This is a genomic window from Azospirillum brasilense (assembly GCF_022023855.1).
Taxonomy (GTDB): Bacteria; Pseudomonadota; Alphaproteobacteria; order Azospirillales; family Azospirillaceae; genus Azospirillum; species Azospirillum brasilense_F.
The window spans coordinates 1-112,633 of sequence record NZ_CP059450.1; the positions used below are offsets into that span (position 1 = coordinate 1).

General features: G+C 68.3%; 101 protein-coding genes, 2 tRNA genes and 1 pseudogene (1 of these 104 cut by a window edge). 52 read left to right on the plus strand and 52 right to left on the minus strand.

The window, feature by feature from the left end; translation table 11 throughout:
- Positions 1 to 153: 153 nt before the first annotated feature.
- From H1Q64_RS13415 to H1Q64_RS13445, 7 genes are all read left to right on the plus strand, one after another.
- The gene (locus tag H1Q64_RS13415) at positions 154 to 918 is read left to right on the plus strand and encodes an ABC transporter ATP-binding protein (protein WP_237905727.1); all 765 of its coding nucleotides are present in this window, start codon (positions 154 to 156) and stop codon (positions 916 to 918) included.
- Entirely contained in the window at positions 911 to 1,633 is a 723-nt protein-coding gene (locus tag H1Q64_RS13420) for an ABC transporter ATP-binding protein (protein ID WP_237905728.1), read from the plus strand. The genes H1Q64_RS13415 and H1Q64_RS13420 overlap by 8 nt, the downstream gene beginning before the upstream one ends.
- A gap of 61 nt (positions 1,634 to 1,694) precedes the next feature.
- Positions 1,695 to 2,897 carry an ABC transporter substrate-binding protein gene (locus H1Q64_RS13425; RefSeq protein WP_237905729.1) on the plus strand — a complete coding sequence of 401 codons (1,203 nt, stop codon included), beginning with the start codon at positions 1,695 to 1,697 and terminating at the stop codon, positions 2,895 to 2,897.
- A 144-nt stretch (positions 2,898 to 3,041) separates the two neighbouring features.
- Entirely contained in the window at positions 3,042 to 3,929 is an 888-nt protein-coding gene (locus tag H1Q64_RS13430) for a branched-chain amino acid ABC transporter permease (protein ID WP_059399141.1), read from the plus strand.
- Between the two features lie 3 nt (positions 3,930 to 3,932).
- Positions 3,933 to 4,949: a branched-chain amino acid ABC transporter permease gene (locus H1Q64_RS13435; RefSeq protein WP_237905730.1), complete on the plus strand. Its 1,017-nt coding sequence runs from the start codon at positions 3,933 to 3,935 to the stop codon at positions 4,947 to 4,949.
- A 47-nt stretch (positions 4,950 to 4,996) separates the two neighbouring features.
- Entirely contained in the window at positions 4,997 to 6,976 is a 1,980-nt protein-coding gene (locus H1Q64_RS13440; protein ID WP_237905731.1) for an acetoacetate--CoA ligase, read from the plus strand.
- Positions 6,977 to 7,132: 156 nt separating this feature from the next.
- Positions 7,133 to 7,918, plus strand: coding sequence for a 3-hydroxybutyrate dehydrogenase (locus tag H1Q64_RS13445; protein ID WP_237905732.1), 786 nt, complete (start codon positions 7,133 to 7,135; stop codon positions 7,916 to 7,918).
- Positions 7,919 to 7,965: 47 nt separating this feature from the next.
- Here the strand turns inward: H1Q64_RS13445 and H1Q64_RS13450 are convergent, their stop codons facing one another.
- On the minus strand, positions 7,966 to 8,667 hold the full coding sequence (locus H1Q64_RS13450) for a glutathione binding-like protein (protein WP_237905733.1): 702 nt from the start codon (positions 8,665 to 8,667) through the stop codon (positions 7,966 to 7,968).
- Positions 8,668 to 8,834: 167 nt separating this feature from the next.
- Here H1Q64_RS13450 and H1Q64_RS13455 point away from each other — a divergent pair, with 167 nt between their 5' ends.
- On the plus strand, positions 8,835 to 9,011 hold the full coding sequence (locus H1Q64_RS13455; RefSeq protein WP_237905734.1) for a hypothetical protein: 177 nt from the start codon (positions 8,835 to 8,837) through the stop codon (positions 9,009 to 9,011).
- 38 nt (positions 9,012 to 9,049) lie between these two features.
- On the opposite strand, the gene H1Q64_RS13460 is transcribed toward H1Q64_RS13455, so the two are convergent.
- Positions 9,050 to 9,268, minus strand: a complete 219-nt coding sequence (locus H1Q64_RS13460) for a hypothetical protein (protein WP_035683641.1) — start codon at positions 9,266 to 9,268, stop codon at positions 9,050 to 9,052.
- 214 nt (positions 9,269 to 9,482) lie between these two features.
- Here H1Q64_RS13460 and H1Q64_RS13465 point away from each other — a divergent pair, with 214 nt between their 5' ends.
- The gene (locus tag H1Q64_RS13465; RefSeq protein WP_237905735.1) at positions 9,483 to 9,971 is read left to right on the plus strand and encodes a response regulator; all 489 of its coding nucleotides are present in this window, start codon (positions 9,483 to 9,485) and stop codon (positions 9,969 to 9,971) included.
- Positions 9,972 to 10,037: 66 nt separating this feature from the next.
- Here the strand turns inward: H1Q64_RS13465 and H1Q64_RS13470 are convergent, their stop codons facing one another.
- The 8 genes from H1Q64_RS13470 to H1Q64_RS13505 form a co-directional block, all read right to left on the minus strand.
- A complete protein-coding gene (locus H1Q64_RS13470; RefSeq protein ID WP_237905736.1) occupies positions 10,038 to 10,196 on the minus strand; it encodes a hypothetical protein in 159 nt (52 codons plus the stop codon).
- A 178-nt stretch (positions 10,197 to 10,374) separates the two neighbouring features.
- Positions 10,375 to 10,854: a cupin domain-containing protein gene (locus H1Q64_RS13475; RefSeq protein WP_237905737.1), complete on the minus strand. Its 480-nt coding sequence runs from the start codon at positions 10,852 to 10,854 to the stop codon at positions 10,375 to 10,377.
- Positions 10,855 to 10,859: 5 nt separating this feature from the next.
- Entirely contained in the window at positions 10,860 to 13,628 is a 2,769-nt protein-coding gene (gene treY, locus H1Q64_RS13480) for a malto-oligosyltrehalose synthase (protein WP_237905738.1), read from the minus strand.
- Positions 13,629 to 13,725: 97 nt separating this feature from the next.
- The gene (treZ, locus tag H1Q64_RS13485; RefSeq protein ID WP_237905739.1) at positions 13,726 to 19,365 is read right to left on the minus strand and encodes a malto-oligosyltrehalose trehalohydrolase; all 5,640 of its coding nucleotides are present in this window, start codon (positions 19,363 to 19,365) and stop codon (positions 13,726 to 13,728) included.
- Positions 19,366 to 19,445: 80 nt separating this feature from the next.
- Positions 19,446 to 19,760: a hypothetical protein gene (locus H1Q64_RS13490; protein ID WP_035677092.1), complete on the minus strand. Its 315-nt coding sequence runs from the start codon at positions 19,758 to 19,760 to the stop codon at positions 19,446 to 19,448.
- Between the two features lie 238 nt (positions 19,761 to 19,998).
- Positions 19,999 to 20,074: transfer RNA gene (locus H1Q64_RS13495), tRNA-Ala, on the minus strand.
- 30 nt (positions 20,075 to 20,104) lie between these two features.
- A tRNA-Leu gene (locus H1Q64_RS13500) sits at positions 20,105 to 20,191 on the minus strand.
- A gap of 298 nt (positions 20,192 to 20,489) precedes the next feature.
- On the minus strand, positions 20,490 to 23,396 hold the full coding sequence (locus tag H1Q64_RS13505; protein ID WP_237905740.1) for an ATP-binding protein: 2,907 nt from the start codon (positions 23,394 to 23,396) through the stop codon (positions 20,490 to 20,492).
- 565 nt (positions 23,397 to 23,961) lie between these two features.
- Between H1Q64_RS13505 and H1Q64_RS13510 the strand changes: the two genes are divergently transcribed.
- Both H1Q64_RS13510 and H1Q64_RS13515 read left to right on the plus strand, forming a co-directional pair.
- The gene (locus H1Q64_RS13510; RefSeq protein ID WP_237905741.1) at positions 23,962 to 24,150 is read left to right on the plus strand and encodes a hypothetical protein; all 189 of its coding nucleotides are present in this window, start codon (positions 23,962 to 23,964) and stop codon (positions 24,148 to 24,150) included.
- 117 nt (positions 24,151 to 24,267) lie between these two features.
- Positions 24,268 to 24,750 (plus strand): MarR family winged helix-turn-helix transcriptional regulator, encoded by a 483-nt coding sequence (locus tag H1Q64_RS13515; RefSeq protein WP_237905742.1) that lies wholly within the window; start codon positions 24,268 to 24,270, stop codon positions 24,748 to 24,750.
- Between the two features lie 330 nt (positions 24,751 to 25,080).
- On the opposite strand, the gene H1Q64_RS13520 is transcribed toward H1Q64_RS13515, so the two are convergent.
- Together H1Q64_RS13520 and H1Q64_RS13525 are read right to left on the minus strand one after the other, a co-directional pair.
- Positions 25,081 to 25,461 carry a hypothetical protein gene (locus tag H1Q64_RS13520; RefSeq protein ID WP_237905743.1) on the minus strand — a complete coding sequence of 127 codons (381 nt, stop codon included), beginning with the start codon at positions 25,459 to 25,461 and terminating at the stop codon, positions 25,081 to 25,083.
- Between the two features lie 120 nt (positions 25,462 to 25,581).
- Positions 25,582 to 27,183, minus strand: a complete 1,602-nt coding sequence (locus H1Q64_RS13525) for a L,D-transpeptidase family protein (protein WP_237905744.1) — start codon at positions 27,181 to 27,183, stop codon at positions 25,582 to 25,584.
- A 351-nt stretch (positions 27,184 to 27,534) separates the two neighbouring features.
- On the opposite strand from H1Q64_RS13525, the gene H1Q64_RS13530 reads away from it, so the two are divergent.
- Positions 27,535 to 28,683 carry a D-alanyl-D-alanine carboxypeptidase family protein gene (locus H1Q64_RS13530; protein WP_237905745.1) on the plus strand — a complete coding sequence of 383 codons (1,149 nt, stop codon included), beginning with the start codon at positions 27,535 to 27,537 and terminating at the stop codon, positions 28,681 to 28,683.
- 122 nt (positions 28,684 to 28,805) lie between these two features.
- Here the strand turns inward: H1Q64_RS13530 and H1Q64_RS13535 are convergent, their stop codons facing one another.
- Positions 28,806 to 29,114, minus strand: coding sequence for a SelT/SelW/SelH family protein (locus tag H1Q64_RS13535; RefSeq protein WP_237905746.1), 309 nt, complete (start codon positions 29,112 to 29,114; stop codon positions 28,806 to 28,808).
- A 189-nt stretch (positions 29,115 to 29,303) separates the two neighbouring features.
- On the opposite strand from H1Q64_RS13535, the gene H1Q64_RS13540 reads away from it, so the two are divergent.
- From H1Q64_RS13540 to H1Q64_RS13550, 3 genes are all read left to right on the plus strand, one after another.
- On the plus strand, positions 29,304 to 29,750 hold the full coding sequence (locus H1Q64_RS13540) for a hypothetical protein (RefSeq protein WP_237905747.1): 447 nt from the start codon (positions 29,304 to 29,306) through the stop codon (positions 29,748 to 29,750).
- 140 nt (positions 29,751 to 29,890) lie between these two features.
- Positions 29,891 to 30,931 carry an ABC transporter substrate-binding protein gene (locus H1Q64_RS13545; protein ID WP_237905748.1) on the plus strand — a complete coding sequence of 347 codons (1,041 nt, stop codon included), beginning with the start codon at positions 29,891 to 29,893 and terminating at the stop codon, positions 30,929 to 30,931.
- A gap of 19 nt (positions 30,932 to 30,950) precedes the next feature.
- On the plus strand, positions 30,951 to 32,678 hold the full coding sequence (locus tag H1Q64_RS13550; protein WP_269145387.1) for an ABC transporter permease: 1,728 nt from the start codon (positions 30,951 to 30,953) through the stop codon (positions 32,676 to 32,678).
- A gap of 172 nt (positions 32,679 to 32,850) precedes the next feature.
- Here the strand turns inward: H1Q64_RS13550 and H1Q64_RS13555 are convergent, their stop codons facing one another.
- Complete coding sequence (locus H1Q64_RS13555) at positions 32,851 to 33,933, minus strand: ABC transporter ATP-binding protein (RefSeq protein WP_237905749.1); 1,083 nt, start codon at positions 33,931 to 33,933, stop codon at positions 32,851 to 32,853.
- Positions 33,934 to 33,998: 65 nt separating this feature from the next.
- Between H1Q64_RS13555 and H1Q64_RS13560 the strand changes: the two genes are divergently transcribed.
- From H1Q64_RS13560 to H1Q64_RS13570, 3 genes are all read left to right on the plus strand, one after another.
- On the plus strand, positions 33,999 to 35,123 hold the full coding sequence (locus H1Q64_RS13560; protein WP_237905750.1) for an MBL fold metallo-hydrolase: 1,125 nt from the start codon (positions 33,999 to 34,001) through the stop codon (positions 35,121 to 35,123).
- Between the two features lie 62 nt (positions 35,124 to 35,185).
- Positions 35,186 to 36,433, plus strand: a complete 1,248-nt coding sequence (locus H1Q64_RS13565; RefSeq protein WP_237905751.1) for a cation:proton antiporter — start codon at positions 35,186 to 35,188, stop codon at positions 36,431 to 36,433.
- A gap of 129 nt (positions 36,434 to 36,562) precedes the next feature.
- Positions 36,563 to 37,798, plus strand: coding sequence for a YeeE/YedE family protein (locus H1Q64_RS13570; protein ID WP_237905752.1), 1,236 nt, complete (start codon positions 36,563 to 36,565; stop codon positions 37,796 to 37,798).
- 78 nt (positions 37,799 to 37,876) lie between these two features.
- Here H1Q64_RS13570 and H1Q64_RS13575 read toward each other — a convergent pair whose 3' ends face one another.
- Positions 37,877 to 38,956 (minus strand): calcium-binding protein, encoded by a 1,080-nt coding sequence (locus tag H1Q64_RS13575; protein ID WP_237905753.1) that lies wholly within the window; start codon positions 38,954 to 38,956, stop codon positions 37,877 to 37,879.
- Between the two features lie 180 nt (positions 38,957 to 39,136).
- Positions 39,137 to 40,039 carry a LysR family transcriptional regulator gene (locus tag H1Q64_RS13580; RefSeq protein WP_094304882.1) on the minus strand — a complete coding sequence of 301 codons (903 nt, stop codon included), beginning with the start codon at positions 40,037 to 40,039 and terminating at the stop codon, positions 39,137 to 39,139.
- Positions 40,040 to 40,170: 131 nt separating this feature from the next.
- Between H1Q64_RS13580 and H1Q64_RS13585 the strand changes: the two genes are divergently transcribed.
- The 5 genes from H1Q64_RS13585 (at position 40,171) to dgcN (ending at position 46,593) form a co-directional block, all read left to right on the plus strand.
- Positions 40,171 to 41,289: an S-(hydroxymethyl)glutathione dehydrogenase/class III alcohol dehydrogenase gene (locus tag H1Q64_RS13585; protein ID WP_330874550.1), complete on the plus strand. Its 1,119-nt coding sequence runs from the start codon at positions 40,171 to 40,173 to the stop codon at positions 41,287 to 41,289.
- 7 nt (positions 41,290 to 41,296) lie between these two features.
- Positions 41,297 to 42,148: an S-formylglutathione hydrolase gene (gene fghA, locus H1Q64_RS13590; RefSeq protein WP_237905754.1), complete on the plus strand. Its 852-nt coding sequence runs from the start codon at positions 41,297 to 41,299 to the stop codon at positions 42,146 to 42,148.
- Positions 42,149 to 42,296: 148 nt separating this feature from the next.
- Positions 42,297 to 43,283: a TAXI family TRAP transporter solute-binding subunit gene (locus H1Q64_RS13595; RefSeq protein WP_237905755.1), complete on the plus strand. Its 987-nt coding sequence runs from the start codon at positions 42,297 to 42,299 to the stop codon at positions 43,281 to 43,283.
- A 169-nt stretch (positions 43,284 to 43,452) separates the two neighbouring features.
- Positions 43,453 to 45,528: a TRAP transporter permease gene (locus H1Q64_RS13600; protein WP_237905756.1), complete on the plus strand. Its 2,076-nt coding sequence runs from the start codon at positions 43,453 to 43,455 to the stop codon at positions 45,526 to 45,528.
- 51 nt (positions 45,529 to 45,579) lie between these two features.
- On the plus strand, positions 45,580 to 46,593 hold the full coding sequence (gene dgcN, locus H1Q64_RS13605; protein WP_237905757.1) for an N-acetyltransferase DgcN: 1,014 nt from the start codon (positions 45,580 to 45,582) through the stop codon (positions 46,591 to 46,593).
- Between the two features lie 2 nt (positions 46,594 to 46,595).
- On the opposite strand, the gene H1Q64_RS33835 is transcribed toward dgcN, so the two are convergent.
- A complete protein-coding gene (locus H1Q64_RS33835; protein WP_269145388.1) occupies positions 46,596 to 46,721 on the minus strand; it encodes a hypothetical protein in 126 nt (41 codons plus the stop codon).
- A 1-nt stretch (position 46,722) separates the two neighbouring features.
- Between H1Q64_RS33835 and H1Q64_RS13610 the strand changes: the two genes are divergently transcribed.
- Complete coding sequence (locus H1Q64_RS13610; RefSeq protein WP_094304876.1) at positions 46,723 to 47,148, plus strand: NUDIX hydrolase; 426 nt, start codon at positions 46,723 to 46,725, stop codon at positions 47,146 to 47,148.
- Between the two features lie 16 nt (positions 47,149 to 47,164).
- Here the strand turns inward: H1Q64_RS13610 and H1Q64_RS13615 are convergent, their stop codons facing one another.
- The 4 genes from H1Q64_RS13615 to H1Q64_RS13630 all read right to left on the minus strand — a co-directional run bounded on the left by H1Q64_RS13615 (position 47,165) and on the right by H1Q64_RS13630 (position 52,531).
- Positions 47,165 to 50,428 (minus strand): efflux RND transporter permease subunit, encoded by a 3,264-nt coding sequence (locus H1Q64_RS13615; RefSeq protein WP_237905758.1) that lies wholly within the window; start codon positions 50,426 to 50,428, stop codon positions 47,165 to 47,167.
- Positions 50,429 to 50,442: 14 nt separating this feature from the next.
- On the minus strand, positions 50,443 to 51,603 hold the full coding sequence (locus tag H1Q64_RS13620; RefSeq protein ID WP_237905759.1) for an efflux RND transporter periplasmic adaptor subunit: 1,161 nt from the start codon (positions 51,601 to 51,603) through the stop codon (positions 50,443 to 50,445).
- Positions 51,604 to 51,788: 185 nt separating this feature from the next.
- A complete protein-coding gene (locus tag H1Q64_RS13625) occupies positions 51,789 to 51,947 on the minus strand; it encodes a hypothetical protein (RefSeq protein ID WP_419468841.1) in 159 nt (52 codons plus the stop codon).
- Positions 51,948 to 51,988: 41 nt separating this feature from the next.
- A complete protein-coding gene (locus tag H1Q64_RS13630; RefSeq protein WP_237905760.1) occupies positions 51,989 to 52,531 on the minus strand; it encodes a carboxymuconolactone decarboxylase family protein in 543 nt (180 codons plus the stop codon).
- A gap of 120 nt (positions 52,532 to 52,651) precedes the next feature.
- Here H1Q64_RS13630 and H1Q64_RS13635 point away from each other — a divergent pair, with 120 nt between their 5' ends.
- Positions 52,652 to 53,482 carry an AraC family transcriptional regulator gene (locus tag H1Q64_RS13635; RefSeq protein ID WP_237905761.1) on the plus strand — a complete coding sequence of 277 codons (831 nt, stop codon included), beginning with the start codon at positions 52,652 to 52,654 and terminating at the stop codon, positions 53,480 to 53,482.
- Positions 53,483 to 53,628: 146 nt separating this feature from the next.
- Positions 53,629 to 54,231: a histidine phosphatase family protein gene (locus H1Q64_RS13640; protein WP_237905762.1), complete on the plus strand. Its 603-nt coding sequence runs from the start codon at positions 53,629 to 53,631 to the stop codon at positions 54,229 to 54,231.
- A gap of 161 nt (positions 54,232 to 54,392) precedes the next feature.
- Here H1Q64_RS13640 and H1Q64_RS13645 read toward each other — a convergent pair whose 3' ends face one another.
- The 8 genes from H1Q64_RS13645 to H1Q64_RS13680 all read right to left on the minus strand — a co-directional run bounded on the left by H1Q64_RS13645 (position 54,393) and on the right by H1Q64_RS13680 (position 61,428).
- Complete coding sequence (locus H1Q64_RS13645) at positions 54,393 to 54,665, minus strand: ribbon-helix-helix domain-containing protein (protein ID WP_237905763.1); 273 nt, start codon at positions 54,663 to 54,665, stop codon at positions 54,393 to 54,395.
- 177 nt (positions 54,666 to 54,842) lie between these two features.
- Positions 54,843 to 55,094 carry a hypothetical protein gene (locus H1Q64_RS13650; RefSeq protein ID WP_014197510.1) on the minus strand — a complete coding sequence of 84 codons (252 nt, stop codon included), beginning with the start codon at positions 55,092 to 55,094 and terminating at the stop codon, positions 54,843 to 54,845.
- A gap of 111 nt (positions 55,095 to 55,205) precedes the next feature.
- On the minus strand, positions 55,206 to 55,361 hold the full coding sequence (locus tag H1Q64_RS13655; RefSeq protein WP_014197509.1) for a hypothetical protein: 156 nt from the start codon (positions 55,359 to 55,361) through the stop codon (positions 55,206 to 55,208).
- 65 nt (positions 55,362 to 55,426) lie between these two features.
- The gene (locus H1Q64_RS13660) at positions 55,427 to 56,605 is read right to left on the minus strand and encodes an NAD(P)/FAD-dependent oxidoreductase (RefSeq protein ID WP_237905764.1); all 1,179 of its coding nucleotides are present in this window, start codon (positions 56,603 to 56,605) and stop codon (positions 55,427 to 55,429) included.
- Between the two features lie 103 nt (positions 56,606 to 56,708).
- Complete coding sequence (locus H1Q64_RS13665) at positions 56,709 to 57,041, minus strand: HNH endonuclease (protein ID WP_237905765.1); 333 nt, start codon at positions 57,039 to 57,041, stop codon at positions 56,709 to 56,711.
- A gap of 21 nt (positions 57,042 to 57,062) precedes the next feature.
- Complete coding sequence (locus H1Q64_RS13670) at positions 57,063 to 58,424, minus strand: ATP-binding protein (protein ID WP_014197506.1); 1,362 nt, start codon at positions 58,422 to 58,424, stop codon at positions 57,063 to 57,065.
- 49 nt (positions 58,425 to 58,473) lie between these two features.
- A complete protein-coding gene (locus tag H1Q64_RS13675) occupies positions 58,474 to 59,172 on the minus strand; it encodes a response regulator (protein ID WP_035676932.1) in 699 nt (232 codons plus the stop codon).
- Between the two features lie 99 nt (positions 59,173 to 59,271).
- Positions 59,272 to 61,428 carry an ATP-binding protein gene (locus tag H1Q64_RS13680; RefSeq protein ID WP_237905766.1) on the minus strand — a complete coding sequence of 719 codons (2,157 nt, stop codon included), beginning with the start codon at positions 61,426 to 61,428 and terminating at the stop codon, positions 59,272 to 59,274.
- A 324-nt stretch (positions 61,429 to 61,752) separates the two neighbouring features.
- Here H1Q64_RS13680 and H1Q64_RS13685 point away from each other — a divergent pair, with 324 nt between their 5' ends.
- On the plus strand, positions 61,753 to 61,959 hold the full coding sequence (locus tag H1Q64_RS13685) for a cold-shock protein (protein WP_014197503.1): 207 nt from the start codon (positions 61,753 to 61,755) through the stop codon (positions 61,957 to 61,959).
- A gap of 152 nt (positions 61,960 to 62,111) precedes the next feature.
- Positions 62,112 to 62,372, plus strand: a complete 261-nt coding sequence (locus tag H1Q64_RS13690) for a hypothetical protein (RefSeq protein WP_237905767.1) — start codon at positions 62,112 to 62,114, stop codon at positions 62,370 to 62,372.
- Between the two features lie 36 nt (positions 62,373 to 62,408).
- Here the strand turns inward: H1Q64_RS13690 and H1Q64_RS13695 are convergent, their stop codons facing one another.
- On the minus strand, positions 62,409 to 62,921 hold the full coding sequence (locus H1Q64_RS13695; RefSeq protein ID WP_035676767.1) for a MarR family winged helix-turn-helix transcriptional regulator: 513 nt from the start codon (positions 62,919 to 62,921) through the stop codon (positions 62,409 to 62,411).
- Between the two features lie 140 nt (positions 62,922 to 63,061).
- On the opposite strand from H1Q64_RS13695, the gene H1Q64_RS13700 reads away from it, so the two are divergent.
- Positions 63,062 to 63,934 (plus strand): branched-chain amino acid aminotransferase, encoded by an 873-nt coding sequence (locus tag H1Q64_RS13700; protein ID WP_237905768.1) that lies wholly within the window; start codon positions 63,062 to 63,064, stop codon positions 63,932 to 63,934.
- Positions 63,935 to 64,028: 94 nt separating this feature from the next.
- On the opposite strand, the gene H1Q64_RS13705 is transcribed toward H1Q64_RS13700, so the two are convergent.
- The gene (locus tag H1Q64_RS13705) at positions 64,029 to 66,176 is read right to left on the minus strand and encodes a hypothetical protein (protein ID WP_237905769.1); all 2,148 of its coding nucleotides are present in this window, start codon (positions 66,174 to 66,176) and stop codon (positions 64,029 to 64,031) included.
- Between the two features lie 337 nt (positions 66,177 to 66,513).
- On the opposite strand from H1Q64_RS13705, the gene uvrB reads away from it, so the two are divergent.
- From uvrB to H1Q64_RS13725, 4 genes are all read left to right on the plus strand, one after another.
- A complete protein-coding gene (gene uvrB, locus H1Q64_RS13710) occupies positions 66,514 to 68,652 on the plus strand; it encodes an excinuclease ABC subunit UvrB (RefSeq protein ID WP_237905770.1) in 2,139 nt (712 codons plus the stop codon).
- Positions 68,653 to 68,752: 100 nt separating this feature from the next.
- Positions 68,753 to 69,019: a neuropeptide-like protein 29 gene (locus tag H1Q64_RS13715; RefSeq protein ID WP_237905771.1), complete on the plus strand. Its 267-nt coding sequence runs from the start codon at positions 68,753 to 68,755 to the stop codon at positions 69,017 to 69,019.
- Positions 69,020 to 69,168: 149 nt separating this feature from the next.
- On the plus strand, positions 69,169 to 70,284 hold the full coding sequence (locus H1Q64_RS13720; RefSeq protein ID WP_237905772.1) for a DUF2336 domain-containing protein: 1,116 nt from the start codon (positions 69,169 to 69,171) through the stop codon (positions 70,282 to 70,284).
- Positions 70,285 to 70,504: 220 nt separating this feature from the next.
- Positions 70,505 to 71,821 (plus strand): MFS transporter, encoded by a 1,317-nt coding sequence (locus H1Q64_RS13725; protein WP_237905773.1) that lies wholly within the window; start codon positions 70,505 to 70,507, stop codon positions 71,819 to 71,821.
- Positions 71,822 to 71,866: 45 nt separating this feature from the next.
- On the opposite strand, the gene H1Q64_RS13730 is transcribed toward H1Q64_RS13725, so the two are convergent.
- The 3 genes from H1Q64_RS13730 to H1Q64_RS13740 all read right to left on the minus strand — a co-directional run bounded on the left by H1Q64_RS13730 (position 71,867) and on the right by H1Q64_RS13740 (position 75,411).
- Entirely contained in the window at positions 71,867 to 73,114 is a 1,248-nt protein-coding gene (locus H1Q64_RS13730; protein ID WP_237905774.1) for a hybrid sensor histidine kinase/response regulator, read from the minus strand.
- A gap of 201 nt (positions 73,115 to 73,315) precedes the next feature.
- Complete coding sequence (locus H1Q64_RS13735) at positions 73,316 to 73,765, minus strand: DNA polymerase III subunit chi (protein WP_237905775.1); 450 nt, start codon at positions 73,763 to 73,765, stop codon at positions 73,316 to 73,318.
- 143 nt (positions 73,766 to 73,908) lie between these two features.
- Complete coding sequence (locus H1Q64_RS13740) at positions 73,909 to 75,411, minus strand: leucyl aminopeptidase (RefSeq protein WP_237905776.1); 1,503 nt, start codon at positions 75,409 to 75,411, stop codon at positions 73,909 to 73,911.
- 226 nt (positions 75,412 to 75,637) lie between these two features.
- Between H1Q64_RS13740 and lptG the strand changes: the two genes are divergently transcribed.
- From lptG to pdxA, 3 genes are all read left to right on the plus strand, one after another.
- Positions 75,638 to 76,732 (plus strand): LPS export ABC transporter permease LptG, encoded by a 1,095-nt coding sequence (gene lptG, locus H1Q64_RS13745; RefSeq protein ID WP_237905777.1) that lies wholly within the window; start codon positions 75,638 to 75,640, stop codon positions 76,730 to 76,732.
- A 139-nt stretch (positions 76,733 to 76,871) separates the two neighbouring features.
- Positions 76,872 to 78,317, plus strand: coding sequence for a peptidylprolyl isomerase (locus H1Q64_RS13750; RefSeq protein WP_237905778.1), 1,446 nt, complete (start codon positions 76,872 to 76,874; stop codon positions 78,315 to 78,317).
- The gene (gene pdxA, locus H1Q64_RS13755) at positions 78,317 to 79,330 is read left to right on the plus strand and encodes a 4-hydroxythreonine-4-phosphate dehydrogenase PdxA (RefSeq protein ID WP_237905779.1); all 1,014 of its coding nucleotides are present in this window, start codon (positions 78,317 to 78,319) and stop codon (positions 79,328 to 79,330) included. Before H1Q64_RS13750 ends, pdxA begins: the two co-directional genes overlap by 1 nt.
- Before the next feature lie 19 nt (positions 79,331 to 79,349).
- On the opposite strand, the gene H1Q64_RS33840 is transcribed toward pdxA, so the two are convergent.
- Both H1Q64_RS33840 and H1Q64_RS13760 read right to left on the minus strand, forming a co-directional pair.
- Positions 79,350 to 79,472: a hypothetical protein gene (locus H1Q64_RS33840; protein ID WP_257722160.1), complete on the minus strand. Its 123-nt coding sequence runs from the start codon at positions 79,470 to 79,472 to the stop codon at positions 79,350 to 79,352.
- A gap of 124 nt (positions 79,473 to 79,596) precedes the next feature.
- Positions 79,597 to 81,915: an MHYT domain-containing protein gene (locus H1Q64_RS13760; RefSeq protein WP_237905780.1), complete on the minus strand. Its 2,319-nt coding sequence runs from the start codon at positions 81,913 to 81,915 to the stop codon at positions 79,597 to 79,599.
- A 156-nt stretch (positions 81,916 to 82,071) separates the two neighbouring features.
- On the opposite strand from H1Q64_RS13760, the gene H1Q64_RS13765 reads away from it, so the two are divergent.
- From H1Q64_RS13765 to rsmA, 5 genes and pseudogenes are all read left to right on the plus strand, one after another.
- On the plus strand, positions 82,072 to 82,629 hold the full coding sequence (locus H1Q64_RS13765) for a hypothetical protein (RefSeq protein WP_237905781.1): 558 nt from the start codon (positions 82,072 to 82,074) through the stop codon (positions 82,627 to 82,629).
- 76 nt (positions 82,630 to 82,705) lie between these two features.
- A complete protein-coding gene (locus H1Q64_RS13770) occupies positions 82,706 to 83,515 on the plus strand; it encodes a lytic transglycosylase domain-containing protein (RefSeq protein WP_237905782.1) in 810 nt (269 codons plus the stop codon).
- 34 nt (positions 83,516 to 83,549) lie between these two features.
- Positions 83,550 to 84,395 carry an alpha/beta fold hydrolase gene (locus H1Q64_RS13775; protein ID WP_419468854.1) on the plus strand — a complete coding sequence of 282 codons (846 nt, stop codon included), beginning with the start codon at positions 83,550 to 83,552 and terminating at the stop codon, positions 84,393 to 84,395.
- A gap of 119 nt (positions 84,396 to 84,514) precedes the next feature.
- Positions 84,515 to 85,066 (plus strand): hypothetical protein, encoded by a 552-nt coding sequence (locus tag H1Q64_RS13780; RefSeq protein WP_237905784.1) that lies wholly within the window; start codon positions 84,515 to 84,517, stop codon positions 85,064 to 85,066.
- A gap of 82 nt (positions 85,067 to 85,148) precedes the next feature.
- Positions 85,149 to 85,986, plus strand: a pseudogene (rsmA, locus tag H1Q64_RS13785) (16S rRNA (adenine(1518)-N(6)/adenine(1519)-N(6))-dimethyltransferase RsmA).
- A 125-nt stretch (positions 85,987 to 86,111) separates the two neighbouring features.
- Here the strand turns inward: rsmA and gmk are convergent.
- A complete protein-coding gene (gmk, locus tag H1Q64_RS13790; RefSeq protein WP_237905785.1) occupies positions 86,112 to 86,759 on the minus strand; it encodes a guanylate kinase in 648 nt (215 codons plus the stop codon).
- A 10-nt stretch (positions 86,760 to 86,769) separates the two neighbouring features.
- Positions 86,770 to 87,636: a YicC/YloC family endoribonuclease gene (locus tag H1Q64_RS13795; RefSeq protein ID WP_237905786.1), complete on the minus strand. Its 867-nt coding sequence runs from the start codon at positions 87,634 to 87,636 to the stop codon at positions 86,770 to 86,772.
- 124 nt (positions 87,637 to 87,760) lie between these two features.
- Between H1Q64_RS13795 and H1Q64_RS13800 the strand changes: the two genes are divergently transcribed.
- Positions 87,761 to 88,522, plus strand: a complete 762-nt coding sequence (locus tag H1Q64_RS13800; RefSeq protein WP_237905787.1) for an SDR family NAD(P)-dependent oxidoreductase — start codon at positions 87,761 to 87,763, stop codon at positions 88,520 to 88,522.
- 23 nt (positions 88,523 to 88,545) lie between these two features.
- Here H1Q64_RS13800 and H1Q64_RS13805 read toward each other — a convergent pair whose 3' ends face one another.
- The 3 genes from H1Q64_RS13805 to H1Q64_RS13815 all read right to left on the minus strand — a co-directional run bounded on the left by H1Q64_RS13805 (position 88,546) and on the right by H1Q64_RS13815 (position 91,897).
- Positions 88,546 to 89,058, minus strand: coding sequence for a class I SAM-dependent methyltransferase (locus tag H1Q64_RS13805; RefSeq protein WP_236778273.1), 513 nt, complete (start codon positions 89,056 to 89,058; stop codon positions 88,546 to 88,548).
- A 245-nt stretch (positions 89,059 to 89,303) separates the two neighbouring features.
- A complete protein-coding gene (locus tag H1Q64_RS13810) occupies positions 89,304 to 90,005 on the minus strand; it encodes an exopolysaccharide biosynthesis protein (RefSeq protein WP_237905788.1) in 702 nt (233 codons plus the stop codon).
- Positions 90,002 to 91,897: an ABC-F family ATP-binding cassette domain-containing protein gene (locus tag H1Q64_RS13815; RefSeq protein ID WP_237905789.1), complete on the minus strand. Its 1,896-nt coding sequence runs from the start codon at positions 91,895 to 91,897 to the stop codon at positions 90,002 to 90,004. The genes H1Q64_RS13810 and H1Q64_RS13815 overlap by 4 nt, the downstream gene beginning before the upstream one ends.
- Positions 91,898 to 92,111: 214 nt before the next feature.
- Between H1Q64_RS13815 and ndk the strand changes: the two genes are divergently transcribed.
- Complete coding sequence (ndk, locus tag H1Q64_RS13820; RefSeq protein WP_014197473.1) at positions 92,112 to 92,534, plus strand: nucleoside-diphosphate kinase; 423 nt, start codon at positions 92,112 to 92,114, stop codon at positions 92,532 to 92,534.
- A 172-nt stretch (positions 92,535 to 92,706) separates the two neighbouring features.
- The gene (locus tag H1Q64_RS13825) at positions 92,707 to 93,186 is read left to right on the plus strand and encodes a hypothetical protein (RefSeq protein WP_040134408.1); all 480 of its coding nucleotides are present in this window, start codon (positions 92,707 to 92,709) and stop codon (positions 93,184 to 93,186) included.
- Positions 93,187 to 93,228: 42 nt separating this feature from the next.
- On the opposite strand, the gene H1Q64_RS13830 is transcribed toward H1Q64_RS13825, so the two are convergent.
- The 3 genes from H1Q64_RS13830 to purM form a co-directional block, all read right to left on the minus strand.
- The gene (locus tag H1Q64_RS13830; protein WP_145672499.1) at positions 93,229 to 93,378 is read right to left on the minus strand and encodes an aa3-type cytochrome c oxidase subunit IV; all 150 of its coding nucleotides are present in this window, start codon (positions 93,376 to 93,378) and stop codon (positions 93,229 to 93,231) included.
- A 100-nt stretch (positions 93,379 to 93,478) separates the two neighbouring features.
- A complete protein-coding gene (gene purN / locus H1Q64_RS13835) occupies positions 93,479 to 94,147 on the minus strand; it encodes a phosphoribosylglycinamide formyltransferase (RefSeq protein WP_237905790.1) in 669 nt (222 codons plus the stop codon).
- Entirely contained in the window at positions 94,135 to 95,169 is a 1,035-nt protein-coding gene (purM, locus tag H1Q64_RS13840; protein ID WP_407824190.1) for a phosphoribosylformylglycinamidine cyclo-ligase, read from the minus strand. The genes purN and purM overlap by 13 nt, the downstream gene beginning before the upstream one ends.
- Positions 95,170 to 95,325: 156 nt before the next feature.
- Here purM and H1Q64_RS13845 point away from each other — a divergent pair, with 156 nt between their 5' ends.
- The 5 genes from H1Q64_RS13845 to H1Q64_RS13865 all read left to right on the plus strand — a co-directional run bounded on the left by H1Q64_RS13845 (position 95,326) and on the right by H1Q64_RS13865 (position 99,975).
- Positions 95,326 to 96,771, plus strand: a complete 1,446-nt coding sequence (locus H1Q64_RS13845; protein WP_237905791.1) for a DUF2066 domain-containing protein — start codon at positions 95,326 to 95,328, stop codon at positions 96,769 to 96,771.
- Positions 96,772 to 96,874: 103 nt separating this feature from the next.
- Positions 96,875 to 97,435: a CDP-alcohol phosphatidyltransferase family protein gene (locus H1Q64_RS13850; RefSeq protein WP_237905792.1), complete on the plus strand. Its 561-nt coding sequence runs from the start codon at positions 96,875 to 96,877 to the stop codon at positions 97,433 to 97,435.
- A complete protein-coding gene (locus H1Q64_RS13855; RefSeq protein WP_237905793.1) occupies positions 97,432 to 98,496 on the plus strand; it encodes an AI-2E family transporter in 1,065 nt (354 codons plus the stop codon). Before H1Q64_RS13850 ends, H1Q64_RS13855 begins: the two co-directional genes overlap by 4 nt.
- Complete coding sequence (locus tag H1Q64_RS13860; RefSeq protein WP_237905794.1) at positions 98,493 to 99,257, plus strand: HdaA/DnaA family protein; 765 nt, start codon at positions 98,493 to 98,495, stop codon at positions 99,255 to 99,257. Before H1Q64_RS13855 ends, H1Q64_RS13860 begins: the two co-directional genes overlap by 4 nt.
- On the plus strand, positions 99,196 to 99,975 hold the full coding sequence (locus H1Q64_RS13865) for an SDR family oxidoreductase (RefSeq protein ID WP_237905795.1): 780 nt from the start codon (positions 99,196 to 99,198) through the stop codon (positions 99,973 to 99,975). The genes H1Q64_RS13860 and H1Q64_RS13865 overlap by 62 nt, the downstream gene beginning before the upstream one ends.
- Before the next feature lie 78 nt (positions 99,976 to 100,053).
- On the opposite strand, the gene H1Q64_RS13870 is transcribed toward H1Q64_RS13865, so the two are convergent.
- The 4 genes from H1Q64_RS13870 to H1Q64_RS13885 form a co-directional block, all read right to left on the minus strand.
- Positions 100,054 to 100,572, minus strand: a complete 519-nt coding sequence (locus H1Q64_RS13870; protein ID WP_237905796.1) for an FMN-dependent NADH-azoreductase — start codon at positions 100,570 to 100,572, stop codon at positions 100,054 to 100,056.
- Positions 100,569 to 100,796, minus strand: a complete 228-nt coding sequence (locus H1Q64_RS13875; protein ID WP_237905797.1) for a hypothetical protein — start codon at positions 100,794 to 100,796, stop codon at positions 100,569 to 100,571. The genes H1Q64_RS13870 and H1Q64_RS13875 overlap by 4 nt, the downstream gene beginning before the upstream one ends.
- 192 nt (positions 100,797 to 100,988) lie before the next feature.
- Positions 100,989 to 102,599, minus strand: coding sequence for a CYTH and CHAD domain-containing protein (locus tag H1Q64_RS13880; protein WP_237905798.1), 1,611 nt, complete (start codon positions 102,597 to 102,599; stop codon positions 100,989 to 100,991).
- Between the two features lie 54 nt (positions 102,600 to 102,653).
- The gene (locus H1Q64_RS13885) at positions 102,654 to 103,172 is read right to left on the minus strand and encodes a SixA phosphatase family protein (protein WP_237905799.1); all 519 of its coding nucleotides are present in this window, start codon (positions 103,170 to 103,172) and stop codon (positions 102,654 to 102,656) included.
- A 216-nt stretch (positions 103,173 to 103,388) separates the two neighbouring features.
- Between H1Q64_RS13885 and H1Q64_RS13890 the strand changes: the two genes are divergently transcribed.
- Together H1Q64_RS13890 and ppx are read left to right on the plus strand one after the other, a co-directional pair.
- Positions 103,389 to 105,536, plus strand: a complete 2,148-nt coding sequence (locus H1Q64_RS13890; protein WP_237905800.1) for an RNA degradosome polyphosphate kinase — start codon at positions 103,389 to 103,391, stop codon at positions 105,534 to 105,536.
- 19 nt (positions 105,537 to 105,555) lie between these two features.
- Positions 105,556 to 107,109, plus strand: coding sequence for an exopolyphosphatase (gene ppx / locus H1Q64_RS13895; protein WP_237905801.1), 1,554 nt, complete (start codon positions 105,556 to 105,558; stop codon positions 107,107 to 107,109).
- A gap of 27 nt (positions 107,110 to 107,136) precedes the next feature.
- Here ppx and H1Q64_RS13900 read toward each other — a convergent pair whose 3' ends face one another.
- Entirely contained in the window at positions 107,137 to 108,426 is a 1,290-nt protein-coding gene (locus H1Q64_RS13900) for a hypothetical protein (protein ID WP_040134396.1), read from the minus strand.
- Positions 108,427 to 108,690: 264 nt separating this feature from the next.
- The gene (gene rnd, locus H1Q64_RS13905; protein ID WP_237905802.1) at positions 108,691 to 109,860 is read right to left on the minus strand and encodes a ribonuclease D; all 1,170 of its coding nucleotides are present in this window, start codon (positions 109,858 to 109,860) and stop codon (positions 108,691 to 108,693) included.
- A gap of 166 nt (positions 109,861 to 110,026) precedes the next feature.
- On the opposite strand from rnd, the gene aspS reads away from it, so the two are divergent.
- Positions 110,027 to 111,856 (plus strand): aspartate--tRNA ligase, encoded by a 1,830-nt coding sequence (aspS, locus tag H1Q64_RS13910; RefSeq protein ID WP_237905803.1) that lies wholly within the window; start codon positions 110,027 to 110,029, stop codon positions 111,854 to 111,856.
- 128 nt (positions 111,857 to 111,984) lie between these two features.
- On the opposite strand, the gene H1Q64_RS13915 is transcribed toward aspS, so the two are convergent.
- The gene (locus tag H1Q64_RS13915) at positions 111,985 to 112,203 is read right to left on the minus strand and encodes a hypothetical protein (protein ID WP_014197454.1); all 219 of its coding nucleotides are present in this window, start codon (positions 112,201 to 112,203) and stop codon (positions 111,985 to 111,987) included.
- Between the two features lie 163 nt (positions 112,204 to 112,366).
- Positions 112,367 to 112,633, minus strand: the final stretch of a protein-coding gene (locus H1Q64_RS13920) for a cell envelope integrity EipB family protein (RefSeq protein ID WP_237905804.1). 612 nt of this gene lie beyond the right edge of the window; 267 of the gene's 879 nt are visible here — the last part of the coding sequence; its start codon lies beyond the right edge, outside the window; the stop codon is at positions 112,367 to 112,369.

Here is a 112,633-nt window from a genome sequence, read left to right on the forward strand (position 1 = left end):
CGTGCGATGCCCATCGCCGCCGTATATGAATTCAATGATTTCAATAACTTGATCGAATTGCTCGCACTTGGCATGTTCTGTGCTTATATCAGCCTAACCAAAAACGCGGACCGGCAGACGACGCGGACGAACAGGGAGGGAAAAGCGGCACCCATGGCCGACGACATCATTCTGGAAGCGCGCGGACTCTCGAAGGAGTTCAAGGGCTTCATCGCGGTGAAGGAGGTGAACCTCCAGGTTCGCCGCGGCACGATCCACGCGCTGATCGGCCCGAACGGCGCCGGCAAGAGCACGGTCTTCAACCTGCTGACCAAGTTCCTGACGCCGACGCGCGGCCAGATCCTCTACAAGGGGCGCGACATCACCGCCATGAAGCCCGCCGACGTGGCGCTGCTCGGCATGGTGCGCTCCTTCCAGATCTCCGCGGTCTTCCCGCACCTCAGCGTGCTGGAGAATGTCCGCGTGGCGCTGCAGCGCCCGCGCGGCACCAGCTTCCATTTCTGGAAGCCGGAGGCCAGCCTGCACGACCTGCACGACCGCGCCGAGGAGCTGATCGAGGCGGTGAATCTCACCCCCTGGGCCGGCCACACCGCCGCCGAGCTGCCCTACGGCCGCAAGCGCGCCTTGGAGATCGCCACCACGCTGGCGCTCGACCCCGAGGTGATGCTGCTCGACGAACCGCTGGCCGGCATGGGCCACGAGGACATCGAGGGCACCGCCGCCCTCATCAAGCGCGTCTCCGCCGACCGCACCATCCTGATGGTCGAGCACAACCTGTCGGTCGTCGCCCACCTGTCGGACACCATCACCGTGCTCCGCCGCGGCGAGATCCTGGCGGAGGGCGCATACGACGTCGTATCGCGCAACCCGCAGGTCATGGAAGCCTACATGGGGACGGGTGAGGTGGCCCATGCCTGACGGCGCGACTGTGAAGACCGCGATGCTGGAAATCCGCGACCTCCAGGCCTTCTACGGCGAAAGCCACGTGCTGCACGGCGTCAACATCGACGTGCGCCAGGGTGAGGTCGTGACTCTGCTGGGCCGCAACGGCGCCGGCAAGACGACCACCATGCGCTCGATCATGGGCATCGTCGGCAAGCGCAACGGCTCGATCCGCTTCCAGGGCAAGGAGCTGATCGGCATGGCGCAGCACAAGATCCCCCGCCTCGGCATCGGCTATGTGCCGGAGGAGCGCGGCATCTTCGCCTCGCTCAGCGTGGACGAGAACCTGATGCTGCCGCCGGTGGTGAAGGCGGGCGGCATGACCGTGCCGCAGATTTACGAGCTGTTTCCCAACCTCCAGGGCCGCGGCACCACCCAGGGCACGCGCCTGTCGGGGGGCGAGCAGCAGATGCTGGCCATCGCACGCATCCTGCGCACCGGCGCCGACCTGATCCTGCTCGACGAGCCGACCGAGGGCCTCGCCCCCGTCATCATCGAGCAGATCGGGGTGGCGGTGCGCAAGCTGAAGCAGCGCGGCTTCACGATCGTGCTGGTGGAGCAGAATTTCCGCTTCGCCGCGACCATCGCCGACCGCCACTACGTGATGGAGGAAGGCCATGTCGTGGACATGATCCCGAACGACCAGCTCGCCCAGAACATGGACAAGCTGCACACCTATCTGGGTGTCTGACGAGTTTAACACCCCCTCTGCTGAACACACTCAAAACAAAGCCAATCGAAGGGAGTTCGAAATGCTCAAGACGTTGCTTTGCGGGACCGCATTGCTGGCGCTGACCGCCGGGGCCGCGCACGCCCAGGTCTCCAACAACGTGATCAAGATCGGCGTGATGAACGACCGGTCCGGCATCTACGCCGACCTCGCCGGCGAAGGCTCGGCCATCGCCGCCCGTCTGGCGGCCGAGGAGTTCGGCGGCAAGATCGCCGGCGCGCCGATCGAGATCGTCGTCGCCGATCACCAGAACAAGGCCGACATCGCCGCCAACACGGCGCGCGAGTGGATCGACGCCGGCAACGTGGACGTCATCGCCGACGTGCCGAACTCCGCCGCCGCGCTGGCCGTCCAGGGCATCACCAAGGACAAGAAGCGCATCTTCCTGATGTCCGGTCCGGGCTCGACCGACCTCAGCGGCAAGTCCTGCAGCCCCTACGGCTTCCATTGGACCTACGACAACTACGCCATGGCCGCCGGCACCGCCCGCGCGCTGGTCGAGCAGGGCAAGAAGAACTGGTTCTTCATCACCGCGGATTACGCCTTCGGCCATTCGCTGGAGGATGAGACCTCGAAGATGGTCAAGCAGCTCGACGGCAAGGTCGCGGGCAACGTCCGTCATCCGCTGGGCACCGCCGACTTCTCGTCCTACCTGCTCCAGGCGCAGGGCTCGAAGGCGGACGTGATCGGCCTCGCCAACGCGGGCGGCGACGCCACCAACGCCGTCAAGCAGGCGTCGGAGTTCGGCATCACCCAGTCGGGCCAGAGCCTCGCCGGCCTGCTGCTGTTCATCAGCGACGTGAACGCGCTGGGCCTCCAGGCCGCCCAGGGCCTGCTGCTGACCACCGGCTTCTATTGGGACACCGACGAGCAGACCCGCGAGTGGACCAAGAAGTTCGAGGCCAAGGCCGGCCGCAAGCCGACCATGGTCCAGGCCGGCGTCTACTCCGCGGTCCGCCACTATCTGAAGGCGGTCGAGGCCGTCGGTTCCGACGATGCGGACAAGGTTTCCGCCAAGATGCGCGAGACTACGGTCAGCGACATGTTCACCAAGAATGGCAAGATCGCCGCGAACGGCCGCATGTTCCACGACATGTATCTGGCCCAGGTGAAGACCCCGGCCGAGTCCAAGGGCCCCTGGGACTATTACAAGATCGTGAAGACGATCCCGGCCGAGCAGGCGTTCCTCGACCCGGCCAAGAGCGGTTGCGCGCTGGTGAAGTAAGGTTCCGAGACGGGCCGCCACCCAACCCTTCCCGAGGGGAGGGCTCAAATTCCCTCCCCCGCCCAGCGGGGGAGGGTTAGGGTGGGGGCTCCCTTCTGGCATCAATCAAAAAATCAAAAGTCCGATACACAGGGAGGGACGGTCATGTTCGACTTGCTGGGGGTGCCGCCCCAGGTCCTGTTCGGCCAGCTTCTGCTCGGCCTCATCAACGGGTCCTTCTACGCGCTGCTCAGCCTTGGGCTGGCGGTCATCTTCGGCATGCTGAACGTCATCAACTTCGCCCACGGCGCGCTCTACATGATCGGAGCCTTCGTGGCGTGGCTGCTGCTGACGAAGCTCGGCCTCGGCTACTGGTGGGCGTTGGGCCTGTCGCCGCTGATCGTCGGGCTGCTCGGCGTGGTGCTGGAAAAGACCATGCTGTCGCGCCTCTACAAGCTCGACCATCTCTACGGCCTGCTGCTGACCTTCGGCCTCGCCCTGATCATGGAAGGCGCCTTCCGCCACTTCTACGGTGTGTCGGGCCAGCCCTATCCGATCCCGGACGCGCTCAAGGGCGGCCAGAATCTGGGCTTCATGTTCCTGCCCAACTACCGCGGCTGGGTCGTCGTCGCCTCCCTGATCGTCTGCTTCGGGACGTGGTTCGCCATCGAGCGGACGCGGCTCGGCGCCTACCTGCGCGCCGCCACGGAAAACCCGGTGCTGGTCCAGGCCTTCGGCATCAACGTGCCGGTGATGATCACCGCCACCTACGGCTTCGGCGTCGCATTGGCCGGGCTGGCCGGAGTGCTGGCGGCACCCATTTATCAGGTGTCGCCCCTGATGGGCACCAACCTGATCATCGTCGTCTTCGCCGTGGTGGTGATCGGCGGCATGGGCTCGATCCTCGGCGCCATCGTCACCGGCCTGGGGCTGGGGCTGCTGGAGGGCCTGACCAAGGTCTTCTACCCCGAAGCCTCCAACATCGTGGTGTTCGTCGTGATGGCGATCGTCCTCCTCATCAAGCCTGCGGGCCTCTTCGGACGGGAGCGCTGAGCCATGGCTACCCAAAGCAAGACGACCAGCATCAAGACGACCGGCCTCAAGGCGGCCGATACCCAGACGACCACCATCGCGCTGCGCCGTCCAGGGCAGGACACCTCCCGGAACGCCATCATCCTCGGCATCGGCCTGTTGATCGCATTGGCGGCACCCTTCGTGCTGTACCCCGTCTTCGTGATGAAGGTGCTGTGCTTCGCGCTGTTCGCCTGCGCCTTCAACCTGCTGATCGGCTTCGCCGGCCTGCTCAGCTTCGGCCATGCCGCCTTCTTCGGCGGCGCGGCCTACATCACCGCCCATTCCGCCAAGGTCTGGGGGCTGGGGCCGGAGGTCAGCATCCTGCTCGGCATGGGCTTCTCCGCGCTGCTGGGCCTCGCCTTCGGCGCGCTGGCGATCCGCCGTCAGGGCATCTACTTCGCCATGATCACGTTGGCGCTGTCGCAGATGGTCTTCTTCATGGCCCTGCAGCTCAAGTTCACGGGCGGCGAGGACGGCATCCAGGCGGTGCCGCGCGGGCATCTGTTCGGGGTGATCGACCTGAACCAGCCGTTGGCCATGTACTACTTCGTGCTGGCGGTGTTCCTGGTCGGCTTCGCGGTGGTCTGGCGCGCCGTGCATTCCCCCTTCGGCCAGGTTTTGAAGGCGATCCGCGAGAACGAGCCGCGCGCCGTGTCGCTCGGCTACCGGACGGAGCGCTACAAGCTGCTGGCCTTCGTGCTGTCGGCGAGCCTCGCCGGTCTGGCCGGCGGGACCAAGGCGCTGGTCTTCCAGCTCGCCTCGCTGACCGACGTGACGTGGCAGATGTCGGGCGAGGTGGTGCTGATGACGCTTCTCGGCGGCATGGGCACGCTGCTCGGCCCGGTGGTGGGTGCGGCCATCGTCGTCACGCTGGAAAGCTATCTGGCGGCCACCAGCATGCCGGTTCCTGTCGTGATCGGCGCGATCTTCGTGGTCTGCGTGCTGGTGTTCCGCCGTGGTATCGTGGGCGAACTCCAGGCCCGCTTCGGCCGCCGCTGAACCTCAAGAACCGAACGGCATAAAAAGCCAAAATCAGGAACCGCAAGATGGATCAACCGCCCCCTGGTCAATCGCTTTCTGATCAGCCGCTGTGGACCCCGTCGGAGGCGCGCGTGGCCGCCTCCAACCTGACGGCCTTCCGGCAGGCCGCGAGCGCCCGCTTCGGGCTGCGGCTGGACGATTACGACGCGCTCTACGACTGGACGATCGCCGGCAAGGAGGATTTCTGGCGCTTCCTGTGGGAGTGGGCCGGACTCAAGGGCGATCTCGGCGGCGTGGCCCTGGCCGATGGCGACAGGATGCCCGGCGCCCGCTGGTTTCCCGAGGCCAGCCTGAACTACGCCGAGAACATGCTCGCCAACGCGCCGGACGGCGAGGCGGTCGTCTTCTGGGCCGAGGACAAGGTCAAGCGCCGCTGGTCCGGCGCCGAGCTGAAGGCCGAGGTGTCCCGTCTCCAGCAGGCGCTCAAGGCCGCCGGCGTCGGCAAGGGCGACCGCGTCGCCGCCGTCGTCCCCAACATGCCCGAGACGCTGGCCGCCATGCTCGCCACGGCCAGCCTGGGAGCCATCTGGTCCTCCTGCTCCCCCGACTTCGGCGCCCAGGGCATCACCGACCGCTTCGGCCAGATCGAGCCGACCGTCCTCTTCGCCCCGGACGCCTACTGGTACAACGGCAAGAGCCACGACATCCGGGCCAAGATCGCACAGGTGCTGACCGAGCTGCCCACCGTCAAGGCCGCGGTCATCATCCCCTACGTCAATGAGACGCCGGACGTTTCGGCCATCCGCGGCGGTGTCACCTTGGGCGACTTCACAGCCCCCTTCGCGGCGGCAGAACCGAGCTTCGAGCGGGTGGCCTTCAACCACCCGCTGTTCATCCTCTATTCGTCGGGCACCACCGGCAAGCCCAAGTGCATCGTCCACGGCACCGGCGGCACGCTGCTCCAGCACGTCAAGGAGCACCGGCTGCACAGCGACGTGAAGCCGGGCGACCGGGTGTTCTACTACACCACCTGCGGCTGGATGATGTGGAACTGGCTGGTGTCCGGGCTGGCCGCCGGGGCGACGCTGCTGCTCTACGACGGCTCGCCCTTCGCGCCGGACGGCAACATCCTGTTCGACTACGCCGACGCCGAGGGCATGACTCTGTTCGGCACCTCGGCCAAGTTCATCCAGCAGGCCGAGAAGTCGGGGCTGGAACCGATGCGCACGCACCGGCTCGACACGCTGCGGGCGCTCGCCTCGACCGGCTCGCCGCTGATGCCGGAGAACTTCGCGTACGTCTACCGGGCGATCAAATCCGACATCCATCTGGCCTCGATCAGTGGCGGCACGGACATCGTGTCCTGCTTCGTGCTGGGCAACCCGACGGCCCCGGTGTGGGCGGGCGAGTTGCAGACGGCGGGGCTCGGCATGGCGGTGGCGGCCTTCGACGACGCCGGCCATGCGGTCAGCGGCGAGAAGGGCGAACTGGTTTGCACGCGGCCCTTCCCCTGCATGCCGGTGGGCTTCTGGGCCGACCCGGACGGGGCGAAGTACCGGGCGGCCTATTTCGAGCGCTTCCCCAACGTGTGGACGCACGGCGACTTCATCGAGCGCACGGTGCATGGCGGCTGGGTGATCTACGGGCGCTCGGACGCGGTGCTGAACCCCGGCGGGGTGCGCATCGGGACGGCAGAGATCTACCGGCAGGTCGAGCAGCTTCCGGAAATCCTGGAGGCGGTGTGCATCGGCCAGGAATGGGACGGCGACGTGCGCGTCATCCTGTTCGTGGTTCTGCGCGAGGGGCTGACCCTCGACAAGGCGCTGGAGGACACGATCCGCAAGCGCATCAAGGAGAACTGCTCGCCGCGGCACGTCCCGGCGCGCATCGTGGCGGTCAAGGACATCCCACGCACGCGCTCGGGCAAGATCACCGAACTGGCGGTGCGTGACGCGGTGCACGGCCGCCCGATCAAGAACACCGAGGCGCTGGCCAATCCCATGGCGCTCGACGAGTTCCGCGAGCGCCCGGAACTGGAAGGGTAAATTCAACCCTCTCCCCTCTGGGGAGAGGGTGGCCCGAAGGGCCGGTGAGGGGGAGATGCTTTTGCCGGACGTACCGCAACGCGCATCCCCCTCACCCTAACCCTCTCCCCGGAGGGGAGAGGGGATTCAAACCAACAAGACAACAGAGGATAAGCCATGACCTTGACTCAGAAGGTCGCGGTGGTCACCGGCTCGACCAGCGGGATCGGCTTGGGCATCGCGCGGGCGCTGGCCGGAGCCGGGGCGGATGTGGTGCTGAACGGTTTCGGCGACGCGGCCGCCATCGAGGAACTGCGCGCCGGTCTGGCGGCGGAGTTCGGCGTGCGCGTCGGCTATCACGGCGCCGACCTGTCCAAGCCAGCGGAGATTGCCGCGCTGATCGGCTACGCGGAGGAGACGTTCGGTTCCGTGGATGTGCTGGTGAACAACGCCGGCATCCAGCACGTCGCCCCGGTGGAGGACTTCCCGGCGGAGCGCTGGGACGCGGTGATCGCGCTCAACCTGTCGGCCGTCTTCCATGGCACCCACCACGCCCTGCCGGGCATGAAGCGGCGCGGCTGGGGTCGCATCCTCAACATCGCCTCCGTGCACGGCCATGTCGCGTCGGTCAACAAGTCGGCCTACGTCGCGGCCAAGCACGGCGTGGTCGGGCTGACCAAGACGGTGGCGCTGGAGACGGCGGGGACCGGCGTCACCTGCAACGCCATCTGTCCGGGCTGGGTGCTGACCCCGCTGGTGCAGAAGCAGATCGACGCCATCGCCTCGACCAAGAACATCCCGGAGCCGCAGGCGAAAGCGGAACTGCTCGGCGCCAAGCAGCCCTCCGGCGCCTTCGTGACGCCGGACGAGCTGGGCGGGCTGGCGGTCTATCTGTGCTCCGACTCGGCGGCGCAGATGACCGGTGCCAGCCTGCTGATGGATGGCGGCTGGACTGCGCAGTAAGGATTTTGTCGCCCTCTCCCGCCTCGGGGTGGGAGAGGGCTTCATCATCACTTCTGGACGTTGGCGGCGGTCTGGCCGAAGAGGATCTTCTTGCCCTCGTCGGTGACCGACGGGCGCTTGGCCAGTTCCGCACCCTTCTCATAGGCGCGGACGGTCGCCGGGCGGGCCTGGATCGCTTCGAACCAGCGCTTCAGCTCGGGGAAGTCGGCGAGGTTCTGGCGCTGCCGCTCGTGCGGGACGACCCAGGGGTAGCAGGCCATGTCGGCAATGGTCAGCTCGTCCCCAGCGATGAAGGCGCGGCCGGCCAGACGCTTGTTCAGGACGCCGTAGAGGCGATTGGTTTCCTTCACATAGCGGTCGATGGCATAGGGGATCTGTTCGGGCGCGTACTGCACGAAATGATGGTTCTGCCCGGCCATCGGGCCGAGGCCCCCCACCTGCCAGAACAGCCACTCCAGAACCGTCTTGCGGCCCCGCAGGTCGGCGGGCAGGAACGTGCCGGTCTTCTCCGCCAGATAAATCAGGATCGCGCCGGATTCAAAGACCGACACCGGCTCCCCGCCATCGGCCGGAGCGCGGTCGACGATGGCCGGCATGCGGTTGTTCGGGGACATCGCCAGAAAGTCCGGCTTGAACTGGTCCCCGGCCGAGATGTCCACGGGATGGATCGTGTAATCCAGCCCGGCCTCTTCCAGGAACAGCGTGATCTTGTGCCCGTTGGGGGTCGGCCAGTAGTGAAGGTCGATCATGGCGGTCCTTCCGGTTTGTCTCAGCCCCGAAAAGTGATGGAACGCGCGGTTTCCGGCAACCCGCGCCGCGCGCGCATCAGCCCTCCGGAAGGGGCAGGCGACGGGCGCAACGTCGCGGCCCCCGAAATGTTGAATACGGTGAACCGACAATCAGCATGAGGACCGTCATGAGCGACGACCGGACACCCGCCACCCAGCCCCAGCGCAAGGACGACCGGATCGACGAGGCCCGTGAAGGCACCGTCAAGCCCGACCAGGGCGGCGAGGCCGAACTGACCGAGAAGGAGGAGCAGAAGCGCGGCGGTGCCAACACGTCCACGCCGGGGCCGATCTACGATGTGTAAGGCCGGCCCTTGACGACCGGCCCGTCACGACCGACCGGTCACGAAACCAGCGCCAGGGTGGGGTCGGGCGGTATCGGCGTGGCGTCTTCCAGCGTCCGGGCCACCTCGTCCAGCGGGGCGGCGACCACGAGCGGTTCGGAGCGTCCGGCGAAGGTGATCTCGGTCCGCTCCCCCTCGGTGCCGCGCAGGTACAGAACGCCCGCGGCGTTGATCAGAACCGGCGCCCCGGCGCGGTCGGTGAATTCGATGAACTTCATGCAGGACTCCCACGGAGGTTGCATCACGCTTGGACTGTCTCAAACACGCAAAGAGGGTGGCGGGTTCGCTTCTCCGGATGGCATTGCCCGTTCGGTGCCCCGCCGGCTCGTTCCATTGCGCGCAATCAGCCCCTTGATTGATGCACCGCATCGACAAACATGGGCGCTGCGGGCCACGTCGGCCCGTGCCGTCCGCCAACAAGGAACAGATGCCGTGAAGTTGCTCGTCGTCGAAGACGACCCGTTGATCGGGCCCGCCATCAAGGCCGTGATGGAGAATGCCGGATACACGGTCGTCGGCCCTCTGCGCGACGCCGCCAAGGCGACGCGGCTGGGGGTCCGGGAACAGCCGGATCTTGCCCTGGTGGACGTCTATTTGGCCGGAGGCGAGAACGGGCTGACTCTGGCCCGCAAGCTGTGGGAGGAGCACAACATCCCCTCCCTGCTGATCACCGGTTTCGACCATCGCGGCGAGGAGGCGCGCGATTTCGCGGTCGGCCTGCTGCGCAAGCCGGTGATGCCCGACGCGTTGGTCGATGCGGTCGGGGCCGTCGGGGAAATCCTGGCGGGGCTGCGCCCGTCCTCCATACCCCCGGCGCTGGAGCTGTTCGGGCGGCCCGAGCGCGTGTCCGCCGCAGCGCCGCAGCCGGCGCCCCAATCGTCGCCGCAACCCGCACAACAGCCCATGCGGCGGCAGGGCTGAGGCCCTGAGGCCCCGCCCTGCCATTTTCGCATGCTTTAAACAGTACCCTTAGACAATGACCGTCGGTCAGCGGTCCGGAGTCTCTTCCGGACCGCCCTGTGCCGGGGCTTCCGCCGGCTGAGCGGAGTTCTGCGCGGGCGCCGCGGCGGATTGCCCGTCCTGCGGCTTGGTGTTTTCGGAGCCGTTGCTGGGGTCCAACTCGACCCACTGGCGATGATCGCTCATGACTTGTCTCCCGTCCGTCTGTGGTCGCGTCCCGTGGTGCAGGAATGGTCCGGTGAGGCGCCTCTCGTTTCTCGGCTCGGGCGCCTGTCCTTTGGAATAACGCGTGGCGGAGGGATTCGATCAATCCCGAGCGAAGAAATCGGGTATTTTGTGAGGCAGCCCTGTCCGGTGACCTCCTTTAGAAGCCCCCACGGGCCAGGGCCGGCTCGCCCCGCCGCCACAGCCGCCGGGCCAGCGACAGCGGGGCGCGCAGCATCCGCCTCATGGCGGCGCGGGGACCGAGCGGCTTTTCGATCGCGTAGTATTTGCGGATCGTCTCCCGCACCTCCCAGACTCCGGTGAAACCCCTGGGAATGACGAAGGCGTCGCCCTGCCCATGCTCCTGCGGCGTGCCGTCCCGGGGGGTGATGACCACCCGCCCGGCCAGCAGCACGCAGAACTCCTCGTAGGGCCAGTCGGCCATGGCGATGGTGCCTGGCGTGCATTGCCAGACCCCGCAGGCGAACCGCCCTCCGCCGCCATCGTAGAGGTTCAAGAAACTCTCCTGAGGGTTGCCGGACAGCACGGCCCCGAAGACGGCGGGCTTGCCGGGGTCGCTCCCGATCAACCGCTGGTCGATGGGAACGAGCGCGCGGCGCGGCGGCGGGTTGCGGTCCATGGCACTCACCCCTCCCGCACCAGCAGGGCGACGGGGAAGTCCCGGAAGAGGTCGGCGGCGGTCACCGCGTCCGCGGCCTCCAGCGTCCCGTCGGTCAGCGCGTTGCGCCAGCGCTGCCCGCGCGGCAGCGGGACCGAGGTGTCGCCCCAGTCCGGAGCCTCGCCCAGCGCCCCCACCAGACGCGGGGCGGCGACCACGACGGTGTCGTCACCCAGCCGGCGGGCGAAGGCCACCACATGCTCCACCCGCTCGCCTGTCGCCTCCAGCGGCAGATACTCGCCCTTGGCGAAGAGGTCGGGCATGGCCGCCCGCAGGGCCAGGGCGCGCCGGGTCAGGGAGAGCTTCACCGCGCCGTCCTGCCAGCGGCTCAGCAGGCTGCCGATCTCCGCCCCCTCGACCTCGTCGAGCAGGCGGCGGCGGACGTCGTAGTCCACCGGGCGCCGGTTGTCGGGGTCGACGAGGCTGAAGTTCCACAGCTCGCAGCCCTGGTAGATGTCCGGCACGCCGGGGCTGGTCAGCTTCAGCAGGGTCTGGGTCAGCCCGTTGACCATGCCGATGCGGGCAAGCCGCGCTTGGAAGGGCAGGAAGGCGTCGAAGAAGGCGGTGCTGCGCGACACGTCCAGCGCGTCGTGGACGAAGCTGGTCATGGCGCTTTCATAGGCCTCGTCGGGGGCGGCCCAGGTGCTGTGGACCTTGGCCTCGCGCATCGACTTGGTCATGGCGCCGGCGAGGCGCTCCGCGAACTCCGTCATCGCCTGCGGGTCGAGGCTTGCGGGGTCCGCCCCGGTCAGCTCCGCCGGCCAAGCCCCGACGAGGAGCTGGTAGAACAGATACTCGTCGTTGCGGTCGGGCGGGGCGGTGCCCTCCACGTCGCCGCGGCGGGCGCGCAGCAGGCGGCTCCAGGTCTGGATCTGCCGCTCCCATTCCTCCGGCATTTCCGACAGGGCGTAGAGGCGGGCGCGGGTGTCCTCGCCGCGCTTGGTGTCGTGGGTGGTGCTGCCCAGCATGGCGTGGGGCCAGCGGGCGGCGCGCTCCGCGTTGGCGTTGTGGAAGTTGGCGGTGCCGACCCCGAAATGCTCCGGGTGCCCGCCCACCTCGTTCAACGCGGCCAGCCGGTTGTAGCGGTAGAAGGCGGTGTCCTCCAGCCCCTTGGCCATCACCGGACCGCTGTACTGCTGGAAGCGCATGGCGAAGCGCAGCACCTGCTGGCGACTGTAGCCGCTGCGCGGCTGGGCCACCAGATCGGTGGTCAGCAGCCTGTGCAGGAAATCGTAAGCGGAGCCGTCGGTGTTCGGGTCGGCCTTGCGCGCCTGGGTGATCGCCCAGTCGATGCTCCGCCGATCCAGCTCGCTGACGCCGCGCCAGTCGACATAGGTACGGTAGACCGGGAAGCGGGCGATGGTCTCCTTCAGCGCCTGATGCAGGATGTTGGCGGTGAAGTCGGCGGTGCGCGGGTTGGCGCGGGCGATGCGCGAGGCCTGCCGGGCCAGCACGTGAAGCTCGCTGGACATCTCGCTGTCCATGATGCGGATCTTGCTGGTCCGCACCACCTCGTCGAAGCTCTCGCGCCGCCCGGTGAAGTCGGCGTAGAGGCGGGTGAAGGCCTCCTCCGCCTTCGAGTCGACGAACAGCCCGCCCATCAGGTTGGCGAACTCGTAGCCGGTGGTGCCGTCGATCGGCCAGTCCTCGCGCAGCCGCTCGTGGCGGGCCAGGATCTTCTCGACCACCAGATAGAAGGGCCGCTCCGTCGCCTGGGCCAGCCGCTCGCAATAGCCCCTGGGGTCGTAGAGGCCGTCGATGTGGTCGATGCGCAGCCCGTCCAGCGTGCCGTCGTCGACCAGCTTGAAGGCCAGCCGGTGGGCGACGTCGAACAGCTCGCGCTCCTCCATGCGCAGGCCGGCGAGTTCGTTGATGTTGAAGAAGCGGCGGTAGTTGATGTCGTCCGCCGCCACCTTGAAATAGGCGGCCCGCCAGTTCTGGGCGGCGATCAGGTCGGTCAGGCGGCGCCAGCTCTCCGGCTCGCCCTCCTCGCCGCGGAAGCGCTTCAGCCGGCGCTCCACGGCTTCGGCGACGTCGGGCTTCTCGGAGACCAGCGCGGCCAGCTCGGCCTTCAGGGCGTTGGCGCGGCGGATCTGGTGCGGGCGCACCTGGTCGAGATGGCGGAAGGCGTCGCCGATGCGCTCCAGGTCCGGCTGGTCGTCGCCGAGGATCGTGCCGTAATCGGCGGGCCGGATGGGCAGCTTGTGGGTGTCGTAGGCCCAGACGGCGAAGCCGCCGGTTTCCTTGTCGAAGCGCAGCTCCAGCCCGCCGGACTCCAGCACCGCGCCGAACTGGTCGCCGAGCAGCGGCACCAGAACCTTGCCGTGCAGATAGCGGCGGTCGGGCTCCCACTCGATGTCGAAATAGCCGGCGTAGGGGCTGTCCGGCCCCCATTCCAGCACGTCCAGCCACCAGCCGTTGTCCGCCCCGCCGACACCCATGTGGTTCGGCACGAAGTCGAGGATCTGGCCGAGCCCGTTGCGCTTCAGCGCCTCGACCATGGCGTGGAAGGACTCCTCGCTGCCCAGCTCGGGGTTCAGGGCGTTGTGGTCGACGATGTCATAGCCGTGGGTGCTGCCCGGCCGCGCCTTCATGTAGGGCGAGGCGTAGAGGTGGCTGACGCCCAGCCGCGCCATGTAGTCGGCGATTCCGGCGGTGCGGTCGAAGCCGAACTCGGCGCGCAGCTGCACGCGGTAGGTGGCCAGGGGAATCGGCTTATCGGCGTCCGCCGCCATTGGGTGGTCTCCTGATGGGTGTTCCCTCTCCCCCTGGGGAGAGGGGAGGGTGAGGGGGTTGCGCGTGTGCCGGACGTTCGGGAGTTGCGGGCCCCCCTCACCCCAACCCTCTCCCCGGAGGGGAGAGGGGGTTACCGTCGTTCTTCCCGTCTGCCACCGCGGCCGGCCGGGCGGCGGCCATGATGGCGGCGATGGCGCCGGCCTGCGGGCAGTCGGCCATATCCTCCAGCGGGAGGCGCAGCTTGCGGCGCCAGTTGGGGTACTGGTCCACCGTGCCGGGCAGGTTCACCTGCTCCAGCTCAGCGGTCAGGTCGTCCATCTGGACCATGGCGATGGCCGAGCCGGTGCGGGCCAGGAAGGCGTGCACCGCGTGGCCGAGCGCCTCGCTGTAGGGGCTGTCGGGTCCGAAGCTGGCGGGCAGCGGCAGGAAGGCGTCGGCCAGAGCCTCCAGCAGGCGGGCGCGTTCGGCCATGCGGCGGTCGCGCTGGCGCTCCGCCTCGCCTTCGGCGGGGTAGAGTCCGCGCTCCTCCTTCAGCGTGATGTCGTGCCCCTCCCACCAGCCGCGCAGCGTGGCGAGGTCGTGGCTGCCCACCGTGGCGAGCGCCGCGTAGGGGTAGTCGTCGGGGCCGCGGAACCCGCCGTCCTCGGTCCATTCGAAGAACATCACCCGGTAACTCAGGACACCCGCCTCCGCCATGCGCTCGCGGAATCCCTCGGGCACGGTGCCCAGATCCTCGCCGACGACGAGGCAACGGTTGCGCTGGCTCTCCAGGGCCAGGATTCCGAGGAGGTCGTCCATCGGGTAGGCGACATAGGCCCCTTCGGAGGGCGGATGCCCCTCCGGTATCCAGTAGACGTGCTGGAGCGCCATGGCGTGGTCGATGCGCAGCGCCCCGGCGTGGCGCATGTTGGCGCGCAGAAGCTCGATGAAGCGGGCGTAGCCGCCCTCGCGCAGCGCGTGGGGGTGGAAGGGCGGCAGACCCCAATCCTGCCCGGCCGGATTGAACAGGTCGGGCGGGGCGCCGACATGGGCCTGCGCCACCACCACATGCGGGTCGGCCCAGGTCTCCGCCCCGCCGCTGTCCGCCCCGACGGCGAGGTCGCGGAAGAAGCCGACGGCCATCCCGCGCTCCCGCGCCCGCTCCGCCGCCGCCTGCAACTGGCTGTCGGCCAGCCATTGCAGCCAGACGAAGAAGTCGATGCGCTCCCGCCGCTCCTCGGCGAAGCGGCGGACGGCGGGGGAGGTGACCTCCCGATACTCCTCAGGCCAGCGGCGCCAGTCGGGCGTGCCGTCCTTGGCGAAACGCTCGCGCAGGGCCTGGAAGGTGCAGAAGCGGTCCAGCCCCTCGCCCAACTCGGCCCGGAAGGCGGCGAACGCCCGACGCCGCTCCGCGCTGCCCTCGGTCTGGAAATGCGCGAACAGCCGTTCCAGGACCGGTAGCTTCAGTGCCGCTACGGCGGCGTAATCGACCAGCGGGGCGGCCCCCGCCGCCTGCACCGCGCTGAGGAAGCTCTCGTCCGCGATCAGGTCGCGGGTCTCGGCGCAGCCCATCAGTTCCGGCACCGCCAGCACGTCGATGTAGAGCGGGTTGAGGAACAGGCGGCTGGCCGGGGAATAGGGGCTGGCCTGATCGGGCTGGTCGAGGAACAGGGCGTGCAGCGGGTTCAGCCCGACGATGCCTGCCCCGCGTGCCGCGGCCATCTCCGCGACGTTGACGAGGTCGCCGAAGTCGCCGATTCCCCAATCCCCGGCGCAGCGCAGTGCGTAGAGCTGAACCGACAGGCCCCAGATCCGCTCGCCCATCTGGAGCGGGGCGGGCAGATGGCAGGTGGCGGGAGCGGCGATGACCGTCGTCTCCAGGCCGGGATGTTCCGCCCGCAGGCCGCCGACGTCCAGCCGAAGCCGGTGGTAGCCGGGCGCCGGAGCCGCGCCGAGGTCGAGTCGGCGCACCTCGAAATGCTGACCCTCGGCACCCGCCTTGCGGACCAGCGGCAGGTCGCCGAAATCGGCCTCGCCGCTGCGGTCGCCCCCGTCCTCCAGCGTCAGGGTCCAGCGCAACGTCCCGCTGCCTTCCGGCAGGGTTACGGTGACCGAGAAGGGCGGGCGGTCGATGCGCAGCACCGCCACCGGGGGCAGGGGGCGGGCCAGTTCGCGCCGCTCCAGCGTGGCCAGCGCCTCCTCCGGGTCGTCGGCGTCGACCTCCATGGCGGCGAGCAGGGCGCGGATGGTGCCCTCCGACGCCTGGATGGTCTCGCCCGAGGCGCCGGTGTAGTGCGTCTCGATCCCCATCCGCTCGCCGAGCCGGTCGAGCGCCGTCGTCTCCTCAATGGTCCACAGGACGGAAAACGGCGCCATGGTTCCAGCATCAAGGCCGTCGCCCTCGGTCCACAGGACGCGGCCCACGGCCTCGCCCATGCCCGTCACGGGGGCGTCGGACAGGTTGGCGAGCAGATGCAGGCGGCTGCCGTCGCCCAGCCGCCAGGAGACGCGGATGCCCCGCCCGTCGATCACCTCGTGGGTGGCCTCCCCGCCGGGCGCGTTCTCCAGCCGCGGCGCGATCTCCGTGTGGCGCACCGCTAGGATACGGCGGTACCAGTCCAGCCACTCCCCATGCTCGCCCCTGTCGCGGTTGTCCCAGTCGAGCTTGGCCGACTGGAAGGTCTCCGGCGCGGTCGGGTCCGGGATGCGGTCGCGCACCGCCGGGTCCTGGAATTCGGGGAACTTGGCGAATTCCTCCCGCCGGCCGTTGCGCACCGCCTCGGCCAGTTCGTCGGCGAAGTCGCAGAAGAAGGGGAAGGGACGGGCGGAGGCCCATTCCTCGCCCATGAACAGCATCGGGATGCCCGGCCCCAGCAGATAGAGCGAGGTCGCCGCCCGCACCGCCTCGGGCCGCGAGAAGCGGGTGATGCGGTCCCCGAAGGCGCGGTTGCCGATCTGGTCGTGGTTCTGGATGAAGGTGACGAAAGCGGTCGGCGGCAGATGCGCTGACGGCTCGCCGCGCGCCTCGCCGCCGCGGTAGGAGGAGGCGTGGCCCTGGAAGGCGAAGCCCTCGGCCATCGCGCGGGCCAGCTTCACCGCGTCGCCGGCGTAGTCGGCGTAATAGCCGGCGTCCTCGCCGGAGGCCCAGACGTGCAGACAGTGGTGCAGGTCGTCGTTCCACTGCGCGGTGTGCCAGCGCGGGTCGCCCTCCGGGTGGCGCTCCAGCAGGTGGGCTTCGTTCTCGTCGTTCTCCAGCACGAGATGGACGTGGCGGCGGCACCGCACGGCGTCCTGCACGCGCTCCGCCAGCTCCTGGAGGAACAGTTTGTCGCTGTCGTCGAGGATGGCATGGACCGCGTCGAAACGCAGCCCGTCCATGTGGAACTCCTCGATCCAATAGAGCGCGTTGTGGATGAAATAGTCGCGTACGGTGGCGTTGCGCGGTCCGTCCACATTGATGGCGTCGCCCCAGGGCGTCTTGTGCCGGTCGGTGAAGAAGGCTTTGGCGTAGGCGTGGAGGTAATTCCCGTCCGGCCCGAAATGGTTGTAGACGACGTCGAGGAAAACCATCAGCCCCTTGGCGTGGGCGGCATCGACCAGCGCCTTCAGATCCTCCGGGCGGCCATAGGCGGCGTCCGGGGCGTAGGGCAGCACCCCGTCATAGCCCCAGTTGCGGGCGCCGGGGAAATCGGCAACCGGCAGCAGCTCGATAGCGGTGACGCCCAGCTCGACGAGGTGGTCGAGCTTGTCGATGGCGGCGCGGAAGGTGCCTTCCTCGGTGAAGGTGCCGACATGCAACTCGTACAGCACCGTCTCGTGCCAGGGGCGGCCGGTCCAGGCGGCGTCGGACCAGCGGTAGACGGTGGGGTCGATCACCTCGCTCGGACCGTGCACGTCCTCCGGCTGGTGGCGGGAGGCCGGGTCGGGCACGCGCAGCCCGTCCGGAAGCTCGAACTGGTAGCGGCTGCCCGCCTGGGCCTGGGCGGTGGTCCACTCGAACCAGCCGTCGGCCCGCCGCACCATGGGCAGCAAGGCCTGGGTGTCCTCCAGCCACAGCGAGACCTGCTCGGTCCCCGGCGCCCACAGGGTGAAGCGGACGGAGCCGTCGGGCTGCACCTGCGCGCCGAAGGGCATGGCGTGCGCCCGCGCCTCGCCGAGGCGGGTGGCGCCGGGGGCGGCCAGCCCGACCGGGCCGGACGCGCGGTCGGCCACCTCCGGCCCGGCGTCGGCGCCCAGGATGCCGATGGCCCCGGCCAGCGGGATGGCCAGCCAGTCGGGCCGGTTCGCCAGCTCGTAGCCGATCTCGTAGAGCGCCTTCTCCAGCAGGAAGAGTTTCAAAAGCTGCGTGGCGGTGGCCGCGTCGGCAGGCCAGCCCGGGCAATCGCCGATGGCCTCGCGGTAGCCGGCGACGAAGGCGGATGCCGCCTCCCCCTCCCACCAGTTCAGCCAGGCGATGCGGGCGCCGCGCGCCGTCTCGTCCAGGTCGGCGGGCAGGGCGGCCCGCGCCCCGGCGGCGGCGTAGGTGATGGAGCGCAGCATCCCCGCCACGTCGCGCAGGATGCAGTGCTTGGCCCGCCGTTCGGCCAGCGGGCGCATCGGCTCGCCCTCGAAATCGACGATGTACAGGTCGTCCTTGCCGGCCAGCACCTGCCCCAGGTGATAGTCGCCGTGCAGGCGCATGGCGTGGAAGGTCCCGCGCGGCGGCGTCAGCGTCTCGATCTGCCGCATCACCGTCGCCTCGCTGTCGGCCAGCGACGCGGCATAGGGGGCGAGGTCGGCGTTCAGTTGTGGGGCGGCCTCGCGCAACTTGCCCAGCACGCGGCGGGCGAGGGTGCGCACGCCGTCCGCCCAGCCCCTCAGCATGGCCGGGGTCACCGGCTCCGGCGTGAAGGCGTCGCCGCCGCCGGGGGTGCCGAGCGCCCGGTGCATCTCCGCCGTGCGGCGACCCAGGCGGCGCATGAAGGTCATCAAGGCGACGTCGTCCGCCTTGTCGTCGTCGAAGCGCTCAACGCGCTTCGACAGCTCGGCGGTGACGTGGCTCCAGGCGTCGCGGGCGTCGGGGACCAGTTCCTGCAGGATGCACAGGGTGGCGGCCTCGCCGTCGCCCGTGCGCTCCACCCAGCCGAGCAGGGCGGGGGTGTTGCGGAAGTTGGCGACCTCGGTCAGGAAGCGCCCGACCTCCAGCTCCGGATGGGTGCCGGATTCCAGCTTGCGCAGCCCCTTCAGGATCGCCGCGTCGCCGACGCGGACGGACGTGTTGGATTGCTCCACCCCGGTCCAGCGCAGCGGGGCGCCGTTGCCCAGCGCCCCCGTCACGGCGTCGAGGGCGCGGCTCTGCCCGAAGCGCAGGCCCCCGCTCTCCCCGCCCTTGCGGATGCCGTCGAGCAGGGCGCGAACCACCTCCTCGTCGCCGTAGCCGTCGCGCAGGCTGCCCGACCAGGGGAGCGCCTCGGGACCGGCGATGGAGAAGGGATCGGCAGCATCGGCTTTGCCGTCGCGGTTGAGCACCAGGGGAAGCTGGTAGAGCTGCGGCTCGCGCCCCGGCGTCTCCACCCGCAGCAGGCAGAGTTGGGCGGAACCGGAAGTGAGGGGAAGAGGGAGCGCATCGACGATGCGCACGGTGGGCGTGCCGGCGTCCTTGGCGGCGTACCAGCGCCGTCCGGTCAGGAAGCCGGGAAGCAGTTTGTCCTGAAGCAGGGACAGGGCCTCGCCCTCGATGGGGCCGGAAAATGCATTCGATTTGGGCGCTGTCGGCAAGACACGTCTCCCCTGTTGGGCGGCACGGCTCGCACAACAACCGGGGCGGTGCGGTGTTCCTCCCGCCTAACCGTAGGTGGCTAGCCGTCGGACATGCGCGGATGGTGGGGCAGGCGGCCCAGCCGGCCGATCCGTTCGGCCAGTTGCAACGCTTCGACCACGTCGTCGAGCCGCCCGCACTGCATCAGCGTGTGGGCGTGGGTGTTGAGCGCGGCGACCACCGCGCGTTCGTCGGACACGCCGTCGGCCGGGCGCCCATCGCGGTCCAGAATGACCGCACCAAGCGCGGCCAGCGCCTCCGCCGACAGATTCACGGCGTCGAGCATCGCCGCGTCATCCTTCTCCGCGGCGTTCAGCACGGGTTCCAGCACCTCGGCGAGCAACCGGGGATTCATGAAGGCACGCTCCTGACGGCATCTGTGCTTTAAAACATTGAAAATGGCCCGTTGTGCCGCTGCCGCAAGCCGATGTCCCGTCAACTGAACGGGAGGTAGAGGGCAGGCATGCCGTCAAAGGCGGTACCGGAGCGCCTACTCCTGAAATGTCCCGTGAAGCCTTGTCGGCACTGGCCTGAAAGCGGGAGGCCGGAGAAAAGGAAAAGCCAGCAACCCGTCAAGGTTGCTGGCTTCATGATGGTGGAGCCAAGGAGGATCGAACTCCTGACCTCTACAATGCCATTGTAGCGCTCTCCCAGCTGAGCTATGGCCCCACTTTTCGATCAGACCAACACAAGAAATGTTGGTGCGCTTGGAGGGACTCGAACCCCCACGGCCTTTCAGCCACTAGGACCTGAACCTAGCGCGTCTACCAATTCCGCCACAAGCGCATCGTCTGCTCTTTGTCCCGCATCCCTTGGGGCGACGCGGGAGCGCTGATATAGCCGTGCCGCCGCCGGCGCTCAAGCGAAATCTTTCGAAGCCATCATTTTTTCGGGGGAGAGCGTCCGCTCCCTTCGGTGCACTCCGAACACGCCGAACGCTACGACTTCCCCCCTTTCGCGCGGAGCGGGCGCCGTTGCTATCTTCAGCTTGCCCCAAGGGCATGTGCCTCCCTGTTTTGCACCTCAAGGGCCCGCCGTTCAACCGGACGGCGGGCCACTTTCTTTTCCGGCGGCCGGGAGCCCTCTACAGCGGCAGACGCTCACCCTCCGCACCGGTCATGCTGTCCGCCGTCCTTCTGGGCTGCTTCGCCATGGAGCGGTCCAGGACACGGCGGAGCTGGCGCGGCGTCACCGGCTTGCGGACCACCTCCAGCCCGTGCGCGGCGGCGTCCGTCTCGCATTCCGGACCGGCTTCCCCGGTCAGGATCATGGCGGGCACATCCCATCCGGCCATGGCGCGGACGCGCACCACCGCCTCCGTCCCGACGCGCCCTTCACGCAGCCGGTAGTCGACCAGCATCACGTCGGGAGTGCGGCCGTCCGCCTCGACCTTCGCCACGGCCTCGTCGGCGGAGCCGGCGATCAGCACCTCGTAGCCCCATTCGCGGAACATGTCGCGCAGCCCAAGCAGAACGATGGCGTCGTCATCCACCAGCAGGGCGCGCGGGGCATCGCGGCCGCCGGTGAAGAGGGAGGTGGTCGGCGGCGGCGGCGGCGGGGCCTCCACGGCGGCCACAGGGACGGTGATGGCGAAGACCGAGCCGCGGCCCGGCTGGGATTTCACCTCCACGGGATGGTCGAGGATCGTCGACAGGCGCTGCACGATGGCGAGCCCGAGCCCGAGCCCGCGCGCCCGGTCCCGCTCCGGGTTGTTGATCTGGTGGAACTCCGCGAAGATCCGGGTCAGCTGGTCGGGCGGGATGCCGATTCCGGTGTCGCTGACCTCGATCCGCGCCAGCCCGTCCCCAGTCTTCCCATCCCCTGTCTTCCCATCCTGGATCCGAATGGCGATCTGCACCGCCCCGCGCTCGGTGTACTTGACGGCGTTCTCCAGCAGGTTGCGCACCATGCGGCCGAGCAGCACACGGTCGCTGCGCACCGTCACCGACCGGTCCTGCACGATGCGGAAGGCCAGCTTCTTGCTTTCCAGGATCGGCGCGTATGAGGCGGCGATCTCGTCCAGCAGGCTGTTGAGGGCGAAGGGCTCCACGCGCGGGTCGACCGCCCCGGCGTCCAGCCGGGACACGTCCAGCAGGCTGTCCAGCAGCCCCTTCAGCGTGTCCAGGCCGCGCTCCAGCATTTCCAGGCTGCGCTGCCCCTGCTCATCCCTGATGAAACGGTGCAGGATGCCGGTGAACAGGAACATCGACTGCATCGGCTGGCGCAGGTCGTGGCTTGCCGCGGCGAGGAACTTCGACTTGGCGCGGTTGGCCTCGTCGGCCTCCTCCTTGGCGCGCTGGAGCGCCAGTTCCATGGCCTTGCGCTCCCCGACGTCGCGCAGCGTGCAGATCGCCAGGGTCACCCGCCCGTCGGGGGCACGGACCGGGGTGGCGCTGACCGACAGGGTCATGGCGGCGCCGTCGGGCCGGCTGTAGGGGAAATCCTCCTGCTCCACCGTCTCGCCCTGCCGCAGGGCGCGGGACAGCGGGCAGCGACCTTCGCCGAAGCAGGCGCCCCCGTTGCAGGCCCGCGCGCCGCCGCAGCCGCAGCCGGCGACCAGCGGCGGCGGACCACCGAGCAGGCGAAGCGCCGTATCGTTGACCTTGACGATCCGCCCGCTTGGCGCCTCCGCCACCAGCAGTCCCGAGGGCAGATGGTCCAGAATGGCCGTCAGCAGGCTGCGCTCCGCTTCGAGCTGCCGGGTCAGGAGCGTGCGCTCGTCCTCCAGCCGCCGGCGGTCGGTGGCGTCGCGGAAGTAGAGGGCCAAACCCTTGCGCGAGGGGAAGGCACGGACGGCGAACCAGATGCCGCTGCGCGGCCCCTGCGTCTCGAACTCCACCACCTCGCGGCTCTCCATGGCCTGCTGCAGGGTCCGCCCGGACTCGCCGGCCATCAGTTCCGCAAAAGTCTGGCGTCCGTTCCGGCCAATGGCGTCGCCGGACTCGGGCAGGAGGGTCCGGGCCCGTTCATTGACGAAGACGACCCGCCAGGACCGGTCGAGTTCGGCCACGGCGTCCGTCGTGCTCTCCAGGACCGACGCCTTCTCGACTACGGTCTCCAGCATCCGATCGCGCACGCGCAGGAACTGCCGCATGCCCCAGGCGGCGCCCAGGCAGGTGAGCAGAAGCACCCCGCCGAACAGAGTCAGCGAAAAGGCCATGGCGTCCCGGACCGGGCGCATCGCGGCATCGCGGTCGATCCCGATGGCGATCATCGATTCGCGGGTGCCGGTGTCGAGGGGGGCGGAAACCACCATCCGTTCCGTCCCGTCGGTATAGAACACGGCCGCCGACCGTGTTCCCCGCGCCGCGTGCATGGCCTGGAGCATGGCGGTGGGCAGGGGCTGCCCGATGGCGTCGGGTGCCTCCGGCAGGCGTGCGACCGTGTGGCCCTGGCGGTCGGCGATCACCATCTCCATGCCCGGGGGCAGGGGGCGGTTGCCCAGATTCTCCTCGAGCCAGCGGGCGTCGAGAAGCACGGTGACCACACCGCCCGGAGGCGCGCCCGGCGTGCCGTCCGGCGCCGGATAGGCCAGCCGGAAGGGCAGGATGGGGCGCTGGTTGGGGTAGCGCAGCCCGTATTCGCCCGTCGTCAGGGCGCCGGTGGACAGCGCGTTCTGGAAGGTGCGGATGCCGCCGAGATCGACGCCCAGCGAGACCGGGTCGGTCGCGCACCACACCCGGCCCTCCCGGTCGGCCACCTCCACGGACAGATAGGCGGGGTAGCGGGCGCGCAGCCGGTCCATGGTCTGCTGGCAGCCCGGCGGCCCGGCCTGCGGCACGCCGGATTCGACGATCGTCGCCAGCACCTGCCGGGCCTCCGCGGCGATGCGCTGCTGTTCGACGTCCAGCAGGTCGAGAAGGCGCAGGGTGTCGTTCCGCACCTCATTTTCCCGATCCTGCCGCAGGCTGTGCTGCGTCATGAACTGGAGCGCCGCGAGCGGCACCACGGCGGCCACGAGCAAGAGAAACAGACGCAGGTAATGGGGCATCGCCAAGAAAATCTGATGTAAGGAGGGCCGCCGCCCCTGCGCCCGGACGGGCCGAGCCGGCGCGGGCGGCAGCTGGACAAGGAGCGTCGGCGGTGGATGTTCTTCAAACTCCACAGGGCGTTCATGCCACACGGGGGCGGAGATGCAATGATTAACGGACCGGATAACTCCATTTTGCTTCGAAACCGACGCGCTCCTCAGCAGTGACCCAGAAAGAAGCCGGCCAGCCCGCAGCACATGGCTGTCACGACGACGCGCAAGGGCGTCGGGTCATAGGACACCACCGTCACCGGAAGGACGAGAGCGCTCACCACCATCAACACTCCGGCATCAACGCTCCGGCATCAACGTGCCGGATGTGCCCATGCGCATCGCCTCTCTTTTCAACGGCCGGGCCGGCAGACAGGCTTGCGCGTGATGCGTTACGGGCCCGCCTTACGTAACCGCTCCGAGCAAAGCAGGGTCCCGTGCGCAACGAAGAATTTTCATGGCGTCTCTCGCATTCGCGTAATATTTCTCCATTGTAATAGGTGCCCCCGCCACCATTCATCCGCGCGAGCCGACCATGCCGTGGAGCCGCACTCCCTCCTACAAGGCCATCACCTTGCTGCGCCGGCACAGCCGGGAATGCCGGGGGTTGGAAACCCGCGAGTATCTGGTCGCCGTGGAGCGCCGGATGGTCGAGCTCATCGATCTGGAGCGGCGGGAGGCCCGTGACAGGGCGGCGCCATCGATCCATCAAGCGGCGGAGTGAGCTGGACGTTCGTCATATTTCAAAACGGTAACGTAGTAATCGTCTCCTGAAACACAACCGACACAGATCGGTGTTAAAGGCCAAAGTGTCTTTCATTGACACGAGGCCGCCGCGTTCATGGCTTTCCCGACCGAAATGGCCGGCAACGATGGTGCCGACGGCAGGGAGGGTTGCGACGTCGCCCTTTGCACCGTCCCCGCCGAGTCCATCCACAGCCGCATCCGCCGTGTCCACCAGCGCGCCACGGCGATGCTGAGCGACGCGTTGACCGGCTTCAACCTGACGGCGCCGCAATGGGCGGCACTGGCCGCGCTGCACCAGCATGGGCCGATGTCGCAGATCGATTTGGGCCGGAGCATCGCGATGGACCCCGCCACGATGCAGGGGGTGGTGGTGCGGCTGATCGACCGCGGTTATCTCCTGCGCAGCCCCGACAGCCTGGACCGTCGCCGCAACCTCGTCCGGTTGGCCGACAGCGGGCGTCGGGTGGTGGAGGCGGCCGGGCCCGCCATCGCGCAGGCGGAGGCTGAACTGACCGGGCGCCTGTCGGCGGAGGAACGGAACCGGCTGGCCGATCTGCTGGCCCGCCTATGCCTGTGAGCCCCAGCGGTTCCCCGGTGTTCGCGTCGAAACGGTGGGTGGGGCCAATGGTCCGGGTTAGCCCGAGTTATGCACATTCACCTGAACGGCGTCCTTGACTCTGCGAATGTTGCTTTTTTGTTTTTCCGGACTCGTTTGGAACCGTTAAAACCCACAAAAGCCGGGCAATTCGGGCATTTCATTGGTGCCTGAAATTTAGGCAATTCGGTCAAGGTCGTGGATTCACGGCCGTGCTCACAGGTTGCCCCTGGATTCGCTCACAGAGTTACCCACAGCTTCTGGGGATATCCCGATATTGCGGATAGAGTTGCCTGCCCTCCGCGCCCACCCTCAGCCGATCACCCGCCATTGGCCGTCCGGGTCCAGGCAGGCGGTCCCGACGAGCGTCGCGGGACGTCCACCGACGATTCCCGGCATCTGGAAATCGCGGCAATAGCGACCGCCGGGGCCGAGATAGGTGGGAGAGGTCCGGGTGGCCAGCGGTGTTGCCGGAACGGGCTGGGGAAGCGGCGCATAGACCACAGGCGGATAGACGATGGGGGGCGGTGGAACATAGACGGGGGGAGGGAAGCCGAAGGCCAGCGGCAGTGAAATGCTGAAGCCGAAGAAGTTCCCTCCATGCCAGCCGCCGGCGAACACCGGAGCCGGGGTCATCAGAAGGACGGGCAGGAGCAGGGCGCACAGCCGCGCCGAAGCCGGGAAGGGGATCATGACGCACCTCCGCTACGGCGCGGGACGGAGCGCCGTCATAAGGAAAGATGGGTACGAAAAAGGCGCCGTCGAGACGGCGCCTTTTCTACGTTCTGCAAAGCCTGAACCCTGCGCGGGGCGTCACATCGCCGTGCGGACGGCCTCGGCCCCGTTGCGCGTGTCGGCGGCGCGGGCCGGGGTGGCCGTGGAGGAGGACTGGGCGGGCGCCGGGGCCGGCTGCGGGGCGGCGGCCGGGGTCGGGCGGACGGGCTTCGGCTCGACCCGGCGCGGGGCAGAGACGGTTCCCGCGGCGGCGGGGGCCTGGCTGGCCGACGGAGTGGACGGGCTGGATGGGACGTCGTCGTAGATGCCCGGATGGACCCGCACGGTGCCGTCCGTCTCCACCGTGGAGGTCCAGTAGACGAAGCGGACCGGCACGGCGTTGGGCAGGGAGACCGTCTTGGTCTTGCCGCTGTCGAGCTGCCGCTCGATCGCCGCGGAGTCGAGCTTGGCGGGGCGCAGCAGGGTTTCCGCGACCATCCGCGCGTCGGCCAGCCGCACGCAGCCGGAGCTGGCGGCGCGCAGGTCGCGCTCGAACAGCCGCGGGTCGTTGGTGCCGTGCAGGAAGATGCCGTCGCCGTTGGTCAGGTTGAAGCGGAAGCGGCCGAGGGCGTTGTCGTCGCCGGGCTTCTGGACGATGCGGATGCGCTCCGGCGTCACCTGCCACCAGTTGATGCTTTCCGGCACCACCTCGACCCCGTCGAGATAGACGACGGCGTCCTTGATGCCGGTGTTGCCCTTCTTGCGCAGCACCGGCAGCTTGTCCTCGACCAGAACGGTCGGCGGCACGGTCCAGGTGGGGTTGATCGTCACGCTGGTGACGCGGTCCTGGAGCAGCGGGGTCTGGCGCGACGGGCGGCCAACCACGGCACGCATGGTGAAGTTCAGCTTGCCGCGCTCGATAAAGGACACGGTCTGGCTGGGCAGGTTGACCAGGATCACCGTGTCCGGAACCGATGCCTGGAAGGCGCGCATCGACGCGGTGGCGCCGCGCATCAACTTGGCGGCCTCCTTGGGCGTGCGGTCAAGCGCCTGGCGCGTGACTTCGCCGACCTTGCCGTCCTGCATCAGCCCTTCGGACAGCTGGAAGGCGCGGACCGCCACTTCGAGCGTGTCGTCGAAGGTCTCGGTCCACTGTTCCTGGTTCAGGAAGCCCAGCTCGATCAGCCGGGTGGACAGGCGGCCGACGCGGTCGGCGGTGCGCGCCCGCACCTGGATGGTCAGGGCCGGGGGCGGGGGCAACACCTCCACCACCGTGCCGGGCGTCGCCGTTCCGCTGAGCGCGTTGCCGGGCGTCGCCGACGGATCGGCCTGCGGGATCGGTTCGGCGGGCGGAGTCACGACGACCGTCGGCGCCGTCCCGGCGGCGGGGGCGGTGCCCTCCGGCACGTCGGACGGGCGCATGGGGCCGGGTGCGACCACGTCGACCATGCCGCCGTCGCCCTTCTTCAGAACGGAACCATAGCCCACGCGCGTTTGCTGCACGCGGGGCATGGCTTCCAGTTCGGCAGCGCGCTGGTCGATCCGCGCGATCCAGGTTCCCACGACATCCCGGCCCGTGGAGGTGCCCGAAGCGGTGGACGGCGCGGCCTGCGCGGGCAGGGCGAGCAGCCCGGCGAGGAGGCAGGCCGCCACCCTCGCTCCGAGGGCGGGCCGGGCGCAGGTGCGAATGGTCGTCAGCATAATCGAAGCATCCCACGCGGCGATGAACAGACGGCTAACGAAAGGCTCTGTCCATACGTGAGGTCGCACGGACGACACGCGGGAACCAGCGCCCTTTCGGCATAAGACATCTGACGCCCGCGGCGGCGCGGCACAAGTGACATCGCGCCGGATGATGCTTCTGTGCCACAATGTGCACAGCAGAGTTGCCGCTGGGACACAGGCAATGGTGGATCCGTTGGTGATCGATTGGTAAACGGCGACGCTCACGCCGGAACCGCAAAATCACACAAGGCTCCAGAGATTCGACACATTTTTTGTTAACCGCTTTCAGGGTACAGGAGGCGACCATCTCTCCATCCGGTCGCCATCATGCCGCGTTCGCCGTACGGTTTCGTCCTGCCGCTGCTTCTGTCCCTTGCCGTCGCCACGCCCGTTGCCCTCAACCCTGTGGACGCCCTCGCCAAGGCGGCCCAGGAGACGGTGCACAAGCAAGCGCCCAAGCCCACCGCCAAGACGGCCGCCAAGGCTGCGCCCCAGAAGGCCGCAGCGTCCAAGACCGCGGCGAAGCCCGCCGCCGTCCGGACCGTGCACAAGGCCGCCGTCCACAAATCGGCCACCCAGAAGGCCGCCACTCACAAGGCCTCTTTGCGCAAGGCCGCCGTCCATCGCACGGGCAAGGCGCGCCGCGTGGGCCGGGTCGCCGCCGGGGCCGCCGCCGGCACCGTGGCGGGCGCCGCCGTCTTCCGCCCGGTCCACGCTTATGTGCTGATGGACGCGCAGTCGGGCCGGGTCCTCGATTCGGAAAACGCCGACACGCTGACCTACCCGGCGTCGCTGACCAAGATGATGACCCTGCTCCTGACCTTCGAGGCGCTGGAGCGGGGCACTCTGCGGCTGGACCAGGAACTTCCGGTGTCGCGCCACGCAACCAACCAGAAGCCGTCGCGCCTGAACCTCGCCGTCGGCTCGACCATCCGGGTGGAGGACGCGATCCTCGCCCTGACCGTGAAGTCGGCCAACGACGTCGCCGTCGTGCTGGCGGAGGCGCTGGGCGGCAGCGAGGAGCAGTTCGCCGAGATGATGACTGCGAAGGCGCAGGCGCTGGGCATGGCCAGCACCACCTTCCGCAACGCCTCCGGTCTTCCGCACAAGGAGCAGCGCACCACCGCCCGCGACATGGCCCGCCTGTCGCGCGCCATCGTGTCCCGCCCGGCGCGGGAATACGCCTACTTCTCGCGCACGCGCTTCGACTGGAACGGCACGGTGGTGCCCGGCCACAACCGGCTGCTCGGCCGGGTCGAAGGCTATGACGGCATCAAGACGGGCTTCATCAACCTCAGCGGCTTCAACCTTGCCGGCAGCGCCAGCCGCAACGGCCAGCGTCTGGTCGCCGTCGTGCTGGGCGGCACCACCGCCGCCTCCCGTGACCGCGAGGTCGCCGAACTGCTGGAGCAGGGCTTCGGCGCCGCGCCCCCCAAGCAGACGGTGGCCGTCACCGACGTGAAGGCCGTTCGCTAAAGCGAACTTCCGTTCGCTTTAGACTCATATTGCCTTATTCGCCGGCGGGCTTCGGTCGCATGTGCGACCGGGACCGCAGTCGCGGTCCCAAGCGGATCGCAATCCGCTTTAAACGTTTGTCCTCACGGGTCCGCCGGCCGCTTGCGGTCGGCGTGGCCGAGGGGCTTGTCCGGGGCGATGTGGTCGCGCACCCGCTGCTTCAGTTCGGTGATGTCGGGGAAGCGGCCCTCCGCCTTGCGCGACCAGACCACCGCCGCGCCGTGCCGCACCTCGAAGATGCCCCCGGTGCCGGGCATCAGGGTGACGCCACCCAACTCCTCCTCGAAGGTGGTCAGAAGCTCCTGCGCCATCCAGGCGGCGCGCAGCATCCAGCGGCACTGGCGGCAATACTCGATCTGAAGGATGGGCCGGTCGGTGGCTTCGCTGCTCACGGTCCTTGCTCCTGTCGCTTGGGCTGTCGCCCCTAAGGGTGCTGCCGAACGGCTTGTCTTCCAAGCCCTTCGCGCGACTCCGTTCGAAGAAGGGGCGTTGCGGCCTCCCCATAGAGCAGTATTGCTAATGACGCTTTGCCTTGTGGCCCCCTCCAGCGCTCTTCTGGAGCCGGGGCAACGAGGTGGAGCATGCCGGTACACACAGCCAAGCGTTTGTGGAACAAGGAAACGGGCTGCGGCTTCTGCATGCGGTCGGAAACCGGCGCCCTGTGGTGCCGTGGCCTGTGCCGCGACATCTCCCTGGCCGATCTCGTCCACCGCGTGCACGCGGTCCGCGACAACGCCATGCGGCTTGAGGTTTCCACCCTGCTGGTGACGAAGCCGGCACCCCTGCACGCCGTGCCTGGCGAGGAGAACGCGCCCGCAGCCCGCGCCGCCCAGCTCCGCGGTGCGGCGGTGGACAGCATGGTGCGCAGTCTGTACCGCCTGCGCAAGAGCGCCAACGCCGTGGCGCGCTCCGCCGACCGGCTGGAGGCCACCCGCAACGCGCTGGGCCTCTGCAAAGAGGAAACCGAGGCCGCCGAGCCCCCTTCTGTAGGCCGTCCCCTTTCCCTGTGCCGTCCCAATCGGGTATGACGCTGACGACCGTCCGGAACGGCCGCCGTCACGCGGCTGTCATGGTTCTGGCGTAAACAAGGGCCTTCGTCCGCATACCGGGGCAATCCAGTGGGGGCTTCGGACCGGCGGAGACGCGACCAGAGAGGGAAACGGGAGACATGAAGGCCAAGCGCACACACCTCGCCGCGGCGTTCGCCGCCATCGGAACAACCATCGCCGCCGCCGTCGGCGCGCTTCTGCTGGCCTTGCCCGCCCACGCTGCCGCTCAGGTCGCCACGGACAAGCCGACCGGCAAGCTGGTCCTCTACACCTCGCAGCTCGAAGCCGACGCGAAGCAGACAGTGGACGCCTTCAAGGCGAAGAACCCCGGCGTCGAGGTCGAGTGGGTCCGCAGCGGCACGACCGAGCTGATGAACAAGCTCCGCGCCGAGATCGCCGCGGGCAGCCCGCAGGCCGACCTGCTGCTGATCGCCGACGCGGTGACCATGGAGTCGCTGAAGGCGGAGAAGCGCCTGCTGGCTTACAAGGATGCGCCGGTCCAGGGCTACCGCCCCGGCACCCACGATCCGGACGGCACGTGGTTCGCCACCAAGCTGATCACCACCGGCATCGCCTACAACACGGCGGCGCCGATGAAGCCCTCCTCCTGGCTCGACCTGCTGAAGCCGGAGGCCAAGGGCACCACCGTGATGCCCAGCCCCCTCTATTCCGGCGCCGCGGCCATCCACATGGCCGCCGTGAAGGAGCAGCCGGACCTCGGCATGGCCTTCTACGAGAAGCTCCAGGCCAACGGGACCACCGCGGCCAAGGGCAACGGCGGCATCCTGAAATCGGTGGCCAGCGGCGAGAAGCTGTACGGCGTGATCGTCGATTACCTGCCGATCCGCGAGCAGGCCAAGGGCGCCCCCGTCGCCTTCGTCTTCCCCAAGGAGGGGGTCAGCGCGGTGACCGAACCGGTCGCCATCCTGAACACCAGCAAGAATCCCGACGCCGCCAAGGCCTTCATCGCCTTCCTGCTGAGCAAGGAGGGGCAGGAGCTGGCCTCCCGCCAGGGCTTCCTGCCGGCACTGCCGGGGGTGGCGCCGCCGGCCGGCTTCCCGGACACCTCCTTCATCTCGCTGATGCCCTATGACCCGGCCAAGGCGCTGAAGGACGACGAGGCCAACAAGAAGGACTTCGCCGACCTTTTCGGCGGCTGAGCCCATCCGGCGATTGAAAATGAGTCTTGCCACTTTCAGCGACCGGCGGCCTTTCCACGCCGCCGGTCGTTTTTCCGTTTCCGGGGCGCCGCTGCTGTTCGCGCTGGCCGGGCTGATCGTCCTGCTGCCGATCCTGCGGCTGATGTGGGAGGTCGTCGGGCCGATGGCGACGGGTGACCTGACGGCGCTGACCCGCGTGCTGACGTCTAAGATGACGTGGCGCGCCACCGGAAACAGCGTCGCCATCGCGGCGGGGGCCACGGTCGTGGCGGCGGCGCTCGGCGTCCCCTTCGCGCTGCTCTGCGGCATGACCGACCTCAGGGGCAAGACGGCGCTGGCCTTCTGCCTGATCCTGCCGCTGATGATCCCGGCGCAGATCGTGGCCTTGTCGTGGATTCACCTCGCCGGCTCGGGCAGTCCGCTGCTGAAGCCGCTGGGCCTCGCCCCGGCGGCGGGCACGCCGAATCCGGTCTATTCCTCCGCCGGAATGATCCTGGTGATGGGGATCGAGCACGCGCCGCTGGTCTTCCTTGCGCTGCGCGCCGCCCTGCGCGCTGTGCCGCGCGATCTGGTGGAGGCGGCGCAGGCGGCGGGTGCCCGCCGCGGGCGGGTGCTGCGCACCATCGTCCTGCCGCTCAGCCTGCCGGGGCTGGCCGCCGGGCTGGCCCTGTCCTTCGTCGCGGCGCTGGGCAATTTCGGGGTTCCGGCGCTGCTCGGCATCCCGGCGGGAATTCCGGTGCTGCCGACGCTGATCTACCGGCGGCTGGCGGGCTTCGGGCCGTCCGTGCTGCCGGAGGTCGCGGTGCTGGCCGTGCTGATCGGCGCCATCGCCTGCGTCGGCATCGCCGCGCAGATGGCGCTCCAGGCGCGGGTGGACGCGCGGGTGATCGGCGGCTCGGCGCCCGCGGCGGTGCTGCGGCTGGGCCGGGCGCGGCCTCCGCTGGAAATCCTCTGCTGGACCGTGGTTGCGCTGATCCTGGCGGCGCCGCTCGCGGCGCTGGCCTCGACCAGCCTGATCCGCGTCTACGGCCTGCCGTTGGGACCGGAGACGGCGACGCTGGCGCACTACGCGACCGTGCTGGGGCTGGATCAGGTGGGGCGGGCCTTCACCAATTCGTTTGTCCTGTCGGGGGTGGCGGCGCTGCTGCTGATCCTGCTGGCGATCCCGCTGGCCCATGCGATGGCCGGGGCGGGGCGGGGCGGGCGGCTGGTCCGCGCCGTCGGTGTGCTGATCGAGCTGCCGCACGCGGTGCCCGGCGTGGTGCTGGCCATCGGCTGCATCCTGGTCTTCCTGAAGCCGCTGCCGCTGCTGGGCGTGGGCTTGTACGGCACGCTGGGGATCATTCTGGCGGCCTATCTGGCCCGCTTCCTGTCGCTGGCCCTGCGCCCGGCCCAGGCCGCCTGTGCCGCGCTGGACCCGGCGATGGAGGAGGCGGCGCGCGCCTGCGGCGCCGGACCGCTGCGCCGCCTGCGCACCATCGTGGCACCGCTGGTGGCGCCCGCGGCGGCGGCGGGCGGGGTGCTGGTGTTCCTGACAGCCTTCAACGAGCTGACCGTGTCGATCCTGCTGTGGTCGCAGGGGCGGGAAACGCTGGGCGTCGTCGTCTACGCGCTGGAGGAGGGCGGCAGCCCGACGCTCGCCGCCGCGCTGAGCGTGGTGACCATCGCGGTGGTGGTGACGGTGCTGTTGGTGGTCGGCTGGCTGGGGCGGCGGCTGCCGGCGGGGATCATTCCCTGGCGGGGGTGAGGCCTTCCTGAGACGGGCCCCCACCCAACCCTCCCCCGCTCTCAGCGGACCGAAGGTCCGCCTGCCGCGTCAGCGCAAACCTCTGGTTTGCGCGAGAGCTCCGCAGGGGCGGGCTTTTCTCCTCCCCCTGCGAAGCGGGGGGAGGTTGGGAGGGGGGCTTTAGGCCACCACCTCACACCCCCTCCGGCACCACCCACCCGTCGCGCACCGCGAGGCGTAGCGCTTCGCCTGGCGCCACCTGCGCGTCGCCGGACACCCGCAGCAGCAGGCGCACGCCCGGCGCGGCCTGCGGTTCGGCCTCCACCAGCACGAATCCGCCCTTGTAGGCGGCGCGCACCACCGTCGCGGCGATGGGGCCGTCCACCGCCGGCTCCAGATCCTCGGGGCGCAGGCAGACCAGCGCCGGCCCCTCCGGCTGGCCGGGGCGGCAGCGGACCAGCGCCTCCGCCCCGAACAGGCGCACCCGCACGCGGCCGTCCGCAACCGCACCCGTCACCACACCGTCCACCACCGCGCCCTGGCCGACGAAGCCGGCGACCATGCGCGTCGCCGGTTCCCGGTAGAGCGTGCGGGGCGCCGCCACCTGGGCCAGCCGCCCGTGGTCGAGCACGGCGATGCGCGTCGCCAGAGCCATCGCCTCGGCCTGATCGTGGGTGACGTAGACCATGGTGGCGCCGGTCTTGGCGTGGAAGTCGGCGAACTCCTCCTCCATCGCCGCGCGCAGATGCACGTCGAGGTTGGCGAGCGGTTCGTCCAGCAGCACCAGCTCCGGACTCATCACGAGGCAGCGAGCCAGGGCCACGCGCTGCCGCTGGCCGCCCGACAATTCGGCGGGGTGGCGCGCATCGAAGCCCGACAGCCCCACCGTGTCGAGCGCGGCGCGCACCCGCTGCTCCCGCTCCGCCCTCGGTACGCGGGCTGTCTCCAGCGGGTAGGCGACGTTGCCTGCCACCGTCATGTGCGGCCACAGTGCGTAGGACTGGAAGACGAGGCCGATCCGCCGCTCCTCCGGAGGGACGTGGGTGCCGGGGCCGGACAAGGTGCGGCCGCCGACCGTGATGCGCCCGCCGTCCAGCCGCTCGAACCCGGCGACCATGCGCAGCAGCGTGCTTTTCCCACAGCCCGAGGGGCCGAGCAGGGCGAGAAACTCCCCCGCCGCCACGTCGATGGTCACGCCGTTCACCGCGGGGGCGGGCGTCCCGGCATAGTGGCGGGAGGCGTCGTCGATCAGCAAGGCGGGAGTCTGAGTGGTCATGGCACCGGAAGTCGCGCTATTCAGGAAGGCGGCGAGGGATAGGCACAGTGCGGAACGGGGGCGTGATGTCAAGTGACGCTGCGATGACGGGGGCTATGACGGGGCGTGGACAGAAGGTTCGGCTGCGCGCCCTGTCGGGGCTGGGCAGCAAGGGGCCGGCCTGCTTCCTGGCGATGATCGGCGGGGCGCGGCTGCTGCTCGACCTCGGTGAGGGGCCGGACGCCGGGCGCCTGCCGCCGCTGAGCGGGGCGGGGCGGGTGGACGCCATTCTGATCACCCACACCCACGGCGACCATGCCGGCGCCCTGGGCCTGCGCCACCGGGTCGGCAGCCCGCCGGTCTACGCCACGCCGCTGGCCGCCCGCCTCCTGCCGCCGACCGTGGCGGCCCTGCCGCTGCCGGTCCGTGGGACCGTGGAGATCCAGGGTGTGCCGGTGACCACCGGGCGGTCCGGCCACGCGCCGGGCGGGGTGTGGATCCATCTGGGCACCGAGGATGGCGGGATTCTCTACATGGGCGACCATTCCGACGAATCGGTCCTGTTCCCCTTCGACCCGCCGCCGCCGGCGCGGCGAGTGATCATCGACGCCTCCTACGGGCTGGATGACACCCCGCAGGCGGAGCGGCTGGCCGAGCTGGAGCCCTTCCTGCACGCGGGCGGCGCTCTGTTCCCGGTGGCGGCGGACGGGCGCGGGCCGGAAATGGCCCTGTGGGCGCTGGATCACGGCGTCGTCCCGGCCATCGACGACGCCCACCGCGCCGCCATCGCCCATCTGCTGGCGGAGGCCGACACCGCCCTGCGTCCTAGCGCGGAGGAACGGCTGCGCCGGCTGCTCGACCGCGCCAAGGTGCCGGGCGACCCGCGCGACGTGACCTTTGCCGCCGGCCCCAACGCCACCAGCGGCACCGCCGCCGAGCTGGTGGAGCGCTGGGGCGGGGCGGGCGGACCGGACATCGTCTTCACCGGCTACCTCGCCGAGGGCACGCCGTCGCGGACCCTGGTCGATGCCGGCCGGGCGCGCTACCGGCGCTGGAACGTCCATCCGACGCTGCGCCAGTTGACGGCGCTGGTGGCCGCCACGGGGGCGGAGCGGGTGCTGCCCGCCTTTGGCGATATCCGGCACCGGGAGGGCTGGCGGGCCGCCTTCGCCCCGGCGACCCTGGAGGGGCTGGACGCTCCGGAGGACTGAGCGCGAGAGGATCGCGGTGAACATCCTGTTGGCATGGCTTGTCCCTTTGCCGACGGATGTTCATGGGCACGTTTGAGTTGTTGTCCATCCTGCTGACCCTGGCGGCGCTGTTCAGCTTCGCCAGCCGCGGCCTGCTCGGCCTGCCGGCGACGGCGGGGGTGTTCCTGCTGGCCTTCGGCTTTGCCTTCGCGACGGCGGTGGTCGGGACGCTGGTGCCGGCCATCGACATCCGCGTCTGGGAGGAGCGTCTGGTGACCAGCGCCCACCTGCCCGAAGCGCTGCTGGAGGGTGTGCTGGCCTTTCTGCTGTTCGCCGGAGCGGTGGAGCAGGACAGCCGCACGCTGTGGCGGCGGCGCTGGGCCGTGGCCTTGCTGGCGACGCTGGGGGTGGTGATCTCGGCGGGCGTCATGGGAGGCGGCATGTGGCTGGTCTTCGGCGCCGTGGGCCAGCCGGTGCCGCTGATCTGGTGTCTGGTACTGGGGGCGGCGCTGGCGCCGACCGACCCGGTGGCGGTGCTGGCGGTGCTGCGCAAGGCGCCGCTGCCGGAAGGGCTGCGCACCGCCATCGCGGGGGAGAGCCTGTTCAACGACGGCATGGGGGTGGTGCTGTTCGCCCTGCTGCTCGGGCTGGCCACCGGGGCCGACACCGACCTGACGGTGACGGGCGTCGCCTGGGACATCGTGAGGGAGGCGGGCGGCGGCGTCCTGCTGGGGCTGGCGACCGGCTCGATCGCCTTTTGGGCGAAGAGCCGGGCGGACGATCCGGCGGTGGAGCTGTCGATCTCGCTCGCCCTGGCGGCTGCGACCTACAGCCTTGCCCAGCGGCTCGGCCTGTCCGGCCCGATCGCGGTGGTGGTGGCGGGTCTACTGATCGGGAACACCGCCCAGCATCACGTCTCGTCGGAGCGCACGGGCTTCATCATGAAGGCCTTCTGGGCGATGGTGGACGCCATCCTGAACGCCATCCTGTTCATGCTGGTCGGACTGGAGGCCGCGGTTGTGCTGTCCTGGGAGGCGCCGGTGATGGTCGCGGCGTTCCTGGCGCCATTGCTGGCGCTGGTGGCCCGGCTGGCGAGCGTGCTGCCCGTGGTCGCCATTCATCTGCGCATCCAACGGAAGGCGGCGGCGACCGCCGTTCTGACCTGGGGCGGGGTGCGCGGCGGCATCGCGGTGGCGCTGGTGCTGTCGCTGCCCGGCAATCCGCACCGCGACCTGCTGTTGGTCGCCTGCTACGCCGTCGTTGCCTTCACCATCATCGTGCAAAGCCTGACGCTCGGCCGGCTGGCCCGTCGCCTGTTCCCCGAAGGCTGACGAATGGCCCCGCGCAGGACAGGAATGCGCAGAACGGCCTTTCCTGTGGAAAGCATCCCATTATCTACTGAAGCCAATCAGGCAATAGCCTTTATCAACGCATCGTTTTTGTTGTTTTGGAGTGTCGGGATGACGGACACGACTCTGGGCCGGGCGGCGGGTTCGGCCACGCTTCTGCCGGGCATCGACTGGCGGGTGGTCGCCGTGGCGCTGCTCGCCCTGGCGGGCGGCGGCCTGTGGATCGGCGACGCCGTGTCGGGACGGCAGGCGGCGCTCTATCTGGTGGGCGGGGCCATGGGCCTCGTGCTCTACCACGCGCTGTTCGGTTTCACCTCCGCCTTCCGCGTCTTCATCGCGGACCGGCGCGGGGCGGGCTTGCGGGCGCAGATGGTCATGCTCGCCGTGGCCTGCGCGCTGTTCTTCCCGGTGCTGGCAGCGGGGACGCTGTTCGGCATGCCGGTGAAGGGGCTGGTGTCGCCGGTCGGCCTGTCGGTGGTGGCCGGCGCCTTCCTGTTCGGCATCGGCATGCAACTCGGCGGTGGCTGCGCCTCGGGCACGCTGTTCACGGTGGGCGGCGGCAGCACGCGGATGGTCGTGACGCTGGCCTTCTTCATCGTCGGCTCGGTGCTGGGCGCCTATCACCTGCCCTGGTGGCAGGCGCAATGGACAGCCGCCCCGGTGTCGGTCGTCGCCGCCTGGGGCTGGCCGGTGGCGCTGGCGGTCAACCTCGTCCTCTTCGCCGCGGTCTATGCCGGCACCCTCGCGCTGGAGAAGCGGCGCCACGGCCGCTTGATCGAAGGCGCCCCGGCCAAGACCGAGGGCCTGCGGCGCTTCCTGCGCGGCCCCTGGCCGCTGGTCTGGGGAGCGGTGGCACTGGCCGTGCTGAACTTCGCGACGCTGGCGCTGGCCGGGCGCCCGTGGGGCATCACCTCGGCCTTCGCGCTGTGGGGCAGCAAGGGGCTGGCCGCGCTGGGCGTGGACGTCGCCTCCTGGCCCTTCTGGCAGGCCCCGGCCCAAGCCAGGGCGTTGCAGGAGAGCGTGCTGGCCGACGTCACCTCGGTGATGGATTTCGGCATCATCCTGGGCGCGCTGCTCGCCGCCGGTCTGGCCGGCAAGTTCGCCCCGGTGTGGAAACTGCCGCTGCGGTCGCTGGTGGCGGCGGTGGTCGGCGGGCTGCTGCTCGGCTACGGCTCGCGCCTCGCCTACGGCTGCAACATCGGCGCCTATTTCAGCGGGATCGCGTCGGGAAGCCTGCACGGCTGGGTGTGGATCGTGGCGGCGCTGGCCGGCAATTACCTGGGCACCGGGCTGCGCCCGTTCTTCGGCCTGGAGGTCGAGCGCACGCCGCGTCCGACCGCCTGCTGAACGGGATGCTCTGATCGGAAACAAGCGATGTGGCGGGCTGTCGAAGAGACGGACCGCCACGTCGCTGACGCAAAGTTTTTACAAAGGCTGGTAAGGGACGGACACGATGTCCGAAGCGGACAGGGTCCTCACATTCAGCGTCGCCATCACGACGGCGGCACCGGTGCCGGAGCCGTCCGCGTCGTAGGACAGCGTTCCCGTTGCGGTGTCGAATATGAAGCGGTCATCCGCGTCCGTCGGCGCATCCAGCGCGAACAGACCCGCGTCAAGCGTTCCGTCGGGGAGACCGAAACTCGAGCCTTCAAGTTCGATGCGATCCACCCCGCTTTCAAAGTCCAGGATCACGTCCGCATTGCCGAAAAACCGATTGAAGCGGAAGGCGTCGGCACCGGCGCCGCCGATCAGGACATCGTTGCCGAAGTCGCCCAGAAGGGTGTCGTTTCCGGCCCCGCCGGAAAGAGTGTCGTTGCCGCTCCCCCCTTGCAACTTGTTGTCTCCGGAATCCCCGGTCAGGGTGTCGCTCATATAGGACCCGTAGAGATTTTCGATCCCGCTGAGGAGGTCGCCCTCCGCGTGGCCGCCGACGCCGATGCCGGTGGAAAGGTCAACCGTGACCGCCTCGTTGGAGTACATGTAGGACGCCAAGTCGATGCCGTCGCCGCCGATGAGCACATCGGCCCCCAGGCCGCCATTGATGGTATCGTTCCCGTCATCGCCGCGCAGGGTGTCGTTTCCGTTGCCTCCGAACAGATTGTCATTGCCGGCTCCCGCGTCGATCTCAACGGCGGCGGCGCCGAAATGGTTGCTGTAGCTGTCATTTCCATCACCGCCATAGACCCTTTCGATCTGTGACGCCACGAGGTCGACGATGATGGAACCGCTTCCCTCCACAACAAGGGTATCGAAGCCGGCTCCGCCATCCACCTGATTGTAATGGTTGAGGATGGCCGCGACATGGAGGTGGTCGTCGCCATTGCCACCAAGCAGCGTGTCGGAGCCGGAGACACCATAAAGCCAGTCATCGCCGGCACCACCGTCAAGGAGATCGCTGCCTCCCCCACCGCGCAAGGTGTCGTTGCCCTCCAATCCTGAAAGGGAATCGGCATCGTATCCACCCGTCAGGGAGTCCGCGCCCGCAGTGCCAATGATCGTCGACATCCTCATCTCCTGATTGATCGTTGTTCGGTGCCTGCATCCCTGCGGCGCGCGACGGTATCGGCAATTCAGGGTAGATGAGCGTGATGGCCGTCACTCCTGACGAGAAATGTTCTGCGGCAGGAAGACGCATGGCGGGTGTCGGGTGAAATAATTTTCTCTTTGGGCGCGGGTGTCATGTCGTCAGCGATACTCCGGTCGCCGGGCCAGCCCTTCCTTCAGATGCTGGATCAGCAGCCGCACCTTGGGCGACAGGTGGCGCTGCGGCGGGTAGACGGCCCAGACGGCTGTGTTGGGCGGGCGGTGCGCTTCCAGAAGGGAAACCAGCCGGCCCGCCGTCAGATGCTCCACCACATAGTAGTCGGGCAACTGGCACAGCCCGAAGCCGCGCAGCGCCGCGTCCAGCACTGCCGTGCCGCTGTTGCAGCGCCAGCGCCCCTGCGGCCGGAACAGCCACTCCGGGCCTCCATCCTCCAGCGATCCCGCGTCGAAGGTCCAGCCGTCCGCAGTGCCGGTCAGGCAATCGTGCTCGGCAAGGTCGGCCAGCCGGCGCGGCGTCCCGCGCCGCTCCAGATAGGACGGGGCGGCGCACAGATGCATGACCCGCGGCGCGATCCGCGTGGCGACGAGGCTGGAATCCATCAGCCGCCCCAGCCGCACCGCCAGATCCACCCCCTCATGCACCAGATCCAGCCGGCGGTTCGTCAGCTCGATCTCGACGCGGAGCTGGGGGTGGCGCTCCAGGAAATCGTTGACCAGCGGGACGACGAACCGCTCGCCGTAGGCCACCGCGCAGGTCAGGCGCAGCAGGCCCTTGGGCTCCGCCTGGAGATCGCTGACGGCGAGCAGCGCCTCGTCCCGCTCCTCGATCAGGCGGCGGCACTGGGCGAGCAGGGAGCGGCCAGCCTCGGTCAGCGTCACGCTGCGGGTGGTGCGGTAGAACAGGCGGGCCTGCAACCGGTCCTCCAGCCGCGCCACCTGCCGGCTGACCTGCGAGGAGGAGATGCGCAGCCGCTCCGCCGCGCGGGAGAAGCCGCCGCACTCGGCCACCGCCACGAATTCGTCGATGCCATCCCAGCGGCTCACCCGTCAGACCTCCAACTCCGTGCCGATTATCCCCATACGGCAACAATCCTCTCCAACATTGCAGCGTTGTCAACGCGCGCGGAATGCTAACGTCGATCATCAAAGAAACGCGAACGCATGGAGACGGTGGGATGGTGAAGTCACGCGCGGCGGTGGCCTGGGAAGCGAAGCGCCCCCTTGACATCGAAGAGGTCGAGGTCGCGGCGCCCAAGCAGGGCGAGGTTCTGGTGCGCATCGTCGCCACCGGCGTCTGCCACACCGACGCCTACACCCTGTCCGGCATGGATTCGGAAGGCGTGTTTCCGGCCATCCTGGGCCATGAGGGCGCCGGCATCGTCGAGGAGGTCGGGCCGGGCGTCACCTCCGTCCAGGTCGGCGACCATGTGATCCCGCTCTACACGCCGGAATGCGGCAAGTGCAAATTCTGCCTGTCCGGCAAGACCAACCTCTGTCAGGCGATCCGCGCCACCCAGGGCAAGGGCCTGATGCCGGACGGCACCAGCCGCTTCACGGTGAAGGGCCAGCCGGTGTTCCATTACATGGGCACCTCCACCTTCTCCGAATACACGGTCTTGCCGGAGATCGCGGTCGCCAAGATCAACAAGGCGGCGCCGCTGGAGAAGGTCTGCCTGCTCGGCTGCGGCGTGACCACCGGCATGGGTGCTGTGCGTAACACCGCGAAGGTCGAGCCGGGCTCGACGGTAGCGATCTTCGGCCTGGGCGGCATCGGCCTGTCGGCGATCATCGGCGCCGTCATGGCGAAGGCGTCGCGCATCATCGGCATCGACATCAACCCCGACAAGTTCGAGATCGCCAAGCAACTCGGCGCCACCGACGTGGTGAATCCGCAGGATTACGACCGCCCGATCCAGGAGGTTCTGGTCGAGATGACCGACGGTGGCGTCGATTACAGCTTCGAGTGCATCGGCAACGTCAAGGTGATGCGCGCGGCGCTGGAATGCTGCCACAAGGGCTGGGGCGAGTCGGTGATCATCGGCGTCGCCGGGGCGGGGGAGGAGATCAGCACCCGCCCGTTCCAGCTGGTCACCGGGCGCGTCTGGCGCGGCTCCGCCTTCGGCGGCGTGCGCGGCCGGTCGGAGCTGCCGGATTACGTGGAGCGCTACCTGAAGGGCGAGTTCGAGCTGGACACTTTCATCACCCACACCATGGGGTTGGAGGACATCAACGAGGCCTTCGACCTGATGCACGAGGGCAAGAGCATCCGTTCCGTCATCCTCTACAACCCGTGAGGACCGGATGGAGTCGCAACTGACCCAGATCGCGGCGAACCGCTGCTTCGGCGGCTGGCACAAGCGCTTCCGGCACCGCTCCGCGGTGCTGGACTGCGACATGGTTTTCGCCGTCTATCTGCCGCCGCAGGCCGAATCGGGCAGGGTGCCGGTGTTCTACTGGCTGTCCGGCCTGACCTGCACGGACGAGAACTTCATGCAGAAGGCCGGCGCCATGCGGATGGCGGCGGAACTCGGCATCGCCATCGTCGCGCCGGACACCAGCCCACGCGGCCCCGACGTGCCCGGCGACCCGGACGGCGCCTGGGACTTCGGGCTGGGCGCCGGCTTCTACGTCAACGCGACGCGGGAGCCGTGGGCGAAGCATTACCGCATGCACGACTATGTGGTGCGCGAACTGCCGGAACTGGTCGAGGCGGAGCTGCCGGTGACCGACCGGCGTTCGATCTCCGGCCATTCCATGGGCGGGCATGGCGCGCTGGTCTGCGCGCTGCGCCATCCGGGCCGCTACCGCGCCGTGTCGGCCTTCGCGCCGATCGGCAACCCGGCGAGCGTGCCCTGGGGCGAGAAGGCGTTCGAGCGCTTCTTCGGCACCGACTACGCGGCGTGGCTGGAGTGGGACAGCTGCGCCCTGCTGGGCCGCGCCACCGAGAAGCTGCCGATCCTGGTGGACCAGGGCGACGCCGACAGCTTCCTGGAGAGGCAGCTGAAGCCGGAAAACCTGCAGCGGGCGGCGGAGGCGGCGGGCCACCCGCTGACCCTGCGGATGCAGCCGGGCTACGACCACAGTTACTTCTTCATCGCCAGCTTCATCGACGACCATCTGCGCCACCACGCGGCGGCACTGCTGAAGGACTGACGCGTTTCGTCCGCACATACGGTCCGGACTGGCGGCCCGTCCGCCTCCGGAATGGGCCGTATGTGCGGACGGGACACCCATTCGTATCGACAAGCCTCCTACCCAAAGGCATCATTTCGTTACGACGCGAAATAATTGGGAGGTTGTCGTGAAGTTCATGTCCAAGACCCGCCGTCTGGCTTTCGCCGCCGTGGCGGGCGCGGTCGCCATCGGCGCCACCGTCGCCGTGGCGCAGACCCCGGCCTTCTTCCGCATCGGCACGGGCGGCACCGCCGGCACCTACTATCCGGTCGGCGGGCTGATCGCCAACGTCATCTCCGGCACCAACGGCGGCGTGCCCGGTCTGGTGGCGACGGCGGTGGCCTCCAACGGCTCCGTCGCCAACATCAACGCGATCAACGGCGGCTCGTCCGAGTCGGGCTTCTCGCAGTCGGACGTCGCCTATTGGGCCCACACCGGCACCGGTCTGTTCGAGGGCAAGGGCAAGGTGGAGGACCTGCGCGTCATCGCCACGCTCTACCCGGAAACCATTCATCTGGTCGCTCGCAAGGACGCCAACATCAAGTCGGTCGCCGACCTGAAGGGCAAGCGGGTGTCGCTGGACGAGCCGGGCTCGGGCACGCTGGTCGATGCACGCATCGTGCTGGGCGCCTTCGGCCTGACCGAGAAGGACGTGAAGGCGGAGTATCTGAAGCCGGGTCCGGCCGGCGACCGCCTGCGCGACGGCGCGCTGGACGCCTACTTCTTCGTAGGCGGCTACCCGACCGGCGCCATCTCCGAACTCGCGACCTCGTCGGGCATCTCGCTGGTTCCGATCACCGGGCCGGAAGTCGACAAGATGCTGGGCCAGTACCAGTTCTTCGCCAAGGACACCGTTCCGGCCAGCACCTACAAGGACGTTCCGGAGACGGCGACCATCTCCGTCAACGCCCAGTGGCTGACCAGCGCCAAGCAGCCGGACGATCTCGTCTACAACATCGTCAAGACGCTCTACAACGAGAAGAGCCGCGCCGCGCTCGACGCCGGCCACGCCAAGGGCAAGCTCGTCACGCTGAAGAACGCCACCTCGGGCCTCGGCATCCCGCTGCATCCGGGTGCGGAGAAGTTCTACAAGGAACAGGGCGTCCTGAAGTAAGGCGCCTCTGAACACGATGCACCGGGCGGGGCCGTTCCGGCATGGCGCGGCCCTTTCCCGTCCCCACCCGTGGGGTCATTCCCTCCTCCCTTCTAGGGTTGGAGGGTTTTCGGGTTTGAGGGGTCATGAAGCAAGCCCCCGGCCCCGCCCGATTCATTCTGGAGCATCCATGACCGATACCCATCGCGACCCGCCGCCCGACATCCGGCTGGAGTCCGCGTCCATGGAACTCGACGAGGCCAAGGCGCGGGAGCTGGAGGAGAAGTTCGACTCCGAAATCCGCTTCCGGCCGCTGTCCCCGCTGGCGGGACATCTGGTCGGCGGCCTGCTGATTATTCTGTCGCTGTTCCACTACTACACCGCCGGGTTCGGCCTGCTGGCGGAGATGGAGCACCGCGGCATCCATCTGTCCTTCGTGCTGGGCCTCGTCTTCCTGGTCTTCCCCTTCACCAAGCGCGGCTACGGCGAGCCGGTGATGGGCACGCTGCTGCGCCCGCTGGGCATCGGCCTTCAGGATTGGGCGCTGGCCATCGGCGCGGTCGTCGCGGTGATGCACGTCCCGCTGATCCCGCTGGACGATCTGGCCTTCCGCGTCGGCAACCCGACCACCACCGACGTGATCCTCGGTTCCATCCTGATCATCGTGCTGCTGGAGGCGACCCGCCGGTCGGTCGGCTGGCCGCTGCCGATCATCGCGTCGATCTTCATGCTCTACGCGATCTGGGGGCCGCAGATGCCGGGGCTGCTGAAGCATCCCGGCGCCACGGTGTCGCAGCTCGTCGATCACCTGTACCTGACGACGCAAGGCATTTACGGCATCGCGCTGGGGGTGGTGGCGACCTACGTCTTCCATTTCGTGCTGTTCGGCGTCTTCGCCACGCGCATCGGGCTGGGTCAGCTCTTCCTCGACTGCGCGGCCTGGGTGGCCGGGCGCTACGCGGGCGGTCCGGCCAAGGTCGCCATCTTCGGGTCGGCGCTGTTCGGCATGATCTCCGGCTCCTCGGTCGCCAACACGGTGACGGTGGGCTCGCTGACCATCCCGGCGATGAAGCGTCTGGGCTACAAGCCGCATTTCGCCGCCGCCGTGGAATCGACGGCCTCGACCGGCGGGCAGATCACCCCGCCGATCATGGGGGCCGCCGCCTTCCTGATGATCGAGTTCCTGGGCCTGCCCTACACGACGATCATCCTGGCGGCCATCGTCCCGGCCTTCATGCATTTCTTCGGCGTGCTGGTTCAGGTGCATCTGGAAGCCAAGCGCAACGGCCTGCGCGGCCTGCGCCCCGACGAGATGCCGGACCTGAAGGAAGCCTTCCGCCGCGACTGGCCGACGGTCATCCCGCTGGTGGTGCTGATCGGCATCCTGATCGCCGGCTACACCCCCTATCTGGCGGCCTTCTGGGGCATCACCCTGTGCATCGCGGTCGGCCTGCTGAACCCGCGCAAGCGCATGACCATCCGTGAGGTTCTGGACGGCTTGCGCGACGGCGCCAAATACGCGCTGGCGGTCGGCGCCGCGGCCGCTTCCGTGGGCATCATCGTCGGCGTGGTCACGCTGACCGGGGTCGGCTTCAAGATCTCCTACATCGTCACCTCCACCGCCGGCGAGATGGCCGGGGTGTTCGGCGCCTTCCTGCCGGGCTGGCTGGCCGACGTGAAGGGGCTGACGCTGCTGTTCACCCTGATCATGACGGGCATCGTCTGCATTCTGATGGGCTGCGGCATCCCGACGACGGCCAACTACATCATCATGGCGACCATCGCCGCCCCGGCGCTCGGCCTGCTTGGCGTGGCGCCGATCGTCGCGCACTTCTTCGTCTTCTATTACGGCGTGCTGGCGGACATCACGCCGCCGGTCGCGCTGGCCGCCTACGCGGCGGCGGGCATGGCGGGAGCGGACCCCTTCAAGACCGGCAACACCGCCTTCCGGCTGGGTCTGGCGAAGGCTCTGGTGCCCTTCGTCTTCGTCTTCTCGCCGTCGCTCCTTCTGGTGGCGCCGGGCTTCACCTGGCCGGACTTCCTCATCGCCTTCTTCGGCTGCATCGTCGGCATCGTCTGCCTGGGCGCCACGCTCACCGGCTGGCTGCTGACCACCATGCGGGCCTGGGAACGGGTGCTGCTGGGGTTTGCCGCCATCCTGCTGGTCGCGCCGGAGCTGTATTCGTCGCTGCTGGGGCTGGCGCTGATCGTGCCCGTCCTGCTCCGCCAGATGTCCGCCCGCCGCCTGACGCCGGAAACGGCCTGAGCCCCGAAGCCGCCTGACAAGAACAACCGGTCTCTTCGAGAGGACCCGATCATGAACATTCCCCATCCCTACCTGATGTTCCTGGGCGATGTGCAGGACCAGCTCGGCGCCAAGACGGCGCAGGGCATCGTGGACTGGCGGCGCGACTGGTGCCTCGGCCAGATCCGGCTGGAGGGCTGCAAGGCCGACCTCGGCATTCCCGACATGACCATCGCGGAGGCGGCGGGGCAGGGCGCCCGCACGCTGGTGGTCGGCGTGGTGAACGCCGGCGGCGTCCTGCCGGAGCATTGGACGAGCGTCATCGTCCAGGCCATCGAGGCCGGCATGGACGTGGCGAGCGGCCTGCACACCCGGTTGGAAAGCATCCCGGCCATCGCCGAGGCGGCGGCGCGTCATGGCCGCCAGCTCTTCAACGTGCGCCATTCCGACGAGCGCTTCGCCACCGGCAAGGGGACCAAGCGTCCGGGCCGGCGGCTGCTGACGGTCGGCACCGACTGCTCCGTGGGGAAGAAATACACGGCGTTGGCCTTGGAGAAGGAAATGCGTGCCCGCGGCATGGACGCCGATTTCCGGGCCACCGGCCAGACCGGCGTCTTCATCTCCGGGCGTGGGGTCGCCATCGACGCGGTGGTGGCGGACTTCATCTCCGGTGCGGTGGAATGGATCGCCCCGGCGGCGGACCCGGCCCACTGGGACCTGATCGAGGGGCAAGGCTCGCTCTACCATCCGTCCTTCGCGGGTGTGTCGCTGGGGCTGCTGCACGGCGCCCAGCCCGACGCCTTCGTCGTCTGCCATGAGCCGACCCGCAGCACCATGCGCGGCGTGCAGCACCCGCTGCCGTCGATCCAGGAGGTCATCGACCTGACCATCCGCTGCGGGCAACTGACCAACCCGGCCATCCGCCCGGTCGGAATCGCCATCAACACCAAGGCCTATGGCGAGGACGAGGCGCGCGCCTGTTTGGAGGCGGCGGCCAAGGCCCATAACCTTCCGGCCAGCGATCCTATCCGGTTTGGCGTAGGCGAAATTATTGACCGTCTGACGGAAGAATTTGCCACTGAGTAACGTTAATAGGGGATGATCATGGTGCCGATGGGCGGCACGAAGCACAGCCGCCCATCGTCATAAGAATGATCGCCCGCCATCCCGTTCAGCCGAATTGGATCGCGGGTCCGGCCTTCCCACTTGGACATGATGAGCAGCCGCACTCCCGCCACCCAATACGCCGCCCTTCCTTTCCGCCTTCGCAACGGCCGGCCGGAAATCCTGCTGGTCACGTCGCGGGAAACCAAGCGGTGGATCATCCCCAAGGGGTGGGCGGAGGAGGGCGTGAAGCCCTGCGCCATGGCGGCGCGGGAGGCCTACGAGGAAGCCGGCGTGCGGGGCACCGTCGATCACCGGCCCTTCGGCAATTTCCGCTACATGAAGCGGCTGAGCGTCAACAAGTCGGTCCTGTGCGCGGTGACCGTCTTCCTGCTGGAAGTCGACGAGGTGCTGGACGAGTGGCCCGAGAAGGGCCAGCGCGAGCGCCGTTGGTTGACGCCGTCCCAGGCCGCCCTGGCCGTTGGGGAAAGCGGCCTCGTGGAGATGCTGCTGCGGCTGGGCATTCCGCCGGACTGAGCCCGTCCGGCGCAGCTCACCGTTCGGGAGCGGATGTCCCTGGAACCTCCTCGCCGGCCCGACGGTACCCTCCGGACCGGTTGGTGTCCGTCCCGGATTGGGGATGGACAGGCTGCTCTTCCGTGCTTGGGGAGGGATGCTGGTTGACGGCCAGCGGCCCGCTGAACAGGCCGCGGATCACCGTATAGAACACCGGGGTGAAGATCAGGCCGAACAGGGTGACCCCCAGCATCCCCATGAACACCGCGGTGCCCAGCGACTGGCGCATCTCCGCCCCGGCCCCTTGCGCGATCATCAGCGGCACGACGCCCAGGATGAAGGCGAAGGACGTCATCAGGATCGGGCGAAGCCGGGTGCGCGCCGCCGCGACCGCGGCCTCGAAGCGGTCCTTGCCCTCGAACAGCTCGTTCTGGCGGGCGAATTCGACGATGAGGATGGCGTTCTTGGCGGCCAGCCCGACCAGCACGACGAAACCCACCTGCGCCAGGATGTCCACCGCCAGCCCGCGCATCAGCAGCCCGGTCACCGAGGCCAGCAGGCACATCGGCACGATCAGGATGACCGACAGCGGCATCGCCCAGCTCTCGTACTGCGCGGCCAGCACCAGGAAGACGAAGACGACGGACAGGCCGAACACCAGCAGGCCGGTGTTGCCCGCGGCCTTCTCCTGATAAGCCAGCTCGGTCCATTCGAAGCCGAAGCCGTCCGGCAGGGTGTCGGCCGCCGCCTTCTCCATCGCCGCCAGGGCGTAGCCGGTGGAGTAGCCGGGCAGCGTGTTCCCCTGAAGCTCCGCCGCCGGATAGAGGTTGTAGCGGGCGACGCGGTAGGGTCCGGTGATGTTCTGGAACTCCGCCACCGCGCCGATCGGGACCATGTCGCCCTGCGCGTTGCGGGTCTTCAGGTTGGCGATGTCGCGCGGGGTCTGACGGAACCGCCCGTCGGCCTGCGCGGTCACCCGGTAGGTGCGGCCCAGCAGGTTGAACTCGTTGACGAAGGCGGAGCCGACGTAGATCTGCAGCGCCTCGAACACCTGATCGGCGGTGACGCCCAGCATTTCCGCGCGCTGGCGGTCGATGTCCGCGAAGACCTTCGGCGTCTTGGTGTTGAACAGCGAGAACACGCCGACGAGGCCTGGGATGCGGTTCGCCGCGGCGGACAGCTCGTTCACCGCCTCCTCAAGCGCGGGCAGTCCGCGGCCCCGCTTGTCCTCGACCATCATCTTGAAGCCGCCGGAATTGCCGATGCCGCGCACGGGCGGCGGCGGGATGGTGATGATGAAGGCGTCCTCGATGGCGCCCAGCCGGGTCCTCAGGTCGCCCAGCACGGACTCCGCGGTCTGGCCATTGGGGATGCGGTCGGCGAACGGGGCGAGGGTGACGAAGATCGCCCCGGCGTTCGGCGCGTTGGTGAAGGTGGCGCCGTCGAAGCCGGCGAAGGGCACGGCGTGGATCACCCCCGGCGTCTTCAACAGCGTATCGACCGCGGTGCGCACCACCTCGTCCGTGCGAGCCAGCGACGAGCCGGGCGGCAACTGCACCACCGTGATGAGATAGCCCTGGTCCTGGTTCGGGATGAACCCCGTCGGCGCCCGGCTGAACTGCCACGCCGTCAGGGCGAGCAGAACGCCGTAGACCGCCAGCACGATCACCGGCAGCCGCACCAGACGCCCGGTCAGCCCGGCATAGCCGTTGGACAGCCGGTCGAATCCCCGGTTGAAGCCGCGGAAGAAGGCATGGACCGGGCGCGTCAAAGGTGACGGCTTGGGCGGATGCTCCTCGTGCGGTTTGAACAGCAGGGCGCACAGCGCCGGGCTGAGGGTCAGCGACACCAGGCAGGAGATCACCGTGGCGGTCGCGATGGTCACGGCGAACTGGCGGAAGAACTGGCCGGAAATGCCGCTGACCAGCGCCGCCGGGATGAACACGGCGGTGAGCACCAGGGCGATGGCGATTAGCGCGCCGCCGACCTCGTTCATCGTCTCGTGCGCGGCGTCCTTGGGCTTCATGCCCTGGCGGATGAACCGCTCGACATTCTCCACCACGACGATAGCGTCGTCCACGACGATGCCGATCGCCAGCACCAGCCCGAACAGCGACAGCGTGTTCAGCGAATAGCCGAGCGCGGCCAGGACCGTGAAGGTGCCGATCAGCGAGACGGGGATGGCGGCGATCGGCACGATGGAGGCGCGCCACGTCTGCAGGAACAGGATGACGACGACGACCACGAGCGCCACGGCCTCGAAGATCGTCTTGTAGACCTCCTCCACCGACTGCGCGATGAACTCCGTCGGGTTGTAGACGACGTCATAGCGCATGCCGCTGGGAAAGCCCTTGGACAGGTCCGCCATGGTCGCCAGGATGCGGTCGGCGGTCTCCAGCGCGTTGGAGCCCGGCCTCTGGAAGATGACCAGCGGCACCGCCTGCTGGCGGTCCAGATAGGCGTTGAGGTTGTAGTCCTGCGCCCCCAGCTCGACCCGGGCCACGTCGCGCAGACGGGTGACCGCGGCCCCGTCGGTCTTGACGATGATGTTGCCGAACTCGCGCGGGTCGGTCAGGCGGCCCAGCGTCTCGACGTTGAGCTGGAAGGCGCCGGGCGTCGGCACCGGCGGCTGGTTGATGACGCCGCCCGACACCTGCACGTTCTGCGCCTGGATCGCCCGCACCACGTCGCCGGCGGTCAGGCCGCGCGCTGCCACCCGGTCGGGGTCGAGCCAGACCCGCATGGCGTAGTCACGGGCGCCGAACACCTGGATGTCGCCCACCCCGTCCAGGCGCGCCAGCACGTCCTTGATCTGCAGCAACGCGTAATTGGACATGTAGAGCTGGTCGCGCGTCCCGTCCGGTGAGTTCAGGTGGATCACCATCAGCATGTCGGGCGAGTTCTTGCGCACGGTCACGCCGATGCGCCGCACATCCTCCGGCAGGCGGGGCTCGGCCACGGCGAGGCGGTTCTGCACCAGCACCTGCGCGGTGTCCAGGTCGGTGCCCAGCTTGAAGGTGATGGTGAGCTGGAGCCGTCCGTCGCTTGTCGCCTGCGAGGCCATGTAGAGCATGTCCTCGACCCCGTTGACCTCCTGCTCGATGGGAGCGGACACGGTGTCGGCGACCACCTGCGCCGACGCGCCAGGATAGGTCGCGTTGACCACAATGGTCGGCGGGGCGATCTCCGGATACTGCGCGACCGGCAAGGTCAGATAGGCGAAAACCCCGATCAGCGTGATGAAGATGGACAGGACCGCCGCGAAGATCGGCCGGTTGATGAAGAAGTGCGAGAGGTTCATGGTCCCGGCTCCGCTCAACCGGCCGGCGGCTTGGGTGGCTCGATCCGTCCGTCCTGCGGGGTCACCTTGGCACCCGGCCGGGCCCGGACGAGGCCGTTGATGATGACCTTGTCCGTCTCCTCCAGCCCGGAGCGCACGACGCGCAACCCGTCCTCAATGGGACCGAGGCGCACGGGCTTCGGCACCACCGTTCCGTCGTCGGCGACCGTCAGGACGATCTTGTTGGCCTGATCGCTGACCACGGCCTGATCAGGAATCAGCGTGGCGGTGTAGCGGTCGGACCCGGGCAGGCGCAGCCGCCCGAACTGGCCGGGCGTCAGCAGCAGCGACGGGTTGGGAAAGACGGCGCGGGCACGGATGGTGCCGGCGCCGGGGCTCACCTGGTTGTCGATGAAGTTCAGCGTGCCCTTCAGGGGCCAGCTCTGCTCGTCGAACAGGCGGCCTTCGACCTCGACGCCGCCGTCGCGTTGCGACTTCAGCGCGCCGCGCGCCGCCGCCCGCTGGTAGGCGAGGTAGTCGGCTTCGCTCATGTCGAAGGTGAAGTAGATGGGATCGAGCGAGACGATGGTGGTCAACAGGGTCGTCGTGCTGGTGTCCCCGCCGACGATGAGGTTGCCGACGCTGACCTCGCGCCGGCTGATGCGGCCGGCGATCGGGGCGGTGATGCGGGTGAAGTTCAGGTTCAACTCGGCCGTCCGGACGGCGGCCTTCGCCACCTCGACCCCGGCCGCGTCGACACGGACCTGCTGCTGACGCTCGTCGAACACGCTGGCCGCGACGTTGTCGCTGCGCCGCAGCTCCGACGCGCGGGCGAGCTGGCGGTTCGACAGGTCCAGCTTGGCTTCGGCCTGCTGCTGCTCCGCCCGCGCTGAGGCCAGAGCCGCCTCGAACGGCCGCGGGTCGATGACGAACAGCGGATCGCCCTGCTTGACGAGTTGCCCGTCCTGGAACGCGATGGAGTCGAGATAGCCGCTGACCCGTGCCCGGATCTCCACGAAGTCCACCGCCTGGAACTGGCCGGTGAACTCGTCCCATTCGACGATCTCCTTGCGCAGCGGCGGGCTGACCGTCACCGGCGGTGGGGCATTCTGGGCGGTGTCGGCGGCATGGGCGCGGTGGCCGGATGGGCCGGCCATTCCCAGGCCGCCGACCGCCGCGATGGCGATAAGGAGCATCGCCGGACCGGCCTTCATCCAGAATGCGGCTTTGCTTGTCCCCACCACCATCATGGCCGCCTTCGCTCCCGCTTCAGGAACATCGATGGTTGCATGGATCGGCGGAGTTCCACAGCGCGCGAAAGCTGCGGCCGCCACCCGTTATAAAAGAGAACGGAAAGGCTGATCGGCGAGCCCGGACGGGATCAAACAGGGATGGGGGTGGCGGCGAGGCTTGCGTTGACGTCGTGGACCTGCGTGCGCTCGCCGCCGCCCGGGTTGTCGCGGATGGCCTCGACGATGACCTCCGCGGCGTCGGTCGCCAGACCTTTCATCGTCTCGGCGCTGAAGGCTTTCAGCGGCATGGCGCGCGGTTGCGCCTTCAGATGCTCGATCAGGGCCGAGGTCAGGCCGGAAGGGCCGGCGCCTTGGGGAAGTCGAGGTCGGTTTCGATCAGGTTGTTGGCGTAGTTGGTCAGGATGCCGCCGACGGTGTTGGCCAGCACCTCCAGGATGGTGGCATCGTCGAGCCCGGCCGCCCGGACGGCCTCGAGCACCACCGTCGGGACGCGCCCACGGTTGTCCACGATGGACCTGGCCAGCGTCACGATGGCGTTCGAGCGCGGGTCCTCCGTCTGGCCGGCGCGTGCCGCCAGCACCTCCGTCTCGCTCAGCCCAGCCGCCCTGCCGCTCAGGCTGTGGGCGGAAAGGCAGTAGTCGCAGCCGTTCGCCTGCGCGACGGCCAGCGCGATGCGCTCCCGATCCTTGGCGGACAAGGCGCCTCCGGCCAGCGCGCCGGTGACGGCCAGATAGCTGCCGAGCGCCGCGGGGGACTGCGCCAGCGTGGCCAGCACGTTCGGTACCTTTCCGATCTTCGCCTTGATGGCGGCGAGTTGCGGAGCGACTGCGGCGGGCGGGTTGCTGCGGTCGACGGGAATGATGCGGGCCATGGGAGTCTGTCCTTCCAAATCGGTGAGGCGACCCGATGCCGCCTCGACATGGGCAGAGGATAGCCGTACGATCCGCAATAGATCGTCCGATTTTGTTTGCAGATCGTCCGAAAGGCCACCATGAACCAGCCGGACCGTTTGGCTGCCGCCTTGCAGCGTGTGCGCATAACCGCGCGGGTGTTTCACGCCGGCGGATTCTGCGGGACGGGCGCCGTGCTGGGCGAGCGCGCCGGCGGCCATCTTCACCTGCTGAGGGGCGGGCGCCTGGGTCTGGAGAGCGGACGGGGGCGTCCCCTTGAGGTGAGGGGACCAGCGGCCATCCTCCTGCCGCGGGCGCACCGCCATCACCTGACCACCGAAATGGGCACCACCGATACGGACGGGCGGAGCGAGGCGGCCACGGTGGATCTCGTCTGCGCCGACATCGACCTCGGCGGCCTGCGCAACCCGCTGGAGCATGGACTGCCCGACGTCATGGTCGTCCCGCTCGATCAGGTGCAGGCCTTGGCCGCGGTGCTGGAGTTGCTGTTCGACGAGGCGGGAGGGCAGGGATGCGGCCGTCAGGTCATCCTGGATCGGCTGGCGGAGGTCGCGATCGTCCATGTGCTGCGCCACGCCATTGAACGGGCGGACGGCCGCACGGGATTGCTGGCCGGTCTGGCCCATCCTGCGCTGTCCCGCGTGTTGGTCCGGTCCGGTTGCATGAGCAAACCATCGGCGGCCTGGACCCTGGAACGCATGGCGGACGAGGCTGGCATGTCGCGCAGCGTCTTCGCCGAAACCTTCGCCGAGGTGGTGGGCATGACGCCGGGCCACTATCTGCGGAGCTGGCGCCTTCAATTGGCGAGAGCCCGCCTGGCCGAGGGGGCGACGCTGAAGCAGGCGGCTCGCGACGTTGGCTACGCCAGCCATGCCGCGCTGTCGCGGGCCCTGTCGGCAAGCGTGTCGTAGGGAGCCGCTCCGCGGGTGGGACGTCCCGGATGCGAGACACGGCGACGCCGTCTGGTGGCAGAGTGGCGGGCCGCAAGGCGACCTGGGCTTTCGGCTCGCCGGACCAATATTGACCTCATCAATTTGTCATCAACCGCGATGGTCCGATGCTGAAGCCGTTCCGCCGCAGGTCACTTGCCCTTATCGCCATTGCCCGCGTGGCCATTGCCGTTTTGATCGCGTGTTCCGCTTCGGCGGGTTCAGCCGCAGATCCTGGCAAGGTCGATCCAAGGGGATTGATCATTCTCATGAGGCACGCGGAGGCGCCCGGAGTCGGCGATCCGCCGAATTTTCAGCTCCGCGACTGTGCGACCCAGCGCAACTTGGACGCGAACGGCCGCGAGCAGGCACGGCGGGTCGGTGATCGGCTGCGCAGCCTCGCGGTCGGGGAGGCCACGGTCTATTCAAGCCAATGGTGTCGATGCCTGGAAACGGCGCGGCTTCTCGATGTCGGTGCGGTGCGGGAGCTTCCGGTGCTCAACTCCTTCTTCGAGCGGCGTGAGGGGCAGGATGCGCAGATGGCCTCGTTGCGCCGCTTTCTGGCGGGACTGCCGGCCGATGGTGCGCCGGTCGTGCTGGTGACTCATCAGGTGGTTGTGACCGCGCTGACCGGTGTCTTCCCGGCGTCCGGAGAATCGGTTCTCCTGCGGGCGAACGGGACGGACAAGCCGGCCATCGAAGAGCGCCTCAAAACCGACGGCTCCAGGTAGACGCTCCAGATGGATGGTTGGCGCGTTGAAACCCACGGGTCACGGCGCCAGCACCGTGACCCGTGGACCTGGACAACATCGGACGGTTCCGGGCGCCGTCGAGCACCCTTTGCGCTTAAGAACCCTTTGCGCTTCCAAGGCCGGCCGGGAATGCCCCCCTGTTACTCGGCCGCGATGGCCAAGGGGGCATAAGAGGATTCCTGTGATTTTGGCGTGGCCGCCCTGAAGTATTCCAGCACGTAGACCCGTACCGCGCTGGACAGGTTGTTGGCATCCACAGCCTCCACCCGCTCGGCGAGGCGGTTGCACAGTTCGCCCACCGTCAGGCTTTCCTTCTGCGCGATTTCCTCCAGCCCTTCCCAGAAGGCGGTCTCCAGCCGCATGCTGGTGCGCTTTCCGGCGACATAGACGTTTCTGAGCTTCTTCGATGACATGGCAGGACCGTTGCGCGACTGGTTGCACTCTTATGTGTGAAGCGTCGCGGAGTCCGAGCCGAAAAACATGTGATGAACTTCACATAAAACGCAGGTGGTCATGGCGCGGGACCATAAGGTCACAGGGTGTGCCATCAGCCGCCGTCGCCTTGATTCGGATCGCAGGAGGCTCGGCGCCTACGCCTCCAAAACGGATTCGACATCCGACAGGTCGCTCAGCCGGCGGGCCAGCTTGTCCGTGCACTGGATTTCCAGGATGCCGAAGCCGGCGTTGGGCGCGATCGCGTGCAGGTCGCCGGCCATGCCGTTCTGGCTGGCGAAGCGCTTGACCCGCTCCACCATGGCATCGCGCTCGGGCCTGCCCGGACGCAGGCCGGGCAGGGGGCGCGTAAACAGGATCTTGTAGCGTTTGAACATGGCGTGAGCCATGGGAGGGGCTCCCGGCCTGGGTGGGGCCTGATTGGGGACGGACGCGCCAGGGGGTGTGGCACGCCCGCCCCCGCCGGTGCAAGCCCTTCGGGCCGGCCTCAGTCCCCAGCGTCAGTCCTTGGTCGGCTCCACATTCTCCGCGCCCTTGCGGGTGCCGCCGAAACGGTCGGCACCCTTGGCGTCGGGGGCGTCCGGCTTCTTGTGGTTGCCGGTGTTCTGCTGGTCGTCGGTGTGCTTGACGGTCTCTTCGGTGTGGGGCTGCTTCATCGCGGGGCCTCTTGCTCCGTTCGGAAAGGTGACCCCATCAACCGGTCAGGCTCGTACCCGTTCCCTCAGATCACATTCGTCTCCAGCAGGGGGCGGTTCTCCACCAGACGGTCGTAGGCGAAGGCCGACAGGTTCAGGCTGCGGTAGGCGCCGGTCGTGATCAGCTCCGCCAGTCCGCGTCCGGCGCCCGGCGCCTGTTGCAGGCCATGGCCGCTGAAGCCGTTGCAGAACAGGAAGTTGCGAAGCTCCGGATGCGGCCCGATGATCGCGTTCTGGTCGATCTCGTTGTATTCGTAGAAGCCGGCCCAGGCGTTGGTGACCTTGATCGCTTCGAAGGCGGGGACGCGCTCGGCCAGCGCCGGCCACATCATCTCCTCGAACAGATCGTGCTCCACCGTCAGGTCGTCGGTGTCCGGGTCGCGATCGGCGGGCGGCGGGGCGCCGCAGATGAACTGCTTGCCTTCGGGCCGGAACCACACGCCGGACGGGTCGATGACCAGCGGGCAGCCGGGAAGCTCCTCGCGGCAGTCGAACACAAAGACGCAGCGCTTGCGCGCCGCCACCGGCAGGTCCACCCCGGCCATGGTGGCGACGCGGCGGGCCTGCGGCCCGGCGGCGTTGACCGCCACCCCGCAGGACAGCCGCTGCCCGTCGGCCAGACGCACCGCGGTGACCTTGCCTTCGGCGGCGTCGATGCCCGCGACCTCCCCGGCGATCATGGCGACGCCCAGCGCCTTGGCCTTGCGGCGGAAGGCCTGCATCAGGCTGTAGCCGTCGAACCAGCCCTCCCCGGACAGGCCGAGCGAGCCGAGCGCGATCCCTTCCACCGACAGCCAGGGGAAGCGGGCGGTCAGGTCCTCCGGCGACAGCAGCGCCACGTCGGCGCCGCAGGACAGCTGGATGGCGTTGTTCCGGCGCAGGATGTCCGCCCCGGCCCCGGTCGCCAGATAGAGATAGCCCGGCTCGCGCAGGCCCAGATCCACTGGGTCGCCGTCCACGGACAGATGCTGCGTCGCGTTGCGGATGAAGGATAGGCCGAACTGCGACAGCGCGATGTTCGCCGGCGTCGAGAACTGTTGCCGGATCGAGCTGGCCGACAGGGCGGAGGAGGCGCGCTGGTAGGTCGGGTCCCGCTCCACCACCGCGACGCTGCCGCCGAAGCCAGGGTCGTTCGCCAGGAAATAGGCGACCGCGCAGCCCATCACACCACCGCCGACGATCACGACGTCGTACCGATCCGCCATCGAACGCTCCCGAATTAACCTTGTTTATCGTTCCGGTGATCGGGCCAGAAGGCGGGGCCGCCGTCAAGAGGGCTCAGGAGGGCCGGCGCTCACCGCCCGGCGTTCAGAGCCCGGCGATGGCGCGGGCGACGGTCATCCATTCGTCGCCCGGCTCGGCGTCGCGCAGGGCCAGCAGGGGCGGCCAGACGCCCAATCGGCTGCGCCGGCGCTCGGTGACGAAGCGGTCGATCTCCTCCGGCGTCGGCAGGCGGTCAGACTTTCGCTGGTTGCAGCGGCGGTGCGCCAGCACGACGTTCGGCGCTGCGTCGAGGCCGCCATAGGCCAGCGGAATCAGATGGTCGAAGGTCGCCTTGGCCCCCACCGGCTCCCCGCAATAGAAGCAGCGTCCGCCTTGCTGGACGTCCATGAGGCGGTACTCGTCGGGACTGACGGGCATGGCGGCGTCCTTCGAAAATTTTCACACCGGCAGGCGGATCAGCACGCGCAGGCCGCCGTAGGGGCTGTCGCTGAGCGTGATGTCGCCGCCGTGGCTGCGGGCGACGTCGCGGGCGATGGTCAGCCCCAGCCCGGCCCCGCCGGTCGCCTGGTTGCGGGAACTGTCCAGGCGGAAGAAGGGCTTGAACACGTCGTCGCGGGAGGCCTGCGGGATGCCCGGCCCGTCGTCGTCCACCAGGATGTCGATGAAGCCGTGCTCGCGCTCCGCCCGCACCCAGATGCGGTCGCCGTGGCGCCGCGCGTTGGACAGCAGGTTGGCGAGGCAGCGCCGCGTCGCGTTGGGGCGCAGCGGCAGGGTCAGCCCGTCCGGTGCCGTCAGGGCCACCTCCGCCCCCTCGCGGCGGACGCCGGAGACCACCTCGTTGAGGATGCGGGTCAGGTCGGTCGGCTGGACGGCCTCCGTCCCCTCGCCGCGGGCGAAGGCCAGATAGCCCTCGATCATCGTCTCCATCTCGGTGACGTCGGTCAGAAGCTCTTCGACCTCCGGCCCGTCGCCGATCATGTCCAACGCCAGCTTCATGCGGGTCAGCGGCGTGCGCAGATCGTGGCTGACTCCGGCCAGCATCTCCGTCCGCTGGGTGATCTGGCGGTGGATGCGCTCGCGCATGCGCAGGAAGGCGACGGCGGCCTGCCGCACCTCGGTCGCTCCCTCCGGCTTGAAGTTGCGCACGTCGCGGCCCTTGCCCAGGGCGTCCGCGGCGGCGGCCAGCCGCTTGATGGGGCGGATCTGGTTGCGCATGAAGATGATGGCGACGGTGAACAGCACCAGGGCCGAACCGACCATCCACAGGATGAAGATGTAGCTGGTCGGGCTGAACAGGCGGCGCTCCGGCGACATCACCGACAGCACGCCGTCCGGCATCTGCACGCGGATCTCGTACCATTCGCGGGTGATTCGGGTGTTGATGGCGAAGGGTCGCCGCACCCGCTCGTGCAGCGCCTTGCTGAGCGTGTTCTCCAGCATGCCGCGCAGCTTCGGCGGGTGGTCGGGCAGGGTGCTGCCGGGCTCCAGCGTCACGATCAGGTCGGTGCTGCGCGCGGTGGCGGCCAGCGTCCAGTTGCGGCCCTCCGGAGTCGGGTCGTGCTCCAGCATGCCGATGACCATGGCGATGTCGCCGGCCACCGCGAAGGCCAGCCGGTTCGTCATGGTGTCCCAGTGCCGGTCGTAGAAGATCCAGGTGGCCACCGCCTGGGCCAGGATGACCGGCGTCACGATGATCAGCAGCGAGCGGCCAAACAGCGTGCGCGGCAGGAACCGCTTCAGCAGCCCCGTCTGCTCGCGGCGCGGCATCGGCATCGGTGCGGCGGCGGTGTCGGTGGTCATGGTCCTGGTCCTAGTGCTCTGGGTCCTCTGGGTGCTCCGGCGGCCCCTGTTACGGGTCCGGCCTCAACACATAGCCCTCGCCGCGCACCGTATGGAGGTAGCGCGGCTCCCGCGGGTCGGGTTCGATCTTGCGGCGCAGCCGGGTCACCTGCACGTCGATGGTGCGGGCGTTGCCGGCGACCTTGCTGCGCTCCGTCAACTCCTCGCGTGAGAAGATGGTGCCGGGGGAGGCGGCGAGCACGCGCAGCAGCCCCGCCTCCGCGGTGGTCAGCCGGACCACCTCCTCGCCCGCCCGCAGCTCGTCGCGATCGGGCAGGTAGATCATCGGGCCGAGCTTCACCGGCTGCGGCGGCACCGGGTCCGCCGGTCGGCTGGCCTGACGGCGCAGGATCGAGTTGATGCGCAGCAGCAGCTCGCGCGGGTTGAAGGGCTTGGCGAGATAGTCATCGGCCCCGGCCTCCAGCCCGGCGATGCGGTCGTCCGGCTCGCCCCGCGCGGTCAGCAGCAGGATGGGCAGGTCGCGCTCCCGCCGCAGCGATTCGGTCAGCTCCAGCCCGGTCTCGCCTGGCATCATGATGTCGAGGACCAGCAGGTCGAAGGCGAGCCCGGCCAGCTTGGCCCGCGCCTCCGCGGCGTCCTTCGCGGTGGCCACCAGGAAGCCGTTGCCGGCGAGATACTTGCGCAGCAGCTCGCGCAGGCGGGTGTCGTCATCGACGACCAGGATGTGGGGCTGGTCTTCTTCGGTCATGGCGCGACTGTAGCGCAACCGCACCCCCCGCACCAAGGGAAGCGGCGCCGGCCAGACCACGCATCAGAACGCGCATCAGGTTGCGCATTGGGCTCCGTATCAAGCCGCCGCATCGGCGCCCGCGGTCAGCTCCGCCAGGGTGGACAGGATGCGGTTGGGCGCCGCGGGCTTGGTCAGCACGAGGCAGCCCGCGTCCTTGGCGGCGCGCACGAGGTCGGCGGACAGTTCCCCGGTCAGCAGGATGGCCGGAACCTCCCGTCCCAGCACCCCGCGAAGGGTCTGGATGCCGCTCAACCCGTCGGTGCCGCCGGGCAGCCGGTAGTCGCTGAGGATCGCCGAAGGCGCCTGAAGCGTGGCCTGCGCGGCGGCGAGGGCGGAATCGAAACTCTCCGCCGCCATCACTCCCGCTCCGGCCTGCTCCAGCAGCAGGGTCAGGGAACTGCGCTGCAGCGGATCGTCCTCGACCACCAGCACCCGCCGTCCGGCCAGACGGCCGGGGGAGGACTCGGCGGCGCGAGACAGTGGGGCGGGGTCCGCCGATCGGGCAACCGCCATCGGTGCCGGGACCGCGGGGGCCGGAACGCGGGGCAGGGTGACCGCGAAGACCGAGCCGCGGCCGACCCGCGACCTGACCTCCAGCGGGTGTCCGAGCAGGTGGGCGGTGCGCTCCACGATGGACAGGCCGAGGCCGGCGCCGCGCGACCCGTCACGGGCGGGGTTGCCGATCTGGTAGAATTCCTCCCAGATCGTGCCCAGCTCGGCGGCGGCGATGCCTTGGCCGCTGTCCCAGATTTCCACCCGCAGGCCGTCGCCGCGCCGCCGCGCCCCGACGATCACCCCGCCGCGCGCCGTGTACTTGACGGCGTTGGAGAGCAGGTTGCGCAGGATCGGCTGCAACCGCGCGGGGTCGCTGAGCACCCAGGCGGTGGTAAGCATCACGATCAGCCGCAGGCCCTTGCCCTCGGCCTCCCCCCGCAGCTCGGCGGCGAGCTGGTCGAGCAGCGGGGCGAGCGGGAAGGCGCTGATCTCCACCGGCACCACGCCGGCCTCCAGCCGCGACAGGGTCAGCAGATCGTCGAGCAGCCGCTGCCCGGCCTGGAGCGACGCCGAGGCCATGGCGCCCAACTGCTGGAGCGTCGGGTTCGGCGCCTCCTTCAGCAGCAGTTCGTGGAAGGCGGCGAGACCTTGCAGGGGTTGGCGCAGGTCGTGGCTGACGGTCGCCAGCACCTTCATCTTGGCGAGGCTGGCCATCTCCGCGCTGCGCAGGGCCTTCTCCAGGTCCGCCGTACGTTGGCGGACGCGGTCGTCAAGGCTCTGGTTGGCGCGCAGAAGCTCCGCCCGGACCGCGTCCTCCCGCCGGGCGCCGGCCAGGGCGAAGACGAACAGCACCAACGCCCCGGTCAAGATGCCGCCGCTGACCGCCGTGGTCCACAGGGCGCGTTCCCGCCAGGGGGCCAGCACTTCGGCCAGGGGGCGGCTCGCCACCACGACGATCGGGAAACCGGTCAGCATTCGCGCGGCGGTGATCTGCGTGCCCTCGATGATCGCCGGGCCGTCCGGCGGGTCCCAGGGCTGGGGCCAGGCGGTGGTGGGGGGCTCGACGGCGCTGTCCGGCGGCCATTCCGCGAGCTTCTCCTTGCTGCTGGTGAACAGGGCCAGACGCGCGCCCTCGCCCCATCCGGCCTCGCCGTACATCTGCGAGAAGTAGGTGTTCTGGATGCCCGCCACCGCGATCGCCTGGAGGGTTCCCTCTTCGTCGCGCAGGGCGCGGCTGATGGTGAAGCGTCCCTGGCTGACGCCAGGGCCGGGCAGGTGAGACCCGACATGCAGGCCCGGAGGCGGTCCCCGCGTGGAGTCCAGATGGGCCTGGGCATAGTCCCGATCCGACAGGTCGCGGGGAGGGGAAGGGTGCTCCGCGCTGTCCAGAATCAGCCGCCCCCGCGCGTCGAGCACCCAAACGCCGTTGATCTGCGGCAGGCGCTCCGCGCGGGCGCGCATCGCCGCCTGGATGCGCTGCCCTTCGGCGCGGTCGTGGCGGTCCCACCGCTCCAGCGCGTCCAGCAGCATGCGCAACTGGGCGTCCCCGGCTTCGATGGCGCGGCTGGCGTGCTCGTCCAGCAGATGGGCGGTGGCGGCGAACTCCCGGCGGGCCTGTTCCAGCGTGGCGTGGCGGTCGCGGGACACCGACAGGGCGGACACGCCGACGCACAGGGCGGCAAAGGTCAGGAACGCGGCCACGAGATGGGCACGCTGCATGCCGCCGGCTCCTTCAGGAAAGCTAAGACAAAAGAATCGGGTTGCCAAAATCATGGGCTAAGCAACAAGCCGGGGACAACTCCGCCGAAGGGCAGGGACGACACCGACGAACGAGGCAAGAGTCGTGAGTCGAAGCAAGTGCGCAGGGCTTTGCCCGAAGGGTTCGGGTTGCATCACGGCCTTTCGATCCCCACATGAAAAGAGTCGAATTTCTTTGGGTCTACGGTCCGCTTGCAGATCGCTGCGTCTGGTCCTTCCCCTCGGTGATTTGATGTGAACCCGTGGCACGAGCGCCATGGGAAACCTCGTTCAAGGAACTACCAGATGGCTACTGGAACCGTGAAATGGTTCAACACCACCAAGGGCTACGGCTTCATCCAGCCGGATGACGGGACGGCCGACGTGTTCGTCCACATCTCCGCCGTTGAGCGGTCGGGCATCAACATTCATGAAGGCCAGAAGCTGTCCTACGAACTCCAGCGCGACCCCAAGAAGGGCAAGAGCGCCGCGGCCAACCTGAAGGAAGCGTGATTTTAAGCTCCGATTTTTGTCGGAGCCGCTCTTCAGGGGCCGGTTGCCCCCAACCTGTAACAGCCGCTTCACAAAAGAAACGCATGCTCCATGGACCACCGGGACTGCCCGGATGGTGCCATGGGGCACGATGACGATCACAGGAGGCATGCATGGCATCCGATAACCGCAGCGCGGATCGGAATGATCTCGACTCCATGACCCGCGAGTTTCTTGCGAAGGGGGGCAAAATCGTTCAGTGCCCGCCGGGGTCCTCGGACAGCGTGGTGTACAAGCGCACGTCCTTCCGCCGCCGCGGCGCCGCGAACGCCGCGGGCAAGGAAGGGGCGGAGGGCGCCGCCGGCGCCCCGCCGGCGGATGCGGCTCCTGCCGCCAACACCACCACGGAAGCGACCCCGGCCAAGGACAGCTGACCGAAGGCTGGCCCGACCGGCTTTCCGGCCCGGTTCCTACCGCTTCACGGCGGCGAGCCGGGCCGGCACCGGAGGAGCGAACTTCACCCGGTCCTCCTCGTCCATCATGCCCAGCATCACCTTGCGGAAGCCCTCCACGGCCTCCGCCCCGGCCATGCGGTAGGCGCGGGCGATCCGCTGCCGCTGCGTTTCGGAGAGCTGGCGTTCCAGCTCCACGCCCTTTTCGGTCAGTTCCAGCAGACGCTGCCGCCGGTCCCGCACGCCCGTCTGCTGCTGGATGAATTCCTGCCGGACCAGTTCCCCCAACACGCGCGACAGGCTCTGCTTGGTGATCTTCAGGATCGCCAGAAGCTCCGATACGGTGATCTTCGGGTAGCGCCCGACGAAGTAGATGACGCGGTGGTGCGCCCGGCCGAAGCCGATCTGCGCCAGGATCTCGTCCGGCTCCGCGGTGAATTCCCGATAGGCGTAGAACAGCAGCTCCATGCCCGTGCGAAGTTCCTCTTCGCGCAGGAAAAGCTGGTTCACGCCCGCTTTTATGTCAGCCATGTTGACGTGATCGGTGCGATTCGTTACAAATGGGTCAATAAGCCAGACATAAACGAACAAAGGCCGCGAAACAAGCGCGGCTTTCGACAATTCCATTCCAAGTCCCGAACAACGGGCCAAAGACCAAGGTGGGAGCCGCCATGTCCATCCTTCCCTTCGACGACCGCGACGGCGTGATCTGGTACGACGGCGCGCTGGTGCCGTGGCGCGACGCGAATCTGCACGTCCTGTCGCACGGCCTGCACTATGCGAGCTGCGTGTTCGAAGGCGAGCGCGTCTACAACGGCACGGTGTTCAAGCTGACCGAGCACAGCGAGCGTCTGGCCGCCTCGGCCCGCATCCTGGGCTTCGAACTTCCCTGGTCGGTGGCGGAGATCGACGCGGCGACCAACGAGACGGTGAAGGCGATGGGCTTCACCGACGCCTATGTCCGCCCGGTGGCGTGGCGCGGCAGCGAGATGATGGGCGTGGCGGCGCAGGCCAGCCGCATCCACGTCGCCATCGCCGTCTGGCAGTGGCCGAGCTATTTCAGCCCCGAGGCGAAGATGGCCGGCATCAAGCTGACCTGGTCGCGCTGGCGCCGCCCGGCCCCGGACATGGCGCCGACGGCGTCGAAGGCGGCGGGTCTCTACATGATCTGCACGCTCTCCAAGCACGAGGCGGAGGCCGAGGGCTACCAGGACGCGCTGATGCTCGACTACCGCGGTTACCTGGCCGAGGCGACCGGGGCGAACCTGTTCCTGGTGATGGACGGCAAGATCCACACCCCGAAGCCCGACTGCTTCCTGGACGGCATCACCCGCCGCACGGTGATCGACCTCGCCAAGGCCCGCGGCATCGAGGTGATCGAGCGCCACATCCAGCCCGACGAACTGGCGAACACCCAGGAGGTCTTCCTGACCGGCACCGCCGCGGAAGTGACTCCGGTGGGCCAGATCGGCGAGCACCGCTTCACGCCGGGCCGCGTCTGCGAGACGCTGGTGAAGGACTACGACGCGCTGGTCAGAGCGTAGCAAACAACATGCGCCCTGTTCCCGGGTCTGAGGAATAGGGCGCATGCGGTTTTCGGTCTTTTGTTGAAGCGATTGCACGAACAGCGTACGTGCATCAGGTGTTTTCAAACTTTTTCGTAAATTTCGCCGCCATCAATTGCTCCTGGAGCCAAGCCACCATTGCGGGCTTAAGGATAATACTTTTCTGAGCATCCACCGTGTTGCCGCCGACGGTCGCATTCTCGGATGCGACCAGTGTACAAAACAGCGAGTAGTTGGCATCGACAACGTCTTGAGAGACGGTAAAGCCTTCCCGGATATCTGCGTGCCTTAAAACGTCGTCGGATATACCTTCCAGATTCGGGTGGGTGCGGAGTAATTTTTCTAGGAGTTCTACATATTCCTTTGACGAAGTGGGATCTTTTAAGCTGGACCTCAACGACACCTCTATCCCGTAAGGCGGGAGGAACTTGCTGTCGAGTTGCAGGGCAACAGTAAACTTCTTTAGGGCTAATGCACACACGAGCGGCAGTGCGGCAAGCAGCGACGAGATAATTAACCCGACGTCAGCGGAAGGAATTGCGTGCCAAAGAGCTCCAATGGTCCGCGTTATCGGGCTTGCGTCTGGCGACAGCATGTAATCGAGATCGTCGGCCCGACTGGTCACGTCGTTCAGTTTGGACACGAACGCAGCATTCTCCAGCGCGGCCGTGTTGCCAATTGCGCTCTTGATCTCCTGAATGCAGACACCAAAATCGGCTCGCCAATTTTTGGTGATCTCAGGGTTTAAGGAACAGGCACGATAAAGGCGACTTTGCAAGTCTTGCTTGGCTTTGGCCATCGAGACTGCGTCAAGTGCAGGTGAATCAATATGGGATTTTGACCGTACGGAGCCACAGGTGTCTTCGTAGGAAGAGCGCAATGTTTCTTGTGATTTCTTCTCAAAATTATCAAGATCAAGTATAATTCCAAGTAAAGGCTGGTTGGAAAAATGCGATCGTGTACGATCGGAGAGGTTCTCCAGCATGGTGATACCATGCGCGCTGTACCGGCACAGCGAGTCTCTCATATTCCCTACCTCGTTCATGATGCTTTGGTCATGATGGTTTATTGCGTTTAAACTTTTTACGACACCGTGATAGTCATCAAGTGAAGATCCATCCAAAGATCCAAAATATTTTTCAAAGAACAACGCAGCATTTGAGATTGATGTCTTTGTGACGGTTGCTCCTGTGCTTGCGCTCGTTTCCAATGATGCTATTTCTTTCTTTATGAGAGAAGCTTTATCGTTAAGGTCTGTATAATCGGTTGATAGAAACTTTTCGACTTCTCTTCTGTAGATGTTCCGAGTTGAGCTATCTGACGGGAAAGGTACGTTCTTTCCGGATTTTTTTAAAAAATAAGGAAATACCCTTTGATTGAAGATGGGGATATTTAGAATATTGACGGAGCTTTTGATTTTGTCGAGATCGGCGGACTCGCTTATTATATGAGAAAGTTCAGATTTTCTTGCATCAATTTGATTTTTAATCCGCTGTTGCGCTTGCCTGTTCGCGTTTTCGATGCCTGTATCCGATAGGCGGGAGTTGAGTTCGTCTCGTGCCAGTTCTGTGGCCTTCTGAACGCTGTCGGCAACGGCGTACGTAGCATTCAGGACGGTCGTTATGCGGCCTACCGTTTCCGCTGGCACCGCTACGTTGTTCCCTGTGCTGACGAAATCAGAAGAAATGCTCCGAGCCTCCTCAAAGAGCTTTGCCCATTCAATTGAAGAAAATCTATTGTTGTCACTATTAATGGCTCCGTTTACCAGAAACACGATAGAGAAAAACAATGAAATTGATAAGCAAAATATGTAGGAAAATAAGAATCTCTTATTAACATCACGAAAACTTTGGGACGAGCCAAGACTCCAAGCAGAAACAACAAGAATTGATTCAACAGCAAAAGCTATTATAGTTGAAATGCCCCCGATATAATCCAATAAACTGTTTAATGCAATGATCAGAATTTCAGAGTTAGCAGAGCCTTTTGACGGAAACAGTCTAACATCTTCAACAAAATAATGGATTCCATTCCTTGTTGTAAAAAATGAGGCAAATCCAATCATTGACGCAACTGTCATCAGGCAATATCGCTGGATAATCGGCGATTGCTCCAAATGAGCTCGAAGAACTAGAAACCAAACGTAAGATAGAGAGCGTTGGAATTTTCGTGTTAAGCGAAACCCTAACGGTGAATTGAGTTCAGTTGGGGCGTTTGTCATGGTCAGCCATCCTTATGTATGCAGTGTCTTTTTGAATAGCAAAAATGAGTATCGCATATGGCTTAATTAAATCTATGAGTATTTGCTATTAGTACACTCGCTATCGCTTTCAATAAGAGCATACTTAGGAATGCCTTGAGGGTGCAAAGCGTGAGGCGCGCAAAAATGAGGTTCTGCTCGGCTTCTGCAAGGGCGCCTGCCGTTGAGAGGGGCGCTGGCCAGGCCGGTCTTGCGTCGCCGCGCTATCGTCTGTCCGATAAGCCCACGCTCGACAGGGGAGGGTACTCGCGCCATATAATCGGTTCCCGTTCCGTACCCTGCCCGGACCCTGCTCCCCATGTCCCATCCCGTCCTGACCGCCCTCCCGCAGAAGTCCCTGCCCAAGCTGGAGGCGGGCAAGAAGTTCGAACTGGTGTCGGAGTTCAAACCCTCCGGCGACCAGCCGCGCGCCATCGGGGAACTGACCGAGGGGCTGCGCGCCGGCGAGAAGGATCAGGTGCTGCTCGGCGTCACCGGGTCCGGCAAGACCTTCACCATGGCGCACGTCATCCAGCACGTCCAGCGCCCCACCCTGGTGCTCGCCCCGAACAAGACGCTGGCGGCGCAGCTCTACGGAGAGATGAAGTCCTTCTTCCCGAACAACGCGGTGGAATACTTCGTCTCCTACTACGACTACTACCAGCCGGAAGCCTACGTTCCGCGCACCGATACCTTCATCGAGAAGGAATCCTCGATCAACGAGCAGATCGACCGCATGCGCCACTCGGCGACGCGGGCGCTGCTGGAGCGCGACGACGTCATCATCGTGGCGTCGGTGTCCTGCATCTACGGTATCGGCTCCGTCGAGACCTATTCGGAGATGACCGTCGATCTGCGCAAGGGTCAGGTGGTCGCCCAGCCCGACCTGCTGCGCAAGCTGACCGAGCTTCAGTACAAGCGCAACGACGCGGCCTTCGGGCGCGGCCTGTTCCGGGTGCGCGGCGACACCGTGGAGCTGTTCCCCGCCCACATGGAGGACCGCGCCTGGCGCATCTCGCTGTTCGGCGACGAGATCGAGGGCATCCACGAGATCGATCCGCTGACCGGTGAGAAGATCGCCTCGCTGGAGGCCGTGCGCATCTATCCCAACAGCCACTATGTGACGCCCAAGCCGACGCTCAATCAGGCCATCGAGCAGATCAAGCGCGAGTTGAAGCTTCGACTGGAGGAGTTCAACGCCCAGGGCAAGCTGCTGGAGGCGCAGCGGCTGGAGCAGCGCACGACCTTCGACATCGAGATGATGGCGGCCACCGGCGCCTGCGCCGGCATCGAGAACTATTCCCGCTACCTGACCGGCCGCGCGGCGGGCGAGCCGCCGCCGACGCTGTTCGAGTATCTGCCGGGCGACGCGCTGCTGATCGTGGACGAAAGCCACGTCATGGTGCCGCAGATCGGCGGCATGTACCGCGGCGACCGCATGCGCAAGGAGACGCTGTCCGAATACGGCTTCCGCCTGCCCAGCGCCATGGACAACCGCCCGCTGAAGTTCGAGGAGTGGGAGGGCATGCGCCCGCAGACGGTCTTCGTCTCCGCCACCCCCGGCCCGTGGGAGATGGAGCGCACCGGTGGCGTCTTCGCCGAGCAGGTGGTCCGCCCGACCGGCCTGATCGACCCGGAGGTGATCATCCGTCCCACCGAGACGCAGGTGGACGACCTGATCCACGAGTGCAAGGAGGTGGTGGCGAAGGGCAACCGCGTGCTGGTCACCACCCTCACCAAGAAAATGGCCGAGGCGTTGACCGAGTATATGCACGAGGCGGGGCTGCGCGTGCGCTACATCCACTCCGACGTGGAGACTCTGGAGCGCATCGAGATCATCCGCGACCTGCGGCTCGGCGCCTACGACGTGCTGGTCGGCATCAACCTGCTGCGCGAGGGGCTGGACATCCCCGAATGCTCGCTGGTCGCCATCCTGGACGCCGACAAGGAGGGCTATCTGCGCTCCAAGACCTCGCTGATCCAGACGATCGGCCGCGCCGCCCGCAACATCGAGGGGCGGGCGATCCTCTACGCCGACAGGATCACCGGCAGCATGCAGTACGCCATCGACGAGACGGCGCGCCGCCGCGAGAGGCAGCGGGCGTACAATCTGGAGCACGGCATCACGCCGGAATCCGTGAAGAAGGCCATCGGCGACATCCTGGAGAGCGTCTACGAGCGCGGCGACCACGTCACTGTGAAGACCGGCCTGAACGCGTCGGAACTGGTCGGCCACAACCTGAAATCCGTGATGGCCGACATGGAGAAGCGCATGAAGGCCGCCGCCGCCGACCTGGAATTCGAAGAGGCCGCCCGCCTGCGCGATGAACTCCGCCGGCTGGAGGCGATGGACCTTGGGCTGGAGCAGCCGGGCAGCATCGGCATCAGCTCCGCCCGCCAAGGCCGCGGCATTCCCGAGGGCGCGCCGAAGAAGCAGGGGCGCCGGGGACGGCGCTGACCGGGACGGCGCCACCTCCGGAATAATATCCCCGTCGCAGGCGTTCATCCTGTCAGTACGGCCCGCCCGCCGGGCCGCGACCCCTGGCACAGGAACGCCAATGACGACGCTCCGCTCGCTGTCCCTTCTGTCCTTCGCCGCCCTTCTCCTGTCCGGCTGCTACGTCGCCGCCGGGACACCCGGACCCGTCTATGGCTATGGACACCGTTCCTATGGGTACGGCTATTACGAGCGCCCGCTGTACCGCCATTACGGGCCGCCGCCCGTGGTGTATGGCCGCCCCTACTACGGCGGCCATCGCGGCGGTCACCATGGCGGCCCCCGTCACCATCAACGGCACGGCGGGCACCGTCACGGCGGCTGGTAGGAGGCGGCCGGGACCGGCCCGCTCCCTGAAATCGTCGTTAACAAAGGCTCAATGCTTTGGTCCGATCATGACCTGAATACATTCGCTCCCGCTGATGCACGAATCCGAAGCGCGGGAGGCGACGCAGGGCAGGAAAGGGTCCGGGACCCATGAGCGACCAACTCACCAAGGACGACGTGTCCAGACTGCTGTCGGACCCGTCGCCGAACAGCCGCTCCGAACTGGCGGTCAAGGTTGCCAAGCAATTCTCCGCGGCCACCTTGACGGACGGCGAGCGTCGGCTCGCCGAGGACATCATCCGCTTCATGGCGCGCGACGCCGTGGTGCGCGTGCGCCAGTCGTTGGCCGAGAACCTGAAGGCCAACCCGGCGCTGCCGCGCGACGTCGCGCTGATGCTGGCCCGCGACGTGGAGGCCGTGGCGATCCCGGTGCTCAGTGTCTCCACGGTGCTGACCGACGCCGATCTCGTCGAACTGGTGCGGACTGGCACCGACGCCAAGCACACCGCCATCGCGCAGCGTCCGGCCCTGTCGGCCAGCGTCGCCGACGCGCTGATCGACACCGCGTCGGAAGGGGCTGTGGCAGTACTAGTCGCCAACGAGAGCGCGGATCTCGGTGAGCGCACGCTCGGCCGTGTCATCGAACGCTTCGCCGACAGCGAAACCGTGCAGGAACCGCTGGTCCAGCGCGCCCGCCTGCCGATCACCATCGCCGAGCGGCTGGTCGCCGTGGTGTCGGAAAAGCTGCAACAGCATTTGGTGGCCAACCACGACCTCCCGGCCAAGGTCGCCGCCGACCTGATCCTGCAAAGCCGCGAACGCGCCACGGTCGCCCTCTTCTCCGGGGAAAGCGACGAGGGCGCGCTGGAGCGGCTGGTCGCGCAACTATCGCGCAGCGGCCGCCTGACCCCATCGCTGTTGGTGCGGGCGCTGTGCATGGGCGACAGCGCCTTCTTCGAGACGGCCCTGTCCCATCTGGCCAACGTGCCGCTGACCAACGCCCGTCTGCTGATCCACGACGCTGGGCGGCTGGGTCTGAAGTCCATCTACGACAAGGCCAAGCAGCCGCCGGCCCTGCTGCCCGCCTGCCGGATCGCTTTGGACGTGCTGAAGGAGACCCCCTACGACGGCGAGGCGCACGACATCGAACGCCACCGCCGTCGGGTGATCGAGCGCATCCTGACCCAGTACGAGGATCTGGCGGCGGAGGATTTGGATTACCTGCTCGACAAGCTGGGCGACCTCATGCGCGAGGAAACGAGATAACGCTGAAGCCTTCGAAAATTGCTCGGTCTGCAGTTTTCGGTTGCGGTATCAAACGGAGTTGGCAACTCATCATTTGATAAGGCTTTGACGTGATCTGAGCACGCCCTCACGATCACCTTGAGCAGCCTGCCTCACGGTGCCATTTTTTGATGCCCGCTGTTCCTGACCTTTGCGTCTGGCCGCGGTCTTTCCTGCCAGAACCTTGGAAGGGAGAGCGCGGTTGCCCGATGAGAGCAAGGGACGGGAGGCGGTGGTTCCGGATGAACCCGGTCACGGCTTCCGGCCGGCGTCGCTGGACGCCGTGAACTTCCTGCTGGCGGACGTGCGCGGGGCGCTCGGCCCTTATCTCAACGTCTTTCTGGTGACCCAGCAGCATTGGAGCCAGTCGGAGGTCGGGCTGGTGACCAGTCTGGCTGGCTGGCTCGGGCTTGCCGTGCAGACGCCCATCGGGGCGGCCATCGACTCCACCCACCGCAAGCGCGAGGCTATCGTCCTGGCGCTGGCCGTGCTCGGCGCGGGGGCGCTGTGCATCTACCTGTTCCCCAACTTCTGGCCGGTCCTGATCGCGAACACGTTGATCGCGGTGGTCGGGGACGTGTTCGGTCCGGCGGTGGCGGCCCTGACCCTCGGCCTCGTCCCGCAGCGCATGCTCGCCCGGCGGATGGGGCGCAACGCCGCTTTCGACCATGCGGGCAACGTCGGCGTGGCGGCGCTCGTCGGGCTGGTCAGCTGGCTGTTCTCCCAGCAGGCGGTCTTTCTGCTGGTGCCGGTGTTCGCGGTCCTGTCATCAATCGCCGTCCTGTCGATCCCGGCCTCCGCCATCGACCAGCGCCGCGCCCGCGGGGTGGAGGCGCCGGCGGGCGGCGGGTCGGAAGGCGGAGCGGCCGACGGGGAGAAGGTTTCCGGCATGGGCATCCTGGTCCATTGCCGGCCGTTGCTGATCTTCGGCAGTTGCGCCTTGCTGTTCCATTTCGCCAACGCCCCCCTGCTGCCGCTGGTCGGGCAGAAGCTGGCCGCGGCGCACCCGGAATGGGCGACGGTCATGATGTCGTCCTGCATCATCGCCGCCCAGCTCGTCATGCTTCCCATCGCCATCCTGGTGGGACGGACGGCGGACCGTCTGGGCCGCAAGCCGATCCTGCTGATCGGCTTCGCCATCCTGCCGTTGCGGGCCGTCCTCTACACCCTGTCGGACAACAGCGCCTGGCTGATTGGCGTCCAGCTTCTGGATGGGGTGGGCGCCGGGATCTTCACAGCCCTGACGCCGCTGGTGATCGCCGATCTGATGCGCGGCACCGGGCGCTACAACCTTGCCTTCGGGGCGGGCGCCACGATGCAGGGCGTGGGAGCCGCGACCAGCGGCTTCGTCACCGGTGTGATCGTGGATCGTTTCGGCTATTCCGCCGCCTTCCTCACGGCTGGGGCGATGGCCCTGATCGCGCTGGCCGCCCTGTTCCTCGGGTTGCCGGAAACCGCTCCAGCCAACCCTGCCGAGGCTGGGGTCGGACCGTTGGAGGAGCCCAGCCTCGCTGAATGACCCGTCCGAAGCCGGGGGCCAATCCATCCGGAACCGGAGACACTTTTAGAACGTCCGAAATTCCCTGAGGCCGGCGATGGGCGGGGCCGTCAAGCGGGCGGCGGGCAGGAGGATGGTCACCGTCGTGCCGTGCCCCGGCGCGCTGTCCAACTCCACGCGACCGCCGTGCAGCTCGGCGAAGCGGCGGACGATGGGCAAGCCGAGCCCGATGCCCTCGTGCTGGCGCACGAGCGAGCGTTCGCCCTGGATGAACGGGCTGAAGACGTGGTCGACGATGTCCGCCGGGATGCCGGGGCCATCATCGGCGACGGCGACGGCGACCATCCCGCCCTGCAGGGCGATCCGCAGCGAGACCCGCCCGCCCCGGTGACCGAACTTCACCGCGTTGTCCAGCAGATGGACGATCATCTCCGCCAGGCGGCGCTGGTCGGCACGCAGCGTGACGGGCGGTCCCGGCTGAAGCGTGATGGTCTGCGACTTGGCCTGCGCCTTGGCGCCGAGCAGATCGATGCATTGGATCAGCAGGCCGGGCAGGTCGATGGTCGACTCGGCAAGGTCGATGCCGCCGGATCCCCGCGTGAAGTCCAGGATGTTGTTGACCATGCCGAGCAACGCCTTGCCGCTCTCCTCGATGAGCCGGACATAATCCATGTAGTCGTCATGGCCGAGCGGCCCGTGCGCCTCGCTGGACAGCACCTCGGCGAAGCCGATGATGGCGTTCAGAGGGGTCCGCAACTCGTGGCTGGTCACCGAGAGGAAGTCGAGCTTGGCCCGGTCGGCCTGCCGCGCCGCCTCCAGGGCGGTGCTGAGTTCCGCCGTGCGCTCCGACACGCGGCGCTCCAGCCCGCGGTTCTGCTCGGCCGCGCGCTGGTAGAGCTTGCGGATTTCCAGCACGCTGCGCACCCTGTGCAGCAGCTCCCATGCGATGAAGGGCTTGGTGAGGAAGTCGTTGGCGCCAAGTTCCAGCGAGCGTCGCCGCGTCTCCTGGTCAGTGTGGGCGGTCAGCACCAGGATGGGCACGTAATCGTCGCTGTACAGGGTGTTGACGCGCTCCATCAGATCGAAACCGCTCATGTGCGGCATGCGGATGTCGATAAGGAGAAGGTCGAAGCGCTGCGCCTCGCAGAGCGCGGGGACCCGCCGGGGGTCGGTTTCCCCCCGCACGGCGGTGTAGCCAACGTGGGTCAGAATGTCGCGCACCAGATCGACATTCGACGCGTTGTCGTCGACGATCAGGATGGCGGCGTCCTTGACGTCCCGCGCGAGCGTCGGGTCGAGAGCGCTGCGGGTCATGGCGGTGCCGCCGCTGCCGGTCCGACGCACTTTTGCATGCTGCCCTCCACCTGTGCGCCGCCCCGCGGGATTTTACGGGTTTTAGATTAACCTTGCGCACAGGAGGCCCGTCAAGACCGGTGGTGACAAAGGAATGCAATATTACGCCGCGTTAGCGGTATCACTCGAAGAATTCTTTAAAACCTATAACAGTCCTTGGTTTCAGGCGCGCTTTTCCCAACCGCCGCGGTCGTTTTGCTGCCAGTAGGTAAGGGCGTGCCCGGCGGATTTGCAGATCTTCCAACGGTCCCTGGCGGCAAGCACCGCGTCGCCGTCATTGCCGTCGAACAGGTCGCAGACGAGGTCGAAGGAGCCCATCGCGTCGCTGGTCACCCCGTCCACCAGAACCAGGACGGTGGCCCCGTTGGGGTTCTCCTCCTCGGCGGTCAGCCAGACCGGCTGTTCAACGGCGAAGCCGTCGCGGGACGCGCCGTGCGGCAGGAAGGAGGAAGGGTCGTAGGTCCACAAATGTTGATTGAGCGCGTCCACCCGCTCCGGCGAGCCGGCCAGGACGACGGCGCGCCAACCGCGCTCCAGGACCTTTTCCAGAATCTTCGGCAACGCCTGTTCGAGCGTGCGCCGCTGGAGGTGATAGAAACGGACCTCGGTCATGGCCTCATCGTCGAGATGGCCCTCTCCCCTCTGGGGAGAGGGTTGGGGTGAGGGGGATGTGCGTGTCGGTGCGTTCGGCAAAAGCGCAACCCCCTCACCGGCCCTACGGGCCACCCTCTCCCCGGAGGGGAGAGGGCTGGAGCTTACTTGCTCTCGTGATAGTTCGCCACGAAGCGGTCGAGCAGGCGGACGCCGAAGGCGGTGCCACCCTTCGGCACGATGGCCGTGTCCTTCTTCGACCAGGCGACGCCGGCGATGTCGATGTGCGCCCAGGGCAGGTCCTCGACGAAGCGCTTGAGGAACTGCGCGCCGACGATGCTGCCGGCCCCGCGGCCCGACCCGACGTTCTTCATGTCGGCGATGTCGGAGTTGATGTCCTTGTCGTAGGCGTCGCCCATCGGCAGTCGCCACAGCGGCTCGCCCACCGACTTGCCGGCGGCCAGCAGATTCTCGGCCAGCCAGTCGTCGTTGGCGAACAGGCCGGCGTGCTCATGGCCCAGCGCGATGATGACCGCACCGGTCAGCGTGGCGAGGTCCACCAGCAGGCGCGGCTTGAAGGTCTCCTGCGCATAGGTCAGGCAGTCGGCCAGGACGAGGCGGCCTTCGGCGTCGGTGTTGATCACCTCGATGGTCTGGCCGGACAGCGAGGTCACCACGTCGCCGGGCCGCTGCGCGGTGCCGGACGGCATGTTCTCGACCAGGCCGACGATGCCGACGGCGTTGACCTTCGCCTTGCGGGCAGCGAGCGCGCGCATGGTGCCGATGACCACCGCGGCGCCGCCCATGTCCCACTTCATGTCCTCCATCCCGGCGGCGGGCTTGATGGAGATGCCGCCGGTGTCGAAGGTCACGCCCTTGCCGATGAAGGCGAGCGGGCGGCGGTCCTCGGCGTCGGGGGCGCCGTCCCAGCGCATCACGACGACGCGCGGCTCGAAGGCGCTGCCCTGGGCGACGCCGATCAGCGCGCCCATGCCGAGCTTCCTCAGCTTCTTGAGGTCCAGCACCTCGACCTGCAAGCCGACGTCGGTCAGGTCCCGGCAGTGGTCGGCGAGGCTTTCCGGGTTCAGGACGTTGGCCGGCTCCGACACCAGATCACGGGTGTAGGCGACGGCCTCGGCCAGCGGCTCCAGCCGGCCATAGGCGCGCTTGGCGGCGTCCGGCTCCGCGGTCAGGACGATGATCTTCTTGAGGGAGGGCTTGGCCTCCTTCTTCTCGGTCGTCCGGTACTTGTCGAAGCGGTAGGAGCGGAGCTGCGCCCCGAAGGCGAGTTCCGCCGCCGCGGCGTCGGGAGCAACGGTGCCGCCGTCCGGCAGGTCGAGCAGGACGGAGACCTCCGCCTCGCCGGACTTGTCCAGGGCGGCGATGATGGCGCCGCCGACGGCCTGGAGGGCGCCCTCGGACAGATCCTCCCCCTTGCCGACGCCGACCAGGAGGACGCGGTCGAACTCGACCCCGGCGGGGGCGAGGATGGCCAGCGTCTCCTCCTTCTTGCCGGTGAAGCGGCTGGCCTTCATGGCGCGGGACAGCGTGCCGCCCGTCTTCTGGTCGAGATCCCGCCCCGCGGCGCCGAGCGCGCGATCGGTGGCGACGGTGACGGCGACGGTGCCGGACTTGGGCAGCGCGGGCTTCGCAAAGGCGAACTTCATCGGCTCCTCTCGGGCTCCTCTCGGCTGGGACGGCCGGCGCGTGGGCGCCGGGGCGGGTGGGATCGATCCGCAACCACCCTGGGATAAAGACCTTCCCGTGCGCCCTGTCAAGGCGCGGACCGGTTGTTTCCCGCGCCCGTCCGCAGTACATAGCCCCGGCACGCCGTGGTGGAAGCCTCCGGCGCGCCGCGTACCGCCCGTCGATCGGCCGGGGAGGCCGGAGCCCATGTATTCATCCGCCACGCTGTCGCGCTACATCGGGCGCCAGTTCGTCACCTGGTTCCTGCTGCTGCTCGGCATCCTGCTGTCGATCATCCTGCTGCTCGACGTCGTGGAGCTTCTGCGCCGCGCCGGGACCAAGCCGGACATCACCTTCTGGCTGGTCCTGCGCATGGCCCTGCTGAAGCTGCCGGAGATCGGCCAGCAGATCTTTCCCTTCGTGATCCTGTTCAGCGGCATGTTCACCTTCTGGCGGCTGACGCGCAGCGCGGAGCTGGTGGTGGCCCGCGCGGTCGGCGTGTCGGCGTGGCAGTTCCTGACCCCGGTGCTGATCGCCGCGCTGATGATCGGCGCCGTCAAGGTGACGATGATCAACCCGGTCGGCGCCGTCTTCATCGCCAAGTATAACCAGCTCCAGGACCGCTATCTGAAGCTGAAGTCGAGCAGCTTCGACGTCTCGCGCAGTGGCCTGTGGCTGCGCCAGCAGGAGGCGGGGGAGCAGTATTTCATCCACGCCGACGGGGTGAATCCGCTGTCCTTCGAGATGTCGCAGGTCATCGTCCTGCGCTTCGACACCAACATGACCTACATCGGCCGGGTGGACGCGCCGCGCGCCGTGCTGCGCGACCGGAAGTGGGAGTTGCAGGACGCGACGATCAACCTCGGCAAGAAGGAGTCGGAGACGGTCCCGACCTACGTCATCCCGACCGAGCTGAACCGGACCACCATCGAGGAAAGCTTCGCCGCGCCGGAGACGATCTCCTTCTGGGATCTGCCGCAGTTCATCCGCACGCTGGAGGCCACCGGTTTCCCGGCGGTCCGCCACCGTCTGCATTACCAGTCGCTGCTGTCGCAGCCACTGCTCTATGTGGCGATGGTGCTGTTCGCCGCAGCCTTCTCGCTGCGGCTGCCGCGGCGCGGCGGCGCGATGACCATGGTGTCCGGCGGCGTTCTGACCGGATTCGTGCTGTTCGTGATGACCGACGTGATCCGCACCTTCGGCATCTCCGAAACCATCCCGCTGGCCATGGCGGCCTGGAGCCCGGCCTGCGTCAGCGTGCTGCTCGGCACCGCGGTGCTGTTGCATCTGGAGGACGGCTGACGCCGGATCCGGAGCAGGGCTGACGCCGGCCGCCCGGTCTTTGGACACAATTCCGTTCCAGGATGCGGTCCACGATTCCGTTTACACGCGCCCGGGGGGGCCGTATTAAACGGCAACCACCTCTGGAGTCTGGAGCACCATGCAGAGTTTGCGAGCCGTCCGGTCTGCCTTCGCCGTGGCGACCGCCTGCGCCCTTCTTGCCGCCGGCGCGCCCGCCGCGGCCCAGACGCGGGCTCCCAACGCTCCAAACAGCCCTGCTGCGGGAACGCAAGGCCCCGCGGAACGCATCGCCGCCGTCGTCAACGACGAGGTCATCTCGCTGTCCGACGTGCACGCGCGCATCCGCCTCGCCCTGCTGAACGCCGGTGCCCAGGACAGCGCGGAGACGCGCCAGCGCCTGACCCCGCAGGTGCTCCGCCAGTTGATCGACGAGCGGCTCCAGTTGCAGGAGGCCAAGCGTCTCGGCGTCTCGGTCCCGTCCAAGGAGATCGACGAGGCTATCGGGCGCATCGCCGAACAGAACCGCATGGGCCGCCCGCAGCTCGAAGCCCTGCTGAAGACCCAGAACGTCCCGCTCTCCACCCTGCGCGAGCAGGTGCGGGCCCTGCTGTCCTGGCAGCGGGTGATGCAGCGCCGCATCCGGCAGGAGGTGGTGATCGGCGACGAGGAGATCGACGCCGTGATGCAACGCATCAAGGCCAACATCGGCAAGCCGGAGTATCTGGTGGCCGAGATCTTCCTGGCCGTGGACAGCCCCGACCAGGACGAGGAGGTGCGGCGCAACGCCGAGCGGCTGGTCGAAGAGGTCCGCCGCGGCGGCAACTTCGCCGCCCTGGCCCGTCAGTTCTCGCAATCCGCCGGCGCCGCCTCGGGCGGCGACATGGGCTGGGTGCGCACGGGCGAGCTGAACGCGGAACTGGACAAGACCCTGTCCACCATGCGGGCCGGCCAGCTCTCCTCGCCGGTCCGCACGGCGACCGGCTATCACGTCTTGCTGGTGCGCGACCAGCGGCCCTTCGGCAGCACCGTCTCCACCGCTCCGCCGCCGGCCCCGCCGCCGCGCCCGCGCGCCCAGCCGAAGCCCGATCTGGCCAAGGCCAAGGTCAACATGAAGCAGATCGTCATCCCGGCCCCCTCGAAAGAGGAGCTGAAGGCGGTCCAGGCCCAGGCGGAGAAGCTGCGCAAGTCGATCAAGAGCTGCGCCGACTTCGACGAGAAGGCGCGGGCCATGGGCATCCCGGAGTCGGGCGACATGGGCACGCTGAGGGTCAAGGACCTCGCGCCGGGCCTCCAGCAGCTCGCCGTCGGCATCCCGCTCGGCCAGCCCAGCCCGGTGCTGATGAGCCCGGGCGGCGCCGTGATCCTGATCGTCTGCAAGCGCGACGTGCCGATGATCGAGCCGCCGCCGGAAGCCGAGCCGCAGCCGGTGGCCGCCCCGACCCCGCCGCCGATCGATCCCAAGGACATCAAGATGCCACCGCGCGAGGAGATCGAGCGCGACCTGATCAACGAGCGCGCCGACCTGCTGGCCCGCCGCTACCTGCGCGACCTGCGCCGCACCGCCTTCGTGGAGATCCGCAACTGATGACCGAGTCCGGCGTCCGGCCGCCGCTCGCCCTGACCATGGGCGAGCCGGCGGGGATCGGCGGGGAGATCGCCTTAAAGGCCTGGGCGGCCCGCGCGGACGGCGCGGTGCCGCCCTTCGTCCTTCTGGACGATCCCGCCCGCCTGGAGGCGCTCGCCGCCCGGCTCGGCCTGCCGGTCCCGGTCAGGGCGGTCGGCAGCATGGCCGAGGGCGCCGCACTGTTCAGTACGGCCTTGCCGGTGTTGCCCCAGCCGCTGGCGGTGCCGGTCACGCCGGGCCGGCCCGACCCGGCCAACGGGGTGGCGGTGATCGCCAGCATCGACCGTGCGGTCGAACTGGTTCGCCTGGGAGAGGCGGCGGCGGTCGTCACCAACCCGATCCAGAAGTCGGCGCTCTACGCCGCCGGCTTCCGCCATCCCGGGCACACGGAATATCTGGCCCATCTGGCCGGGCTGACCGACGAGCCGGTGATGATGCTGGCCACGCAGGATCTGCGCGTCGTGCCGGTGACCATCCATGTCTCCGTCCGCGATGCCGTGCCGCTGGTGACGCGGGAGGCGATCCTGCACGCCGGTCGGGTCACCGCGGCGGCGCTGGCCAGCGACTTCGGCATCGCCCGGCCCCGGCTGGCCGTCGCCGCGCTCAACCCCCACGCGGGGGAGGGCGGCGCCATGGGGCGGGAGGAGATCGACGTCATCGCCCCGGCGGTCGCCGACCTGCGGGCGGAGGGCATCGACGCGGTGGGGCCGCGGCCCGCCGACACGCTGTTCCACGCGGCGGCGCGGCGCGGCTACGACGCGGCGCTGTGCATGTACCACGATCAGGCGCTGATCCCGCTGAAGACCATCGACTTCGACACGGGGGTCAACATCACGCTGGGGCTGCCCTTCGTCCGCACCTCGCCGGACCATGGGACGGCGCTGGACATCGCCGGCACGGGCAAGGCCGGCGCGTCGAGCCTGATTGCCGCCCTGACGGCGGCGGAGGCCATGGCCGCCCGCCGCCGCGCCTGACCTTCACCGCCGGTAAGCGTCAGAGGCGGACCGAGCTGCTGGAGAAGCGGCTGGCCGAGCTGTGGTCGATGGAGGTCAGCGCGACCGACGCGCCGACGGCGATGACGATGGCGGCGGCGAAGCCGAGCAGCATGGCTTTCATGGGGGGCGCTCCTGGAACCTGATTTTGGTCGTGGTTTCGGCGCAAACGCGCCTTTTTCCAAGACCATAAGCGGGGCGGAGCGCGCTTTCAACCACACTCGGGACTTGGCCGGGAGCGGCGGTGCCTAGGCGGCGGAGGTCAGGGCGCTGCGCAGCACCTCCGGCGCCACCGGCTTGTGCAGGAGGCGGTGGCCGCTCTGCTGGACCTCGGCGATGCGCGCGGGGTCGGTGTCGCCGGTCAGCACCAGAGCGGGCACCCGCACCCCACAGACGCCGTAGATGTCGCGGATGGCCTGAAGCCCCGTCCGCCCTTCGCGCAGGCGATAGTCGGCGACGATCATGTCGGGGCGCTGACCGAGACTGGTCAGGGTGCCCACCGCCTCGTCGGCGGAGACGGCGGCCACCACCTCGTACCCCCATTCCTCCAGCATGGTCCGCATGGAGAGCAGGATGATGGCGTCGTCCTCCACCACCACGACCAGACCCTTGCCACCGTTGGCGGCGGGCTTGGCGGCGGACTGGGCGGCCGGGCGGCAGGTCTTCATCACCTGGCGCGGCGCGACCGAGGGCACGGTCAGACCGAAGGCGCTGCCCCGTCCCGGCCGGGAGCGCAGGGTCACCTCGTGGCCGAGCAGCCCGGCCAGACGCCGCACGATGGCGAGCCCCAGCCCCAGTCCCTTGCGCCGGTCGCGCTCGGGGTTGGCGAGCTGGGTGAACTCGACGAACACCTCGTCGCGCTTGTCCTCGGGGATGCCGATTCCGGTGTCGAGCACCTCGATTCGCAGGCCGCTGCCGGAACGGCGGCAGCCGATCAGAATCCGCCCACTCTCCGTGTAGCGGATGGCATTCTCGACGAGATTGCGCAGGATGCGCTCGACCAGCGCTGGGTCGCTGCGCGTCCAGCCGTCGGTGGGAACGTGGCGTAGCGCGATTCCCACCTCCGCCGCGCGGCCCCGGTATTCGTCGGCCAGACGCTGCAACAGGGGGCCCAGCGCGAACTCCGTTGCCGCGGGGGTGACCACCCCGGCGTCCAGCCGCGACACGTCCAGCAGGCTGTCCAGCAGTGTACGGAGGCCGTTCAGCGACTCGCTCATGCTCGCCAGCAGGGGAGAGGCGGGATGGCCGTCGAGCCGGTCGGACAGGGCGTGCGCGAAGAAGAACAGGGACTGCACGGGTTGGCGCAAATCGTGGCTGGCCGCGGCGAGAAACTTGGTCTTGGCCATGTCCGCCCGTTCGGCGTTGTCGCGGGCGGCCAGTGCTTCCTCGCGGGCGCGCTCCGCCTCCGCCTTGGCGCGGTGCAGCGCGTCCTCCGCCGCCTTGCGGGCGGTGATGTCGCGCATGATGCCGGTGAACAGGCGCTGCCGACCGTCGTGCCATTCGGCCACCGACAGTTCCAGCGGGAAGAGGGAGCCGTCCTTGCGCCGGCCCTCGACCTCGCGCCCGATGCCGATGATGCGCCGCTCGCCGGTCTCGCGGAAATGCGCCATGTAGCCGTCGTGGGCGGAGCGGTGCGGCTCCGCCATCAGGATGCGGACGTTCGCGCCGACGGCCTCCTCCGCGCCGTAGCCGAAGGTCGTCTCGGCCGCCCGGTTGAAGGACTGGATGGTGCCGGTCTCGTCGATCACGACGATGGGGTCCACGGCGGTGTCGACGACGGAGCGGTAGCGCGCCTCCTGCCCCGCCGCCCGCTCCGCCGAGCGGCGCCGGTCGATCAGGACGGAGAGCAGCCCCAGCGAGAGGATCAGCAGCGTCCCTATCCCGGTCCCCACGGCCAGGGACGGGGTGGACAGCACGAAACCGAGGTCGTCCCCGGTCGGGACGGCGTCCGTAATGGCGGCATGCCCAATGGCGGTTACGTCCGCGCTGGCGGCGGCCATGCCGACGTAATGCATGCTGACCACCGCGGCGCCGAGCACCAGCGCGCCGGACAGGCGCTGCAGGGGGCTGGCCGTGCGGAAGGCGAGCCAAAGCGCGGCGGTGGAGGCGGCGACGGCGATGACCACCGACGCGACGACCAGAAGCGTGTCGTAGATCAGCGGCACCGGCAGCCGCATGCCGGCCATGCCGACGTAATGCATGGAGACGATCCCGAAACCGGTCAGCAGACCCGCCGCCGCCAGGGTCGCCCGGCCGCCCCCGCCGTGCGCCACGGCGAAGAGGCCGGTCCCCGACACCCCGACCGCCAGGAGAAAGGACAATGCGGTCAGCAGGATGTCGTAGGACACCGGCACAGGCATGCGCATCGCCATCATGCCGATGAAGTGCATCGACCAGATCCCTGCCCCGAGCGCGAGCGCCGCGGCGCCCAGCCAGCCGTTCCGTCCCCGCCCGGCATCCCGCGCGTGGGAGGCGAGGTCCAGAGCCACATAGCCGCCGAAAGAGGCCACGACAACGGACAGCGCAACGAGGTAAGGATCGTAATGGCCGAGCACGATGGGGCGCACCGAGAGTGGACGAGGGGACGGACGCGCAATGGCAGAAACGTTAGATAGTGGAAATCCGCGACGAACCCAAGCCGGCGAAACGCCCCTGTACGCCTGACGAAAGACCTAATGACTACCTCGAACGGAGATTCCTCCTCTCGGACTTTGGATCGGAGCTTGGGGCGGAGGCTGGCGGGGCTGTTGCGCCGCTACGTGCTACGCCCACTGCTGACCGTCGCGGCGCTGGTCTATTTCCTGATCGACGCGGTGGTGCTGGAGGTGGTCCGCCCGTTGGCCGCCTGGATCGGGCGGCAGCGCTTCGCCGAACGGCTGGCGGCGCGCATCCGCCGGCTCGGCCCCTATCCGACGCTGGCGCTGTTCGTGATTCCGCTGGTGGTCCTGGAGCCGCTGAAGCCGGTAGGACTGTATCTGATGGGGACCGGGCACGCGGTCCAGGGCGCGCTGCTGCTGGGGGCCGTGGAACTGGTCAAGGTCACTCTGGTGGAGCGGCTGTTCCACATCGGCAAGGACAAGCTGCTGACCATCCCGGCCTTCGCCTGGTGCTACGTCCGGGTGGTCCGCTGGTTGGCCTGGCTGACCGCCCTGCCGCCCTGGCAGGCCGCCAAGCGGGTGGTGGGGCGGGTGGGCTTGGCGATTCGCCCGGCGCTGACGGTGGTCCGCGGTTGGGCGCGGTCGCTGCGCAGCCGTCTGCGCGCTGTGTCGAAAAGAGGGTAACCCTGCCCTGCGCTTGCCGTGTCCTGCGGGCAGCCTCATATCAATGCGGTTTTGCAGACCGTTCCAAGGCCAACCCGTGCGTTTCCTCCCCCTGACCTTCGCCCTTTTCGTCGCCTTGGCGGCCCCCGCCGCCCTCGCCGCGGGCAAGTCCGGCTCCGTCTCCTCGCGCGAGTCGCGCATGGCTGACTGCGAGGCGGCGGAGAAGGGCGATCCGGAGGCGTCCTACCGCATGGCGCGGCGCTTCCTGTTCGGCGTCGGGGTGAAGCGCGACCAGCGGGTCGGCACAGCGTGGCTGCGCGCCGCGGCGTCGCGTGGCCACAAGGAGGCGCGGCGGCTGGTCGCCTATGTGCCGGGCCGCATGGGCCATGTCCGCCCCTGGTGCCGCCCCGGCGCCGCCCCGCTGCGCGAGGCGCTGCCCCCGCCGCCGGAGATCATCGCGCTGGTCCACAAGACCGCGCCCCAGTACGGCCTCGACCCGGCGCTGGTGATGGCGGTGATCCGGGTGGAGAGCGCCTTCCGCTCCGACGCGGTGTCGCCGAAGGAGGCGGCCGGTCTGATGCAGCTCATCCCCGACACGGCGGAGCGGTTTGGCGTGTCCGACGTCTTCGACCCCGCCCAGAACATCCGCGGCGGTGTGCGCTACCTGCGCTGGCTCTTGGCCTATTTCCAGGGGGACGTTACGCTGGCCCTTGCCGGCTACAACGCGGGGGAGCGGGCCGTGGACCGTTACCGGGGCGTTCCGCCCTACGAGGAGACGCGGAACTACGTGCGCTCCATCCGCCGCTTGTACGATGCGCCGCGGCATCCCTTCGACGCCGCGGTGGCGGACCCGTCGCCCATGGTCGTCCGGCAGGCGGCGGAACTGGCGAAGCCCGGCAAGGGCTGAGAACGAACCAACAGGGGAGGGGCCACCCGTGCCGATGTCCGAACGCAGCTTTCTCGGCCTCAGCGCGGCGGGGTTCCACCGCGTCGCCTACACCCAATGGGGGCGCGAGGACGCGGCCCGCACCGCCGTCTGCGTGCATGGCCTGACCCGCAACGGCCGCGATTTCGACGCGCTGGCGCTCGATCTGGCCGACCGCTACCGCGTCGCCTGCCCGGACGTGGTGGGGCGCGGCAAGAGCGGCCGGCTGGCCAACCCGACGCTCTACGGCTACCCGCAATACTGCGCCGACATGGCGGCGCTGATCGCCCGGCTGGGGGTGGAGGCGGTGGATTGGGTCGGCACCTCCATGGGCGGGCTGATCGGCATGCTGCTGGCCGCCCAGCCGGACAGCCCGATCCGCCGTCTGGTGGTCAACGACATCGGCCCCTTCATCCCGAAGGCGGGCTTGCAGCGCATCGCCGATTACGTCGGCAAGGACCCGGTGTTCGAGGACCTGGCGGCGGTCGAATCCTATCTGCGCTTCGTCCTGATGGGGTTCGGGCGGCTTTCCGACGAGGCGTGGCGCCACATGGCGGAGCACAGCGCCCGTCTGCGTCCGGACGGCTGCTACGGCCTCGCCTACGACCCGGCCATCGCCGAGGCCTTCAAGGCGCAGCCGATGGAGGATGTCGACCTGTGGGCCGTCTGGGACCGCATCCGCTGCCCGGTTCTGGTGCTGCGGGGCGCCACCTCGGACATTCTTCCGGCGGAGACGGCGGAGGAGATGACGCGCCGCGGCCCCAAGGCCCGGCTGATGGAGTTCGCCCACACCGGCCACGCCCCGGCGCTGATGACCGGGGACCAGATCGCCGCGGTGCGCGACTTCCTGCTGGAGGACTGACGGGGGTACCCCGGCTTGGGCGTGGCATGCGGCCCGGAATCCGGCTGGCTATGGCCGCGCTCCTGGCTTAGCATCGCTGCCACGGTTGCGCCGCAACGATGGTCCGGAGGCCCGACGCCATGAGGGGTTTCGCCGCGCTCGTCCTGTTGCTGTCCTTCGTCTCAGGACCGAGTCAGGCCCGCGATGCCCTGGACTGGCTGGCGCGGGAGCCGGTGACCTTGCTCGACTGGGGCATGACGCGGTTGCGCGGCGATCTGCACGACACGGTGGATGGGCTGTCCCGCGATCTGCGGACCGAGGTGTCGCGGAGCGGCGTCTTCTACCGCTTTCAGGACCGGCGCATCGTCGCCTACGCCAACTTCGTCGATCTGCCGCGCAACCGAACCGAAGAGGTGTGCAAGGACCTTTACACCCGCTTGGCCGGCGCGCTGGTGCGCGGCGGGCCGCAGGGGGCGGGCGGGGCGGCCTGGTACCTGGAGAGCGTTTTCAGCCACGATTCCCAGGGCGGCGACCGGCCCCAGGATCTGGGCGACCAGATGGCTGACCGCGTGGTCCTGCAGGTGACCATCGGGCCGAAGCCGTCCCAGGCCTTCGACGACGGGCGGCGCATCACCTGCACCGGCCGGCTCGACGCCACGCCGGAGAACATCGCGCTCAAGAGCGAGGGCTGACGATGACGCGCGGCAGATGACGGCGGGCCTGCGGCGTCCTATAAGTGCGGCCATGACCGACGCCACGCCTGACTCCGCCCCCATGCCCACCGCTTTTGACCCGCAGGCCCTGCCGCCGCTGCGCGAGGTGATCGCCCGCTTCGGGCTGGATGCCCGCAAGGCGCTGGGGCAGAACTTCCTGCTCGACCTCAACCTGACGGGCCGTATCGCGCGCTCGGCGGGCGACATGACCGGCGTGACGGTCGTGGAGATCGGCCCCGGTCCGGGCGGGCTGACCCGCGCGCTTCTGGCGACGAAGGCGAAGCAGGTCATCGCCATCGAGCGCGACCACCGCTTCATCGAGGCGTTGCAGGACGTGATCCAGGCGGCGGACGGGCGGCTGTCCATTGTCGAGGGCGACGCGCTGGAGGTCGATCCCATTCAAATCGCCCCGGCCCCGCGGGCCATCGTGGCGAACCTGCCCTACAACGTGGCGACGCCGCTGCTGATCGGCTGGCTGGGGCGGATCGAGGAGTTCGTCAGCCTGACGCTGATGTTCCAGAAGGAGGTCGCGGACCGTCTGGTCGCCAAGCCGGGCAGCAAGGCTTATGGCCGCCTGTCGGTGATCACGCAGTGGCGGTCGGACGCGCGGGTGCTGTTCAACCTGCCGGCCAAGGCCTTCACCCCGCCGCCCAAGGTGGAGTCCACCATCGTCCACCTGACCCCGCGCGCCAACCCCGGAGCCGGCGGAATGGAAGGCTCTGGAGCAGGTGACCGCCGCCGCCTTCGGCCAGCGCCGCAAGATGCTGCGCCAGAGCCTGAAGAGCCTGGGGAGCGCGGAGGCGCTGCTGGCCGCCGCCGGCATCGAGCCGACCGCGCGGGCGGAGGAAGTGGATGTGGCGGGGTTCGCGGCGCTGGCGCGGGCGTATCGCAAGGGGTGAGGTTTAGCCCCCTCCCTACCCCTCCCCCGCTTCGCAGGGGAGGGGACAAATCTCCCTTCCTTGCGAAGCGGGGGAGGGAAGGGGCCCACGCGGAGCGTGGGAAAGGGTGGGGGCCGTACGTCGCCTTACAGCGCCGCCTGCACGCTCTCCACAAACGCCGGCATCCCGACCTGCCGCGTCCGGCGCAGCCGCTCGGCGCGCAGGATGGCCTGGACCGCGGTGACGCTCTCGTCCACGTCGTTGTTGACGATCACGTAATCGTATTCGCCCCAGTGGCTGATCTCGTCCGACGCCTTGGCCATGCGCTGGGCGATCACCTCCGCCGAATCCTGGCCGCGGGAGTGCAGGCGGCGCTCCAGCTCGGTGCCCGAGGGCGGCAGGACGAAAATGCTGACCAGATCGGCGCGGGCGTTGGCTGCCAACTGCTGCATGCCCTGCCAGTCGATGTCGAACAGCACGTCGCGTCCGGCGCTCAGCGCGGTTTCCACGGCGTGGCGCGGCGTGCCGTAGCAGTTGCCGAACACGCGGGCGTGCTCCAGCAACTCGCCCTGGCCGGCCATGCGGTCGAACTCCGGCATGTCGACGAAATAGTAATGGACGCCCGGCTGCTCGCCGGGGCGCATCGGCCGGGTGGTGACGGACACCGACAGGGTGATGCCGGGGTCGCGGTCCAACAGCCGGCGCGAAATGGTGGTCTTGCCCGCCCCGGAGGGGGAGGACAGCACGAGCATCAGGCCGCGCCGGGCGATCTTCGTGTTCATGGTCTCGGGCATGGGGCGGGTGTCACTCGATGTTCTGGACCTGCTCGCGAAGCTGCTCGATGGAGGCTTTCAGCGACAGGCCGATGCGGGTCAGCTCCACGTCGGCGGACTTGGAGCACAGGGTGTTAGCTTCCCGGTTGAATTCCTGGCACAGGAAGTCGAAGCGGCGGCCGATGGCGCCCCCCTCCGCCAGCATGTCGCGGGCGGCCTGGATGTGGGCGCGCAGGCGGTCCATCTCCTCGCGCACGTCGGCCTTGGCGATCAGGATGGCCGCCTCCTGGGCGAGCCGTTCCTCCGGCAGGGCCGGGGCGGCGTCGAGCAGGGCGGCAACCTGACCGCGCAGCCGTTCGCGCAAAGCCTCGGGCTGGGTGCTGGCGCAGGCGGAGGCGGCGTTGATCAGCCGCTCGATCTCGTCGAGATGGCCGTTCAGGACTGTGACCAGACGCGCCCCCTCCGAAAGGCGGGCGGTCACCAGCTCCCCGATCAGCCGGCCGAGGTCGGCCTTCAGCGCGGCCTCAACCCGCTCCCGCGCCTCGCCCTCGTCCTCCTCGACCGGTTCGATGATGCCGCGGACGGCGAGCAGCGAATCGAGCCGCGGCGGGGCGGCCCCGGCGCCTTCGATCTCGCGCGCCAGCTCCAGCACCTGGGCGAGAAGCTCGCGGTTGATGCGGAGCTGCGCCACCGACTGGCTGCGGGTGACGGTCAGGTTCAGGTTGACGCTGCCGCGGGACAGCCGCTTGGGGACCTCGGCGCGGGCGGCGGCCTCCAGCGTGTCGAAGCCGGCGGGCTGGCGGCAGCGGATGTCGAGGTTGCGTCCGTTGACGCTCTTCACCTCGAAGGTCCAACTGTAGCCGTCGGCATGCCCGTCCACGCGTGCGAAACCGGTCATGCTGGAAACGGCGGAGCGTTGGGCGGGCAAAGCGGCCTCGACGAGTATTTGTGGGATCGGGAGGCTCACGTTATAGCGTCGGGCGGCCAAGGCAACAAGCGTCAGGGACAAGGGGGAAAGGGGCATGCGCGATCCGCGCTCGATCGTCATCACCGGGGCGTCCAGCGGCATCGGGGAGGAGCTGGCCCGCGCTTACGCCGCCCCCGGCGTCGCGCTGGCCCTGAGCGGGCGCGACTCCGCAAGGTTGGAAGCGGTGGCGGAGCGCTGCCGCGCCGCCGGTGCGGCGGTGGATACCGCGCTCGTCGACGCGGCGGACCGCGAGGCGATGGCGGCGTGGTTGACGGCGCTGGACGCCCGCGCGCCGGTCGATCTGATCATCGCCAACGCCGGAATCTCCGCCGGCACCGGGGGCGGCGTGGAGAGCGCGGAGCAGGCGCGGCGCATCTTCCAGGTGAATGTGGACGGCGTGCTGAACAGCATCCACCCGCTGCTGCCCGGCATGCAGGCGCGGCGGCGCGGGCAGATCGCCCTGATGGCCTCGCTGGCCGGCTTCCGCGGCATGCCCGGCGCGCCCGCCTATTGCGCCAGCAAGGCGGCGGTGCGGGTCTACGGCGAGTCGCTGCGCGGCGATCTGGCGGGGCAGGGGATCGGCGTGACGGTGATCTGTCCGGGCTTCGTGAAAAGCCGGATGACCGCGGTGAACCGCTTTCCCATGCCCTTCCTGATGGAGACGGACCGCGCCGCCCAGGTTATCAAGAGCGGGCTGGCCCGCAACCGAGCGCGCATCGCCTTCCCCTGGCCGATGGCCGCCGCCGTGTGGCTGATGGCGGCTCTGCCGGTGGGACTGACGGATATCCTGCTGCGGCAGGCGCCCCGTAAAGGGTGATGGGCAAGGGGTGATCGGGGGGATTAGGGCTTGGCTTTCCAATAGCCCCAGACGGAGGCCGGCGGGACGTTCAGCGGGGTGAAGCCCAGCCGCTTGCCCTTGACGCCCAGCGCGCGCTGGTTCAGCGGCGACACGAGGCCGTAGGTGTAGAGAACGAAGCGCCCGCCCTCGGGAAGGATGCGGAAGCAGGCCTCGACAACCTCCTTCTGGGCGCGCATCGGCAGGTTCAGCATGGGGATGCCGATGACCACCGTGCCGACCTTGCCGACCAGCTCCGGACCGAGGATGTCGGCGGCCTTGCGGCAGTCGTCATGGACGACGTTGACGTCCGGGTAGTGGCCGCGCAGGAAGCGCGACAGGTGGTCGTCGATCTCGAAGGTGAAGATGCGGTTGCCGGGGATGCCGCGCTGGAGCAGGGCCTTGGTGATCGCGCCGGTGCCGCCGCCGAACTCCACGACGACCTGATCCGGCCCGCACAGCACCTGTTCGCCGATCAGCCGGCAGAGCGCGCCCGAGGATGGTGTAACGGAACCCATGGAAAGGGGATTTGCCAACCAACGCTGGAAGAAAAGCCACGCGGCCGGCGGCGTCTTGCCGCTTTTCTGCTTCTCCGCGACGGTGATTTCCGTTGGTGTCATGATCGGCCTTTCGCCGTTGGCTGTTGAGCGTTTTACCCCGGGGCTAAACAAGCTGGAGCCTCGGGGGGTCCCGAACCTAACAATCCCTGAGCGCACTTATGTCGCATCCGGGGTTGCCCCGCAACCGGCCGAAGCGGCTGGAGCTATGCCATGAACGCGGGATATGACGTGACCGCCAGCAGGGTCTGACCGGCGTAGGACAGGCTGCTGGCGACCAGCGCGAAGAAGACCAGGGCAGCCACGGTGAGGGCGAGGCTGACCGCGACCGCGGCCCCGTCGCGCTCGATCAGCCCCAGGGACAGCAGGACGAGGGCGAAGCCGGGCAGCCAGCCGGTCAGCGGCAGCGGCACCACGCAGGTCAGCGACAGAAGCAGCACCAGCACGCCGAACCAGCGTTCCCCGTCGATGCTGGCGAAGCGGCTGTGGCGCGGCTTCAGCATCCTCTCGATGGCGGTCAGCCGCGGCATCGCCTTGTCGATCATGCGGGCGGCGAGGGAGCGGCTGACCGAGCGGCGCAGAATCCAGCCGGGCAGGGCGGCGCCGCGCTTGCCGAAGGCCATCTGGGCGGAGAAGAGCAGGATCGGCAGGTCGAACAGGCAGGACACGCCCAGCGGCACCGGCGCGATGGTGGGCAGCGACAGGGCCAGCAGGATGGTGCCCAGCGAACGGTCGCCCAGCGCCTGGATCAGGTCGCCGAGTGACACCCGCCCGTCCGGCAGGTTGGCGCGGAAGGCCGCCAGGACGTCGGAGGTCCGCTCCTCCCCATGGTCCTGCCGCCCACGGCGGGCGACGGTCGCGGGAAGCGAGGCGCCTCCGGTGAAGGCCACGTTGCGCGGCACGCTCATACGCCGGCCTCCGCCGCCGCCGACTCATAGGCTTCGAGATGCTCAAGCCATGCCTCCTCGGCGGCGGACAGCTTCTTGTCCACCACGCCGAGGTCGATCTGGAGCTTCTGCAGCTTGTCGCTGGGACCGCTGTAGAGGGCGGGATCGGCCAGCTTCGCCTCGATCTTGCGCTTCTCCTCGGTCAGCTTGTTGACCTGCGACTCCGCGTCGGTGGCTTTCTTCTTCAGCGGGGCGAGCGTGGCGCGGGCCTCCGCCGCAGCGCGGCGCTGGTCCTTGCGGCTGGCCCCGGCGTCCGTCGTCTCGCCGCCCTTGGCGGCGGCGCGCTCGGCCCGCGCTCGGTCGAGCAGGAAGCGGCGGTAGTCGTCGAGGTCGCCGTCGTAGGGCTGCACCGTGCCGTCGGCGACCAGCAGCAGCCGGTCGGCGGTCAGCTCGATCAGGTGCGGGTCGTGGCTGATGAGGATGACCGCGCCCTCGAACCCGTTGATCGCCTCGATCAGCGCCTCGCGGCTGTCCACATCGAGGTGGTTGGTCGGCTCGTCCAGCATCAGGATGTGCGGCGTCTCGCGGCTCATCAGCGCCAGCAGCAGCCGGGCCTTCTCGCCGCCGGACAGGTCGGAGATGCGGGTTTCCGCCTTGCTCTGCTGGAAGCCGAAGCGGCCGAGATGGGCGCGGACCTTCTCCTCCGGCGCCAGCGGCATGATGCGCTGGGTCTGCTGGATCGGGGTCAGCGACAGGTCCAGCTCGTCCTGCTGGTGCTGGGCGAAATAGCCGACGCGCAGCTTGGTCGGGCGCTTCACCTCGCCGGCCATCGCCTCCAGCCGTCCGGCCAGCAGCTTCACCAGCGTGGATTTGCCGTTGCCGTTGGCGCCGAGCAGGGCGATGCGGTCGTCCATGTCGATGCGCAGGTTGACGCGGCGCAGGATGGCGCGGTCGCCGTAGCCGATGGTCACCCCGTCCAGCGCGATCAGCGGCGGGGCCATCTCGTCCGGCTGGGGGAAGTTAAAGACGACCTCGGCGTCGTCCTCCATCAGCGTGATGGTCTCCAGCTTCTCCAGGGCCTTCAGGCGACTCTGCGCCTGCCGGGCCTTGGTCGCCTTGTAGCGGAAGCGTTCGACGAAGGCCATCATGTGCTTGCGCTTGGCCTCCTGCTTGGTCGCCATGGCCTGCAACCGCTCCATGTTGGCGCGGCGCTGCTTGAGGAACTGGTCGTAGTTGCCGGCGTAGGTCACCAGCTTGCCCTGGTCCACATGGATGGTCGTCGTGGGGACCGAGTTCAAGAGGTCGCGGTCGTGGCTGACCAGCAGGATCGTGTGGGGGTAGTTCTTGAGGTACCCCTCAAGCCAGATGGTCGCCTCCAGATCGAGGTGGTTCGTCGGCTCGTCGAGCAGCAGCAGGTCGGGGCGGGCGAACAGCACGCCGGCCAGCGCCACGCGCATCCGCCAGCCGCCCGAGAAGTCGGAGCAGGGCCGGGCCTGCGCGTCGGCGTCGAACCCCAGCCCGGAAAGCACCTGGGCGGCGCGCGACGGCGCCGAATGCGCCTCGATGTCGGCCAGCCGGGCGTGGATCTCGCCGATGCGCATGGGGTCGGTGGCCGTCTCGGCCTCGGCCAGCAGGGCGGTGCGCTCCGTGTCGGCGGCCAGGACGGCGTCGATCAGCGTGGTGGCGCCGCTGGGGGCCTCCTGCGCCACCATGCCGATCTTGGTGCCGGTGGGCACGCCGATGGCTCCGGCGTCCGTCTGGAGCTGGCCGGCGATGAGCTTGAGGAGGGTGGATTTTCCGGTGCCGTTGCGGCCGACCAGCGCCACGCGGTGGCCCTTCGACACGACCGCGGTGGCGCGGTCGAACAGCACACGTCCGCCGTAGCGGAACGTCAGGTCGTTGATGTGCAGCATATCGGCGCCGGTTTACCACGGGGAAACCGCGATTTGAAGCGGGACCCGCGGGGCAACCCTTCATGGCAGCCGCGCGGCGGCGCGCGGTCGGCCTCACGAAGTGGCCTCACGAACCGGTTGCCGTGGCCGAAAAGCGCCTATATAACCCCGCGCAATCGGCGCCCCGGCCAAACCAGCGGCGCCCATAACGCATTTCCAGCAGGAGCCCACCGCCATGGCCGTCGAACGCACCCTCTCGATCATCAAGCCCGATGCCACCCGCCGCAACCTGACTGGCAAGATCAACGCCAAGTTCGAGGACGGCGGCCTGCGCATCGTCGCGCAGAAGCGCGTCCAGCTGTCCAAGGCCCAGGCCGAGCAGTTCTACGGCGTGCATCGCGAGCGTCCGTTCTTCAACGACCTCGTCTCCTTCATGATCTCCGGCCCGGTCGTGCTCCAGGTCCTGGAAGGCGAGAACGCCATCGCCCGCAACCGCGAGATCATGGGCGCCACCAACCCGGCCAACGCCGCCGAGGGCACCATCCGCAAGGAGTTCGCCGAGTCGATCGAGGCCAACTCGGTGCATGGTTCCGACGCTCCGGAGACCGCCGCCCAGGAGATCGCCTTCTTCTTCGCCGGCATCGAGCTGGTTGGCTGATCGCGGCCCGTCCGCTTCGCAGCCTTGCGCGAAGGGCCGTCCCGACCGGGGCGGCCCTTTTCGATTCCGGGCCTTCCGCCCGCAACTTGTCGCCCGCGCCGGGTCACGGCGTCGTGGACAGGCGTGGCGAAGTCGAGTATTCGGGGATTCTACCGCTAGGAGTACCCCCGCCATGGAAAATCCGGACGTCAAGCCGATCGTTGCGGCCCTGCTGGAACCGCTGCCGCCCCTCGTGAAGGGCAGGAACGACCTGAGCGATCCGGGCGTGGTGGAACTGCTGGTGCGCGGTTACGTCGACCAGTGCCTGGCGGCCTTCCAGGAGGTGCTGCGCGGCAACGTCGAGCAGGACGCGGCCATCGACGCGATCAACGCGCAGGCCACGGCCCTGAACGCGGTATTCCTGGGGACCAGCGGCTTCGACACGGTGGTCGTTCATCCCTGGAACGCCGCCGACCAGCTCGGCCAGTTCCTTCAGGACACGGTGGGGCTGGATTTCCCGGCGGAGGATTGCGTGCGCGCCGCGCTGATCCACCTCGCCACCCACGTCATGCACGCCATCCAGGGCGGCACCGAGGCGTGGGAGCAGCAGGTGGACGCGCTGGTCGGCGAAATGCGCGATCTGTTGCTCGGCCGTCTGCCGGACGGGGCGTAAGCGCCCCGCCACGGTTTTCCGGTTGGCCGCCTGAACGGGCCGTCAGACCAGGAAGATCGCCATGAAGACCAGCACGGCGATTACGCCCGCGGTCGCCAGCGTCATGAAGCGGGTGAAGGCGTGCCAGCCCGCCTCGTGGCGGCGGACGACATCCTCGCTGACCGGATTGTGGCCGTGTTCCGTAACCGCCATCGCCCTCTGCCTCCCCTGTTATGGCTCCGGCGGAGAATGTGGGGAGTGCGGACGGTTGCGGCAAGGGTGCCGCTTGGCCGAGGGGCGCCTTTGGGGCGACTCAGGCCGGCGGGTTGATGAGCGTCGGCAGGTCCGCCGCCGGGCCTGACAGGGTCACCCGGCCATCCTCGACACGGGCGCGGCCCTCGGCGATCAGGCGCAGCGCCTGGGGATAGAGCCGGTGCTCGGCCTCCAGCACGCGGGCGGACAGCCGGTCGGCGTCGTCGCCGGGCAGGACCGGCACCGCGGCCTGGGCGATGATCGGCCCCTCGTCCATCTCCGGGCGCACGTAATGGACGGTGCAGCCGTGGAAGCGCACCCCGGCGTCCAGCGCCCGCTGGTGCGTGTCCAGCCCCTTGAAGGAAGGCAGCAGCGACGGGTGGATGTTGATCATACGGTCATGCCAGCGCTCGACGAACCAGGGCGACAGCAGCCGCATGAAGCCAGCCAGACAGACCAGCTCGACGCCCGCCTCGCGCAGGCGCGCGTCCATGGCCTCTTCGAAGGCGCGCTTGTCGCCGGGAAAGTCGCGGTGGCTGACCACGGCGACGGGCACTCCGGCGGCGGTGGCGCGCTCCAACCCGTAGGCGTCGGCCTTGTTGGAGAGCACCAGAGCGATCTCCGCCGGAAAATCCGGGGCGGCGCAGGCGTCGATCAACGCCTGCAGATTGCTGCCGCGCCCGGAGATCAGGACGCCAACCTTCAATCCGGCTGCCTTCAGGCCGACCATGCCGTGTCCATGCCGGTGACGGTGACGCGGGCGTCGCCGTCCTTGACCGCATGCACGGTGCCGACGGTGAAGACCGTCTCGCCGCCCTGGGCCAGGATCTCGGTCGCCTGCTGCGCCTTGTCCGCCGGGACCACGACGACCATGCCGAGGCCGGTGTTGAAGGTGCGCGCCATGTCCAGCGGGGTCAGCCCGCCCGTCTTCATCAGCCAGTTGAAGACCGGCGGTAGCGGCCATGTGGACGCATCGAGCGTGACGCCCAGCCCGTCCGGCAGGACGCGCGGGATGTTCTCGATCAGGCCGCCGCCGGTGATGTGGGCCATCGCCCGCACCGTGCCGGCGCGCACCGCGGCCAGCGTGCTCTTCACATAGATGCGGGTCGGGGTCAGCAGGGCCTCGCCCAGCGTCTTCCCGGCGTCCCAGGGGCAGGGCGAGTCGTAGCCGAGGCCGGACTTTTCGACCAGCTTGCGGACCAGCGAATAGCCGTTGGAATGCACGCCGGAGGAGGCGAGGCCGAGCACGACGTCGCCGTCCTGCACGGTGGCGCCGGTCAGCGCGTCCTTGCGCTCGACCGCACCGACCGAGAAGCCGGCGAGGTCGTAGTCGCCCTCGGCGTACATGCCCGGCATCTCCGCCGTCTCGCCGCCGACCAGCGCGCAGCCGGCCTGACGGCAGCCTTCCGCGATGCCGGCGACGATGGCGCGGCCCGCGGCGACGTCCAGCTTGCCCGTGGCGTAGTAGTCGAGGAACAGCAGCGGCTCCGCGCCCTGGACGACGAGGTCGTTCACGCACATCGCGACGAGGTCGATGCCCACCGTGTCGTGACGGTTCGCCAAAATGGCGACCTTCAGCTTCGTGCCGACGCCGTCCGTGGTGGCGACCAGCAGCGGGTCGTGATACCCGGCCGCGCGCAGGTCGAACAGGGCGCCGAACCCGCCCAGCCCGGCGTCGGAGCCCGGGCGCGCGGTGGAACGGGCGAGCGGCTTGATCGCGTCAACGAGCGCGTTGCCCGCATCAATGTCCACGCCGGCCTGCTTGTAGGCGTCGGACGTGTTATTAGACTGGGTGCTGATGGTATCCTCGCTTGGGCTGAGCTATATACCTGGGCCACCTGAACCGGGTCATTTTGGGCCGGGTCATAAGGGAACGGGCCGAACATACTCGAATCGGAAGGCTTTGCAATGCTCCACCGCCGCCATGCGCCGCTGTTTGCGGGCTTCGCCGCCATCACCGTGGCCCTGGCCGTTCCGGCCGGCCCCGTGGACGCGCAGGTGACCGGCGCTGCTCCACCCGCGGTGGCGGCCCCGGCAGCCCCTGGGGTAGCTCCCGCGGCGGTTCCGGCGGCGGACCCCTTCACCGTGTCGGGCGTGAAGGTAGACGTCAGCGCCGCCAACGCCAATGCCGCCCGCGATCAGGCGATCCGCGACGCGCAGGTGAAGGCCTGGGCGGAGCTGTACAAGCGCCTCGTCCCCACCGCCACCAGCGTGCCGCGGGTGTCGGACATCGAACTCGCCCGGCTGGTCCAGGGCTTCGAGATCGACGACGAGAAGGTTTCGGCCACCCGCTATGTGGGCAGCATCACCGTGCGCTTCCGTCCCAACCCGGTGCGCGAGACGCTGGCCGGCGGCGGCCAGCAGTATGTCGAGCCGCCGGCCCGGCCCTACGTGATCCTGCCGGTCACCGTCGTGGACGGGCGCCCCGTCCTGTGGGAGGACCGCACCGACTGGCGCGAGGCCTGGGAGGGCCGTCCGGCCGGCGCCTCGCTGGTGCCGTTGGTCGTTCCGGACGGCGAGTTGGCCGACATTTCCGCCATCGGCGTGAACGAGGCGCTGGCCGGCGATCCCGAGGCGCTGGCCCGCATCGCCCAGCGCTACAACGCCGGCGGCGTGATCGTCGCCAAGACCGACCTGCCGGCGGGCGGGCTGGATCTCGGCCGTCCGCTGGCGGTCGAGGTGACCCACTACACGCCCGACGGCGCTCGGGACCAGCAGACGGTCAACGTGAAGGCCGACATGGCCGACCGGGCCGGCGACTTCCTGACCCGCGCAACGACCTTCGTGTCGGCCGCCATCGACGAATCCTACCGCCGCGACAACACCGTGGCGAGCGGGCCGGAGCAGTCGACGCTGGTGCGCGTGCCGCTGGCCAGCCTCAACGACTGGGTGGAGACGCGCAAGCGGCTCGGCATGGTCAATGCCGTAACCCGCACCGACGTGCTGTCGATCAGCCGCTACGAGGCGCTGGTCGCGCTGACCCACCGCGGCGACGTGGAGCGGCTGCGCCAGGCGCTGGCCCGCCGCGACCTCGGTCTCGCCCGCACCGGGGCGGTCGCAGCACCGATGCCGGTTCCTGTTCCGGGCCAGCCGCTCCCGCCGGTCGCACCCACGCCGGAATGGCAGCTCCAGGTGCTGGCGAGGGGCGCCGGGCCGTCGTCCCTGGCGCAGCCGGCCGCCGTTTCGCCGGCGTCCGTCCCGGCCGCCACCCCATCCACCTTTCCTCCGGCCACCACCTCGCCGTCGGCCTATCCCAGCGTGACGCCGGCCCCGATTGGCGCGCCACAGGCCGCTCCGGGCACCCCGCCGCGCATTCTGGGCACGCTGCCGGCCACCGGCACGGCTCGCCAGTGACAGCTGAGGGCGTGACGGCAGAGGGCGTGACGGCGTTACAGACGGGCCGGGACTGGCCCTTGACGGGGCGCCGGCGCAAGGGACAACGGCAGAAGGCATCGCGGTGAGCATCCCGAACATCATCACCTTCGGCCGCATCCTGGTGGTGCCGGTCGCCGTCTATTTCATCCTGGCCGGGGAGCTGGGGGTCGCCTTCTGGCTGTTCGTCGGGGCGGGGGTATCCGACGCCGTGGACGGCGCCGTTGCCCGCATGTTCCGCGCCCGCACGGTGCTCGGCGCCTATCTCGACCCGATCGCCGACAAGGCGCTGCTGGTCAGCGTCTACGTCTCGCTGGGCCACATCGGCGTGCTGCCGCTGTGGCTGGTCATCCTGGTGGTGTTCCGCGACCTGATGATCGTCGGCGGCGTGATGCTGCTCTACACGCTGAAGGAGTCGCTGGCGATGCAGCCGCTCTACGTCAGCAAGATCAACACGGCGGTGCAGCTTGCCCTGGCGGCGGCGGTGCTGGCCCCGGCGGGGCTGGGGCTGCCCGACTTCCACCTGTTCGGGCATGAGTTGGTGCCTCTGCTGATCTGGGTCTGCGCCGCGACCACGGTGTTGTCGGGGCTGGCCTACGTCTACCGCGGCGGCCTTTTGTTCAGCCGGCACGGAGGGGTGCCGTGACGGCGGGCAAGCAGATCCGCTTCTGGCTGATCGGCCTTGGCCTGTTCGTTCTGGTGCTGTGGCTTCTGTCCGGCATGCTGCTGCCCTTCGTGGTCGGGCTGGCGGTCGCCTACCTGCTCGACCCGGTGGTCGACCGGGTGGAGCGCTGGCGCCTGCCGCGCTGGCTGGCGACGACTCTGGTACTGCTGTCCTTCGTCCTGGTTCTGGTGCTGATGGTCCTGCTGCTGCTGCCGCTGGTGCAGTCGCAGGTGTCCCACCTGATCGAGGTGCTTCCCAACTACGCCAACGCCGCGCGGGACCGGCTGCTGCCGATGCTGGACCGGCTGATCCACCGCCTGTCGCCGGAGGATGTGGAGCGGCTGCGCGGCGCGGCCGGCAACTACGCCGGGGACGTGGTCGGCTGGGTCGGGCGGGTGCTGAAGCATATCCTGTCCAGCGGTCTGGCGCTGTTCGACGTGCTGTCGGTGATGTTCATCACGCCCATCGTGGCCTTCTACCTGATGCGCGACTGGGACATCCTGGTCGCCAAGGTGAACGGCTGGCTACCCCTGCACCATGCCGCGACCATCCGGGAGCAGGCGCGCGAGGTTGACGAGACGCTGGCCGGATTCGTCCGCGGGCAGGCGCTGGTCTGTCTTGTCCTGGGAGTGTTCTACGCGGTGGCGCTGTCGCTGGCCGGCCTGGATTTCGGGCTGGTGATCGGGCTGATGGCGGGGCTGCTCTCCTTCATCCCCTATGTCGGTTCGCTGTTCGGATTCGTGTCGAGCACCGGGCTGGCCCTGCTGCAGTTCGACGATCCGTGGCGAATCGCCATCGTCATCGCGATCTTCCTGTTCGGGCAGGCGGTGGAGGGCAACGTCCTGACGCCGAAGCTGGTGGGCGAGAAGGTCGGGCTGCACGCGGTCTGGGTGATCTTCGCCCTGCTGGCCGGCGGGTCGCTGTTCGGTTTCGTCGGGGTCCTGCTGGCGGTTCCGGTGGCGGCGGTGATCGGGGTGCTGACACGCTTCGCGTTGGGGCGCTATCTTGACAGCCCCTACTACCGTGGTACCCCCTCTTCATGACACTGGCGGCCCAGATCCCGCTCGACCTCGGACACCGCGCCGCCATGGGCTGCGAGGATTTCCTCGTGGCGCCCAGCAACGCCGAGGCGGTGGCGTGGCTCGACCGCTGGCCGTCCTGGCCGGCGCCGGCCCTGACGCTGTACGGGCCGGACGGTTGCGGCAAGACGCATCTGGGCCATGTCTGGCGGGCGCGCAGCCACGCCCCCATCGCCATGGGCGAGGCGCTGGACGAGATCGACCCGCACGCCCTGCTGGCCCGCGCCAACGCCGTGGTGGTGGAGGACGCGGACCGCGTGGCCGGATCGCCGGCGCGGGAGGAGGCGCTGTTCCACCTCTACAACCTCGCCCGCGACTCGGGTGGGCATCTGCTCCTGCTGTCGCGCCGCCCGCCGTCGCGCTGGCGGATGAAGCTGGCCGACCTGCGCTCCCGCATCAAGGCGGCCCCCGCGGTGGGGGTGGAGGCGCCGGACGACGCGCTGCTCGCCGCCGTGCTGGTCAAGCTGTTCGCCGACCGCCAGTTGCGGCCGGGCATGGATCTCATCACCTACCTGTTGACCCGGATGGAACGGTCCCTGGAGGCGGCGGGGCGGGTGGTCGCGGCGCTTGACCGCGCGTCGCTGGCCGCGCACCGTCCCCTGACCGTGCCGCTGGCCCGCGAGGTGCTGGCCGGTCTGGAGGCCGGGAAGGGAGGAGACGAGGATGGATCTGGGAATCGCCGGACGCCGCGCCATCGTGTGCGCAGCCAGCAAGGGACTGGGTAAGGCCTGCGCCCTGGCGCTGGCGCGCGAGGGGGTGGACGTCACCATCACCGCGCGCGGCCGCGACCTGCTGGAAGCCGCCGCGGAGGAGATCCGCAAGGAGACCGGCGCTGCCGTGACCACCGCCGTCGGCGACATCGCGACGGAGGAAGGGCGCGCCGCCGCGCTGGCCGCCTGCCCGGAGCCGGACATCCTGGTCAACAACGCGGGCGGCCCGCCGCCGGGCGACTTCCGCGACTGGGAGCGCGACGACTGGGTCCGCGCCGTCGAGGCCAACATGCTGGCCCCGATCTTTCTCATCAAGGCGACGGTGGACGGCATGATCGGCCGCCGCTTCGGGCGGATCGTCAACGTCACCTCGGCGGCGGTCAAGGCGCCGATTCCGATCCTCGGCCTGTCCAACGGGGCGCGGGCGGGGCTGACCGGTTTCGTCGCCGGCCTGTCGCGGCAGACCGTGCGCCACAACGTCACGATCAACAACCTGCTGCCCGGCCCCTTCGAGACCGACCGCCTGCGCGCCACCATGGAAGGCGGGGCCAAGGCCAACAACCGCAGCCTGGACGAGGAGATGGACGTCCGTCGCGCCGGCAACCCGTCGGGCCGGTTCGGCGATCCGGCGGAGTTCGGTGCGGCCTGCGCCTTCCTCTGCTCCGCCCACGCCGGTTTCATGACCGGGCAGAACGTGCTGCTGGACGGTGGTGCCTACGCGGGGACGCTGTAGGCGGCTGGTTGATGCTTCAACTGGGTCCTGTCTGATCGCCATCCTTGGACCGTCAGACAGGACTTGGCAAAGCGCCCTCTAGAAATCGCAACACGGGTAGAGGACCGATATAGCCTCGAACGCGGCCTGCTTGCCGCTTTCCTTGTGTGCTTCGCTGATGGCAAGACCTTCCGCAACGATCACATCGAGCCTCGTCACGCCGACGAACGCGAACATCGACCGAAGGTAGGCTTCGGCGTGTTCGGACGACGCCAGGGACATGCCCTGTCGATATCGACCGCCCCGCGCCACGGCAAGGATCACCCGCTTGTCATGCGCCAATCCTTCCGAGCCGTTTTCCGTGTAGCGGAACGTCTTCCCCGCTATGACAATGCGGTCGATCCACGCCTTGAGCTGGCTGGAAATGGTCAGGTTGTAGAGCGCAACGCCGATGACGATGACATCGGCATTGATGAAGTCGTCCAGAAGCTTCTCACCAAACGCGATCTCTTCCATCACGGCCGGGGACGCCGCCAGATGGTCGCCGGTCAGATGTGGAACGGGAACAGCGACCAGATCACGATGGATGATGTCGATCGCTGGATTGTGTTCCTTCAATCGTTGGAGTCGGCCACACGCGCCGCATCGCTGTCACGCTGCCGCATTGGGGAAATGCGCCACGGTTGATCCAAGGGACAGACCTCGTTCTGACCGTGGCCCGGAAAGCCCTTGCGCTCTATGAGCATGACCCGGCCGTCATCGTCTTCGAGCCGCCGTTTCCGATACCGCCATTTCCCTTCGTTCAGGTTTGGCATGAACGGCGCGGCGGCGATCCCGGGCACCTGTGGCTGCGCAACGCGGTCGCGGGCGTCTCGATGGCCGTGTAGTTGGTGGCCATCCGACACGGGTGCCGTCTACGTACAAAGCTCCGGGTCGATCCGTCCTTCCGCGCCCTCCCGTTTGCCGATCGCCAGCAAGCAGACGGAAATGACCGTCTTCCCGGAACCGTCAGGCAGAATCCCGGAAACTTGCCATCACCAGAACACCGGCCCGTCGCGGAAGGTCTTCCACAGCCCCGGCAGCGCCTTGCGGCGTTTGTCGGCTTGTTTGGTTAGCCAGCGGGCGGTCGCTTCGGCGGCGGGCCGCTGCTCGGGCCGGTCCGCCGACAGACGGCGCAGAAGGTCGCTAGCCACCGCGGCGTCGTGTTCGGCGTCCAGAGCGCCCAACAGGGTGTCCAGCGCGGCGATGAAGGGCACCGTTGCGGTTACGGCGTAGAGGCCGCGGAAGAACTCCGCCGTGTGGCGCAGCTTGCGCAGGCGGCGGCGCAGCCGGTCGCGCGCCGCGGCGTCGGCACCGTCCAGGTCGCGCCCCGCCTTCAACGCCCCAGCCTTCAGCGCCTTGGCGTGCTGGGCGGCCAGCCAGGGGCCGGACAGCTCAGCCATCGGGCGGTCGAGCTGGGCGCGGACCTCCGGAGCGGCGCCGGACTGCCACGCCCCGTCCTCCAGCCAGGCGCCGAGCGCCAGGATCAGCCCGGTGCAACGTGGGGATTGGATCGCCTCCACCGCCGCCAGCGCGGGCGCCCGCCGGGTTTCCCGCACCGCGGCGGTCAGCGCGGCGATTCCATCGGCGGGGGCCTTCCCCGTCGCCGCGAAGGGCGCGATCCCATGGGACAGCAGCACGTCCCAGTCGCGCGCCGGGCCGAGCTGGCGGGAGAACCAGCGGATGTCGTTCCCGGCGTGGCAGGCATCCGGCACCCCGGCCAGGGGGCGGAACAGGCGGATGGCGGTGCGCAGGCGGCGCAGCGCGACGCGCATCTGGTGCAGCCCCTCCACATCGCCGCCGGCCAGGGCGCAGGCCTCGTTGGCGAGCAGAAGGCGCAGGCCGTGCCGCACGATGTGGCGGTAGGCCTCGGCCACCGTGGTGACCGGGGTCAGGCCCAGCGGTTCCGGCAGGACGGGGGCGGGCAGGCGCCCGGTGACGAGGCGGTCGCCGATTTCCGCCTTGCTCTCCGTCCCGATGCGAACCGGCACGCGGCGCTGGAGCGCCAGCGCGAGGTCGAACAGGCGGCCGATGCGGCCCGACTTCAGCTCAAGCTCGACCTCGCTGATGCGGGCGCAGGCGTTGCCGGCGGTGATCTGGCCCTCGTCCACCGCCACCTCGATGGAGGTCAGGGCGTCCGGGCGGATGAGCAGGGTGGTCCGCCGGAACTCCGTCGTGAACTGCGGAATCAGTGCCGCCCGCGCGTCCTCCGGCACCAGGGCGGCGACACCCTCGGCGTCGAGGGGTGTCATGTCCGGGGCGGCCGTGGGGATGGCCCAGTCCCATTTCTTGCGGATGGCCACCGCGGCCGAATCGCCGGGGGTGGCGGCGTTGATGGTCTTCAGCGTCTGCACGAAGCGGTCGCCGTCCTGGCGCACCCGCAGGGCCACGCCCCCCAGGAACAGGCGCCGGTCCGGCGTGTCGTAATAGACGGTGCGCAGGTCGCGGACGGCCGGCGCGCCCTCCGCCTTCTCCTTCAGCGCGGGCAGATCGGCAACGCGGGACAGATCGCGCGGATCAAGATGGAGCTTCATCTCCACCTCGCGCGTGGCGGACACCGCGGCGGGTGCGCCTGGGGGCGCGTTGTTCTGGGGCGCGGAAGACACGGGGGCGACTCCTGCTCGGTTCGGAGTTGAAATACCCCATTTGGCAAAAGGGCGTTAAGAGAGTTTCCGCGGCAGGATGAAATCGGCCAGCCGTCCCGCCCCGCTGTCGAGGTCGGCCCAGCGGGCCGCTTCGAACAGAATGACGGCGCAGGCACCGGTTGGAAACTTCTCCGCCAACGCCGCGCGGTGCCGCTCCTCGCCGCTGCCGGTCAACTCGCGGGCGAGGTCGTGGAGGTCCGGGTTGTGAGCGACCAGCATCAGCGACGACACGGACTCGGGCGCGTCGCGCAGCCGTTCCAGAAGGACCCCGGCGCCGCACAGGTAGAGGCCGCGCTCGCGCTCCACCGGGATGCCCGGGGCGTCCATCACCTCCAGCAGGCGGTCGGCGGTGTCCGCCGCGCGCCGGGCGGTGGAGCACAGCACCAGCCCGATGCGCGCCCCGCGGTCCTTCAACTCGTGGCCGACCAGCCGGGCCGCCTTCCTGCCCCGCGGCGCCAGCGGGCGGTCATGGTCGTCCAGGGAGGGATCGTCCCACGCGGACTTGCCGTGGCGCATGAGATACAGGGTCTTCATCGAGGCGGTCCTTCCTGTCCGGATCGCGGTCCGGCGGGATGCGCCGGGGGTGCGACTGTTTTCGCAGCGGTATTATCGTGGCGGCAGTATTATGCTGTCTGACCCAAAACCGTAACGTAGTTGGGGTAGGTTGCTTGGCCCGCCGACCGCGGCGGGGCGGTTCGGCCCGACCGGACTGTAGCGGCACCACCCATCACGCAAAAGCCCGAGGCTGCTGTGACCGAACTTCAGGACTTGGAAGCGACCTGCATCGAAGCGGACGCGCCGGAGCGCTTCATCAACCGCGAACTGTCGTGGCTGGCCTTCAACCAGCGCGTCCTGGATGAGGCGTCCAACCCGAACCATCCGCTGCTCGAGCGGCTGAGGTTCCTGTCGATTTCGTCCAGCAACCTCGACGAATTCTACATGGTCCGCGTCGCCGGCCTGAAGGGGCAGGTGGCCGCGGGGGTGAAGACCCCCAGCGCCGAGAACCTGACCCCGGCCCAGCAGCTCACCGCGGTGAACCAGCGCATCGTCGAGCTGATGAACGCGCAGCAGACCATGTGGCGCAGCCTGAAGCAGGACCTGCGCGAGGCCGGCATCATGGTGGCCGGCGCCGAGGACCTGACCGAGGGGGAGAAGGACTGGCTGGAGGCCAAATTCCTCGACGACATCTTCCCCATCCTGACGCCCATCGCCGTGGACCCGGCGCATCCGTTCCCCTTCCTGCCCAACCTGGGCTTCTCGCTGGCGCTGCAACTGCACGAGCCGGTGAAGGGGCGGCATCTCGACGCGCTGGTCCCGCTGCCGGCGCAGCTCGACCGCTTCATCCGTCTGCCGGGGTCGGAGATCCGCTTCATCCAGCTTGAGAAGCTGGTGATGCTGTTCATCGACCGGCTCTTCCCGCCGTTCCAGGTGAAGGCCCACGGCGTCTTCCGCGTCCTGCGCGACAGCGAGATGGAGATCGAGGAGGAGGCGGAGGATCTGGTCCGCACCTTCGAAAGCGCGCTGAAGCGCCGCCGCCGCGGCAGCGTCATCCGGCTGGCCACCGACGCCGGCATGGCCGCCGACCTGCGCGAGTTCCTGCGCCACGAGCTGCGCGTGTCGAACGACGACGTGTTCGTGCTGGACGGGCTGATCGGTCTGTCGGACACCCGCCAGCTCATCGTCGACGAGCGGCCCGATCTGGTCTTCCGCCCCTTCAACGCCCGCTTCCCGGAGCGCATCCGCGACTTCGGCGGCGACTGCTTCGCGGCCATCCGCGACAAGGACATCGTCGTCCACCACCCGTACGAGAGCTTCGACGTGGTGGTGCAGTTCATCCGGCAGGCGGCGCGCGACCCGCAGGTGGTCGCCATCAAGCAGACGCTCTACCGCACCAGCAAGGACAGTCCGATCGTCGCCGCGCTGATCGAGGCGGCGGAGGCCGGCAAGTCGGTGACCGCTCTGGTCGAGCTGAAGGCCCGCTTTGACGAGGAGGCCAACATCCGCTGGGCGCGCGATCTTGAGCGCGCGGGCGCCCAGGTCGTCTACGGCTTCGTCGATCTGAAGACGCACGCCAAGGTATCGCTGGTGGTGCGGCGCGAGAACAAGGCGCTGCGCAGCTACGTCCATTTCGGGACGGGCAACTACCACCCGATCACGGCGAAGGTCTACACCGACCTGTCCTTCTTCACATGCGATCCGGCGCTCTGCCACGACGCGGCGGTGATGTTCAACTACATGACCGGCTACGCCACGCCGAAGCTGCTGGAGAAGATCGCCATCGCCCCGATCACGCTGCGCCAGAAGCTGGGCCAGCTGATCGATGCGGAGGTCGCCAACGCTGCCGCCGGCAAGCCCGCCCACATCTGGGTGAAGCTGAACTCGCTGGTCGATTCGGAGATCATCGACCAGCTCTACAAGGCGTCGCAGAAGGGCGTGCAGATCGACATGGTGATCCGCGGCATCTGCTGCCTGCGTCCCGGCGTCAAGGGCCTGTCGGAGAACATCCGGGTGCGCAGCATCGTCGGGCGCTTCCTGGAGCATGGGCGCGTCATCTGTTTCGCCAACGGCCACGCGCTGCCCAGCCCGCAAGCCAAGGTCTTCATCTCCTCCGCCGACTGGATGACGCGCAACCTGGACCGCCGCATCGAGACGCTGGTGCCCATTGAGAACCCGACGGTGCACGAGCAGGTGCTGGACCAGATCATGGTCGCCAACCTGAAGGACGAGGCGAACACCTGGAAACTCGGCCCCGACGGCGTTTATCATCGGGTGGAGGCTGGTCCGGACGCGTTCAGCGCCCATAACTATTTCATGACGAACCCCAGCCTGTCGGGGCGCGGCAGCGCGCTCAGCAGCAAAAAGACGCCGCCGCGGTTGAAGCTGCGTACGGTCATTTGATTGAGGACATCGGTTGCCCATGACGCCGGCGCAGGAACACACGGTCGCTACCAAGGCCGTCGAGAGGGTGGTCGACAAGGGCGAGCGGATCGCCGTGATCGACATCGGGTCCAACTCGATCCGGCTCGTCGTCTATGACGCCCTGAAGCGATCGCCCCTGCCGGTCTTCAACGAAAAGGTCCTGTGCGGGCTCGGCCGCGGGGTGGAGAAGACCGGTTGCCTGAACCCGGAGGGCGTGACCCAGGGCTTGGAGGCCCTGGAACGCTTCGCCCTGCTGGTCGCGGGCATGCGCGTCGGGCGGCTGGACGTCATCGCCACGGCGGCGGTGCGCGACGCCACGGACGGGGCGGCCTTCATCCAGCGGGTGAAGGACCGCACCGGCCTCGACGTCAGCGTCATCAGCGGTGAGGAGGAGGCGCGGCTGTCCGCCATGGGCGTGCTGTCCGGCACCCCCGCCGCCGACGGGCTGGTCGGCGACCTCGGCGGCGGCAGCTTGGAGCTGGTGCGGCTGGAGCGCGGCGTGATCGGCGAGCATCTGACGATGCCGCTGGGGCCGTTGCGCCTGATGGAGCTGAACCCCGCCAAGCCGAACGGGCTGGTCCGCGCCATCGACCAGCATCTGGAGAAGCTGGACTGGCTGGCCCAGATGCGCGGCAAGCCCTTCTTCCCGGTGGGCGGCGGCTGGCGGGCCCTGGCCAAGCTGCACATGGAGCATGTGAAGCACCCGCTGCACATCATTCACCACTACACGGTGCCCTTCGCCGAGGCGCGGGACTTCGCCGCTCTGATCGCCAAGCAGAGCCGCTCCTCGCTGGAGAAGATGTCCGGCTCGCGCCGCAGGATCGACACGCTGCCTTACGCAGCTCTGGTGTTCGAACGGCTGCTGCGGATGGTCCAGCCGTCCAGCGTGGTGTTCTCGGCTTACGGGTTGCGGGAAGGGCATCTGTACGCGCTGCTCGATCCGGAGGGGCAGCGGCAGGACCCGCTGATCGCCGCGGTGGAGGATTGGGCGCAGCGCTTCGTGCGCATCGGCGATCCGGCCCTTCTGGTGTCCTGGACCGGCAACCTTTTCGCCGGGGAGGACGACGCGGCTCTGAGGCTGCGGCAGGCCTCCTGCCTGCTGAGCGACGTGGGCTGGGCCGAGCATCCCGACTACCGGGCGGAGCACGCCTGCCTGCGCATCCTGCGCTACCCCTTCCCCGGCATCGACCATGACGAGCGGGCCTTCCTGGCGCTGGCCGTCTACGCCCGCTACGCCGGGTCCATCGACGGGCCAGGCACGCCCAACTCGGTCACCGCGGGGCCGCGGGCGCTGCTCAGCGACGCCCAGGCGCGCAAGGCTCTGGTTCTGGGGCTGGCGCTGCGGCTGGCCCACACGCTGACCGGCGGCGCCACGGCGCTGCTGCAGCGTACGGCGCTGAAGGTGTCGGGGGAGCGGCTGGTGCTGACCTTGCCGGACGATTTCAGCGTGCCGGCCGGCGAGACGGTGCAGCGGCGCCTGGACGCGTTGGCGAAGGCGCTGAACCGCAAGGGTGAAATCGTGCCGCCGGCCCGACCCCAGGCGGCGGAGTAGCAGAGGAGGGCGGCGGCAACGCCGCCCTCACGCCACCTTGGCGTGGGCGATGGCTTCGCGGACGCTCACGCCCTTGCGCAGGATGTTGTCCACGGCGCGGCCCTGCACCATCGTGATGCCGACCTTGTGGGCGTAGACGAGGCTCGACACGCTGTCGCAGCGCGCCAGGATGAACTTGCAGCGGTCCTGCTCCTGGATGCGCTCCATGAAGTACTTCTCAAAGGTCGGGTCCATCTCCAGCATGTCGTTGGACCAGAAGATCTTAGCGTAGTCGGCGTTCAAATATTCCAGATCGAAGTTCGTCACCCAGAAAGGATTCAGCCCGTCCACCGCGATCTGATAGCGGCGGTCCTGGGCGAACTCCACGACCTCGTTGAACAGCGATAGATTCTCGATCAGGTCGCCCTTGGAGATCTCAAGCACCACCTGCCCGCGGAAATCGAGGGGAAGCCGCTCGTCAAACTTCACGAAGCCGGTGGAGATGACCGTGGACAGGTTGATGTTGATGCCGATGCGCCGGCCCCGCATGAAGCTGAGCCCGTGGTTCAGTGCGCGCAGCACCGACTGGTCGAGATTGGCCGTGAAATAGTTGAACAGCCACTTGTTGGCCGTGATGTCGTAGTCCGGGCAGAGCCGTTCCTGAAGCAGCTTGATGGAGATGTAGAGCTCGAAATAGGCCATGTCCTCTTCGGCGTTGCGGCCGATGTTGGCGATGGCCTGGTTGAACAGGAAGGGCGACAGGTCGAACATCTGCATGGAGCGTTCGAGCTTCGCCATTTCCTCCAGCGTGATCGGCGGCTTCGTCTCGTTGGAATGATCGCCGGTCTCGTTGGCCTGCAATTCCTCGATGAAACGGATGACGTTGATGAAATTCAACGCCAGTTCCATGATCGAGTAGAGCGAGAATTCCTTGTAGGGGTTCGCCCCGGTCAGCGTCGTCTTGGCCAGGAAGATCTGCTCCACCTTCTGGCAGACGTCGGTGACGCCGGTCAGCTTCAGCCCCTTGTAGAGGATGATGACGTCGCCGTTGGAAATGTTGAAGGATTGCAGATAGGAGGCCTTGCTCGCCAGTTCCTGGATGATCGTGCGGACGATCATCTGGCTGGACGGGTCCTTGTCCCGCAGCAGCGACAGGTGCATGTGGATCAGTCGCATACCCTGCAGTTCGGATTTCGCAGAGCGGAGAAGATTCAGCAGCTTGTCGTTGTCAAATTCGGGCTTCTGGTCCTTCGCGGCGGCGACGGCAGCCTGCTTCTCCGTCGTGGAGAGGCGGACGCGGTCGCGTCCCATGGGTGGTTTGCCGCCGAACCTGCTCATACGCGAAATCCCCCGGGTGGGCGCATAGGGCGTGTGCGCACCTTATAGGCGAGAATTCCATCCGCGAACCACAACGCACCGATACACGGCATGGATACGGAGCCCGTGACTTATTAGCCCTGACCTTTTTTAACAATGCCTTAAAGCGCTGTTAATTGCGATGAATTGTTTCATAATTTTGGCTAAACGTCGCGACGCTGACCGAACCTGTAACCGGCCAAGCCGACTCTTGCGCCATTCTGGAACGATTCTGGACGGGGCCGTCTACGACCCCTCTCCATTGCCGGCCGGAACGACGCGGACACGGCGGTCGAGGACCGCCAATCCGATGCGTCCACGCTTCAGCGCCAGCGCATCCTCGCCGAACAATTCCCGGCGCCAGCCCTGCATCGCGGGCACCTGGGCCTCGTCGTCCGCGGCGATCGCCTCCAGATCGGCGGCGGAAGCGATCAGCTTGGACGCCACGTTGTTCTCTTCGCACTTCATCTTCAGAAGCACGCGCAGCAACTCAACGATAGGTTGCAGGCCCGGCGGGGGCTCCTCGCGCGGCTCGACGCGCGGCAGCTCGGAATCCGGCAGGTCCAGCCCCTTCTGGACGCAGGCCAGCACGTCGGCGCCCTGCCGGCCTTCCGCGAAGCCGCGGCCCATGCCGCGCGTGCGGGCGAGGTCGTCCACGCTGGTCGGGGCGTGGGCGGCAATTTCCAGCAGCGCCTCGTCCCGCAGCACGCGGGAACGGGGCAGGTCGCGGCGCTGCGCCTCGCGCTCCCGCCACGCTGCCAGTTCCTTGAGGACGGCCATGAAGCGTGGCTTGTTGGTCCGCACCTTCAGCCGCAGCCAGGAGCTGTCCGGGTCCGTCTGATAGGTGGCCGGGTCGGTCAGGACGGCCATCTCCTCTTCCAGCCAGTGGGCGCGGCCGGAGCGGACAAGGCGGCGCTTCAGCTTCTCGTAGGCCGGGCGCAGGTGGATCACGTCGGACAGGGCGTAGGTCAGCTGCCGCTCGGTCAGCGGGCGGTGCGACCAGTCGGTGAAGCGGCTGGACTTGTCGATGCGCGCCCCGGCCAGCAGCTTGGTGACCAGCGTCTCGTACCCCACGCTCTCGCCGAAGCCGCAGACCATGGCGGCGACCTGCGTGTCGAACAGCGGGTGGGGGATCTGGCCGGACAGGTGCCAGAAGATTTCCACGTCCTGCCGGGCGGCGTGGAACACCTTGAGGATCGCCGGGTCCACCATCACGCGGAACAGCGGCGCAAGGTCGATGCCCTCGGCCAGCGGGTCGATGGCGACCGCTCCGTTCGGTCCGCCGACCTGCACGAGGCAGAGCTGCGGCCAATAGGTCTTCTCGCGCAGGAATTCGGTGTCGACGGTGATGTAGTCCACCCCGGCCAGCGAGCGGCAGAAGGCGTCAAGGTCTTCGGTGGTCGTGATGAGTGTCATGGCCGCTTCATACACGAGCGCGCGTCCGCGCGAAAGCTCGCCCTTCGGCAACTCTCCCAGCGTGCAGTGGACGCGGATGGCGGCTTGACATTCCCGCGCTGTCGGTGTGGTGTGTCGGGCCGCCTTTCCGCGCAGGATTCCGACCTTTTCCAAGGTGTTTCGACCCATGCACCCCTACCGCACGCACACCTGCGGCCAGCTTCGCGAAGAGAACGCCGGTCAGATTGTCCGCCTGTCGGGCTGGATCAACCGCAAGCGCGACCATGGACAGCTCCTGTTCATCGACCTGCGCGACCATTACGGCCTGACGCAGTGCGTGGTCGACACCTCCAACCCGGCCTTCCAGGCGGCGGAGCGGCTGAAGCTGGAATCGGTCATCACCGTGACCGGCAAAGTGGTCAAGCGCACGGCGGAGACCATCAACGACCGCCTGCCGACCGGCCGCATCGAGGTGCAGATCGCCGAGCTGTCGGTGCAGGGCGAGGCGGAGCAGATCCCGCTGCAGGTCAACCAGGACACCGACGCCGGCGAGGACGTGCGCCTGCGCTACCGCTTCCTCGACCTGCGCCGCGAGCGCATCCACGAGAACATCCTGCTGCGCTCGCGCGTCATCGCGTCGGCGCGCCGCCGCATGATCGACCAGGGCTTCACCGAGTTCCAGACGCCGATCCTGACCGCCTCCTCGCCAGAGGGTGCCCGCGACTATCTGGTGCCCAGCCGCAACCATCCGGGCAAGTTCTACGCGCTGCCCCAGGCGCCGCAGCAGTTCAAGCAGCTGCTGATGGTCGCCGGGTTCGACCGCTACTTCCAGATCGCCCCCTGCTTCCGCGACGAGGACGCCCGCGCCGACCGCAGCCCGGGCGAGTTCTACCAGCTCGACTTCGAGATGTCCTTCGTCACCCAGGACGACGTGTTCGAGGCCATCGAGCCGGTGCTGCACGGCATCTTCGACGAGTTCGGCGGCTTCCGCCGCGAGACGCCGCCGGCCATCGACAAGCCGCCCTTCCGCCGCATCTCCTTCGCGGAGTCGATGCTGAAGTACGGCAACGACAAGCCGGACCTGCGCAACCCGCTGGAGATCACCGACGTCACCGCCGTCTTCAAGCGCGACGACGTGGAATTCCGCGCCTTCAAGCAGACGCTGGAGAAGGGCGGCGTGGTCCGCGCCATCCGCGCCCCGAAGGTGTCCGACAAGCCGCGCAGCTTCTTCGACAAGCTGAACGACTGGGCGCGCGGCCTCGGTGCTCCGGGCCTCGGCTACATCATCTTCGAGGCGGCGGGCGGCAAGGGCCCGATCGCCAAGTTCGTGCCGGAAGCCGCCCAGGCGGAGCTGCGCACGGCGGCGGGCGTGGAGGACGGCGACGCGGTCTTCTTCGTCTGCGATCAGCCCGGCCCGGCGGCCAAGCTGGCCGGCTTCGCCCGCACGAAGATCGGCGAGGAGCTGGACCTGATCGAGAAGAACGCCTTCCGCTTCTGCTGGATCGTCGACTTCCCGATGTACGAGCTGGATGAGGAGACCAACAAGGTCATCTTCAGCCACAACCCCTTCTCCATGCCGCAGGGCGGCCTGGAGGCGCTGAACACGATGAACCCGCTGGACATCAAGGCGTATCAGTACGACATCGTCTGCAACGGCGTGGAACTGTCGTCGGGCGCCATCCGGAACCATCTGCCGGAGCTGATGTACAAGGCGTTCGAGATCGCTGGCTACCCGCCGGAGGAGCTGGAAGCCCGCTTCGGCGGCATGCTCAGTGCCTTCAAGCTGGGCGCCCCGCCGCACGGCGGGTCGGCCCCGGGGATCGACCGCATCGTGATGCTGCTGGCCGACGAGCCGAACATCCGCGAGGTCATCGCCTTCCCGCTGAACCAGCGCGCGGAAGACCTGCTGATGCAGGCCCCGGCCCCGGTGGATCAGGCGCGCCTGCGCGAACTGCACCTGAAGCTGGACCTGCCGAAGCCGAAGGTCGCCGCCGAGGCGCCGAAGGCCGCGACCTGACGGTCCGGGATTTTCCCTCCCTTCCCGCTTCGGCGGGGAGGGAAGGGCGGTTCAACAAGAAAGCCCCCCGTCCGCGAGGCCGGGGGGCTTTCTTGTCGTTGGGAACGAAAAGGCGAAACCGGAAGGCGTCAGGCAGCGACGGTGCCGGAGCCGATCATGCGGTAATAGTTGGAGTCGACCAGGACGAGGCAGCTCAGCGTCTTCGCGTCGCCTTCGTCCTCCGTGCTGACCACGCGGGCATGCGGGATGCCGAACAGGGTCACGGTCTCCCGCACGCGCCAGGACCGCCCGTTGGTCGCGCCAACGGTCTGGAACACCTGTCCCACCAAAACCTGCTTCTTGGCCATAGGAAAACCCTCATCCTGCTGTCGATGCGCGACACGAATCCGCGGCGGTGTGGTCACGCACCATGCACAGTTTAGGCCAGTTTCCTCAAAAGATGGCAAAATGAATTGTAACGAAATGCGCCATGGGCTGTGACCTTTGCATTCGCGCCTTTGCGTTCGGCGGTCAGCAGCCTGATTTCGGCAGGGCCTCCACCTTCTCCAGGATGGCGTTCACGGTGAAATCGCCGTAGTCGATCTGCATGGATTCGGCGACGCCGTTCTGCAGCAGCCGCAGGCTCATCTCATACTCCGGCTGGGCCGAATCGCTTTTCAGCGGGAAGAAGGCCATGCGCACCGGCCACGCCTTCTTGCCCTTCAACAGCGGGTCGGCGCCGTCCTCCTTGCCCTGGATGGCCGCGCCGATGACCGTGGACACCTCGGTCGCCCCTTC

Coding starts and splice junctions, on each gene's coding strand:
- H1Q64_RS13695 (WP_035676767.1), bottom strand. CDS start 62,921: ATGGCTGACATAAAAGCGGGCGTGAACCAGCTTTTCCTGCGCGAAGAG.
- H1Q64_RS13600 (WP_237905756.1), top strand. CDS start 43,453: ATGACCGATACCCATCGCGACCCGCCGCCCGACATCCGGCTGGAGTCC.
- H1Q64_RS13575 (WP_237905753.1), bottom strand. CDS start 38,956: ATGTCGACGATCATTGGCACTGCGGGCGCGGACTCCCTGACGGGTGGA.
- ppx (WP_237905801.1), top strand. CDS start 105,556: ATGACGCCGGCGCAGGAACACACGGTCGCTACCAAGGCCGTCGAGAGG.
- H1Q64_RS13740 (WP_237905776.1), bottom strand. CDS start 75,411: ATGAAGTTCGCCTTTGCGAAGCCCGCGCTGCCCAAGTCCGGCACCGTC.
- pdxA (WP_237905779.1), top strand. CDS start 78,317: ATGACCGAGTCCGGCGTCCGGCCGCCGCTCGCCCTGACCATGGGCGAG.
- H1Q64_RS13805 (WP_236778273.1), bottom strand. CDS start 89,058: ATGGGTTCCGTTACACCATCCTCGGGCGCGCTCTGCCGGCTGATCGGC.
- H1Q64_RS13610 (WP_094304876.1), top strand. CDS start 46,723: ATGAGCAGCCGCACTCCCGCCACCCAATACGCCGCCCTTCCTTTCCGC.
- H1Q64_RS13570 (WP_237905752.1), top strand. CDS start 36,563: ATGACGGACACGACTCTGGGCCGGGCGGCGGGTTCGGCCACGCTTCTG.
- H1Q64_RS13630 (WP_237905760.1), bottom strand. CDS start 52,531: ATGGCCCGCATCATTCCCGTCGACCGCAGCAACCCGCCCGCCGCAGTC.
- H1Q64_RS13560 (WP_237905750.1), top strand. CDS start 33,999: ATGTCAAGTGACGCTGCGATGACGGGGGCTATGACGGGGCGTGGACAG.
- H1Q64_RS13730 (WP_237905774.1), bottom strand. CDS start 73,114: ATGACCCGCAGCGCTCTCGACCCGACGCTCGCGCGGGACGTCAAGGAC.
- H1Q64_RS33840 (WP_257722160.1), bottom strand. CDS start 79,472: ATGAAAGCCATGCTGCTCGGCTTCGCCGCCGCCATCGTCATCGCCGTC.
- H1Q64_RS13650 (WP_014197510.1), bottom strand. CDS start 55,094: ATGGCTCACGCCATGTTCAAACGCTACAAGATCCTGTTTACGCGCCCC.
- H1Q64_RS13680 (WP_237905766.1), bottom strand. CDS start 61,428: ATGCAGCGTGCCCATCTCGTGGCCGCGTTCCTGACCTTTGCCGCCCTG.
- uvrB (WP_237905770.1), top strand. CDS start 66,514: ATGTCCCATCCCGTCCTGACCGCCCTCCCGCAGAAGTCCCTGCCCAAG.
- H1Q64_RS13435 (WP_237905730.1), top strand. CDS start 3,933: ATGGCTACCCAAAGCAAGACGACCAGCATCAAGACGACCGGCCTCAAG.
- H1Q64_RS13885 (WP_237905799.1), bottom strand. CDS start 103,172: ATGAAGACCCTGTATCTCATGCGCCACGGCAAGTCCGCGTGGGACGAT.
- gmk (WP_237905785.1), bottom strand. CDS start 86,759: ATGCCCGAGACCATGAACACGAAGATCGCCCGGCGCGGCCTGATGCTC.
- H1Q64_RS13860 (WP_237905794.1), top strand. CDS start 98,493: ATGACACTGGCGGCCCAGATCCCGCTCGACCTCGGACACCGCGCCGCC.
- H1Q64_RS13700 (WP_237905768.1), top strand. CDS start 63,062: ATGTCCATCCTTCCCTTCGACGACCGCGACGGCGTGATCTGGTACGAC.
- ndk (WP_014197473.1), top strand. CDS start 92,112: ATGGCCGTCGAACGCACCCTCTCGATCATCAAGCCCGATGCCACCCGC.
- H1Q64_RS13420 (WP_237905728.1), top strand. CDS start 911: ATGCCTGACGGCGCGACTGTGAAGACCGCGATGCTGGAAATCCGCGAC.
- H1Q64_RS13475 (WP_237905737.1), bottom strand. CDS start 10,854: ATGGACCGCAACCCGCCGCCGCGCCGCGCGCTCGTTCCCATCGACCAG.
- H1Q64_RS13645 (WP_237905763.1), bottom strand. CDS start 54,665: ATGTCATCGAAGAAGCTCAGAAACGTCTATGTCGCCGGAAAGCGCACC.
- H1Q64_RS13440 (WP_237905731.1), top strand. CDS start 4,997: ATGGATCAACCGCCCCCTGGTCAATCGCTTTCTGATCAGCCGCTGTGG.
- H1Q64_RS13800 (WP_237905787.1), top strand. CDS start 87,761: ATGCGCGATCCGCGCTCGATCGTCATCACCGGGGCGTCCAGCGGCATC.
- H1Q64_RS13705 (WP_237905769.1), bottom strand. CDS start 66,176: ATGACAAACGCCCCAACTGAACTCAATTCACCGTTAGGGTTTCGCTTA.
- H1Q64_RS13415 (WP_237905727.1), top strand. CDS start 154: ATGGCCGACGACATCATTCTGGAAGCGCGCGGACTCTCGAAGGAGTTC.
- H1Q64_RS13555 (WP_237905749.1), bottom strand. CDS start 33,933: ATGACCACTCAGACTCCCGCCTTGCTGATCGACGACGCCTCCCGCCAC.
- H1Q64_RS13565 (WP_237905751.1), top strand. CDS start 35,186: ATGGGCACGTTTGAGTTGTTGTCCATCCTGCTGACCCTGGCGGCGCTG.
- H1Q64_RS13625 (WP_419468841.1), bottom strand. CDS start 51,947: ATGCCGCTGAAAGCCTTCAGCGCCGAGACGATGAAAGGTCTGGCGACC.
- H1Q64_RS13585 (WP_330874550.1), top strand. CDS start 40,171: ATGGTGAAGTCACGCGCGGCGGTGGCCTGGGAAGCGAAGCGCCCCCTT.
- H1Q64_RS13825 (WP_040134408.1), top strand. CDS start 92,707: ATGGAAAATCCGGACGTCAAGCCGATCGTTGCGGCCCTGCTGGAACCG.
- H1Q64_RS13635 (WP_237905761.1), top strand. CDS start 52,652: ATGAACCAGCCGGACCGTTTGGCTGCCGCCTTGCAGCGTGTGCGCATA.
- H1Q64_RS33835 (WP_269145388.1), bottom strand. CDS start 46,721: ATGTCCAAGTGGGAAGGCCGGACCCGCGATCCAATTCGGCTGAACGGG.
- H1Q64_RS13550 (WP_269145387.1), top strand. CDS start 30,951: ATGAGTCTTGCCACTTTCAGCGACCGGCGGCCTTTCCACGCCGCCGGT.
- purN (WP_237905790.1), bottom strand. CDS start 94,147: ATGGTCGGCCTGAAGGCAGCCGGATTGAAGGTTGGCGTCCTGATCTCC.
- H1Q64_RS13690 (WP_237905767.1), top strand. CDS start 62,112: ATGGCATCCGATAACCGCAGCGCGGATCGGAATGATCTCGACTCCATG.
- H1Q64_RS13750 (WP_237905778.1), top strand. CDS start 76,872: ATGCAGAGTTTGCGAGCCGTCCGGTCTGCCTTCGCCGTGGCGACCGCC.
- H1Q64_RS13445 (WP_237905732.1), top strand. CDS start 7,133: ATGACCTTGACTCAGAAGGTCGCGGTGGTCACCGGCTCGACCAGCGGG.
- H1Q64_RS13675 (WP_035676932.1), bottom strand. CDS start 59,172: ATGACCGAAGAAGACCAGCCCCACATCCTGGTCGTCGATGACGACACC.
- H1Q64_RS13615 (WP_237905758.1), bottom strand. CDS start 50,428: ATGAACCTCTCGCACTTCTTCATCAACCGGCCGATCTTCGCGGCGGTC.
- H1Q64_RS13665 (WP_237905765.1), bottom strand. CDS start 57,041: ATGCCCGTCAGTCCCGACGAGTACCGCCTCATGGACGTCCAGCAAGGC.
- H1Q64_RS13720 (WP_237905772.1), top strand. CDS start 69,169: ATGAGCGACCAACTCACCAAGGACGACGTGTCCAGACTGCTGTCGGAC.
- lptG (WP_237905777.1), top strand. CDS start 75,638: ATGTATTCATCCGCCACGCTGTCGCGCTACATCGGGCGCCAGTTCGTC.
- H1Q64_RS13430 (WP_059399141.1), top strand. CDS start 3,042: ATGTTCGACTTGCTGGGGGTGCCGCCCCAGGTCCTGTTCGGCCAGCTT.
- H1Q64_RS13865 (WP_237905795.1), top strand. CDS start 99,196: ATGGATCTGGGAATCGCCGGACGCCGCGCCATCGTGTGCGCAGCCAGC.
- H1Q64_RS13530 (WP_237905745.1), top strand. CDS start 27,535: ATGCCGCGTTCGCCGTACGGTTTCGTCCTGCCGCTGCTTCTGTCCCTT.
- H1Q64_RS13815 (WP_237905789.1), bottom strand. CDS start 91,897: ATGCTGCACATCAACGACCTGACGTTCCGCTACGGCGGACGTGTGCTG.
- H1Q64_RS13655 (WP_014197509.1), bottom strand. CDS start 55,361: ATGAAGCAGCCCCACACCGAAGAGACCGTCAAGCACACCGACGACCAG.
- H1Q64_RS13620 (WP_237905759.1), bottom strand. CDS start 51,603: ATGCTCCTTATCGCCATCGCGGCGGTCGGCGGCCTGGGAATGGCCGGC.
- H1Q64_RS13795 (WP_237905786.1), bottom strand. CDS start 87,636: ATGACCGGTTTCGCACGCGTGGACGGGCATGCCGACGGCTACAGTTGG.
- H1Q64_RS13830 (WP_145672499.1), bottom strand. CDS start 93,378: ATGGCGGTTACGGAACACGGCCACAATCCGGTCAGCGAGGATGTCGTC.
- H1Q64_RS13525 (WP_237905744.1), bottom strand. CDS start 27,183: ATGCTGACGACCATTCGCACCTGCGCCCGGCCCGCCCTCGGAGCGAGG.
- H1Q64_RS13505 (WP_237905740.1), bottom strand. CDS start 23,396: ATGCCCCATTACCTGCGTCTGTTTCTCTTGCTCGTGGCCGCCGTGGTG.
- H1Q64_RS13915 (WP_014197454.1), bottom strand. CDS start 112,203: ATGGCCAAGAAGCAGGTTTTGGTGGGACAGGTGTTCCAGACCGTTGGC.
- H1Q64_RS13520 (WP_237905743.1), bottom strand. CDS start 25,461: ATGATCCCCTTCCCGGCTTCGGCGCGGCTGTGCGCCCTGCTCCTGCCC.
- H1Q64_RS13735 (WP_237905775.1), bottom strand. CDS start 73,765: ATGACCGAGGTCCGTTTCTATCACCTCCAGCGGCGCACGCTCGAACAG.
- H1Q64_RS13775 (WP_419468854.1), top strand. CDS start 83,550: ATGTCCGAACGCAGCTTTCTCGGCCTCAGCGCGGCGGGGTTCCACCGC.
- H1Q64_RS13490 (WP_035677092.1), bottom strand. CDS start 19,760: ATGAATCCCCGGTTGCTCGCCGAGGTGCTGGAACCCGTGCTGAACGCC.
- aspS (WP_237905803.1), top strand. CDS start 110,027: ATGCACCCCTACCGCACGCACACCTGCGGCCAGCTTCGCGAAGAGAAC.
- H1Q64_RS13455 (WP_237905734.1), top strand. CDS start 8,835: ATGAGCGACGACCGGACACCCGCCACCCAGCCCCAGCGCAAGGACGAC.
- H1Q64_RS13715 (WP_237905771.1), top strand. CDS start 68,753: ATGACGACGCTCCGCTCGCTGTCCCTTCTGTCCTTCGCCGCCCTTCTC.
- H1Q64_RS13660 (WP_237905764.1), bottom strand. CDS start 56,605: ATGGCGGATCGGTACGACGTCGTGATCGTCGGCGGTGGTGTGATGGGC.
- H1Q64_RS13670 (WP_014197506.1), bottom strand. CDS start 58,424: ATGACCACCGACACCGCCGCCGCACCGATGCCGATGCCGCGCCGCGAG.
- rnd (WP_237905802.1), bottom strand. CDS start 109,860: ATGACACTCATCACGACCACCGAAGACCTTGACGCCTTCTGCCGCTCG.
- H1Q64_RS13685 (WP_014197503.1), top strand. CDS start 61,753: ATGGCTACTGGAACCGTGAAATGGTTCAACACCACCAAGGGCTACGGC.
- H1Q64_RS13900 (WP_040134396.1), bottom strand. CDS start 108,426: ATGAGCAGGTTCGGCGGCAAACCACCCATGGGACGCGACCGCGTCCGC.
- dgcN (WP_237905757.1), top strand. CDS start 45,580: ATGAACATTCCCCATCCCTACCTGATGTTCCTGGGCGATGTGCAGGAC.
- H1Q64_RS13540 (WP_237905747.1), top strand. CDS start 29,304: ATGCCGGTACACACAGCCAAGCGTTTGTGGAACAAGGAAACGGGCTGC.
- H1Q64_RS13780 (WP_237905784.1), top strand. CDS start 84,515: ATGAGGGGTTTCGCCGCGCTCGTCCTGTTGCTGTCCTTCGTCTCAGGA.
- H1Q64_RS13460 (WP_035683641.1), bottom strand. CDS start 9,268: ATGAAGTTCATCGAATTCACCGACCGCGCCGGGGCGCCGGTTCTGATC.
- H1Q64_RS13510 (WP_237905741.1), top strand. CDS start 23,962: ATGCCGTGGAGCCGCACTCCCTCCTACAAGGCCATCACCTTGCTGCGC.
- H1Q64_RS13470 (WP_237905736.1), bottom strand. CDS start 10,196: ATGAGCGATCATCGCCAGTGGGTCGAGTTGGACCCCAGCAACGGCTCC.
- H1Q64_RS13425 (WP_237905729.1), top strand. CDS start 1,695: ATGCTCAAGACGTTGCTTTGCGGGACCGCATTGCTGGCGCTGACCGCC.
- H1Q64_RS13450 (WP_237905733.1), bottom strand. CDS start 8,667: ATGATCGACCTTCACTACTGGCCGACCCCCAACGGGCACAAGATCACG.
- treY (WP_237905738.1), bottom strand. CDS start 13,628: ATGGCGGCGGACGCCGATAAGCCGATTCCCCTGGCCACCTACCGCGTG.
- H1Q64_RS13545 (WP_237905748.1), top strand. CDS start 29,891: ATGAAGGCCAAGCGCACACACCTCGCCGCGGCGTTCGCCGCCATCGGA.
- H1Q64_RS13515 (WP_237905742.1), top strand. CDS start 24,268: ATGGCTTTCCCGACCGAAATGGCCGGCAACGATGGTGCCGACGGCAGG.
- H1Q64_RS13845 (WP_237905791.1), top strand. CDS start 95,326: ATGCTCCACCGCCGCCATGCGCCGCTGTTTGCGGGCTTCGCCGCCATC.
- H1Q64_RS13640 (WP_237905762.1), top strand. CDS start 53,629: ATGCTGAAGCCGTTCCGCCGCAGGTCACTTGCCCTTATCGCCATTGCC.
- H1Q64_RS13810 (WP_237905788.1), bottom strand. CDS start 90,005: ATGAGCGTGCCGCGCAACGTGGCCTTCACCGGAGGCGCCTCGCTTCCC.
- fghA (WP_237905754.1), top strand. CDS start 41,297: ATGGAGTCGCAACTGACCCAGATCGCGGCGAACCGCTGCTTCGGCGGC.